This window comes from Sphingomonas hankookensis, from assembly GCF_022664465.1.
GTDB lineage: Bacteria > Pseudomonadota > Alphaproteobacteria > Sphingomonadales > Sphingomonadaceae > Sphingomonas > Sphingomonas hankookensis.
On the sequence record NZ_JAKREV010000002.1, the window covers coordinates 56,256 to 171,598 of the forward strand.

The window sequence follows — 115,343 nt, forward strand, 5'->3', positions numbered from 1 at the left end:
GCGTTCGTGGCGGGGCGGCGGGGGTAGCCCCCCTCGCCCCGGGCGTCGTTCCAGCGCAGGCCGGAATCTCCTGCGGCTCCTGTCCCGCGCCGAGCGCAAGAGACCCCAGCCTATACTGGGGTGACGTCTGCGGCGGCGTTGCGATCGTTGGCACCATCCACCGCGACCCGCCGCCGCGGCAGCGCCTCGGGCATCTCATCCCGAATATAGGCCAGCATCCCTTCGCGCAGCGAACAGCGCAGGTCGAACGCGCGGGCGGCGTCGGACGCGGTGGCGAGGATGCGGACCTCGATCGCATCGGGCTTGGTATCGGTCACCTGCAGGACATGGGCGCGCCCGTCCCAGAGCGGATCGGCCTTCACCAGTTCCTCGAACTTTTCGCGCAGGCGGGGGATGTTGGTCGTCGGGTCCAGCCAGAAGAACGCCGACCCCAGCAATCCGCTGGTCGTCCGGGTCCAGTTCTGGAAACTCGATTCGAGGAATTTCGACACCGGCACAACCAGCCGCCGTTCGTCCCACAAACGGACGACGACATAGGTAAGGCGGATTTCCTCGATCCGGCCCCATTCGTTCTCGATGATGACGACGTCGTCGATGCGGATCGGTTCGGTGAACGCCATCTGCACGCCGGCGATGATATTCTTCAGCGCAGGCTGTGCGGCGGCGCCCACCGCTAGGCCGGCAAGGCCCGCCGACGCCATCAGCGTCACGCCGATCGACCGGATGCTGGGGATCGACAGCAGCATCAGGCAGATCGTGATGAAGCCGATCGCGATGATCGCGATCCGGCCGAGGATCGCGCTCCGCGTCCGGCGGCGGCGCGCGCGCAAATTGTCGGCGACGGTGATGTCGGTCGCGACCTCGATCGCCTTCACCGATGCGCGGATCATCGCGATCGCGAACCATCCCATCAACAGCGGGACGACCAGCCCGGCCATCTGCGTCCACAGATCGTCCCACCGCTCTGGCAGCCGCAGCGGACGACGCACGCTCGCCAGCGCCATCGCGACGAGGATCCAGCGCATCGGCCGCCACGCATGGTCGACATAGACGTCGTCGACCGAGCCCGGCGTCCGCGCGGCAAACCGCCTGAGCACGCGGAACGCGACGGCGTGGAGCAGCAGTGCCGCCAGTACCGACAGCGCAACGGTCGCTAGGTCGATCGCCGTCGGTGGCAGCGTGTTGAGGAGTCGTTGCAGGTCCCGCATCGTCCCAGCCAACACGCCGCGCCGCAGCATGTTCCCGGACGGTCGCGAGACTTGGCTTTCGCACCCTTCGCGGCTAGTGTGCCACGCAACCGAAACATTCCCCGAAAGCGTAAAACTTTGACAGACGCGACGCTGATCGCCGACCCATCCGACATCGCCCCCATCTCGATCGTGGACGAGATGCGGTCGAGCTATCTCGACTATGCGATGAGCGTCATCGTCTCGCGCGCGTTGCCCGACGTGCGCGACGGGTTGAAGCCGGTGCATCGCCGCATCCTGTATTCGGCGCAGGAAAGCGGCTTCGTGCCGGGTAAGGCGTATCGGAAGTCGGCGCGTATCGTCGGTGACGTGATGGGTAAATATCACCCCCATGGCGACACCGCGATCTACGACGCGTTGGCGCGCATGGCGCAGCCATGGTCGATGCGGCTGCCGCTGATCGATGGTCAGGGCAATTTCGGGTCGATGGACCCCGATCCGCCCGCCGCGATGCGTTATACCGAAGCGCGCCTCGCCAAGTCGGCGATGGCGCTGCTCGACGATCTCGACAAGGATACCGTCGATTTCGTGCCCAACTACGACGGATCGGAGCGCGAGCCCGCCGTCCTGCCGGCGCGCTTCCCCAACCTGCTGGTCAATGGTGCAGGCGGGATCGCGGTCGGCATGGCGACCAACGTGCCGCCGCACAATCTGGGCGAAGTCGTCGACGCCTGTCTTGCCACGATCGACCGCCGGGTCGAGGGCGGCGAGCCGCTGACGCACGAGGAACTGTGCGAGATCGTGCCCGGGCCGGACTTCCCGACCGGCGCGATGATGCTGGGCCGGGCCGGGGCGCGTGCCGCCTATGCCGGCGGGCGCGGATCGATCATCCTGCGATCGCGCCACATCGTCGAGGCGCGCGGCGAGCGGCGCTCGATCGTGCTGACCGAAATTCCGTTCCAGGTCGGCAAGTCGGGGCTGGTCGAAAAGATCGCCGAGGCGGCCAAGGACAAGCGGATCGAGGGCGTCAGCGACATTCGCGACGAATCGAACCGCGAAGGCGTGCGGATCGTCATCGACCTAAAACGCGATGCGACGCCCGATGTCGTGCTGAACCAGCTGTGGCGGCACACCCCGGCACAGTCGAGCTTTGCCGCGAACATGCTGGCGATCCGCGGCGGGCGGCCCGAACTGCTCAACCTCAGTCAGATCATCGACGCATTCGTCGGCTTCCGCGAAGAGGTCATCACCCGCCGGTCGAAGTACGAACTGGCCAAGGCGCGCGAGCGGGCGCACCTGTTGCTGGGCCTCGTCATCGCCGTCACCAACCTCGACGAGGTGGTGCGGATGATCCGCGGGTCGGAAAGCCCCGCCGCCGCCCGCGCCAAGTTGCTGGAGCGCGAATGGCCGGTGGCGGAGATCGCGCCGTATCTGAAGCTAGTCGAAGCGGTCGAATCCGACACGACCGGTGACTATTATCGCCTGTCCGACCTGCAGGTCCGCGCGATCCTCGACCTGCGGCTGCATCGCCTGACCGCACTCGGCCGCGACGAGATCGGCGGGGAATTGCAGACGCTGGCCAATTCGATCGGCTATCTGCTCGACATCCTTGCCAACCGTGCGAAGCTCTATGCCGTCATGCGGCAGGAACTGGTCGACGTCCGCGCCGAATTCGCGACGCCCCGGCGTACCGAGATCGCCGGCGCCGCCGACGGCATCGATGACGAGGATTTGATCGAGCGCGAAGACATGGTCGTTACCGTCACGGTGCAGGGCTATATCAAGCGCACGCCCTTGGACGCGTTTCGCGCGCAGAAGCGTGGCGGCAAGGGCCGCGCCGGCATGGCGACCAAGGACGAGGATGCGATCACGAACCTGTTCGTGACCAGCACCCATACCCCGGTGCTGTTCTTCTCGACCGCCGGCAAGGTGTACCGCATGAAGGTGTGGCGCCTGCCCGAAGGCGGCCCGGCGACGCGCGGGCGGCCGATGGTGAACCTGCTGCCGCTGGCCGCCGGAGAGACGATCTCGACCGTGCTGCCGCTGCCCGAGGACGAGGAACGCTGGAGCGACCTGCACGTCATGTTCGCCACCGCCAACGGCACCGTGCGGCGCAATTCGATGGACGCGTTCGCGAACATCCCGACCGCGGGCAAGATCGCGATGCGGTTCGACGATGACAGCGACGATCGCCTGATCGGCGTGGCGCTGCTGACCGAGACCGACGACGTGCTGCTGGCCACCAAGGCGGGTAAGGCGATCCGCTTCGCCTCAACCGATGTGCGCGAGTTCCAGAGCCGGACGTCGACCGGCGTGCGCGGTATTTCGCTAGGCAAGGACGACGAGGTCATCTCACTGTCGATCCTCGGCGGGTTCGACGCTACCGCCGACGAGCGCGAAGCCTATCTCAAGGCCGCGCCGTGGAAGGAAGGCGAGCGCGAGATGACGCTCAGCTCCGAACGCATGGCGGAGTTCGAGGCGGCGGAGGAGTTCATCCTGACCGTCACCGCCAACGGCTTCGGCAAACGCACCTCGGCCTATGAATATCGCCGCACCGGACGCGGGGGTCAGGGAATCACCAACATCGTCACCTCCGACCGCAACGGTGCTGTCGTGGCGAGCTTCCCGGCGCATAATGGCGAACAGCTGATGCTGGTCACCGATCAGGCGAAGCTGATCCGCACCACCGTCGGCGATATCCGCGTCGCGGGCCGCAATACGCAGGGAATCACGATTTTCCGCGTCGGGTTCGGCGAGCAGGTCGTGTCGGCCGCAAAGATCGACGAGGACGAGACGCCGGAGAACGATGCAGAGGCGATCGTTGCCGAGGAACTGGCGGCGAACCCGGCGACCGAGGGCGATATCGTGCTCGACGACGGCACCGGTCCCGACACTATCAGCGAATCGGATATCGAGGAATGAGGCCCGCCACCGCGTTCAAGGTGCTGACCAATGCGCAGATGACGGCACTGGAGCATGACGGCAGCTTCGCCGGGGCGCCGGTCGATCTGGCCGATGGCTATGTCCATCTGTCGACCTTCGAACAGTTGACCGAGACGGTCGACAAGCACTTTGCCGGGCAGGACAACCTGCATGTGGCGGAAGTCGACCTCGAGGCGCTGGGCGATGCGGTGAAATGGGAGGAATCGCGCGGGGGGCAGTTGTTTCCGCACCTCTATGCGCCGCTGCCGCTGGATGCGGTGATCGCGTACGGGCCGTTGCATCGCGACGATACCGGCCGGGTGAAGCGGCCGGTTACGGGGTAAGTATCCTCCCCATAATATGGGGAGGATTTAGGCGTAGAGCTCCACTACCTCCGCGCCCTGCCCGACCGCTTCCAGCAACAACGTCCGGTGACAATGCTGCGGCTCGCGTTCGAAGCATAGCAGCGCCGACGGCATCTCCGCCGCCAGCCCGAGCATGATCGCTGCCTGCGCCTGCGCCTCGGGCAATTCGAGCTGTTCGTCGTACACCGCCCGCAGCGTCGCGACGTCGCCCTTCTTCGCGGCATCCCGCCCGCGTTTTGGCGTGCCGAGCGCCTTCAGATGCACATAATCGATGCCATGGCCCGCCAGTTCGGCGGCGAGCGGGGATTTGGAGAAACCCGGCCGTCGCGACAGCGGCAAGGCACGGACGTCGATGACGCGACGGACACCGGCCTGCGTCAGCGCGGCGATAAATTCCGCCATGGTTACCGCCTCATAGCCGATCGTGAAGATCTTCATCGCCCGCATCCCTTCATCGCGATCGTCCCGCATTCCGCCTATTAAAACGACGGTACGATCCGGACGTTCATTGCCCGTTTCCCTTCGTCCGCCTAGACGCCGTGCATGCAATACGACGTTCACATCATCGGCGGCGGGCTCGCCGGGTCCGAAGCGGCATGGCAGTTGGCGCAAGGCGGCGCGAAGGTGCGCCTGTCCGAAATGCGCGGCGGCGGCGATACTACGCCGGCGCATCAGGGTGACGACTTGGCCGAGCTGGTCTGTTCGAACAGCTTCCGCTCGGACGATGCCGAATCGAATGCGGTCGGGCTGCTCCACGCCGAGATGCGCGCGCTGGGATCGCTGATCATGGCGAAGGGCGATGCGCACAAGGTACCGGCGGGAACGGCGCTGGCGGTCGATCGTGACGGGTTTTCGGCGGGCGTCACCGCCGCGCTCGAAGCGCATCCCAACATCACGATCGTGCGCGAACGCGTCGATGCCCTGCCCGACAGCGGCATGACGATCGTCGCCACCGGGCCGCTGACCGCGCCGAAGCTGGCCGGCGACATCGGCGGCGCTACGGGGGCGGAGGCGCTCGCATTTTTCGACGCGATCGCTCCCATCGTCCATTTCGATTCGATCGACATGGACCAGGCATGGTTCCAGAGCCGCTGGAACAAGGGCGAGGGCAAGGATTACATCAACTGCGCGATGAACCGCGAACAGTATGAAGCCTTTCATGCCGGGCTGATCGCGGGTGAAAAGGCCGAGTTCCGGGAATGGGAGAATGTCCCCTATTTCGAAGGCTGCATGCCGATCGAGGTGATGGCCGACCGTGGGCTCGACACGCTGCGCTTCGGGCCGATGAAGCCGGTCGGGCTGGACGATCCGCGTACCGGGCGGTGGCCGCATGCGGTCGTACAGCTGCGGCAGGATAACGCTACGGGGACTCTGTGGAACATCGTCGGGTTCCAGACCAAGCTGAAGCATGGCGAACAGGTACGGTTGTTCCGGACCATTCCGGGGCTGGAGAATGCCGAGTTCGCCCGGCTGGGTGGGTTGCATCGCAACACCTTCATCCGATCGCCCGAACTGCTCGACCCGACGCTGCGGTTGAAGGCACGACCGCATCTGCGCTTCGCCGGGCAGATGACTGGATGTGAGGGCTATGTGGAAAGCGCAGCGGTAGGCCTGATGGCCGGGCGCTTCGCTGCGGCTGAACTAGCGGGGCGTGAATTGGCGCCGCCCCCCGTCGAGACGGCGCTGGGGGCGCTGCTCCACCATATCACCGGGGCAGCGGTGGCCGAAACCTACCAGCCGATGAACGTCAATTTCGGGCTGATGCCCCCCATCCCCGGCCGCACCAAAAAGGCCGACCGCAAGAAGATGTACACGGCGCGGGCCCGCGATGCGTTCGAACCTTGGGCAGCGGCACTCTAACGGCGGGTGAGGTTCAGCGTCAGGAGGCTGACCCCGGCGGCGAACATCAACAGCCCGGTCGCGCCGATCGCGCCATAGACCGGGCCCCATGCGGCGAACCCGGCGGCGAAGGTGAGTGCCACCAGCACCCACCCCGCCGGGCGACGCCAGCGCAGGGTCAGCCCACGCCAACGGTCGCGGTGACGGTCGCTGGCGAGCGCCAGCAGTGCGAAGGCGCCGAGCGCCGACAGGAGGGCGACGAGCGTCATTCCGCCGGTGCCCAATTCGCAGCCGGTTGCGGCGCGCGGGCGGCACGGCGGCGCTCCTTCGGCCGGAAGCGATGGACGCGCCACGCGGCGAACCCGAACCCGGTACCGAGCGCGAGGAAGGTCAGATCGGCACCCGCCAGCACCCAGTCGCCCCGCGCGATCGTGGCAAATAGCCCGGTCGGCAGCGCGACGAGGTTGTAGAGCGGCAACAGCACGAGCAGTACCGCCTGCAACGCCAGCAGCTCGACCCATGCCCGCCCCGGACGCCGTGCCAGCGCGTAGAGGAACACCACCGCCCAGCCGGCGAACATCGTGTTGATTTCCTGATCGGCACGCCGCTCCAGCCCGAACGGCAGCAGGCGGTTGGCCCACAGATAGACCGTCATCGCGAGCGGGAAGCCGGCGACGAAGCCGACGTTCAGCCGCTCGACCACCCGAAAACCGAAATGCGGGCGCGCCGGATCAGGCAGCCGCTCGCGCCGCTTGACGGTCCACAGGACTAGGCCGCTGGCGACCATCAGCGACCCGGCGATGCCGCACAGGAAATACAGCCAGCGCATCGGATAGTCACCGAAGCGCCCGGCATGCAGGCCGACCATCACCCCCTGCGTCTCCACCGCGCCGCCGACCGGCGGGGCCTGCCACAACAAGCGGCCGGTCACGCCGTCATAGGCGATGCTGGGCGTGCGCGCCGACAGCATCGAATTGCCTGAGCGGGTCAGCGTGATCCGCGCCGCCGCATCGCCCGGATTGAAGACGGTGATATAGCCGATCGACCCGCCGATCCGGCGTTCGGCATCGTGCAGGATAGGGACCAGATCGGCCAGCGGCGCGGGCCGTTCGGTGCGTTCGGCGACCGGCGCCTGCGGGAACACGACTTCGTAGAGCTTGGCTTCGTCGCTATAGTTGGCGACGATCGCCCATGGCATCAGCATCGCGATCAGCGTGACCAGCCCGGTATAGGTGATCATCAGGTGGAACGGCAGCGCCAGCACCGCGGTGGCGTTATGCCCGTCGAGCCACGACCGCTGTCCCTTTCCCCGCCGGAGCGTGAAAAAGTCGCGGAAAATCTTCTTGTGGGTGACGATCCCGGTGAAGATCGCGACCAGCATGAACATCGCGGCGATGCTGACGATCCACCGTGCCCAGAAAACCGGCACATAATGCAGATCGAAATGGAAACGGTAGAAGAACTCGCCACCGCGTGTCGCGCGTGCGGTCCCCTCCTGCCCGTCGCTACCGATGAAGGCGCGGGTGTCGCGCCGGCCGCGCCGGCCGCGGCCTTCCTCACCGGGCTTGACCGCCGGGACCCAGAACAGGTCGGCACCGGCGCTCTGGGTGGTCGGCACGGTGATGAACCAGCTTTGCGCGTCGGGCGCCTTGCGCGACAGGAAATCGACCGCGCCGCGCACGACGCGATCGGTGCTTTCGATCCGGGCAAGCTCGGGTCGCGACCAGCGGTTCAGCGCCTCGCGCCAATAGGCCGAGGTGCCCGCCACGAAGATCGCGAACAGCAGCCAGCCGAGCAGCAGCCCGGACCAGGTATGCAGCGTCGATTGCGACTGGCGAAATCCCTTGCTCATATCCGTCCCCAGATCGCGACCGATCCCCAGCTGATCGCACCCGCCACCGCACCCGCGACGACCAGCGTCCACAATGCCCGCCAGCCGCTGCGCGCGGCATAGGACCACATCGCGGCACCCGCGCACAAGACGAGCGCGATCAGTGCGGCGGCGACCGTCGCCTGCGCCCGGTCGCCCGGCAGGATGCGGGCGAGCGCCATCGACCACAGCGACGCGACGGCATAGCCGACCGGCAAGGCCGAGATCAGCCGCAGGGCATTGTCGCCCAGCCGCCGCCACAGGATGTGGCGTTCACGGCCGACGGCCATCACGGGAAGGTCGCCCGGATGCTGGCGAACACGGTGCGCGGCATGCCGTAATAATTGCCGCGGCCGGTCGATGAGATGCGCGCGTAATAGTTGCGGTCGAACACGTTGTTGACGTTGACCGCGACCGACAGCGCGTCGGTCAGCTTGTAGCCGGCGCGCAGGTCCGCGACGGCATAGGCCCCCTGCCGGACGACCGACGACCGCGTGCGCAACGAACCATTGGCGTTGAAGGCCGCCGGCGTGCCGCTCCACGTTTCGTCGAACCACGTCACGCCCGCACCGACGCTGGCCCCGGCCAGCGGGCCGTCGGCGGGTTCGTAGTTGGTGAACAGCTTGACCATGTGCTCGGGGATGACCGGCAACAGGCTCAACCCTTCCAGCACCGGATTGGCTTCCTCCAGATATTTGGTCCGGGTGAAGGTATAGCCGCCATTGACGCGCCAGCCGGGCAGGATTTCCCCGCTCGCCTCCGCCTCGACGCCTCGCGCGCGGACCTTGCCGATCTGATAGACGACCGTATCGAGATTGGGGTCGTTGAAGGTCCGGTTGTTCTGCGTGATCTGATACACCGCCGCCGACAGCAGCAGCCGCTTGTTCATCAACGACAGCTTCGTCCCAGCCTCATACTGATCGCCGATCAGCGGTTCGAGTTTGCGACCATCGGGACGGACCCGTCCGCCGACCGGTGCCTGCGGCGTGAAGCTGTCGGCGTAGCTGGCGTAAAGGTTCAGGTCGTCGGTCACGTCCCACACCACCCCGGCATAGGGAGTGAAGCGTTCGTCGAAGCTGTAGGTCGACGGCGCCCCGCGCACCAGTTGCGCCGAGGTCAGCGTGACCGTCGTATCCCACCACGTCATGCGACCGCCACCGACCAGCGTCAGCCCGGCGAGCGGGCTCAACCGCATCTGGCCGTACAGGCCATATTGCTCGACATCGGTCAGACTGCCGCCGACCGCCTTGCCGGTCGCCAGTGTGCGGGGATCGAGATCGGGTTCGGCCGGCGACACCGGATCGAACACGTCGATCGTGGCGTAGTTCGACCGGCGCGCATTGGCGGAGGTCGAGGTGCTTGCCTGATAATCGGCGCCGAGGATCAGCGTCTGTTCGCGTCCGAAGGCAGGAAAGCTGCCTACCCCGTTGAAATCGAACGAACGCGTCTGCATCGCGCTGTCGCCGCGATAGGCTATGTGACTGGTGCGGCCATTGGTCGGGGTGACCGGCTGGTTGCCGATATAGCTGTAGATGTCGATGCGATCGACGTCGGTCAGCATGCCCGTCGCGCGCAGCGTCCAGCGGTCGCTGACGCGGTGCGCCAGTTCGACGAAGCCCGACCAGCTTTCCGACCGGAAGCGGTTCCAGTCGGCACCGAGATAGGTCGACCGCGGCACGTCGAGCAGCCGCCCCTCGCTGCCGTCGGTGCCGCCGATATAGCCCGGCAGGCCCGACTGGATCGCCGGTTTGAACAGGTCGTAATTGCCGCCGACGGTCAGCGTCGTATCGTCGCCGATCCTGGTATCCGCCACGCCGAACACGGCGAAGCGATAGCGGTGCGCAACGTCGAAGAACTGGTCCTGATCCTGCACCATCGCGCCCAGCCGCATGCCCGAATGGTCGTCGAGCGGGGTCGATACGTCGAGTTCGGCGCGCAGGTTCTGATAGCTGCCATAGCCGGCGAGCGCGCTGACCGAGCGTTCGGCGAGCGGCCGTTTACGGACGAGGTTGATGCTGCCCGCGGGATTGCCAGCCCCGCTGAACAGCCCGGCGGGGCCGCGTAGCACCTCGACCCGGTCGTAAAGGAACAGGTCGGGCACTACCGCAGGAAAAGCGAAGGAGAAGGTGGGTACGCCGTCAACCAGGTAGTTGTTGATCGTAAATCCACGCGAGAGGAAGGACGGGTCTTCGCTGCTGATGCCGGTCACCGTGACGCCGTTGGTGACCGTCAACGCATCCTCCAGCGTGAACAGATTGCGTTGCTGCAACTGTTCCTGATCAATCACGGTGATGGTGTTCGGCACGTCTTTCAGCGGGGTCACGGTCTTGCCGACGGCCTGACCATAGCTCTTGCCGACGACGATGATGTCGTCCTCTCGCTGGGTATCGGTGTCTTCGTCGACCGACGTGACTGGTTCAGCCGCAGCGGGCAGGATCAGCACGCACGTCGCAAGCAATGCAGCCAATGTTGTATGTCGTACCGAAGGCCGCATTTCATTCCCTTTTGCGAGTCGCTTTCAATATGGGTGGTCCCTACGAGCCATCGTCGCCGATTGCAACGCTATTGCGAGCTACTCTCATTACTATATACAGAAGCCCGAACGACGGGATTCCGTCGGAATGGGAGATGACGATGCGAAGCCTTGCCCTGTTGATCGCGCTGGCCCTGCCGGCGATCGCCGATGCGCATGAAGTCTGGGTCGAACGCGACGGCAATGGTCCGGCGCGCATCTATTTGGGCGAACCGGCCGAGCCGCTGCCGCCGGGTGGCGATCCGGAATTCAAGCGGTTGCAGGCGCCGAAAATTGTCGACCAGCCCGCCGCGCAACAGGTACGCCGCGCCGGCTTCATCGAGGCGAAGGTGGCGCCGGGCGATGTCCGCGTCGTTGACAATTCGGTGTTCGAGCCGTGGGGCGATGCCGGTGCGAAGGAAGGCGTGGTCTATTACGCCCGTGCCGGTCGCGGCACCACGGGTGCGAAGATGGCGTATGAGCTGGCGCCGCTGAGCGCCAACGGCACCCGCTTCGCGCTGCTCCATGACGGCAAGCCGGTGCCCGCCGCCAAGGTGACGCTGATCACGCCGGCGCGCAAATCGGTCGAGCTGGTCGCCGCGGCCGATGGCAGTATTGCTGTGCCGGCCGAGGGCAAGGGTCGCTATCTGCTGACCGCCGCACAGGTCGAAACCGGCAAGTTGCGCGTCGCCGCCGGCCCGGTCGACAAGCTGCACCACATCGCCACCACGACGTTCGTGGTGAACTGATCCAGTTGGCGGCGGGCATGTCCCGCCGGTCGATTAGAGGAAACGCTTCGTCATTCCCGCGCAGGCGGGAATTCATGGCCGCCGACGCTGGGGCTGGATTCGCCTGCGCTGCGTGTATGGATCCCCGCCTGCGCGGGGATGACGAAGCGGTGGCGCTACTTCAGCGACAGGTTGAACGGCGCGGCGGGCAGGTCGGCGCCGTCGAACAGGTTGACGAACGGCGCGTCGGACCATGCGTAGCGGATCGCTGTCACCTCCGGGCGGTTCGCGCCAGGCAGGACGATGGTGTCGCCCTGCACCACGCCGTCGACGAAGCTGCACGTCGTGCCGGCACAGCGTTCGAAGCCGATTGCCCCTGCCCCGCCATAGCGTTGCAGACCACCGGTCACATTGCGGAAGCGGACGACGATGTCGGCGCCCTGCCGGACCGCATCGCTCGCTTCAGGGCCGGTGCGCGGACCGCTCTGGCCATAGGCGACCACGCGGGCCAGCCGGGCGAGGCGTTCGCCGACGATCTTCTTCTGCGCCGGGTGGATGTCGAACCGGTCGCCAACGTCGAGCGTGACGGCAAGGCCGGCATGGGCGTCGGCAGCGACCGCTTCGGCCTGCGCCTGTCGCAACGCTGCCCAGCCCGAATCGGTCGGCACCGTCTGCGCCTTGCCGAAGGCGGTCAGCTGCACAACGAAGAACGGCAGGTCGGGCGTGGCGAAGGTGCGGCGCCAATCGGCCATGAGTCCGGTCATAAGTGCACGGTACGCGCCGGCTTCGCCCGCGTTCGATTCCCCCTGATACCAGGCAGCAAGCTTCAGGCCGTAGCCCGAGAGCGGTGCGATCATGCCGTTGTAGAGCGTCGTCAGGCTGTTCGGCACCTCCCACGGGGCAGGTGCGATGCGGACGTCGTCCCTAACCGGCGCCCCGATCCGGTAGCGCCACGGCCCGGCCAGCGGCACTACGCCGCCATCGGCCAACCCGATCGCACGGTTCGATACGTTGGTGAACGCCATCCGCCCGTTCGCCTTCACCGCGCGGATCGCAACGACATTGCGGCCCGCGCGCAGCACACCGGCAGGCAGGTCGTAGTTGCGCCATGCCCAGTCGACGCTGCCCCCGCCGACGTAGTGACCGTTGATATAGGTTTCGTCGAACCTGCCGATCGGCCCCAGCTGGATACGGCGCCCCGCCGCGGCCTGTTCGGCCGTTAGGTCGACGGCGGTGCGCAGCCACACCGCCCCTTCGATCCCGGTCCGATCGGCGGCGGGCAATTGCCCGTCATCGGCGGGAACGGTGGCCCAACGTTGATCGTCGAACGCCGCCGCACGGAACGCGCGATCCGCCTTGGCAGTCGGGTCGACCGCATCCCATGCCCGTTCGCGGCGCGCGCCGTCGGCGGTAATCGCCGCGGCGGGATCACGGCCATAGGTCGCGACCGCTGCCAACCCTTCGCCAAAGCCGGGCAGCGTGCCGAGCGCGGGTGCGCTGATCCAGCTTTCGATCCGGGTGCCGCCCCATTCGGACGCGATGAAGCCCATCGGCACCTTTTCGGAGGTTCGCAGCGACCGCGCCATGAAATAGCAGACCGCCGAAGCGTCCCCGACCGTCTCGGGCGATACCTGTCGCCACGTCGCGCGTGCCGCCAGATCGGCGGCAGGCGTCGGACGGCTGGTATCGGGGATGGTGGTGAAACGCAGGTCGGCGTCGTTGGCCGACGGAATGACCTCAAGCCCGGTAGCGTGCTTGACCTGAAACTCCATGTTCGACTGCCCGCCGCACAGGAACACGTCGCCGACCATGATGTCCGACAGCGTCTGCGCCGGCGATGCCTTGCCGGCCACCTCCAGCGTGTAGGGACCCCCTGCCTGCATCGCGGGCAGGGTCGCGCGCCATTTCCCGTCGGGACCGGCGACCGCGGTGGCGCTGCGTTCGCCCAGCCGCACGGTCACCGTCTCGCCCGGCGCGGCATTCCCCCACAGCGTGATCGGGCGACCGCGTTGCAGGACGGCGTGGTCGGCGAAGATGTTGGCGAAGCCGGGCGCCGCGGTCTGCGCCGCTACCGGCGCGGCACTCGCCAGCAATGCCGCCGTGACGCCGAACATCCATTCCCCGACCGAACGCATGATCCCTCCCCCGATTCCCTCTGTGAGCGCTACCATGGCGTAGCAAGGATCGGGGCGCCAGTCCCCCGGAACGAACAAGCGCTCCCCCTCACATCGCGGTGCGGGTATCCTCCAGCGCCAGCGACACCAGCGCGGTCATCGCCTCCTCCGCCGCGCGCGGATCGCCCGCGACGACGGCGTCGAACACGCGGGCGTGATCGGGCACCGGGTCGCGCGGCAAAGCGCGCTGACGCTGCTTGAACTGCGTGGTCCAGTTGACCGCCGCGCCGATGCTGGCGCTGAGCGCGATGAACGTCTCGTTGCGGGTGGCGTAGATCAGCGCATCGTGGAAATCGCGGTCGGCGGCGCGGCCGGCTTCGGTGGCGAGGGTATGGCGACGCATGCCGGCCAATGCCTGTTTCAGCGCCTTGATATCGTCCTTGTCGCGGCGTTCGGCGGCAAGGCGGGCGACGGCCGGCTCGATCACCGCGCGCAGTTCGAACAGGCCGCGGATGAATTGCAGGTTCGGCTCGCCCTCGAACGCCCAGGCGAGGACCATCGGGTCGAGGAAGTTCCAGCGCCGCCGCGGCAGCACGCGGGTACCGATCTTCGGCCGGCTTTCGACCAGCCCCTTTGCGGTCAACACCTGCACCGCCTCGCGATAGGCGCTGCGCGATACGTCGAGCGCCTCGGCATTGGCGACCTCGCCGGTCAGCAATTCGCCCGGCGCGATCCGCCCGGATACGATCGCGGTGCCTAGATAATGCGCCACCGCACCGCGCAGGCGCCGCCCCGACCCCTTGCGCGTCCCGCCGCCGCCATCGCCCAGCGCCAACTCCACCGGGAGATCGGTTTCGGCGACATCGTCCTGCCCGTCGTTGGTGCTCACGCGGCTTCCTCTCTTGCCACCGGTGCGGGCGATTGCCGTGACGCCGGTAGCGGTCGAATAATGTAGTGGTAATAGGACATGATCGATCATGCCCGACGATGGCCTGCGATGCTAGGCAGCGGGGTTCGATGCGTCAAATACTGGTACACCCGCGCTATACCGACCGGAGGCATGCACGCGCAGCGGCCAGTCCGATCGAAAGCCGTTGACGCTACCGGCCGGGGTCAATAGCCTGACTAATAGCGGCCGCCAGATGTCGCACGGGGATGAGCGATGGGGGCTGGCACGATACGCGCGGCGATAGGCGGGCTGGCGCTGCTGGGCGCGGCGGGCGCGCCGGCACAGGTATGGCGCGCCGATCAGGGCGACGGCAGCTACCGCAATCCGGTGCTGTTCGCCGACTATCCCGATCCCGATATCATCCGTGTCGGCGGCGATTATTATTTCGTCACCACGACCTTTGCCAATGCGCCGGGCCTGACGGTGCTGCATTCGAAGGATCTGGTGAACTGGACGATCCTCAGCCACGTCGTGTCCAAGCTCGACGACCGGCTCGAATATCGATTGACCGAGGGCAAGGACGTATACCGGCGCGGCTTTTTCGCCGCCAGCCTGCGCCATCACGACGGCATGTTCTATGTGGTGGTGACGCCGGTCGGGCAGAATAGCCGCATCTATCGCAGCCGCGATCCGCGCGGACCGTGGACGATGAACGAACTGGACCGGGCGGCATTCGATCCGGGCTTCTTCATCGAAGCCGGTGGAACCGGGCATATCGCGACGTCGATCGGGTCGGACGGTACGATCCGGCTGCTGACGCTCGACCGCGAGTATCGCCGGGTGATCGCCGACCGCCAGATTCACTATATCCGCGGTGCCGAAGGGTCGAAGATCGTCCGGCGCGGCGACTATTACTACCTCTTCAACGCGATCCCGCGGCGGTTGGGACTGACGGTATCGCGCTCGCGCAGCCTGACGGGTCCATGGGAGACGCGGCCGCAGATCGACGATCGCAGCGGCGGGCATCAGGGCGCGCTGGTCGATACGGCGGACGGCACCTGGGTCGGCTTCGTCATGATCGACGCCGGGTCGATCGGACGGATGACGAACCTCAGCCCCGTCTTCTGGCGCAACGACTGGCCGGTATGGGGAACGCCCGATGCCCCCGACCGCGTGCCGGATCGCGCCGCCAAGCCGGTGGGGGGCTTTGCCTTTGCCGAGCCGGCGACGTCGGACGACTTCGCCCGGCCGACGATGGGGTTGCAGTGGCAATGGAACCATGCGCCCGATGACCGCCGCTGGTCGCTGCGCGAACGGCCGGGGTTTTTGCGGCTCCGCCCGACGCAGTCGGCGGACCTCTGGCGCGCGCGCAACACGCTGACGCAAAAGGCGCAGGGGCCGCGCAGCCGGGCGGAGGTGAAGCTGGACATTTCCCATGTCGCCAAGGGTGACCGGTGCGGCTTCGGGACGTTCGGGCAATATAGCGCGACGCTGGCGGTGACGCGCGACGATCGCGGCGCACCGGCGCTGTCGATGGACGTCATCGAGAGCACCGAAAGCGGGCCGAAGGTCGACCGGCGGGTACGGGGGGTGCCGGTCCGTGGCGACACGCTGTGGATGGCGCTCGATCTCGACTTCACCACCGATCGCGGACGATTGTCGTACAGCGGCGACGGGCGGCGCTGGCAGGCGGTCGGGGGCACCTTCCCCCTCGCCTTCGCATGGCGCACGGGGACGTTCCAGGGGCAGCAGATGGCGCTGTCCTGCTACAATCCGACGCCTGGCGCCGGGTATCTCGATATCGACAGCTTCACGCTGAATAGTGCGGCGGCAGCGGCGGAGGATCGCAAATGACCGATGGGATTTCGCGGCGCCACCTGATCGGGTCCGCCGGCGCCCTGCCCGCGCTTGCCGCCACCCGGGCCGGCGCAGCCCCCCGCGCCAGACCACGACTGGCCGAAACCCCGCCGATGGGATGGAATAGCTGGAACAGCTTCGCGACGACCATCACCGAGGCGCAGGCGCTGGAAACCGCGCGGATCATGCGCGAGAAGCTGCTGCCGGCGGGCTATTCGATCTTCACCATCGACATCCAGTGGTACGAACCCGGCGCGACCGGTTACGCCTATCGCGCCGATGCGGTGCCGGTGCTGGACGGTCATGGCCGGTTACAGCCCGATCCGAAGCGCTTCCCGTCCGCCGCCGACGGACGCGGCTTTCGCGCTATCGCCGACCGGGTCCATGCGATGGGGCTGAAGTTCGGCATCCACCTCATGCGGGGCATCCCCCGCGAGGCGGTGAGGCGTAACCTGCCCATCCTCGGCACGCGCTACCGGGCGCAGGATATTGCCGATCGCACCAGCATCTGTTCGTGGAACAGCGACATGTACGGCGTCGACATGCGGCACCCCGCGGCGCAGGCCTATTACGACAGCGTGTTCGCGCAATATGCCGACTGGGGCGTCGATCTGGTCAAGATGGACGATATGAGCCGCCCCTATGACGCGCACGCACCGGAGATCGAGGCGGCGAGCAAGGCGATCGCGCGTTCGGGCCGACCGATCCTGCTGAGCCTGTCGCCCGGCGAGACGCCGTTGTCGAGCGCCGACCATGTCCGCGCGCATGCGCAGATGTGGCGGATCAGCGACGATTTCTGGGACGAATGGCCGTTGCTCGACGCGCAGTTCGTGCGGTTGGAGAATTGGCAGCGCTTCGCCGGACCGGGCGGCTGGCCCGATGCCGATATGCTGCCGCTCGGCCGGCTGGCGCTGGGGCAGCGCGATACGAAGTTCACGCCGGCCGAACAGCGCACGCTGATGACGCTGTGGTCGATCGCGCGGTCGCCGCTGATCATGGGTGGCGACCTGCGGCACCTCGATGCCGCCACGCTGGCGCTGCTGACCAATCCGGAGGTGATCGCCGTCAACCAGGCGAGTTCGGCCAATCGTCCCCTGCACATACAGGACGGGATGCGCGCCTGGACCGCGCGCGGTTCGCAGGGCGCGACCTATCTGGCGCTGTTCAACCCCGGCGACAAACCGTCGCGGCCGGGCGTCGATTTGCGCTGGTTGACGCTGCGCGGATCGGTGCGGGTGCGCGACCTGTGGGCGCGGCGCGATATCGGCACGGTGACCGACCGGGTCGCGGCCGATGTCCCGCCCCATGGTGCGGCGCTGCTGCGCCTCGACGGCGGCAACGCCTGATGTACTTTCCGCGAACGAAAGATCGATCGATGCTGCGTATCCTGATGACCGGCCTTGCCCTGACCGCCAGCGCAGGAGCCGCCTCTGCCGAGCCTGCACGGTTCAGCCGCTTCACCTACGAAGGGCGCAGCGTCGAGCGCGCGACGTCCGGTCCCGACCAGTATCGCAACCCGATCCTGTTGGGCTATTATCCCGACCCGTCGGTCACCCGCGTCGGCGACGACTATTATCTCGTGCTGTCGTCCTTCGCCCATTATCCGGGGCTGCCGATCTTTCATTCGAAGGATCTGGTGAACTGGACGCAGATCGCCAACGCGATCGACCGGCCCGAACAACTCGACTTCACCGGACGGCGCGTGTCGGAGGCGGTGTTCGCGCCCGATATCTCCTACCATGCCGGCACCTTCTACATCGTCAACACCTGCGTCGAATGCCGCGGCAACTTCGTGATCACGGCCAAGGACCCCAAGGGGCCATGGTCGGACCCGATCTGGCTGCCGTTCGAAGGGATCGATCCGTCGATCTATTGGGAGGGCGACCGGGCCTATATCGTCAACAACCGCGCGCCGAACGAACCCGCCCGCTATGACGGACACCGCGCGATCTGGGTCCAGGAATATGACTGGCGCGCGGGCAAGATGGTCGGGGAATCGACGCAGCTGATCAACGGCGGCGTCGACATCCGCCAGAAGCCGGTGTGGATCGAAGGGCCGCATATCTTCCGCAAGGACGGCTGGTATTACCTAACCGCAGCGGAGGGCGGGACCAGCGTCAACCATTCGCAGGTCGCGTTCCGGTCGAAGCTGCTGCGCGGGCCGTTCGTGCCATGGTCGGGCAATCCGATCCTGACCCAGCGCGACCTGGCCGACGACCGCAGCGATCCGGTGTCGGCGGCGGGCCATGCCAAGCTGGTGCAGACGCAGAGCGGCGACTGGTGGGCGACCTTCCTCGCGGTGCGGCCGTATGGCGACGACTATTATAATATCGGGCGCGAGACGTTCCTGTTGCCGGTGACGTGGAAGGACGGTTGGCCAACCATCCTGCCGCACCGCACGCGGGTGCCGTTCGTGGCGACACGGCCGAAGCTGCCGCGCCAGAGCGCGCCCAGGCTACCGACCAGCGGCGACTTCGGCTATGTCGACGAATTCGACGGTTCGACGCTCGCGATGCAGTGGGTCGGGTTGCGGACACCGAAGACGCCGGTGTACCGGGTATCGGGTGGCGAATTGCTGATCGACGGCGCGGCACCGATCGGCGATCAGAGCGGCGTGCCCGGTTTCGTCGGACGGCGTCAGCAGCATCACATCGCGACGATCGGCACGACTGTCCGCTTCGCGCCGCAGCGCGATGGCGACCGTGCCGGATTGGTCGCCATGCAAAGCGACGGGAGCTATCTGTTCTTCGGCATCACGCGGCTGGCGGGAAAACCGGTCATCGCGCTCTACACCCGAGCAAAGGGCACCGAGCAGCTGGTCGCCAGCACGCCGCTCACCGGTACGGCGCCGGTCACGCTGACGCTGCGTGCCGACCGGGGGACGATGGTCGCGGATTATAGCGTCGGCGGGGTGCAACGCATCTTGGCCAAGGATGTCGATATCCGCTTCCTCAGCACGCGGATGGCGGGTGGCTTCACCGGCACGATCGTCGGACCCTATGCGTGGCAACAAGCCAAGCGATAGACGCAGGACAAGGGGGCGTCGCGAGGCGCCCCCGGCGGCAATCACGGCGATGTGCGGTAATGGCGCGCCCGGAACGATTCGAACGTCCGACCCTCAGATTCGTAGTCTGATGCTCTATCCAGCTGAGCTACGGGCGCGTACCGGTCTTTCGACCTTATTTCCACTGGCGCGCCCGGAACGATTCGAACGTCCGACCCTCAGATTCGTAGTCTGATGCTCTATCCAGCTGAGCTACGGGCGCGCTGTGGAGGCCGCGTGCTAGAGGGGGAAGCGGAAGCTGGCAAGCCCGTTGTGCGAATTTTTTTGGATGCGTATCGAGAAGCCATGACCCGCACGTCCCCCACCCCCGTCCTGTTCGCCGCCCTGTTGTCGGCCTGTGCCGCGCCGGCGGGGGACTATCCCTCGCTGCTGCCGCGCCCGATCGAGAAGATCAGCCTGGCCGAGCCGGTCGGGCCGGTGCCGGTTGCTACACCGGATGCGGGGCTGGATGCGAAGGTTGCCGGGCTGAGCCGCGACGTCGCCGGTGCCACGCGCGCGTTCGATACGGCCGTCGCACGGGCCCGTCCGACGGTACAGGCCGCCAAGGGTACCGGCGAGGGCAGCGAGCGTTGGCTCGGCGCGCAGGTGGCGCTGGCGGAACTGGACGTCGCGCGGACTGCCATCGACGCGCCGCTTGGCGATCTGGAACGGCTGGCGATCGACCGCGCGGCGGCGGGTGCGCCGCCCTACCCCGCGCTCGACACCGCGGTAGCGCAGGCGAACGCCGCGGCGGCGGCGCAGCGGACCGCCATCGCGACGCTCAACGCGACGTTGCGCTGATTATTTCAGCGCGCGCAGCACCGGCAGGATCGACGCATAATCGTCGGTCCACGGTTCGGTGTCGGTGATCGGCAACGGCTCCCACGCCGTGCTGTCGGCGAGCAGGGTGGCAAGGACCTCGGGATCGCGGGTCAGGGCGATCCAAAGCGATCCGGTCTCCGGCCCCAGCGACGACGCCGGCTGATAGGGCAGCTGCGCCGCCATCCATCCGCTCGCCGTCCGCGCGACCACCGGCGACAGGTCGAGATAGCGGTTCGACACATGCACCAGCAGCAGCCCGCGCCGGCCGAGCACCCGGCCATAGGTGTCGAACGCCTCGCGCGTCATCAGGTGCATTGGCACCGCGTCCGATGAAAAGGCATCGAGCGCCAGCAGGTCGAGGCTCCCGGCGGGCTCTTCCGATAGACTCAGGCGCGCGTCCCCCATCACGATCTGCGCATCGGGGGCGCAGCGTTTGAGGAAGGTGAAGGCGCCCGAATCCCGCGCGATCCGCACCACGACCGGATCGATCTCGTAGAAGCGCCAATGCTGGCCCGGCCGCGCGTAACAGGCGAGCGTACCGGTGCCGAGGCCGACGATGCCGATCCGTGCGCCCGGACCGTAGATGGTGGGTGCGGCGCGCAGTGCTTCCCCCACCCCCGACTGCGGTACGTAATAAGTCGTCGGCGTGCGCTCACGCTCGGGCGTACCGGTCAATTGGATTCCGTGCAGCGTCGTGCCGTGCTGCAGCTCGTTGACATCCTTGCCGCGCATGATCGTGTAGACGCCGAAATAGCTCCGCGTGCGGGCTCCGGGTTCGAGCGACAGCGTCAGTGCGCGGTAGCCGCCGAACAGGAACAGCGCGCCGGCCAGTGCGAAGACGAACGGCACGCGCGACCCGATGGCGATCAGGCCGACGACGATGATACCGAAGAACGCAACCGGTTCGGGATTGGCGCCGAGCAACTCGCCCGGATTGAACAGACCGAGGGCGACCAGCCCGGCCACCGCGAGCAGCGCGGCGATCCGCAGTTTCGCCCCGCCCCGCTGCCACAGCCGCTGCGTGGCGGGAAGCAGATAGGGCAGCGGCGCCAGAATACCGGCGGCGAGGATCAGGAGGGGATATTCATAGGTCCAGTCGAACAGCACCGGCGCGATCAGCCCGGCGAACACGCCGCCCAGCGCACCGCCGACCGACATGGCGAGGTAGAAGCCGGTCAGCCGCGCCGGTTCGGGGCGCAGCGCATACATCCGCGCGTGCAGCGTCACCGACAACGCGAACAGCAGCATCAGCGCCGCGAGCGCGCTCAGCAACGGATGATCGTGATGGCCGCCGATCATCATGCCGCCGAACACCAGGATCGTGATCGGCGCATAGGTGGTGACCGCATTGGCCAGCCCGCGCCGGTCGGCGAACGCGACGGTGAAGCTCAGCAGATAGAGCCCGAGCGGCAACACCCACAGCAGCGGCACCGCGACGATATCGGTCGTAAGGAAGGTCGAGGTGGCGAGCATCAACCCCGAGGGCACCAGCGCCAGCACGATCCAGTGCAGCACGCGCCACCGCCCCGGCGCCTCGCCCTTGTCCAGCGCCACCGCCTGTTCGCGCCGGTGCGGCAGCAACCACCCGCACCCGATCACCAGCACGAACACCAGCGCATAGCCGATGCTCCAGCCCCAGCTCTGCCCCTTCAGCGGCAGCAACGGTTCGACCAGCAGCGGATAGGCCAGCAGCCCGGCGAAGCTGCCGACGTTCGACGCGGCATAGAGCGCGTAGGGATCGCGCCCCGGACAGATGAACGCGAACCAGCGCTGCAACAGCGGCGCCTGTGCCGATATCGCGAAAAACAACGGACCGATCGAGGCGGCGAGCAGCCACGGCGTCCACAGCGCCGGCTCGACCCCCGCTGGCGTTGGGGTGCTGTTGACCCCGATCGGCAGCCACACCGCCGCGCACAGCAGCAGCAGGATATGCACCGCTGCCTGCGCCTTGGGCATCAGCTTGCCCAGCAGATGGGCATAGGCATAGCCGCCGAGCAGCAGCGCCTGATACACCAGCATCGCCGAATTCCACACCGCCGGCGCACCGCCCAGCTGCGGCAACGCCATGCGCGCGACCATCGGCTGGACGAGGAACAGCAGGAACGACCCTGCGAGGATCGTGGTGACGAAAATCCAGCGGATCGGCCAGCCCGCGGTACGATCGGGTGATGTCACGGGCGCGATTTCCAATAGGTGATGTGCCGTTTCAGCGGGCTGCCGTCGGGCACGATCGGATGATCAAAATCGGCGTCGCGGTCGCGCACCATGCCGATCCGCTCCATCAGCCCCCAGCTGCGGGTATTGGCCATGACGGTGATCGCACCGATCCGGTCGACCGGCAGATGGTCGAAACCCCATGCGAGCGACGCCGCCGCCGCCTCGCGCGCGAACCCCCGGCCCCAATGGTCGCGACCGAAGCGCCAGCCGATCTCCACCGCCCCTTCGAGCGGGGTGCCGAGCGCGCCGGGCTTCAACCCGCACACCCCGACGAACGCACCATCGGCGCGCGCCTCGACGCTCCAGAAACAATAGCCGAGATCGCGTTGATAGCCGTTCTGCCGTTCGATCGCCGTGTCGACATCGGCATCGGTCGGCAGCGGGTTGAGGAATTGCATGACCGCCGCGTCGGCGACATGTGACAGGATGGCCGCGCGATCGCGCACCTCATACGGGCGCAGGACCAGTCGCTCGGTATCGATCATGCGCCGAGCAGCCGTGCCGCATGCGCCGCGTGATAGGTCAGCACGCCCGAACAGCCTGCGCGCTTGAACGCCAGCAGTGTTTCCAGCACCATCGCGTCGCGATCGGCGACGCCCGCCGCCACGCCCGCCTCGATCAGCGCATATTCGCCGGAGACCTGATAGGCGAAGACCGGCACCTCGAACGCCGCCTTCACCCGCGTGATGATGTCGAGATAGGGCATGCCCGGCTTCACCATCACGCTGTCGGCGCCCTCGGCGATGTCGAGCGCGACCTCGCGCAGCGCTTCCTCGCTGTTGGCCGGGTCCATCTGATAGGTCTTCTTGTCGCCCTTCAGCAGCCCGCGCGATCCGACCGCGTCGCGGAACGGGCCGTAGAAGGCGCTCGCATATTTGGCGGCATAAGCCATGATCTGGACGTTGTGGTGCCCCCCGGTTTCCAGCGCGTCGCGGATCGCGGCGACCCGGCCGTCCATCATGTCGGACGGCGCGACGATATCGCTCCCCGCCTCCGCCTGGACGATCGCCTGTCGCACCAAGGCTTCGGACGTGACGTCGTTCAACACATAACCCGTCGCGTCGATGATCCCGTCATGGCCGTGCGCGGTATAGGGGTCGAGCGCGACGTCGGTCAGCACGCCGATATCGGGCACCGCGTCCTTGATCGCGCGGATCGCCCGGCACATCAGATTGTCGGGATTGAATGCCTCCGCCCCGTCGTCGCTGCGCAGACCGGGCGGCGTATTCGGGAACAGCGCCAGCACCGGGATGCCCAGATCGCGGGCTTCGCGCGCGCGCGCGACGATCCCGGCGAGGTTCCAGCGCGAGACGCCCGGCAGCGTCGCGACCGCTTCGTTGTCGCCCTCGGTCACGAACAGCGGCCAGATCAGATCGGCGGGGGTCAGGATCGTTTCGGCGTGGAGCCGGCGGCTCCAGCCGGTGGCACGGGTGCGACGCAGGCGGAGCGCAGGATAAGCAGCGGACATGGCGCGACTTGTGGGCCAAGCCCGGCAAGCGATCAACCCAAACTCGCGTGGGTCCATTTTCGTTACGGAACGTTACCGACCGCATGAACCGCATCCGCACCGCCGCCATGATCGTCAATGCCCGGTCGCGCAGTGGGCAGGCGCAGTTCGCGGAGGCGTGCCGCGCGCTCAAGGGTGCCGCTTTCGAGGTCGACGCCCATGCGGTAGAGGACCCGGAAGAGCTGGTCCCGACCCTCGAGCGCGCGCTGGCGGCCAAGCCCGACCTCGTGATCCTCGGCGGCGGCGACGGCACGATCAGCAGCCTGGTCGACCACCTGCTCGGCCATGACGTGATCCTCGGCGTGTTGCCTTTCGGCACTGCCAACAGCTTCTGCCGTACGCTCGGCATCCCGCTCGACATCGCCGAGGCGGTTGAGGTGCTGAAGACCGGCCGGCCACGGCGGATCGACCTCGGCATGATCGATGGCGATTATTTCGCGAACTGCGCTGCGATCGGCCTGTCGCCGCAGATCGCCAAGACGGTGCCGCACGGCGTCAAGAAACTGTTCGGGCGGGTCGGCTATCTTGCCTGGGCATCGCTGCAATTCGCGAAATTCCACCCCTTCGAACTGATCGTCGGACAGGGCACGACCGCCAAGCGGATGATGGCGACCGAGGTCCGCATCTCCAACGGCCGCTTCCATGGCGGCACCGAGCTGGTGGAGGAAGCGCGGCTCGACAGCGGCGAGATCATCGTTCAGGTCGTCTGCGGCAAGGGCAAGCGCAGCCTGGTGCGCAACTGGGCCGCAGGGTTCTTCCGCCTCGATTCACGCCGGGTCGATACGGTGACGTTCCACGGCCAGTCGCTACGGATCGAAACGAACCCGCCGCTGCCGATCTCGATCGATGGCGAGGTGCTGGCGAAGACGCCGGTGATGGCGAAGATCGCGGCGGGGATCATCGAGGTGATGGCGCCGGTGGAGGGGTGATTGCCTCTATCGTCGTCCCCGCGAAGGCGGGGACCCATATACGCTGACGTCAGTGATGGAGCCGAACCGCCGCGCGTATGGATTCCCGCCTTCGCGGGAATGACGGAGGGGGGCGATCCAATCAAACCCCGTCATTCCGGCGAAGGCCGGAATCCATTGTGTCGGGTGCTCGCGGCAGGCACGCCAACGTCACCCCATCCATGGATTCCGGCCTGCGCCGGAATGACGGGTGCGCCTTACCCCAACCGCCCCAGCGCCGCATGCAACCGCGCCGCCTCGGCCATCTTGTCGGCATGGTCCGCCCGCGCCTTCTCGACCGCTTCGGGCTTCGCCCGTTCGACGAAGCTCGCATTGCCCAACCGTCCGGCCAACGCATCGCGCTCCTTCTCGGTCGCCGCGATCGCCTTGGTCAGACGCGCGCGTTCGGCATCGAGGTCGATAACATCGCCCAGCGGCAGAACGAAGGTCGCTTCGTCCACCACGATCTGCAACGCCCCGCCCGCCGGCGCATCGCCCGCAACCGCATCGACCCGCGCCAGCCGGGCCAGCACCGCGCCCTGTCGTGCCAGCCGCTCGACCGTCTCGCCCGACGCATCGCGGACATGCAGCGGCAACCGCGCGCCCGGCGGCACGTTCAACTCGGTTCGCGCCGCGCGGATTTCGGTGACCAGACGGATCAGCCAGTCGACCTCCGCCCGCGCCGCCGGATCGATCGCCCGCGCATCCGCCATCGGCCAGCGCGCAACGATCAGGTCGTTCGATCGCTCACCAAGTGCATGCCACAGTTCCTCGGTGATGAACGGCATGAAAGGGTGTAGCATCACCAAAATCTGGTCGAGGACCCAGCCCGCGACCGCGCGCGTTTCCTCGCCACCCTTGGCCCCGCCCTGCAACACCGGCTTGATCAGTTCGAGATACCAGTCGCAGAACCGGCTCCACGTAAACTGGTAGATCGTATTGGCGGCACCGTCGAAGCGCAGGTCGGCCAGCGCGAGGTCGAGCGCCTGCACCGTCTCGATCGTCTCGGCGATGATCCAGCGATTGACGGCCAGCTCGGCCTTGGGCGGTTCCAGCGTCGCCGACGCGCCGATGCCGTTGGCCTGTGCGAAACGGGTCGCGTTCCACAGCTTGGTCGCGAAGTTGCGATACCCCTCGACTCGCTTCTCATCCATCTTGATGTCGCGGCCCTGGCTTTCCATCGCCGCCATGAAGAAGCGCAGCGCATCGGCACCATAGGCATCGATCAGCCCGAGCGGATCGACGGTATTGCCCTTCGACTTCGACATCTTCGCGCCATCGGCGGCGCGGACGAGGCCGTGGAGGTACAGCGTCTTGAACGGCACCTCCTTCATGAAGTGGATGCCCTGCATCAACATCCGCGCGTCCCAGAAGAACAGGATGTCGAAGCCCGAGATCAGCACGTCGTTGCTGTAACGTCCACCGAGCGTCGGGTCGGTGTTCTCCGGCCAGCCCAGCGTCGCGAACGGCCACAGCGCCGAGGAGAACCACGTATCGAGGACGTCCTCGTCCTGCTTCAGCGCAACGCCCGCGCCCGCTTCGGCCTGCGCCTCTTCATAGGTTTCGGCAACGAACACCCGGCCGTCGTCCGCGAACCACGCGGGGATGCGATGCCCCCACCACAGCTGGCGCGACACGCACCATGGCTGGATGTTCTCCATCCAGTTGAAATAGGTCTTTTCCCACGACTTCGGCACGATCTTGACCGCGCCCGACCGGACCGCCTCGATCGCGGGCTGCGCCAGCGTCTTGGCATCGACATACCATTGGTCGGTCAGCCACGGCTCGATCACCACGCCCGAACGGTCGCCGAACGGCGTCTGGATCGTGCGCGGTTCGGCGTCGTGCTCGGTGCCGTCCTTGTCGACATGCGGGATCAAGACGGCTTCGTCCTTCAGCAGCGCGACGACCGCCTTGCGGGCATCGGCGCTCGACAGGCCGAGAAAGGCGGCGGGGATCAGCCCGTCGGCGGTCTGCACGATGTGCGCCCTGGCATCGAGCATGTTGAGCATGTCGCGCGCCTCGATCCCGGCGCGGCGGCCGACCTCGAAGTCGTTGAAGTCGTGGCCGGGCGTGATCTTCACCGCACCCGATCCCAGTGCGGGGTCGGCATGTTCGTCGGCCACGATCGGGATCAGACGTCCCGTAATCGGCAAGCGCACCTGCTGACCGATAAGCGCGGTGTAGCGCGCGTCGTCGGGATGCACCGCGACCGCCATGTCGGCCAGCATCGTTTCGGGCCGCGTGGTCGCCACCTCGATCGAACCCGATCCGTCGGCGAGCGGGTAGCGCAAGCGCCAGAAGCTGCCGCGCACCTCCCGCGTCTCGACCTCGAGATCGCTGATCGCGGTGCCGAGACCGGGGTCCCAGTTCACCAGCCGCTTGTCGCGGTAGAGCAGCCCTTCGCGATGCAACTGCACGAACACCTTCAGGACGGCGGCGGAAAAGCCCTCGTCCATGGTAAAGCGTTCATTGGCCCAGTCCATCGAACAGCCCAGCCGGCGGAGCTGGCCGGTGATCTGCCCGCCGCTCTCGGCCTTCCATTCCCAGACCTTCGCGACGAAATCGTCGCGCGAGAAATCGGTGCGCTTCTGCTGCCGTTGCGCCATCTGGCGCTCGACGACCATCTGCGTCGCGATGCCGGCATGGTCGGTGCCGACGACCCACCGTGCGTCCTTGCCCTGCAGCCGCGCATGGCGGACGAGGATGTCCTGCAGCGTGTTGTCGAGCGCGTGGCCGATGTGGAGGTTGCCGGTGACGTTGGGCGGCGGATTGACAATCGTCCACGGCGTCGCATCGGCACGCTCGGGCCGGAACAGGCCTTCCTGTTCCCAATGGGCATACCAGCGCGCCTCGATGGCGGCGGGGTCGAAGGTCTTGGGCAGTTCGCTCATGCACCGCCGCATGGCGCGGATGCGGCGGCGTTGCAAGAGAGCGGGTTATTCGCGTCCGCTGATCCGGGCGATCTCGCGCGACACCATCGCCTCGACGATACCGGGCAGCTTGGCGTCGAGCCATTCGCGCAGCATCGGGCGAAGCATTTCGCGCACCAGTCCTTCGAGCGAATCGCTGCCGGGCGTTTCCGGCTTCACCAGCATCCGCGACAGCTGATCGAGCGCACCACGGCTGGCCTCGGCCGCGCGGTCCGACACGATCGACGCATCGACGGCGGCGCCCGGCATCGGGGCGGCCGGTGCGGGTTCTTCCTGCGGTTCGGGCGCACGGGCGCGCGGCGCTTCCGCACGCTGCGTTTCGACGCGCGGCGCCTCGACGCGGGGCGGCGGAGGAGGAGCGGCGACGGTCTGGTTCAACTCCAGCACCTCGTCTCGGTCGTCGAGGTCGCGGACCTGCGCCGTGCGAATCGACTTGCGTCCGCGCAACGCCTGGGCCGATCCCTCGCCCTCTTCGGCGATGATCCGCTTGATCGAGGACAATATGTCCTCCATCGACGTTTCGTTGCTGATATCCCCCATCGCAACCCTCATGCCTGTCGCCTCTGAACGCTTAGCTGTCGGGGTTGGCGCGCGGCGTGTCAACGCCTTGCGTCGTTCGCGGCGCGCCACCCTGTCGATTGGGCGCGTCGAGCCCCTGGGTCGGGGTATAGGGATTGGGGCTGCGTTGCAGCGACGGATCGAGTTCGCGGGTCACGACCGGGGTCTGTGCCGGGCTGTTCACCGTGCTGGGCGCGATCGGCACCGGTGCGGGATCGTCCTTCCAGTCCCACACCACGTTGCGCACGCGGTTGTAGTTGACCGTGGGATCGTACAGCGCCCCGCCATCGAGCCCCAGATCGCGCGCCTCCGCGCGACCCATCGCCGCCAGCAGCGCGAAGCCCGCGACATAGGCGTCGCGCCGTGCCGTCACCAGCTGCACCTGCGAATTGAGCAGTTCCTGTTCGGCGTTGAGGATGTCGAGGATCGTCCGCGTGCCGACACTGTTCTCGGCGCGGACGCCCTCCAGCGACAGGCGGTTGGCGGCGACCTGCACCTCCGACGACTGGATCACACGCAGCGCCGATTGCCACGCGGCGAATGCCGACCGGGCGTCGGACACGACGCCGCGTTCGACCTGCGTGACCTGTTCGATCGCCGCGCCTTCCAGCGCCTGCGCCCGGCGGATCTGCGCGCTGGGGCGCCCGCTCTGCCAGAGCGGCAGGCTCATCTGCACGCCGACCTGCGCCTGCCCGCCATCCTGTTGCAGCACGACGCCCTGCACCGACTGCGCCGATCCGAGGAAGCTGGTATAGCTACCGCCGCCAACTGCGTTAATCGTAGGCAACCGGCCGGCACGCGCGACGCGGACGTCGAAGCCGGCGGCATCGCTGGTGCGGCGCGCGGCGATCAGAGAAGGATTGTTGGCCACCGCTACGCCGACCGCGGCGTTCGGATCGACCGGCAGGTTCGGCAGCGCCGGCGGCGTGTCGAGCGTCGCGGCGGGCGCACCGGTCGTCGCCACGTAATTCTCGCGGCTGCGGATCAGTGAGGCCTCCGCATTGCGCAGCTGCGCCTGTGCCGAGGCCAGCCGTGCCTCCGACTGGGCGACGTCGGTCCGGGTCAGGTCGCCGACCTGGAACCGGTCCTTCGACGCCTGCAGATTGACCTCCAGCACGCGCAGGTTCTGCTGGTTCAGCCGCACGATCGCTTCGTCGCGGATCACGTCGTTATAGGCGGCGACGACCAGCGTGAAGACGTTCGCTTCGGTGCTGCGCAGATTGGCACGACCGGCATCGACCCGCGCATCGGCAGCGCGGACGTTGTTGCGTACCGCCCCGCCCGCGAACAACGACTGCGATACCTGCACCTGGACGCTGCCCTGACGCGGTGCCTGGGTGAAACCACGGCTTGCCGGATTGATGACGTTTTCGATCACCGAGCTTTGCGTCGTGACCTGCGGCAATCCCTGCGAACGCGCCAGCGGCACGCCTTCGTCGGTCGCACGCTGGTTGGCGCGTGCGCCAGTCAGCTGCGGATTGGTCGCATAGGCGCGTGCCAGCGCCTCACGCAGCGTTTCCGCACTTGCAGGCCCGGCCAGCAGCGCCAGCGCCGCGACCCCACCGATGAACTTCCCCCCCCGCATATGCCCTTACCTTGCGAACTGAAATGTCTTGGGACGTGCGAAGCCCGGCAGTACGATGCAGTCGAGATCGGCGAAATCGATCAGCCCGAACCCGCCTTCGGTACGGCGGCCCAGCGCCAGCCGGGTGACGCCGCGATCGACCAGCCCGGTGGTCAGCCGGCCGCCCGGTGCCAGCTGCTCCACGATCGCATCGGGGACCGATTCGACCGCACCGTCGATGACGATCACGTCATAGGGCGCACCGTCGGGCGAACCGGCATTGAGCGGCCCTTCGACGAACGTCACCTTGGTGTCCGCGATCGCATCGCGCGCGGCGGCGATCAGCGTGGGGTCTTCCTCCAGCGCAACAACCGATCCGGCCAGCCGGGCGAGGACGGCGGCGGCATAGCCCATCGCCGCACCGACCAGCAGAACGCGGTCGGTCGGCTGGATTTCGGCGGCGGTCAGCAGGCGCCCGGTAATCAACGGCGCATTGATCGCTCGCCCCCCGGCGAGCGGCAGCGGCGCGTCGCGGTAGGCGACGTTGGCCTGCGCGGGCGGCACGAAGCCCTCGCGCGGAACGTCGCCCATGGCGGTCACGACACGCGGGTCGCTGACTGCGCTGGTGCGCAGCTGGCTGACGACCATCGCGTGGCGCATCGCTTCGAAATCGGATCGGGTCTGCATCGAATCGGTCATGGTGCAATCCTGTCGCACAACTGTTTTACCCGCGCAACACACATCACGCGCAAGCCGCTGTCTATCGCGACGAACCGCCGCCGCCAAGGAGCCGGCCGGTATAATTTGTGCGGCGACAGTTGACACCGGGCCGCGCGCCCCGCAAATGCCCGCCTCCCACCGTATCGAGGCGCGATGGCGGAGTGGTGACGCAGAGGACTGCAAATCCTTGCACCCGGGTTCGATTCCCGGTCGCGCCTCCAACGGACGGTTGATTCGCCCACCCGATCAGCGGGCCAGGCGGGCTACCATCATCGTCAGAGTTGGCTCGCGGCTTCCCGCGATCTGGACGATATGCGTGCCGGCGGGCAGGTCGAAATCGACCATCTTGCGGATACCGCTACAGGCCGGCCCATGACCATGGCCGACCGATGCCACCGACCGGCCACCGTCGACCAGATCGATCCACGCCCCGCTGCCCAGCGCCACGCGATACCGACCGGGCTGGGTCGTGACGAAGCGGAAGATGCCGCCATGGCTGGCCGCGTCGCCCGGCTTTTCGGGCTTCACCGCGAAGCGCAGCGTCGCTTGCGGCACCAGCTTCGCGCGAACCGCCACACCGGGGGTGAGCACCGCTTCGGCACTGGCATCGACAGCGCGCGGCTGCGCCCATCCGCGCAATTCCGGCGGCGGGGGCGCGACGGTCGTGCAGGGCGCGGCGGCGGCTTGCAGCAGGAACAGGGCGGCGAGCGTCATGGACATGAGACGACCTTTTCGAAAGATAACCGTGCCATGGGTATCGTGCCGCAGGGTACCGCGCCAGCGCCCTTGTCCGTAGCGCGTGCAATCAGGATGAGGGGAAAGCCGGCCCGGCGCGTATCCCATGTCGACCATAGGGAAGCATCCGCATGACCCAGCATCTCGACCGATCGTTGCAACGGTTGTCGCACACATCCGATCATCCCGGCCTGCATGGGATCGAGGGCGGTGTGTTCGACCGCCTGCGCTGCGACCGGGCGGCTCGCGGCACCGGGCTGCGGCTGGCAGGGGTCGCCGCGTTCGGCGCGGCGACGATGGGGCTGATCGCCGCCGATCCGCTGCCCCGCCCCGCACCGCCGGCGTTCGCCGACGACCTCGCGCTCGCGCCCTCGACCTTGTTGGGCGAGCGATGAGCCGCCGTTGCTGGACGATCCTCGTCGCGCTCGTCGCCTTTATCGCGGCGGTGGCGGGCGTGCTGGCCGGGCGGGCGATCGGGGATCGGGGGTCGGGAGGACATGGCAACGAACTCCACGCATTGCTGCACGACCGGATGACGCTGACCGACGATCAACGCCGACAGCTGGACGCGCTGGAAGCCGGCTTCGCCGCGCGTCGCAGCGGATTGCAGGCCCGGATGCGCGCCGACAACGCCCGATTGTCCGCCGCGATCGCCGCCGAACATGGCGAGGGGCCGCGCGTCGCCGCCGCCGTCGACGCCAGCCACCGCACGATGGGCGCGTTGCAGAAGGAAACGCTGGCGCATGTCTTCGCGATGCGACGGCTGCTGCGGCCCGACCAGCTGCCCGCATTCGACCGGGCGGTCGCCCGCGCGCTAACCCAGCCGACCCAGTGACGGCGATCGATGCCAGTACGAGCGACGGCGATCTTGCGGCACAGGCGCGGACCGGCAGCGAGGCTGCCTTCGCGGTGCTGATGCAGCGGCACAAGGGGCGCGTCTATCGCCTGGCGCTGAACAGCATCGCCGAACCCGACGAGGCGCTTGATATCGTGCAGGAAACCTTCCTGTCGGCGTATCGCGCGCTGCCCCGTTACGATCCGGCGCGGCCGATGGCGAGCTGGCTGGCGGCGATCGCACTCAACAAGTGCCGCGACCGCGCGCGTCGCCGAGCGCTGCGGCATTTCTTCTTCGGCGCACGCCCGGTCGAAGAACTTGCCGACACGATGGCCATCGGCGATCCCGACCCTGCGCAATCCGCGTCGGATCGGCAGGAACTGGCACGGGTTCGTCTTGCCATCGCCCGCCTGCCCGCTTCGCTGCGCGAACCGCTGCTGCTGTGTACCGTCGAAGAGATGCGCCATGCCGATGCCGCCGCACTGCTTGGCCTCAGCACGAAGGCGATCGAAACCCGCATCCGCCGCGCGCGGGCGAAATTGAGCGAATTGCTCGCGGCATGAGGGGACGGCTGATCCGCCGCGTATCACGTTGCGAGACAGGCTTTCGACAGGGTTTTGCGACATGATGACGATCGACCGCCGCGGGCTGTTGCGCGGCGCGGCGCTGAGCAGCGGCGGACTGGTGCTCGGCGCGTGGACGCCGCTTGGCGCGAACACGCCCGATGCGATGCCGGTCGTCTCGGGCGACCTGATCGAACTGCGTATCGCCCGGCTGAACCGTACGGTAGACGGGCGGCCGACCCGCGCGATCGGGATCAACGGTATGTCGCCCGCGCCGCTGATCCGCCTGCGCGAAGGGCGGCGCGCGCGCATCCGCGTGACCAATGACCTCGACGTCGACACCTCGCTCCATTGGCACGGGCTGCTGGTCCCGTTTCAGTATGACGGCGTACCCGGCGTTTCCTTTCCCGGCATCGCGCCAGGGCAGAGCTTCCTCTATGACTTCCCGGTGCGGCAGAACGGTACCTATTGGTATCACAGCCATTCGGGTGGGCAGGAACAGACCGGGCTGTACGGGCCAATCGTGATCGATCCCGCCGCGCCCGACCCGGTCGCCTATGACCGCGAACATGTCATCGTCCTGTCGGATCACAGCCGCGCGAGCCCGGAGGCGATCTTCCGCCGGCTGAAGGTGCAGCCGGGCTATTACAATTTCCAGCGGCAGACGCTCGCCGGACTACTCGCCGGGCGCGACCAGCCGGCGGAGAACCGCAAACATTGGGGTGCGATGCGGATGGACCCGGCCGATATCGCGGATGCGACCGGCGCGACCTACACCTATCTGGTCAACGGCCATGGCCCCGCCGACAACTGGACGGGCACATTCCGGGCGGGCGAGCGGGTGCGGCTGCGGATCGTCAATGCGTCGGCGATGACGACATTCAACGTCCGGATACCGAACCTGCCGTTGACCATCGTCCAGGCCGACGGGCTGAACGTCGCGCCGGTTACCGTCGACGAATTCCAGATCGGGGTCGCGGAGACCTACGACGCGATCGTCATCCCGCAGGACCGGGCCTATACGCTGGTCGGCGAAAGCGTCGACCGGTCGGGCATGGCCCGCGCGACGCTCAGCCCGCGTGCCGGCATGGTCGCGCCGGTACCGCCGCTGCGCCCGCGACCGCTGGCGACGATGACCGACATGGGCATGGGCACGATGGACCACGCCCCGCCCCGCGCGCCCGATCCGACCGCCGAACAAAACGCGTCGCGCCGGCTCGCCACCGACGACGCGCCCGATCACGCCGCGATGGATCATGAAACCATGGAACATGACGGGATGGACCATGGCGCGATGAAGATGCGCGACTTCGCCGCCGCGCCCCAGATGGCGAAGACCCCCGGCGTCCAGACCATCTCCCCCATGCCCGCCGACCGCACCGGCTATCCGGGACAGGGGCTGGAGAATGTCGGCCACCGCGTCCTGACCTATCGTCAGCTGCGCGCGCTGGAACGCAATCCGGACGTTCGCGCGGCCGGACGGCAGATCGACGTTCACCTGACCGGCAACATGGAACGGTTCATGTGGGGGTTCGACGGGAAGCGGATGGTCGACACCCACGAACCCTTCGCCTTCGTGCTGGGGGAACGGGTACGGATCAACCTGATCAACGACACGATGATGGCGCATCCGATCCACCTGCACGGCCATTTCTTCGAACTGGTCACCGGACAGGGCGACCATGCCCCGCGCAAGCATACTGTGATCGTCCAGCCCGGCGGGATGGTCAGCGTCGACCTGACCGCCGATGCGCCGGGTGACTGGGCGTTCCATTGCCACATGCTCTACCACATGCTGGCGGGCATGATGCGGGTCGTGACCGTCCGCCCGGCGGGAGGCGCGGCATGACCGCGCGGCTCGCCCTGCTCCTCGCCATCGGCACGGCCACGCCGGCATGGGCGCAGGACCATGCCGGCCACGGCCAAATGGACCATAGCAAGACGGATCACGGCACCCCGCCCCCGCCGCCCGCCGATCCGGCCGTGTCTGGCACCGACCTGCCCCCCGGCGACGCGCCTGCCCCGCCGGTGCCGATGCCGCACGCCGCCGATGGCATCTGGGGCGCCGACGCCATGGCAAACTCGCGCAAGGTGATGATGGCGGACGAAGGCGGCGGACAGCGGTTCGCGCAAGTCCTGCTCGATCGCCTCGAATGGAGGGACGGCGGCTATCGTTGGGAAGGCGAAGGCTGGTTCGGCGGCGATCTCCACCGTCTGGTCGTCAAGAGCGAGGGCGAGGGCAAGGACCGGTTCGAATCCGCCGAGGTGCAGGCGCTCTATTCTCACGCGGTCGGTCCCTATTTCAACCTGCAAGCTGGTGTCCGCCACGACAGCCGTCCGACCCCGAAGCGGAGCTATGCAGTGGTCGGCGTCGAAGGCCTCGCCCCCTATTGGTTCGAGGTCGAGGCGCACGGCTTTCTGTCGACCCGCGGCGAACTAACCGGAAGGGTCGAGGGCTATTACGACCAGCGCATCACCCAGCGCCTGATCGCGCAGCCCCGCGCCGAGCTGAACCTGTCGGCACAGGACGTTCGCGACACCGGGCTCGGATCGGGTCTCACGAGTGCCGAACTGGGCCTGCGCCTGCGCTACGAGATCGCCCGCGAGTTCGCACCCTATGTCGGGGTCGCGTGGGAGCGGCGGTTCGGCGACACCCGCCGCTTCGCCCGCGCGCGTGGCGCGGATGCCGGCGGCGTCGAACTGGTCGCCGGCATCCGCGCATGGTTCTAAGCGACGCGGCTATTCGTCGGGCTTCGCCATCTTCGTATGCTGCGCCGCCAGCACGCTGTCGGGCGTGATGTGGCTCAGTGCCGCCTGCACCTTATTCTTGGCACCCGACACGACATGCGCCGATCCGGCCATCACCGCGTCCCAGCCGTTGCGGGCGGTCTTGGCGGGGTCTTCCTTTGAATCGTCCTTGCCGACCGGCGTGTCGAGCATCCCGGCGCGTTCGAAGAACAGGGTGTCGGTCGGCCCAGGCATCAGCACGGTGATGGTTACGCCGCTGTCCTTCAGCTCCTCGCGCAAAGCATAGGCGAAGCTGTCGAGATAGGCCTTGGTCGCGTTGTAGACTGCCTGATAGCTGCCCGGAATCAGCCCGGCGATCGATCCGGTGATGAGGATCCGCCCTTCCCCGCGCGCTGCCATATCGCGCGCGACCTTCTGCAACAGGTAGGTCGTGCCGGTGACGTTGGTGTCGATCACCCGCCGCCATGCCGCCACGTCCTGTTCGATGAACGCATGGCCGAGACCCCGCCCGGCATTGGCGATCAGCAGGTCGATCGCCCGCCCGCCGACCTCCGCCAGCAACCGGTCATTGCCCTCGAAGGTCGACAAGTCCGCCTCGACCGCCGTCGCGCCGACCGTACCGGCCGCGGCGTCGATCTGCGGTTCGTCGGCGGCGACGATCAGGTCGTACCCTTCCCCCGCTGCAATCTTGGCCAGTTCATAGCCGATACCGGTCGAAGCGCCGGTGATGACCGCCAGTTTGTTCGCCACGCTCACGCTCCCTTCGCCCAGTCGGGCTTCAGCACCACCTTGGTGCAGACATTCTGCTCGTCGTGGAATTTCTTGTAGCCCTTCTGCGCATCCTCCAGCGCCATCCGGTCGGAGATCATGAAGGTCGTATCGATCTTGTCCTCCATGATCGCGGTGAGCAGCGCCGGCAGGTAGCGCTGGACATGGGTCTGCCCGGTTTTCAGCGTCAGTCCCTTTTCCATCAGCGCGCCGAACGGGAACTTGTCGATCATCCCGCCATAGACGCCGGGCACCGACACCCGACCGCCTTTGCGACACGCGACGATCGCCTGCCGCAGCGCGTGCGGCCGATCGGTGCCGAGGAAGGTCGACGCCTTGATCTGGTCGACGATATTGTCGACGAACAGCCCGTGGCTCTCCAACCCGACGCTGTCGATCACCGCGTCCGGGCCGATCCCGCCCGTCATCGTCATCAGCGCGTCGTAAATGTCGGTTTCCTCGAAATTGAGGACTTCCGCCCCCAATCCCTTGGCAAGGCTCAACCGATGCGGAAAATGATCGATCGCGATGACCCGGTGCGCCCCCATCAGCAGCGCCGACTGGATCGCGAACAGCCCGACCGGACCGCAGCCCCATACCGCCACGATGTCGCCATCCTCGATATCGGCATTCTCCGCCGCCATCCATCCGGTGGGCAGGATGTCCGACAGGAACAGCACCTTGTCGTCGTCGACCCCGTCGGGGATCACGATCGGACCGACGTCGCTGAACGGCACGCGGACATATTCTGCCTGCCCCCCCGGATAGCCGCCGGTCATGTGGCTGTAGCCGAACAGGCCGGGCGCGACCTGCCCCCACAATTCCTGCGCGATATCCTGATTGTCGGCCGGGTTGCCGTTGTCGCACCCCGAATATTGCTGCTTCGAACAATGATAGCAGCTGCCACAGGCGATCACGAAGGGAACGACGACGCGCTGCCCCTTCTTGAGGGTCGACTTGGGACCGGTCTCAACCACCTCGCCCATAAATTCATGGCCGAGGATGTCACCCGCCTGCATCGTCGGGATATAGCCGTCGTACAGATGCAGGTCGGACCCGCAGATCGCGGTTGACGTGATCTTGATGATCGCGTCGCGCGGGTTGATGATCTCAGGATCAGGGACGGTGTCGACGCGGACGTCGTGCTTGCCGTGCCAGGTGAGTGCGCGCATCCGGCAATTCCTCTCGTTTTACGATTTCGGTTCGCGGTTGGGCGGCGTGGTCGTCGCGATCTCGCCGGTTTCCATCAGCTGCTTGAAGCGGCGCAGATCGCGCCGGGCCTGGATCGCCGGTTCCTTCTGCGTCACCTTGGCGACCAGCTTGCCAACGATGCCGGCGGGCGGCGAATAGGCGATCATCGCCGTCACCACCGTACCGCGTCCGGGCGCAGCCTCGGTGAACGACACCCAGCCGCTGTTCGGCACGTCACCATGTTCGGCGCGCCAGCCGATTCGCGTGTCCGGCACGTCCTCGGTAACGATCGCGTCCCATTCGTAGCTGCCATTGGGTCCGGCAACGGTCCAGTGCGAGCGGTCGTGATCTTTGACCTCGATCGCCTCCACGTTCAGCATGAAGGTCGCGAGGTTTCCGAAGTCGCGCCAATAGGCATAGAGTTCGGACGCCGGACGGTTGATCGTCACCGCGACGCCCGACACCGAAGATTCGCCGTTCGGCGCCGCGCCACCGCGCTCGTCCCGGTCTTTCGAGGTGAACGCGGGCGCATCGTCGCGCACGATGTCGCCGGGCAATTCGGGTTCGGCCATGGCCATGCTCTCCCGTCCGCCGGATCGTCGACCCGGCTGATTGATCCATGATAAGCTATTGATCGAACGATGCTTATTGTCCGATCCATCCCCAACCGCCCGCCAGTCAAGCTGTTCCACGCCGAACCGGACTTTTGCCGGTCAACGGCCCGGATTTGCAGACGGGTCGCATCGCGCTACACGCTCGGTCCATGTACTTCGCCCCGCTCACGCTCCACAATTCGCTGACCCGCAGCCTTCAGCGTTTCGAACCGATCGATCCTGCCAAGGGGGTCCGCGTCTACTCGTGCGGGCCGACCGTCTACAATTACGCCCATATCGGCAACCTGCGCGCCTATGTGTTCACCGACACGCTCAGCCGGGTGCTGCGGTGGAAGGGCTATCCGCTCACCCATGTCATCAACATCACCGATGTCGGCCACCTGACGTCCGACGCCGATGCCGGCGACGACAAGATGGAAGCTGCGGCAAAGGCGAACGCGCAGTCGATCTGGGACATCGCCGCGCACTACACGCAGGCGTTCAAGGGCAATCTGCGCGACCTGAACATCGACGATCCCACGCGATGGTCGGTCGCCACCGATCACATCGCCGAGATGATCGCCTTCGCCGAAAAGATCGCGCCCGGGCACTGCTACGAACTCGACAGCGGGCTCTATTTCGACAGCACGACCGTCCCCCAGTACGGCGCACTGGCCGGCGGACAGGACGATGCTGGTGAAGGCCGCATCGATCCGGTCGCCGGCAAGCGGCATCCGCAGGACTTCGCCATCTGGCGCAAGACGCCGCCGGGCGAGAGCCGCCAGATGGAATGGGATTCGCCGTGGGGCAAGGGCGCGCCCGGCTGGCATCTCGAATGCTCGGTGATGAGCATCAAATATCTCGGCAGCCCGTTCGACATCCACACCGGCGGCATCGACCACCGCGAAATCCACCATCCGAACGAGATCGCACAGAACCAGGCCTATTGCGGTTGCGCCGACAGCGGCGCCGCCTTCTGGATGCACAACAACTTCCTCGTCGAACGATCGGGCAAGATGTCGAAGTCGAAGGGGGTGTTTACCACGCTCCAGACGCTGATCGACGGTGGCGTCCATCCGCTCGCCTATCGGCTGATGTGCCTGTCGGCGCAGTATCGGTCCGAACTGGAGTTTTCGGCGGAGAATTTGATCGCGGCGCTGACGCGGTTGAAGCGGCTGGCGATGACCGTCGTCGGCCTGCGTGCCCGCGCGACCGGCGAAGGCGATGCGGGCAAGGCGGCGGCGTATCGCGAACGGCTCGACCTCGCCGTGTCCGACGACCTCAACACGCCGCGCGCGCTGCCCGTGCTCGACGAACTGCTGGCCGACAAGAAGTTGACCCCGGCCGATCGTCTGGCGGCGCTGGCCGATTTCGACGCGGTGCTGGGGCTGGGGCTGGCGACGATCGAGCGGGCCGACCTGCGCGTGCGTCCGGCTAACGCCTCGATCGATGCGGCAACGATCGAGATACGGCTGGCGGACCGCAAGGAAGCACGCGCCGCGAAGGATTTCGCCGCCAGCGATGCGATCCGCGAAGAACTGACCGCGGCGGGAGTAGAGGTTATGGACGGCGACCCGCTCGGCTGGGACTGGCGACCGACGCTGGGCTAGAGCGTGATGCCCCTCATCCGAACCGTTCATGCTGAGTAGGGACTGAGCTTTTCGAAGGCCCGTATCGAAGCATTTCCCAAGCAGTCCTTCAATACGCCGCTTCGCCAAGCTCGGCGGCTACTCAGGACGAACGGTTCTATCTGCCCTAATCACTATCACGAACGTCATCCCAGCGAAGGCTGGGATCTCCCGGTTACGGAGCGCCGCTCCTCGCCGCACGAGGCCCCGGCCTTCGCCGGGTCGACGAGATGCAGTGACCTAACCCCTTGCTACACCCCCCGCTTCCCCGCCATATCGACCGCACGAATCATCGGGGGACGATATGCGGGGACAGGTGCTGGGCGTCGATCGGAACGGCCGCGAGGGGCGGATCGCCGGCGACGACGGGCAACGTTACTGGTTCGAACCCGATGACTGGTCCGACCGGATCGGCCCCACCGTCGGCGCGCAGGTCGATTTCGAGGTATCGAACGGCCGGGCGCTGCGCATCTACCACGTGCCCGGTACCGTTGCCCCCCGCCCCGCCGCCGATCCGGTACGTCCGCGCCCGCGCAAGGACAAGGTCGCGGCAGCCTTGCTCGCCTTCTTCCTCGGAATCTTCGGCGTGCACCGTTTCTACCTCGGCCGGGTCGGGTCGGGCATGGCCATGCTGGTCCTGACCTGCACGCTGGTCGGCATCTTCGTGACCAGCATCTGGTCACTGGTCGATTTCATCCGCTATCTCGTCATGGACAACGACGAATTCCATCAGCGTTATGGCTGATCGAAGCGGTCGATCGGGGCGATGAACCTTTCCTTCATTGCGCGAACGGCGGGTTTCGCGCATGGGAATTGCCCGAACCGACTTCTATGGAACTTGTGATGGCTGCCACTTGGGCTCCCGACAGCTGGAAATCCGCCGAAGCGCGCCAGCTCCCGACCTATCCTGACGCGCAGGCGCTCGACGCCGCGACCACGCAGCTGGCCAACTATCCGCCGCTCGTCTTTGCCGGCGAAGCGCGCAACCTGACCGCCGAACTGGCGCAGGTGGCGGAGGGTAAGGCGTTCCTGCTGCAGGGCGGCGACTGCGCCGAAAGCTTCGCCGAATTCCATCCGAACTATATCCGCGACACCTTCCGCGTCATCCTGCAAATGGCGGTGGTGCTGACCTTCGCGTCGAAGCTGCCGACGGTAAAGCTCGGCCGCATGGCCGGCCAGTTCGCCAAGCCGCGCTCGGCCGACACCGAGGTGATCGACGGCGTCGAACTGCCCAGCTATCGCGGCGACAACATCAACGACATCGCCTTCACCGCCGAAGGCCGCGTGCCCGATCCGCAGCGCATGATCCGCGCCTATTCGCAGGCGGCGGCGACGCTCAACCTGCTGCGCGCGTTTGCCACCGGCGGCTATGCGAACCTGCATCAGGTCCATCGCTGGACCCACGACTTCATGGGCCGTTCGCCCTGGGCCAAGAAATATGCCGACGTCGCCGACCGTATCGGCGAGGCGCTCGACTTCATGGCCGCCTGCGGCATCGACGCCGACAGCGTGCCGCAGCTGAAGGCGACCAGCTTCTACACCAGCCACGAAGCGCTGCTGCTGCCGTACGAACAGGCGCTGACCCGGCAGGATTCGCTGACCGGCGACTGGTACGATACGTCGGCGCACTTCCTGTGGATCGGCGACCGCACCCGTTTCGATGGATCGGCGCATGTCGAATTCCTGCGCGGCATCGGCAACCCGATCGGTATCAAATGCGGCCCGAGCCTCGAGCCCGACGCGCTGCTGCGGATGCTCGACACGCTCAACCCGAACCGGGTGGCAGGGCGGATGACGCTCATCACCCGCTATGGCCATGACAAGATCGAGGCGGGCCTGCCCAAGCTGATCCGCGCCGTGCAGCGCGAAGGGCATCCGGTCATCTGGTCGTGCGACCCGATGCACGGCAACACGATCAAGGCGACGACCGGCTACAAGACGCGGCCGTTCGACCGTATCCTGGCCGAAGTACGCGGTTTCTTCGCGGTCCACCGGGCCGAGGGTAGCCATGCCGGCGGCATCCATGCCGAAATGACCGGGCAGAACGTCACCGAATGCACCGGCGGCGCGATCGCAGTCACCGAACAGGCGCTGGCCGATCGCTACCATACCCACTGCGACCCACGGCTCAACGCCGGGCAGAGCCTTGAACTGGCATTCCTGCTGGCCGAGATGCTGAACGACGAGATGGCGGAACGGCGCCTGGTCGCGGCGTAACAGGGTATGGGAGCGGGCCCCTCCCCTCTCCCAACCATGCGTCACCCCAGCGCAGGCTGGGGTCTCCCGCTGATAGCGCGCAGCAGGAATCGTGTGAGACCCCAGCCTGCGCTGGGGTGACGTCATCGGCGGGTGTGAAACCGCACCCGTTCGTTACCCCAACCCCGCCAATACCTTGTCGAGGGTGATCGGGTACTCCCGAACCCGAACCCCGCATGCATTATACACCGCGTTCGCCACCGCGGCGCCGACGCCGCAAATGCCGAGCTCGCCCACCCCCTTCGCCTTCATCGGCGACGACAACGGGTCTTCCTCGTCGAGGAACACGACCTCCTGATGCGGAATGTCGGCATGGGTCGGGACGTGATATTCGGCGAGGTCGTGGTTGATGAACCCGCCGAAGCGCGGATCGACCACCAGTTCCTCGGTCAGCGCCGCGCCGACCGCCATCGTCATCGCGCCGAGTATCTGACTGCGCGCCGCCTTGGGGTTCAGAATGCGCCCCGCCGCGAACACGCCCAGCATCCGCCGTACGCGGACCTCGCCGGTATCGGCGTCGACGCCCACCTCGACGAAATGCGCGCCGAACGTCGCCTGCACGAATTTTTTCGTCAGATCGCCGAACTCGATCCGATCCTCGACCTCGATCCCTGCGCCACCCGCAGCCTCGCCCAGCGCGACCGACTTGTTGCCCGACCACACCCGACCATCGGCAAACCGCGCGTTTGTGGGCTCGAACCCGACAGCTTCTGCAACTTTTTCGCATAAGGTCACACAGGCTGCGTAGACCCCGGCGGTGGAACTGTTCGCACCGAATTGCCCGCCCGATCCGGCCGATATGGGGAAATCCGATTCACCCAGTCGAACCGTGACCTGGTCCAACTCGACGCCGAGTATCTCGGCGGCGGTCTGCGCGAGGATCGTATAGCTGCCGGTACCGATATCGGTCATGTCGGTCGTGACGGTCACGCGCCCATCGCCCGCGATCCCGACCCGCGCCGCCGACTTCAACACCATGTTGCCGCGATACGCCGCCGCCATTCCCATGCCGACCAGCCAGCGGCCGTCGCGCCGCTGCCCCGGCGTCGTGCTGCGCGCGCTCCAGCCGAACCGCTCGGCACCCTCGCGCAGGCAGCCGATCAGGTCGCGATGCGAAAAGCGGCGTTCGGGCTTTTCCGGATCGACTTGCGTATCGTTCAGGATGCGCAGGTCGACCGGATCGATCGTCAGCGTTTCGGCGAGTTCGTCCATCGCCGCTTCGATCGCCATCATGCCGACCGCTTCGCCCGGTGCGCGCATCGCGCTGGATTCGGGCAGGTTTAGTTCGGCAAGCCATTCGACGACCTGCCGGTTGGGGGCAGCGTACAACTGCCGCGTCTGCGCACCGGCTCCCTCCGGACCGCCGCCGGGCAGATCACCCGACCAGCTGTCATGCGCGATCGCCTGCAACCGCCCTTCGCGATCCGCGCCCAGCCGCAACCGCTGGATCGTCGACGACCGGTGCGTGGTGTTGTTGAACATTTGCGGGCGCGTAAGGACGACCTTTACCGGCCGCCCAACCTGCCGCGCGGCGATCGCGGACAGCACCGCATCGGCACGGACCCATAGCTTGCCCCCGAACCCGCCGCCGATATGATGCGCTACGATCCGCACCTTGTCCTTGGGCATGTCGAGGATCTTGGCCATGTCGCGCGCGGCCCAGTCGACCATCTGATTCGCGGTCTGCAGGGTCAGGCGATCCCCATCCCACGACGCGATCGAGGCATAGGGCTCCATCATCGCATGCGCATGATCGGGGGTGGTGTAGGTCGCGTCGACCTGCACCGGCGCGTCGGCAAAGGCCGCGTCGAAATCGCCATGGCCGTTCGACCGGAACGGTTTGTCGGCACCCGCACGCGCAGCCTGCGCCAGCTCGAACGCGCCCTCGTCCCCGGCATAGTCGATCCGCACCAGCCGCGCCGCAGCACGCGCCGCCTCGAAGCTGTCCGCGACGACCAGCGCCGCCGCCTGCCCCAGCTGATCGACCTTCGGACCGGCCAGCATCGGCACCTTGTGATCGTCGCCGATGCCGATCGTGCCGGCATTCTCATGGGTGACGACCGCCAGCACGCCGGGCGCCGCCAGCGCATCGCTCGCATCGATCGCCATGATCCGTCCGGTCGCGATGGTGGTACCGACCACGAAGCCATGGACCATGCCCGGCACGGCGAACTCCGCCGCATAGGTTGCGCGACCGCTGACCTTCAACGGGCCCTCGATCCGGTCGGTGGGGTGCCCCAGGACGCGCATCGCATCGGTCGGGTTCGCGCCGGCGGCTTGGGTAAACTTCATGACGGTTACTTCCTATTTCCGGCCGAACAGCTTCTCGATGTCGCCATGTGCAAGCTTGATCCAGGTCGGGCGGCCATGATTGCACTGGCCCGAATGGGGGGTGACCTCCATTTCGCGCAGCAGGGCGTTCATCTCGACCACCGACAACACCCGGCCGGCGCGAACCGATCCATGACAGGCCATCGTCGCGGCGACATGATCGATCCGCTCTTTCAACGACAGCGCCGCATCATGCGCGCGGATTTCGTCGGCCAGATCGGTCACCAGACCGATGACGTCGCCCTGCCCCAGCACGGCCGGCGTAGCGCGTATCAGCATCGCACGCGGACCGAACCGCTCCAGCTCCAGCCCGAACTCGCCCAGTTCGTCGGCCTTGTCCTCCAGCGCGTCGCAGGCGACCTCGTCCAGCTCGACGACTTCGGGGATCAGCAGCGCCTGTCGCGCGACGCCGCCTCTGGCCATCGCCGCGCGCATTCGTTCCAGCACCAGCCGTTCGTGCGCGGCATGCTGGTCGACCAGAACCAGCCCGTCCTCCGCCTCGGCGACGATGTAGGTCCGTGCCACCTGTCCCCGCGCCGCACCTAGCGGGAATTGCGTCGAGGCAGGCGGTGGTTCGGCGGCGACTTCGGCGCGGGCCTGCGGCGGTGGGGCGAAGAAGGTCGGACGGCGATCGTGAAACGCGAAGCCCGATGACGCGGTCGCTTCGGCCAGCGGCGGGAGCGACATCTGCTGCTGCGCGACCGGCTCGGTCGTCCACGCCGCCATCGCATCTTCGGCCGGCCGCTGGACCGCGCGGAAGCCGGCCTCGTCCAGTGCCCGCCGCAGCCCGCCGACGATCAGCCCGCGCGCCGCCGCCGGATCGCGGAAGCGCACTTCGGTCTTGGCCGGGTGGACGTTCACGTCGATCAGGTCGGGATCGACGTCGAGGAACAGCGCCACCACCGCATGGCGATCGCGCGCCAGCATCTCGGCGTAAGCGCCGCGCACTGCGCCAGACAGCAGCCGGTCCTTTACCGGCCTACCATTTACGAACAGATATTGATGATCGGCGATCCCGCGATGAAAGGTCGGCAGGCCCGCAACGCCGCCCAGCCGCATCCCCTCGCGCGCCCAGTCGAGCCCAACCGAATTGGCGGCGAGCGCCCGGTCGGTCAGTGCCGCGACGCGTTCGGGGCGCGATTCGCCCGCCTGCACGCCCAGCACCCGCCGCCCGTCATGTTCGAGCGTGAAGGCGATATCGGAGCGCGCCATGGCGAGCCGCCGCACCTGATCGACACAGGCAGCAAATTCCGATCGGGCCGAGCGCAGAAATTTTCGCCGCGCCGGCACGCGCGCGAACAGCCCCTCGACCCGGATGCGCGTCCCCGGCGGCACCGCGGCGGGTCGAACCTCGACGACCTCGCCATTGTCGACGCTGCGCAGCCAGCCCTCCGCCCCCGCCGGGCGGCTTTCGATCGACAGCCGCGCGACGCTCGCGATCGAGGGCAACGCTTCACCGCGAAAACCCAACGTCGTGACCGCTTCGATCCGGTCGTCGGGCAGCTTCGAAGTGGCGTGGCGTTCCAGCGCCAGCGCCATGTCGGCCGGTCCCATGCCACAGCCGTCGTCGCTAACCTCGATCAAATCGATGCCCCCGCCGGCGAGACGGACGAGGATACGGGTGGCGCCGGCGTCGATCGCGTTCTCGACCAGTTCTTTCAGCGCGGAAGCGGGGCGTTCCACCACTTCGCCCGCAGCAATGCGGTTGACGAGATGCTCGGGGAGACGGCGTATTGACATGGGGGTCGCTCTAGCCCAAGCGGCGCCATCCCGCGACCCGCTTCCGCCTTCTGGCAACCGATCGGATAGCCGACCGGACGGGTCGAGGTACAAGCTGCGAACCGCCGCGTCGGGACACGCGGACAAGGACGGAAGTATCGATGGCCTTCTCGCGTTTCTTCAAGTTCATGTCGCATGATATGGCGATCGACCTCGGCACCGCCAATACGGTGGTGTATCTGCGGGGTCGTGGCGTCGTGTTGAACGAACCGTCGGTGGTGGCGGTCGAGACGCTGAACGGCGTGAAGCGGGTGAAGGCGGTCGGCGACGACGCCAAGCTGATGATGGGCAAGACCCCCGGTTCGATCGAGGCGATTCGCCCGATGCGCGACGGGGTCATCGCCGATCTCGACGTCGCCGAACAGATGATCAAGCACTTCATCCAGAAGGTGCATGGTCAGCGCCGCTTCATCCGGTGGCCGCAGATCGTGATCTGCGTTCCGTCGGGGTCGACCAGCGTCGAACGCCGGGCGATCCGCGACGCCGCATCGAACGCGGGCGCATCGCAGGTGTGGCTGATCGAGGAACCTATGGCTGCCGCGATCGGCGCCGACATGCCCGTCACCGAACCGATCGGGTCGATGGTCGTCGATATCGGCGGCGGCACGACCGAGGTCGCGGTGCTGTCGCTGCGTGGCCTCGCCTATTCCACCTCGGTCCGCGTCGGCGGCGACAAGATGGACGAAGCGATCGTCAGCTATGTCCGCCGCAACCATAACCTGCTGATCGGCGAAGCCACTGCCGAGCGGATCAAGCAGGAAGTCGGCACCGCCAAGCCGCCTGCCGACGGCATCGGCACGCTGATCTACGTCAAGGGCCGCGACCTCGTGAACGGGGTCCCGAAGGAAATTCAGATCAACCAGGGCCAGATCGCCGAGGCGCTGTCCGAACCGGTCGCGGCGATCGTCGAGGGCGTGCGTATCGCGCTCGAAAACACCGCGCCGGAACTTGCGGCCGATATCGTCGACCAGGGCATCGTGCTGACCGGCGGCGGCGCGCTGTTGCAGGGTATCGACGAGGTGCTGCGTGACGAGACCGGCCTGCCGGTGACGGTTGCCGAAGACCCGCTGACCTGCGTTGCGCTGGGCACCGGTCGCGCGCTCGAGGATCCGATCTACAAGGGCGTCCTGCTCGCCGTCTGACATAGGGGTCCGGGGGCATGGCGCCGCCACGCAACCACCGCCCGGGCTTTTCGCGACGGGCGCAATATACCGTGTTCGCCGGTTACGTACTGGCGGCGAGCGGTGCGCTCGTCGGTGCGATCCTGCTGCTCATCTCGATCATCGACCCGCGCGCCTTTGCGGCGTTGCGCGGTGCGACGCGCGAAGCGACCACGCCCGTATCGGCCGGGCTCGACTGGGCATGGGACGGGGTCGCGTCGGTGCCGCGCGGGATCGGCGACTATTTCGGCGCGGTCGACGAAAATCGCCGGCTGCGCGCGCGGGAAGAAGCGACGCGCCGCTATCTGATGCAGGCACGGCTGCTGAACCGCGAAAATGCGCGGCTGCGCACCTTGCTCACCCTGCGCGATCGTTCCGCCGCACCGGTGGTCGCCGCACGGCTGGTCAACAGTTCGGCCAGCAGCACCCGCCGCTTCGCCACGCTGAATGCCGGATCGTCACAGGGCGTTCGCCGCGGCCAACCGGTGCGCGGCCCCAACGGCCTGATCGGCCGCGTGGTCGAAACCAGTCCCAATACCGCCAGCGTGCTGCTGATCCTCGACCCCGAAAGCATCGTGCCGGTGCGCCGCACCCGTGACGGGCTGTCGGCGATCATCGCGGGTCAGGGCAATGGCATGGTCGAGGTTCGCACGGCCGGCGTCGTCAACGCACCGCTACTCGCCGGCGACGTGTTCGTCACCTCGGGCACGGGCGGCATCTATCCGCCCGGTGTGCCGGTCGCACGGGTCTCGCGCAGTCAGCGCGACGTCGCCCCGGCACGGGTGTTCGCCGACCCCGACGGGCTCGACTTTGCAATGGTCGAACGCGCCTTCCTGCCGGCACCGGTGCCGCGCCCGAGCCCCTCGCCGACGCCGACGCCCAAGCCCGCCACCGAATGAAACTGCTCGGGCCTGACGACGACCGGGCCGAACGCGTTCTGACGCGCAAGGTGGTCTTAAGCATCCTCGCCGGATCGCTGGTAACGCTGTTGCCGGTCGTCGCGACCGTGCCGTTCCTGCCGCCGTTCGGGCTGCTCATGTTCCTCGCATGGCGATTGCTACGGCCCGGGGCGCTGCCCGTCTGGGCGGCGGCACCGCTCGGCCTGTTCGACGACCTGGTCAGCGGTCAGCCGCTGGGCAGCGCGGTGCTGTTGTGGCAGCTTTGTTCGTTGATGCTCGATCTGGTCGATACCCGTCTCTTCGCACGCGACTTCTGGCAGGATTGGCTGTTGGCGGGTGGCGCGATCGCCGTTTGCCTCTTCGCCGGGCGGGCCTTTGCCACCAGCCTGTCCGCGCACGTCGATACCGTGCTTTTGTTCCAGACAATCGTGTCGGTGGCGTTGTTTCCGGCGGCAACGCGGCTATGTACTGCGCTTGCGGGCCGCGAGGATGAATGAGCAGGATCGTCACCGAAGCCGCACAGGCGTTCAGCTTCTCCCGACGGGCGATGGTACTTGGCGGCGCGCAGGTAGCGGTCGGCGTCGTGCTGGCCGGGCGGATGGCGTGGCTGTCGGTCGCCGAGAACGAACGCTATAACCTTCTCGCCGAAAGCAATCGCGTCAACCTGACCATGATCCCGCCGCGGCGGGGGTGGATCATCGACCGGCACGGCGCACCGATCGCCAACAACCGCACCGATTTCCGCGTCGACCTGATCCCCGACCGGCTGGAGGATCGCGACCGCGTGCTAGGCGAACTGCGTCAGTTGCTGGCGCTGACACCCGAGGACATGGCGCGCATCCAGACCGACCTGAAGCGCGCGGGCAATTTCACCCCGGTACAGGTCGCCGAAAATCTCGACTGGGAACGCTTCGCCGCGGTCAGCGTCCGCCTGCCCGAACTGCCGGGCGTCCAGCCGACCCGCGGCTTTTCGCGCAGCTACCCCGCCGGCGCCGCCGTGGCGCACCTGACCGGCTACGTCGGTGCCGCCACTGCCGAACAGTTCAAGGAAACCCGTGATCCGTTGATGGTCACTCCCGGTTTCAAGCTCGGCAAGGATGGCCTCGAAAAGACGCTGGAATCCCAGTTACGCGGAACCGCTGGCGCCAAGCGGGTCGAGGTGACGGCGCGGGGGCAGATCGTCCGTGAACTCGAAACCCGGCCGGACAAGCAAGGGCGCAACGTCCGCCTGACGATCGACCTCGGCCTGCAGGAATATGCCGCGCGCCGCTTCGGCCCCAATTCGGGATCGGCGGTGGTGATGGATGCCGTCACCGGCGACGTGCTGGCAATGGTGTCGATGCCGGCCTACGATCCCAACAGCTTTTCCGACGGAATCGGCCGGCTGGAATGGAAGATGCTTTCGGGCGACGACCACATCCCACTGATGAACAAGACGCTGCAAGGGCTGTACCCGCCGGGATCGACGGTCAAGCCAATGCATGCGCTGGCGATTCTGCGCGCCGGGATCGATCCGCACCGCCGCGTCAATTGCTCCGGCGTGCTGCAGGTCGGCACCGGACGCTTCCACTGCCACAAGCGCGGTGGCCATGGTCCGCTCGACATGGTCGGCGCGGTCGCGCAGAGCTGCGACATCTATTTCTACACCATGGCGCGCGAACTCGGATACGATACCTTCGCGACCACCGTCCGGCAGATGGGGCTGGGGCAGAAATTCGAGCTGCCCTTCCAGTCGCAACGTTACGGGACTGTGCCAGACAGCGCGTGGAAGCTACGCAAATACAAACAGAAATGGACCGTTGCCGATTCGGTCAACGCATCGATCGGGCAGGGTTATGTCCTGACTAATCCGTTGCAACTGGCGGTCATGGCGGCGCGGCTGGCGCAGGGGCGCGAAGTCGTACCGCGCCTTCTGCTCGACACGCCACACACGCCCGCCCCGTCGATGGGCATCGATCCCGAAATGCTGGCGACGGTGCACAAGGCGACTTGGGCGGTGGTCAATGGCGGCGGCACCGGCGGGCGTTCGCGGTTCCAGGGATTGCCCGGCATCGAACTCGCCGGAAAGACCGGCACCGCGCAGGTCCGACGTATCACGATGGCCGAGCGCCGCACCGGCGTGCTGGGCGATGGTGCCATCCCGTTCCGGATGCGCGACCACTCGCTGTTCATCGGCTATGCCCCGGCCGCCGCGCCGCGCTACGCCGTGTCGGTCGTCCTCGAACATTCCGGCCATATCTATACCGCCGCCCCGATCGCCAGCGACATCCTGTCGTGGCTGTTCGACCGCGACAAGGCGATGGCCCGGCTGGAGCCGCTCGAGCGCGAATGGGGTGGTGACGTCCAGACGCGCATGGCCGCGCAGTGGAACACCTTTCAGGCGGAACAGGCCGCCCCCGTCGCGTCCGTGCCCGCGACCCCGGCCGATGTCGAAAGCGCGACGAACAACGTCGTCGACTCCGCCGCGAACCAGAGCCAGCCCGACCCTGCAGTCGCCCAATCCAACGTCACCGACCGGACCGAATGAAGCGCATCAACCAGACCACGTCGCACGGGCTGGGTTTCGTCCCCGCCCCGCTCGCCAAGCTGCCATGGCGGGTGTTGTTCCTGCTGCTCGCGATCGGCGGGTTCGGGCTGGTCGTGCTGTTTTCCGCCGCCGGGGGAAGTGTCCAGCCGTGGGCGTCGCGACAGGGCATCGCCTTCGCCGTCTTCCTGCTGGCCGCCATCGGTATTTCACGCGTTCGCATGAGCTTCTGGCAGGGGGTTGCCCTCCCCGCCTATGCCGTCATCACCATCATGCTGGTGCTGGTCGAACTGGCTGGCGCCGTGCGTGGCGGGTCGCAACGCTGGCTCGATCTCGGCTTCATCCGCGTCCAGCCATCCGAATTCATGAAACCGGCGATCGTGCTGGCGCTCGCGCGTTTCTACGACCTGTTGCCGGCGGGTGAGATACGGCGCTTCGGCGCGGTCTGGCCGGCGGCGGCCATGCTGGGCGTGCCGGTGGTGCTGGTGATGCTCCAGCCCGACCTCGGGACCGCGCTGATGATCACGGCGGGCGGCCTGACGGTCATGTTCCTCGCCGGCCTGCCGATCCGCCTGTTCCTCGGCGGGGCGCTCGGCCTGGCCATCGCCGCGCCGCTCGCGTTCAACTTCCTGCTGCACGAATATCAGCGCAACCGCGTGTTGATCTTCATGAACCCCGAAAGCGATCCGCTCGGCACCGGCTATCACATCAGCCAGTCGAAGATCGCCATCGGCTCGGGCGGCATCTTCGGCAAGGGGTTCCTGAACGGTACGCAGAGCCATCTCGACTATCTGCCCGAAGGCCATACCGACTTCGTGTTCGCGACCATGGCGGAGGAATGGGGACTGATCGGCGGCGTGCTGCTGATCACCGCGTTCATCCTGTTGGTGCGCTGGGGCGTCGGGGTCGGCGTACGGGCGGAGAACCGCTTCTCGAAGCTGGTGGCCGGCGGGCTGGCCACCACGATCTTCTTCTATGTCGCGATCAACCTTGCCATGGTCATGGGTTTGGCGCCGGTCGTCGGCATCCCGTTGCCGTTGGTCAGCTATGGCGGATCGGCGCAGATGACGGTGCTGGGGTGCATCGGTATCCTGATGGCGATCGACCGCGAGAACCGCGATCGCGTGCGGTTCTGACGGTATTTTGCGGATGTCCGAAAAATAGGGTTTGCTTGGGGGCAAAGGTTCGCTAAAGGCCCCGCTCCAACGGCGGATCGGCCAGCCCGGCCCGCCCCATCGCCCAGGCGACGGACGCATAGCTCAGTTGGTAGAGCAGCTGACTCTTAATCAGCGGGTCCTTGGTTCGAGCCCAAGTGCGTCCACCACCTGTCCAGCGCATGGACGCATAGCTCAGTTGGTAGAGCAGCTGACTCTTAATCAGCGGGTCCTTGGTTCGAGCCCAAGTGCGTCCACCATGCTTTTCGTGACATCACCGAGCTGACGTAGCCGCTTCCCGTGTGAGGCGTTCGTCAGGCGTTTGCTCCCGCCGATGAAACATGCCGCTCGGAAGCCTCGATCGGGTCCTCCTGCGCCCTTTCCTTCTCGCCGGGAAGTCGCGGTTGGCGGGCCTCTTAAGGGCTATGACGAGCCGGGGTACGGGTGGGGACGCCGACGACGCGCGCGAAGCGCCTCGCAACGAGGCCCGCAGTCGCCCAAACACGGTTAAATCGCTAGGCCATCTGCGACCGCCACAAACGCCACCCTCGTTCGAATACATTGCGGTTCAGTCCGACCGGATCGACCCTCGCCCCTTTCAAAAAAGGCGGCGCCCCGTCGGGGCCGCCGCCTTCCTACATTACCATCAGACGGGCCGATGCGCGCGAACGCATCGGCCTTGTTCCGGTCAGAAGCGCACCTTCACCGATCCGCGATACGACTGGTTGCGGATGTCGCGTTCGATCGTCGTGTCAGCTGCGACCGAGAATTCGACCTTCTCGCTGCCGAACGCGAAGCCGCCACCGACCTCGCCCCAGTCGCGATCGCGGCTGGGCAGTGCGAAGGCGACGCTCGGCCCCACGCCATTCGCGAAGTTGGCGGTGAAGAAGGCCGCCCGATCCTCGAACTCACGGACATAATAGGCCGAGGCGAACGGGCGGAAGCCGCCGAACGCTCCGTCGAGCACCGCACCGGCGCGACCCTGCAGGCTGGTGAAGTTGTCGGCGTCGTAGCGCAGCGCCGGACCGCCACCGGTTTCGACGGTCGGCGTGAAGCCGATCTGGCTGGCGCGGACCGCGACGCGCGGACCGATATGCAGCTGATCGGTGCCGAACAGATAGCCCGCGCCAACCTCTGCCGACAGCGCCAGCGCATTGTCGCGGGCGCGCAGCGTGAACGGGGTGGTGCCCAGCGTCACGTTGCGGGTCGTACGCGCCTGATAGACGCCCGCGCCGAACTGCGCGTCGATCGTGGCGCCCATCGCCGCCTGCGCCTTGCCGTACAGCGTGCCCTGGATCAGCTCGCCCTTGGCAGTCTGACCAAAGCGCTGCTGGCCGTCGACGTCGCTGTACGACAGGCCGAAGCCCAGCACCGCGCTGTCCGACAGCGCCTTTTCGATGCCGCCGGCGATGTAGAAGCCGTCGAACTCGTCGCGACCACCCATCGGCATCGCGCCCGGCATCGACGGCGCGCTGCCACGGATATAGCCGCCCGCAAGGAACGCGCTGGCATCGTCGGGCAACACGCCTTCGCGGATCGAGGTGACTGCGCCATCGGCCTGTGGTGCGACACCCATCGACGGCGCCATGACGGCGCCCATCACGACGTCGTTCGGACTGCCCAAGATCGCCAGCGTGCCACCGAGCGGCTGCGCCGGATCGATCGCAGCGAGGCGTTCGCGGTAGAAGCGGGCGACATTGTCCATCGCCACCGTACCGATCGCACGCTTCGTCGTTTCGCTGCGCGGTGCCAGCCCTTCCAGCGATCCCTGAATCCCGGCCTGCGTCTGCAGGTCGAGGATGCCATAGGCTTCCGACACGGCGGAATAGTTGCCGCGGTTTTGGTCGAGCAGCTGGGCATAGGCACGCTGAACCGGCGTATTGGCCACGACATTGGCATAGCTGCCAGCCTCGATCCGGGCCGTCACGCTGTTCGCCGAATAGCTCAACACCGGGCGCAGGATGGCGCTGAGCGCCCCCGGCGCCGCGAAGCGGCCGCGGATTTCGCCGGCGGCGGTTAGGATTGTGTAGCTGTCGTTGAAGCGGATGGTGCTGCCCGCCACCGGGTTGAACAGAACGGAGCCACCAATGCTGGCCAAACCATCGGTGGTTCCGTTACGGACGACCGCGATCCGATCGGACACGCCGCCGGTGCCGATATCGATCGCCAGTTGCGTACCCGATGCGAGGATCAGGTTGCCGCCGATGGTCAGCGTGCCGACGGTGCCGATCGTGCCCGGCGCGATCGTGCCGCTGACGCTGGTCAGGAAGCGCGAATCGACCCGGCCCGACCCGCTCAGCAGCCCGCCCAGCAGGAAGTAGTCGCCGCCTGCGCGTACGCGCCCGTCGACGATCGTCTGGCCGGTCAGCTGGTTGATTTCGATCAGGCTGGTCAGCGACCCCGCGCTGGTGACGTTCAGCCGCGCCGCGCTGTTGGCGATCGACAGGCGGTCGATGGTCGCGGTGGTGTCGAGCGTGGTCGTGCCCGCCGCGCCCAGCGTCACGTCGAAATAGCGCCCGACGATGCCTGATGCCTTCACCGGATCGGTGTTGTTGGGCACGAAGTTGCTCGCGCCCGGCAGCCCGTTGGCGAGCGTCGCCGCCGCGCGTGCGACCGCGGCGGGACCGGTGTCGACCGGATCGCGCGCCACAGCGACGCCATTCTCGAAATAGATGCCGGTCGCAAGGTCCTTGCAGATCGAGCTGCTCGCGGTTTCGAAGCACAGCTGCCCGAAATCGCCGCCCGATCCGGCCTCACCCTGGCCCGCGGTGGTCGGCACGCCGTTCACCAGCTTGCCGTTCTGGATGACCTGATAGCTGGGGTCGAGTTCGGTCTGCCAATGTGTCGCGTCGCTCCACTTCGCATCGCCCGCCTTCGCGCTGACATAGCGATAGGGGTTCGAGGCGACGATATAATCCCAATAGAGATAGAGCGGCTGATAGAAGGACGTCGTGCCATAGGACGACGACGGCTGCGCATTGTAATAGCGGGTCCCGCCCGACAGGACGCCGAGGACCACCGGCTTGCTGTAGGTCTTGTCGAGAATCAGCGGACCGCCCGAATCGCCGCCGGCGGTGATGCCTTCGTTGGGGAGCGCATTGTCCTTGAACAGGTTGAAGTCGAACCGGCTGGCCGACGACGTGCCCCGGCGGGGATCGTCGAGGTCAGTCATGTACAGGTTCTGGTTCAGCGTCCGGTCGGTGTCGCCATAGAGGAACATGTCGACATCGCTGAGCGAGGTCAGCGCGCCGAGATAATTCTCGGCGACGCGACGACGATAATCGATACCGCCGGTATCGCCGTTCAGCCCGGTACCGTTGCGACCATAGCCGGTAATGACGACGTGATAGCCGGTGCCGCTGGCGTTGTTGATCGACGACGGGGCCGGCAGTGCCGAGAACAGCAGGGCCCAGGCGGGGATGCCGACCGCCGGGGTGTCCAGCGTCGCGATGGCGACGTCGGCCTGCAGGAAGCCGCGGTTCTCAGGCTTCAGTGAATCGGTCAGGTACGACACCTGATTGACGTTGAACATGGCATTGGCTGGGGTCGACCGGAAGGCGGTGACGCCGGTCGTCGCATTGCCGAACAGCCAGTCGCGAACGCCCTGCAGATTGTCGGCCTTGAAACCGAACGCCGTCTGCGTGTTGCCGGTTTCGGTGCCATAGGCGCTGGCCGGGCTGGTGTTCATGCAGTGCGCGGCCGTGATGACCATGCGCGGGTTGACCAGCGTGCCGGTGCACAGGCTCAGGCTACCGCCGCCACGGTTGATGAACATCTGGCCAACGCCGGTGATGTCGTTCGGGTCGCGAGCGGTCGTCGCGGTGCCGGGCGGGTTGATGACGACCTGCGGCTCATGGACCGACGAACCGCCGGGCATCACGCCGCCGGAGGCGATGCCGACCGGCGCGACGCTGAGGGGGGCGGCGCTGATCGGAGCGACCGAGACGGGCCCTGCGTGCGGTGCGTCGATCGATTCCACCGGGCGATCCTGCGCCTGCGCAGCGAACGGCATCACCGATGTCAGCAACGCACAACGCACCAGTCGGCGGAATCCCCGCGAGCGGCCATTCAACATGTAATCCCCCTGTCCCAAAATCCGGCCGTGAACGCCGCGATTACCGTATCCTATGTCGAAGCCGACCCGTGTCAATCGACCCGCGAGGTATCGATCCTCAATAAGACCCGAAAGGCGGGGCTGTGGTAATCCCGCATCACCGCCCCGCCCCAAGTGACCAAAAGTTCATCCGGCGCTCACCGCCCTGCCCGGCCGTTTTGCCTAAGCGCCGAATGCAGGGTCGCGTCGTGCGGCCGTTTCAGCCGAAGGTCGCCACCCCGTGAGCAAGCCCATCTTCTTCGATCCCACCGGCCGTCGCGGCGTCTGGGCACGCCGGGGGGTCGCGTTGCTGATCGTCGCCGTCGTGCTGGCGGCGATCGCCTTCGCGACGACGCTGGTGCTGACCCCGCGCACGCTCGGGATGCCGCTGCCGTTCGCCCGGCGCCATGGCGAGACGTTCGCGCCGCGCGGCGACGGGCTGGCGAAGCACGGCCGCTGGTTACCGCGCACCACCGCGCCGTCGCCCGGATCGCCGCTGACGATCGGTTTCTACGTCCCCGATACCGCCGGTGGCCTGTCGGCATTGCAGCGGCACATGGGCGCGCTCGACTGGGTCGTGCCGGCCTATGTCACGGTCGTCGGCCAGCAGATGCACACCGTCGACGACCCACGCCTCAACCAGTTGCTGGCGGGGACGCGACATGCGCCGAAGTTGTTGCCGATGGTGCAGAACTTGACCGATCAGGACTGGGACGGTGCAGGCGCCGCACGAATGCTGGCCGATCCGCAAGCGCGCGCTGCGGTCGTGGCGCAGCTGGCAGGCTATGTGCAGGCGCACCATGCCGGCGGGCTCGTGATGGATTACGAAAGCCTGCCGACCGCCGCCGCCGCGCGCTATCCGGCGTTTCTGGCGCAGCTGCACGCGGCGCTGCCCAAGGGCGCGGTGCTGGCGGTGACCGCGCCGGCGGGCGATCCCGACTGGCGGCTGTCCGACGTCGCCCGCGCGACTGATCGGGTGATCCTGATGGCCTATGACGAGCATTGGGAAAGCGGTTCGCCCGGCCCGATCGCGTCGCAGCCGTGGTTCGTCCGCCAGGTCGAGCAGGCGATGCAGCAGGTCGGCCGTGACAAGCTGGTCGTGGCGCTGGGCAGCTATGCCTATGACTGGCACGACGGGGGCGCCGACGCGCTGTCGGTCGAGGAGGCGTGGCTGGCCGCGCATGACTCGGCGGCGCAAATCGGGTTCGACCGGGCCAGCGGCAATGCCGGCTTCACCTATGACGACGAACGCGGCAGCCGGCATCACGTGTGGATGCTCGATGCGGCGACCAGCTGGAACCAGTTGGCCGCGCTCCGCCGCCTCGGCCTCGACGACGTCGCGCTGTGGCGGCTGGGCAGCGAGGATGCCGGCATCTGGAACGACCTGGCCGCGTTCCGCACCGCCGACCGCGTGCCGCGGATCAACCGGCTGCAAAGCGCGGTCAACGTCGATGTCGAGGGGTCGGGCGAAGTGCTGCGCATCACCAGCCGGCCGACCGACGGCAAGCGGGCGCTGCAATTCGATACCAATGGCATGATCGCCGACGAACGCTATGACGCGCTTCCCACCCCCTATGTCGTGCAGCGCGCTGGCGCCGCCGATCCCAAGGCGATCGCGCTGACGTTCGACGACGGTCCCGATGCGACATGGACGCCGCCGATCCTCGACGTACTGGAAAAGGCCAAGGTTCCCGGCACCTTCTTCGTCGTGGGTGAGAATGCGCTGGAACATCCCGGGCTGTTGCAGCGGATGGTGCGCGACGGGGACGAGATCGGCAACCACAGCTATACCCACCCCAACCTCGCCACCACCGGCGAGCGGACGACCAAGCTGGAGCTGAACGCGACGCAGCGGTTGATCGAGGCGTATACCGGGCGGTCGACCACGCTGTTCCGCGCCCCCTATTTCGGGGATGCCGAACCGACGACGATGGACGAAATCGCACCCGCGCTGCTGGCGCAGGATCTGGGCTACACCGTCGTCGGGCTGCACGTCGATCCCAACGACTGGCAACGGCCCGGCACCGACGCGATCGTGAACCAGATCGTCCAGCAGATCGAGGATGTTAGCGCCGATAGTTCACGCAATATCGTCTTGCTGCACGACGGTGGCGGCAACCGCCAGCAGACGGTCGAGGCGCTGCCGCGCGTGATCGCGATCCTGCGCGCCAAGGGCTATCACTTCGTCACCGCATCGCAGCTGGTCGGCGTGCCGCGCGCGGTCGCCATGCCGGCGGTGACCGGCCGCGATCTGGTCGCGGTGCGCACCGATGTCGCGATCTTCATCGTCCTCGCGATCATTTCGGTCGGGCTTGCGTGGCTGTTCTACCTCGCGATCGGCCTCGGCATGGCGCGCGCGGTGCTGCTGGCGGCGCTGGCATGGTTCCAGTCGCGCCGCGAACGGCCGACGCCGCCGGACGACCACCCCAGCGTTTCGGTCATCATCCCGGCGTATAACGAGGAACGGGTGATCGCCGATTCGGTCGCGCGGGTGCTGGCGAGCGACTATCCGGGGTTGCAGGTGATCGTGGCCGACGACGGATCGAAGGATGCGACCAGCGCGGTCGTGCACGAACGCTTCGCCGACGACCCGCGCGTCACGCTGCTGACGCTGGCCAATGGCGGCAAGGCGGCGGCGCTCAACCGCGCACTGTTGCAGGCGGACGGCGAGGTCATCATCGCGCTCGACGCCGATACCCAGTTCGAACCGACGACGATCGCGCGGCTGGCGCGGTGGTTCGCCGATCCGGCGCTGGGCGCGGTGGCGGGCGATGCACGGGTCGGCAACCGGGTGAACCTCGTCACGCGGTGGCAGGCGGTCGAATATATCACCGCGCAGAACCTCGAACGCCGCGCACTCGCCGGGTTCGACGCGATGACGGTGGTGCCGGGCGCAGTCGGGGCGTGGCGGCGCGCGGCATTGGACGCCGTCGGCGGCTATCCCGAAGATACGCTGGCCGAGGATCAGGATTTGACCATCGCCATCCAGCGCGCCGGATGGCGCGTCACCTACGACCCGAACGCGGTCGCATGGACCGAAGCGCCGGAGAGTTTCAAGGCACTCGCCAAGCAGCGCTATCGCTGGGCGTTCGGGACGCTGCAATGCCTGTGGAAGCATCGCCGCGTGCTGCGCACCGGCAAGCCTGCCGGTCTGGCGCGGATCGGACTGCCGCAGGCGTGGCTGTTCCAGATCTTCTTCGCGGCGATCTCTCCGCTGATCGACCTCGCGCTGTTGCTGTCGATCGTCGGGACGGCGGTGCGGGTGACGCAGCATGGCTGGGCGCAGACCAGCGGCGATGTCGGGCAGATGGGGCTATACTGGCTGTGCTTCACCGCCATCGACGTGGCGTGCGGCTGGGTCGCGTACCGGCTCGATGGGAACAAGGCGCCCTATCCGGCGCATCTGCTGGTGGCGCAGCGGCTGGTCTACCGTCAGATCATGTATTGGGTGGTGCTGCGTGCGATCGCGTCGGCGATCGGCGGGTTCGTCGTCGGCTGGGGGAAGCTGGAGCGGACCGGGCGGGTGGCGACGACCTGACCGGCGGCGAGGCGGTCGAGCGGCCGCCCCTACCCTTCCGCAGCCAGGCGATCCAGCCACGCCTGCGCCTGACGCGGTTCGCCGACCGCCTGCGGCCCGACCGGCCCGCGCGAGCGCAGGAACTCCTGCCGCAGGTCGAACGGCGGCAGGCCGAGCTGATCGCGGGCGGCATCGATCGCGTCGGCGATCTCCTCCAGATGATCGATCACCGGCGCGATCGCGGCGCGGGTCTTGCGGTCCGCCTGATGATCGAACAGCCCCCATTTGCCGGCAGCGGTACGCCGCAGCGCCTCGATCAGCGCGGTCCGATATTCGCTTTCCTGCTCCAGTCGAAGGTCGTCGAGCCGGGCGAGACGATCTGCCTTTGCCATGTGCCCCTGTACGGCAGCGCGGGGCCAGCGCCAAGGCGGCGCTACCGCGCGATCGTCATCCGCGCGATCAGGCCGGGTGCGTTGTCGTCCAGCTCCAGCGTCCCACCATGGAGATGCGCGACCGCCGCGACCAGCGACAGGCCCAGCCCCGCGCCGCTCTGCGTCCGCGCGGCGTCGAGCCGGCCGAAGCGTTGCAGCGCGTCGGCCCGGCGATCGGCCGGGATGCCGGGGCCGTCGTCGCTGACGCCGATCGCGACCTGACTACCGTCTTTAAGCGACACACGGACCGTTCCCTTCCCGTATTTCAACGCGTTATCGATCAGATTTGCCACCGCCTGTCCGATCATCTCCCGGTGCGCCGGGACGGTTACCGGGGTCGGTGCATCGACGACGATCGTCAGTCCGCGATCCTCGGCCAGCGGTTCGAACAGTTCGGCGACGTCGGCGAGCAACGCCGACAGCTCGACCTCGACGAACGCCTCGCGCCCGATGCCCGCCTCGGCACGGGTGATGCGCAGCGCCATGTCGAGCATCGCCAACAGGCGATCGCCCTCGTCCATCGCCCGCAGCACGGCGACGCGCCCTTCCTCGCTGTCCGCCGCGGCCAACGCCCGCTCCAGCGTCGCTCGCAACCGGGTGAGCGGCGAGCGCAGGTCGTGCGCAAGACCATCTGTCGCCAGCTTCAATTCGCCGACTAGCATCGCGATCCGGTCGAGCATCGCGTTGACCGATTGCCCGAGCTTCTCGAACGCATCGCTACCACCGTCGAGCGCGACGCGCCGGTCGAGGTCGCCCGCAGTCACCGCCGCCACCGTCTGCGCGGTGCGTCCCAGCCGTTCGGCGATCATCCGCGCGGCGACCCAGCCCGCCAGCCCAGCCAGCAGCAGCGCGACGACCATCGCCGCGACCATCGCCCCCTCCATCGCGCCGACGAACGCCAGCTCGCCCTCGATGACATGGCCGGTCAGAAGCCGCGTGCCGTCGGGCAAGGTCGTGCCGATCACGCGCATCGCTTCGGGCACATCGCGACGCACGCGAAAGATTTCGATCGTCGTCGGCGGGCCGGCAACGACATTGGGCGGCCACGCCGCGACGTTGCCCGCCAGCACGGTCCCATCGCGGCGCATCACCAGCGCCACCGATTGCGGGCGGTCGCCATGTTCGGTCCTGAGGTCGGCGGCGCGCGCCATCGCATCGATGCCGCCCGCCGCCCATGCCTCCAGCAGCGCCGCACGCAGTCGGGCGGCCTGATCGGTGGCGTTGTCGGTCAGCCGCGTCTCGGTGATCGTCCGTACCGCCAGCAACGTCGCCGCGGCACCGGTCAACTGCAGCGCAAAGACCAGCGCGGCGAACCGCAACGTCGCCGAACGGTGCCAGCGCTTCAGGATTCGCTCCCCAGCTTGTAGCCCGAACCGCGCACCGTATGCAGCAGCTTGCGATCCTCGCCATCGTCGATCTTGCGGCGCAGGCGGCTGATATGCACGTCGGTCACGTTGCTGCCGGGATCGAAATGATAATCCCATACGCCTTCGAGCAGCATGGTGCGCGTCACCACCTGTCCGGCGTGACGCAGGAGATACTCGAGCAGGCGAAATTCGCGCGGTTGCAGGTCGATGGTGCGCGTACCCCGCCGCACCCGCCGCGCCAGCAGGTCCATTTCCAGATCGTCGCACGCCAGCTTCGTTTCGGCCGCCGGTCCGCCCGCCGCCTGCCGCCGGGTCAGCAAGCGGACGCGGGCGAGCAGTTCGGCGAATACGAACGGCTTGGTCAGGTAATCGTCGGCACCCTGCGTCAATCCTGCGACCCGATCGTCGGGCGATCCCATGGCGGACAGGATCAGGACCGGGGTGGTGACACCGGCGGCGCGCATCGCGGCGACCGTGGCCATGCCGTCCATCTGCGGCATCATCCGGTCCATGACGATACAGTCGTACCCGCCATCGATGGCGTGGAACAGGCCGTCGCGGCCATTGGCGGCACGATCGACGACGAACCCTGCCTCGCCCAGCCCCTTGCCGACATAGCCGGCGGTGTCGTCATCGTCCTCGACGATCAGGATCTTCACGTTGGCCCACCTCCGTTCGTCGCAATAACAGCGTCCGGGCGGTCGCGTCACCCCTTGCCGCGACGTGCAGGATCGCGACATCGTCGGCCTCCGCCTCCGTCAGCACGTCGGGAGACAGCGCACGATGCCCGTCGACCCGGTCGATGACGTCGCCGACCTGCAACCCGGCGGTCGCGGCGGGGCCCCCCGTCTGGAGGCTGGTCACAACCAGTCCCGCCGGTGCCGCATTCGCCGCCAGCGTTGCGCCGCCGGTCGTGACGTTCCTGTCGCCGATATCCAGCGTGCTCCATCCGGCCACGGCAATCGCGCAGGCGATCAAGGCGGTTAATGCGAAGCCCCGCACCGGCGATCGATCTGCACTGTCCGTCCGGCCCATCGCCACCTCCAGCCTGCCATGCTGCCCGACACCGCCCTTCTGGGCGATGGGCGGAAGATGACGTGTGCGTCATGTTGGACCTAAGGTGTGGTTGACACGGACGCGGCGGCGTGGAGGAGATGCCGCCATGAAGTCCCCACGATCGCGCCCGTCGCGGCGCATCACCATCGTCGACGTCGCCCGTCATGCCGCCGTGTCGACCAAGACCGTATCGCGCGTGCTGAACGGCGAACCGCATGTGACCGATGCGGTGCGCGACCGCGTACGCGAAGCGGTCCGCACGCTCGATTACCACCCCAATATCATGGCGCAGGGGCTGGCGCGGCAACGATCCTATCTGATCGGGCTGGTGTATGAAAATCCGTCGCCCAGCTATGGCGTCGACCTGCAGATGGGCGTGCTCGACCGGTTGCGGGGCGAACGCTACCGATTGGTGGTGCTGCCGGTGCGATCGGTGACCGAGCACGCCGATGAGGTCGTCGGGCTGCTGCGCTCCGCAGCGATCGACGGGGTGGTGCTGGCGCCGCCGGCGTCCGACAGCCGCCGCATCCTCGACGAACTGGTCGGCATCGGCATGCCCTTCGCCCGCATTTCGCCGACGCGGTTCGACGATATCGTGCCGGGGGTCGTGGTCGACGACGTCTCCGCCGCCGCAGAGGTCGCCGCCGCCGTGCTGGCGCAGGGGCACCGTCGCATCGGCATCATCAAGGGCGATCCGACCCACGCCGCCAGCGCGGCCCGGATGCAGGGCTATGCCGACGCCTTTGCCGCCGCCGGGGCGACGATCGACCCCGCGCTGGTGGTCGACGGACTCTTCACCTTCGATTCGGGGTTTGCCGCCGCGCGGCGACTGCTGTCGGGCCCCGATCTGCCCACCGCGATCCTCGCGCAGAACGACGACATGGCGGTCGGCGCGCTGATGGCGGCGCGTGAGGCGGGCATCGACGTGCCGGGCGAGCTTTCGATCGTCGGGTTCGACGATTCGGAAATCGCACGCATTACCTGGCCGCGCATCACCACCATGCGCCAGCCGGTGTTCGACATGGCGGTCAGCGCGACGTCGCTGCTGCTCGACCAGCTGTCCGGTACGCCGGTTCCGGCGACGATCGCCCACGAACATCGTCTGATCATTCGCGAATCCATCGCGCCGGTACCGGAAGCTAGGGGGTAGCGCCCGGGCACGACAGACAATACAGCACGCTTCAACGCTATGTCGGTTGGCCACGACCGGATATTGCACGACAGGTCCGGGTCGCTTCGTTCACCGCGGAGCGGGGCCGCCAGGGTTTAAGGGAACCGGTAGATGACCGACGAGACACAGATGGTTGCAGCCCTCGATGCGCGGGCACGTCGGCGCGAGGAACGCCGCGATTTCTTCCGGGCCTTCGGCGCGGTTGCCGCGGTCGGCAGCGGACTGGCGTTGACGTCGTGCGGCGGCAATGATTCGTCGTCGCCCACCCCGACGCCCACCGGCACCGCCACGGCGACGCCGACCCCCACGCCGACCCCGACGAACTCCAGCGGGTTCACCGATATCGACGTGCTGAACTTCGCACTGAACCTGGAATATCTCGAAGCGCAATTCTATGCCTTCGCCGCCAACGGCGCCGGCCTCGCCAGCACCTTGCTGACCGGCCCCAGCGGCACGACGCCGGGTGCCGTTACCGGCGGGCGCAAGGCTAACCTGACCGATCCGGTCGTCGCCAACTATGCCCGCGAAATTGCGCAGGACGAGGTGGCGCACGTCGAATTCCTGCGCAACGCGCTCGGCTCGACCGCGATCGCCATGCCGGCACTCGACATCAGCGCGACGGCGACCAGCGCGTTTTCGAACGCGGCGCGTGCCGCCGGGCTGATCGGACAGGGCGCGACGTTCGATCCATACGCGAACGACGACAATTTCCTGCTCGCCGCCTTCCTGTTCGAGGATGTCGGCGTCACCGCCTATCGCGGCGCGCTGGGCGGAATCGCCAACGCGCTGATCCGTCAGGCGGCAGCCGGCATCCTGGCGACCGAAGCCTATCACGCGGCGATGATCCGCGAGGCGCTCTACACGCGCGGCGTGTCGACCCCGACGCTGATCGATGCGACCGAAGCGATCTCAAACGCCCGCGACACGCTGGACGGCCCCACCGACATCGATCAGGGCGTCCGCGCAATCGGCGACCGGTCGAACATCATGCCGTTCGATGCCACCACCGGCCTCCCCTACGGCCGGACCACCGGACAGGTGCTCAACATCGCCTTTCTGAACCGCAATGCCGTTACCTCGGGCGGGTTCTTCCCGTCGGGCGTCAACGGCAACATCAAGACCAGCGCGGCGAACTGAGCCTTTCGGGAGCGATACAGATGACCAACGATTCGATCCTGACCGTGCTCGACGGCGACGACCACCGTCGCAGCGACCGTCGCGATTTCCTGCGCACCGCCGGCAGCGTGTCCGCCGCCGTGGCCGGTGCCTCGCTGCTCGCCGCGTGTGGTGGCAACAACGGCAACGCCGCGCCGACTCCCACGCCGACGCCGACCGCCTCCGGTTCGGCCACGCCGACCCCGACGCCTTCGCCGGTTACCGACGCGGACATCCTGAACTTCGCGCTGAACCTCGCCTATCTGGAGGCGCAGTATTTCAGCTTCGTCACCACCGGTGCCGGGCTGTCGGCCGACCTGCTGGCCGGAACCGGGACCGCCGGTGCCGCGACCGGCGGGCGCGCCCGCGTCTTCGCCGACGCGATCGTCGGACAATATGCGCGCGAGCTCGCCGCCGATACCCGCGCCCATGTCGCGCTCCTGCGCGGGGTGATCGGTTCGGGCGTCATCGCACAGCCCGCCATCGACCTCGGCGTGACCGCGACCAGCGCCTTTTCGAATCTGGCGCGCGCCGCACAGCTCATCACCGCCGCCTCGGCGACCTACGACGTCTATGAGAGCGACGAGCGGGTGATGCTGGGCGCGTTCGTGTTTGCCGACGTCGCCGTCACCGCCTATCGCGGGATCGCCGCGTCGCTGACCGGCGCCACGTTCCTCGACGCACTGTCGGGCATGCAGGCGGCCAAGGCCTATCATGCCGGGCTGATCCGATCGGTCCTGTATCGCAAGGGCATTGCGACCCCGGCGATCCTCGATGCGACCGAAGCGCTGTCGAACGCACGCGACGCGCTGGACGGCGTGGCCGATATCGATCAGGGCGTGAAGCCGGTGAACAACGCGTCGAACATCGTGCCGACCGACGGCAGCGGGCTGACCTTCACCCGCGCGCCCGCGCAGGTGCTGAACGTACATTACCTGACCCGCGCATCGGTCACCGCCGGCGGGTTCTTCCCGGCCGGGGTGAACGGACCGCTGAAGACCAGCACCGCCGCGTAACATGGCCCCTCCGCCGAGCGCCGCCGATGTTCCCGAACGGCGGCCCAGCCTGCCGGGATCATTCCGTACCGTGCCGGTCCCGGCCGGTGCGGGACAGTTCTGGCGCAAGCTGGGGGCGTTCGCCGGACCCGGCTATCTGGTCGCGGTCGGCTATATGGACCCGGGCAACTGGGCGACCGACATCGCCGGCGGGTCGGCGTTCGGCTATACGCTGTTGTCGGTCATCCTGCTGTCGAACATCATGGCGATGGTGCTGCAATCGCTGTCGGCCAAGCTGGGCATCGTCACCGGACTCGACCTCGCACAGGCGTGCCGCGAATATTATCCCAAGCCCGTCCGCTGGGTGCTGTGGGTGTTGTGTGAACTGGCGATCATCGCCTGCGACCTGGCCGAGGTGATCGGCACGGCGATCGCGCTGCAACTGCTGTTCGGCATCCCGCTGGTTTGGGGCGTATGCATCACCGCGGTCGATGTGATGCTGATCCTGCTGCTCCAGCAATATGGCTTCCGCAAGCTCGAAGCGTTCATCGTCGCGCTGCTGATCGTGATCGCCGGCTGTTTCTCGGTCGAGCTGTTCCTCGCGCAACCCTCGCTCGCCGCGATCGCCGACGGGCTGATTCCGCGGACGGAGATCGTCACGAACCCGGCAATGCTCTATATCGCGATCGGCATCTTGGGCGCGACGGTGATGCCGCACAATCTCTACCTCCATTCCTCGATCGTGCAGACGCGCAGCTTCGAGCGTACGACGGAGGGCCGGCGCGAGGCGGTCAAGCTGGCGACGATCGACAGTTCGATCGCGCTGATGCTGGCGCTGTTCATCAACGGATCGATCCTGATCCTCGCCGCCGCGACGTTCCACACCGCCGGGCGCACCGACGTCGCGGAGATCCAGGAGGCGTATCAGCTGCTGACGCCGATGCTGGGCGCCGGTGCCGCCAGCATCCTGTTCGCGGTCGCGCTGCTGGCGTCGGGGCAGAACTCCACAATCACCGGCACCCTCGCCGGGCAGATCGTGATGGAGGGGTTTCTCAACATCCGCCTGCCCGCGTGGCTACGGCGGATCATCACGCGATTGCTGGCGATCATCCCTGCGGTCGTCGTCGCCAGCATCTATGGCGAGAGCGGCACGGCACAGCTGTTGATCGGCAGTCAGGTCGTGCTGAGCCTTCAGCTGCCCTTCGCCGTCTATCCGCTGGTCCGCTTTACCGGCGACCGTGCGAAGATGGGCAGCTTCGCCAACCGCCCGGTGCTGGCGCTGGCCGCATGGACGATCTGTGCGGCGGTGATCGTGCTGAATTCGGTGCTGCTGTATCAGGTCGCGACCGGCTGATGCACGGTCGATCAATCGGACCGAATTGATCGCATTTTCCGGCTTCACAGCCGCCAACCTACCACATATTGCGCCCTCATTCTTGGGGAGTAGCTACCCGCAGTAGTGCGGGGCCATCGTCAACATGATTGCACCGTCCGGTGCATGGCGATGGCAGCAGGACCGATCCTGCCCGGCGAGACCAACGATGGCATACCGCGCGTCGTGGCCACGGGTATGTCCATCGTTCGGTTCCTGGCCCCGAGTATCGTTTCCATGCCCGGTATCCTGACCCTCGGCGCGCTCGGCGCCAGCCTGTCCGTCGACGCCTTTGCCGCCGCGCTCGGCAAGGGCGCGACGGAGCGCCGCCACCGCCTGTCCGACGCGATCAAGGTCGGCATGGTCTTCGGCTTTTTCGAAGCGGTGACGCCCGCGCTCGGCTGGCTGCTGGGCTTCGTGCTCAACGACTGGATCGCCAGCTACGACCATTGGGTCGCGTTCGGCCTGTTGCTGGCGGTCGGCGGCTATATGCTGCGCGAGGCGGTGCTCGGCGATAGCGATGCCGCAGCCGAAACGGACGGTGCGAAGCCCGGCTACCTTCGCCTCGCCGCCACGGCGATCGCGACCAGCATCGATGCGGCGGCGGTCGGCGTGACGCTGGCGCTGATGGACGTCAACATCTGGGTCGCGTGCCTCGTCATCGGCGGCACCACCACGCTGATGGCAACGATCGGCGTGATGCTGGGCAAGCATATCGGCCCGTATCTCGGGCGCTATGCCGGCATCCTGGGCGGGCTGGTGTTGATCGCGATCGGCGGGTCGATCCTGGCGCAGCATCTGTCGGCCTGAGCCGCCGCCAATCCTCGCTGGACAGCCATTACGGTTGCGCTATGAAACTCATATGGCGCTTCCTTCCCTGTTCGACACGCTGGCACTTCCGGTCATCGGATCGCCGCTGTTCATCATCTCCGGCCCCGATCTGGTCATCGCTCAGTGCAAGGCCGGGATCGTCGGATCGTTCCCGGCGCTGAACGCGCGGCCGCAGGCGCAGCTCGACGAATGGCTGCATCGCATTACCGAGGAACTGGCGGCGCACGACCGCGCGCATCCCGATCGCCCGGCCGCCCCCTTCGCCGTCAACCAGATCGTGCACCGCTCGAACGACCGGCTGGAAGCCGACCTTGCCACCTGTGCCAAGTGGAAGGTGCCAATCATCATCACCTCGCTCGGCGCGCGCGAGGACCTGAACACCGCGGTCCATGGCTGGGGCGGCATCGCGCTGCACGACGTCATCGACGACCGCTTCGCGCACAAGGCGGTGGAAAAGGGCGCCGACGGCCTGATCCTCGTGTGCACCGGTGCCGGCGGCCATGCCGGACGGCTCAACCCCTTCGCCTTCGTACAGGAAGTGCGCCAGTGGTTCGACGGCCCGCTCGCGCTGTCCGGCGCGATCGCCAATGGCGGCGCAGTGCTGGCGGCACAGGCCGCGGGCGCCGACCTCGCCTATGTCGGATCGCCGTTCATCGCGACGGCAGAGGCGAACGCGGTCGCGGGGTACAAGCAGGCGGTGGTCGACGGGCGTGCCGACGACATCGTCTACAGCAACCTGTTCACCGGGGTGCACGGCAATTACCTGCGCGCGTCGATCGTCGCCGCTGGGCTCGATCCCGATCACCTGCCCGACAGCGATGCCTCGGCGATGAACTTCGGTTCGGGGGCAAAGGCGTGGAAGGACATCTGGGGCGCGGGGCAAGGGATCGGCGCGGTCGACGCCGTGCTGCCCGCGGCGGACCTTATCGCGCGGATGGCGCGCGAGTATCAGGCCGCCCGCACCCGGCTGTTAAGTTAGCTCAAAAACCGACGCTCGGCACGCGATAGCCGTCCTTTCAGATCGGAACCGCTGCCCTCTCCGTTATCCCGGACTTGATCCGGGGTGACGGTATCGTGAACGTCCTGACTGAGTGTCGATCGGCTCGAACCGGCCCAACTAAAGCTGCATCGCGAGGCGTTCGAACATCGCCCGCGCGGGACTCGCGGCGGGCGGGTCGCTGCGCGATCGCTCGATCCGCTCGGCGCGGCGGTACAGGTCGATACTGCCACGGATCAGTGCACTTGTTCCCGCCGGCATCGTCGCCAGCACATCGTCCTCGGTCACCGGCGCAGTCGCCAGCGCGCGCAGCGGATCGTCGGCCAGCTCGGCCGCGATTTCCCCGGCATCGACCGCCTTCTGCGTCAGCAGCCACGCGATGACATGCATCAGCCGCGTCGTGATCTTGAGCGATTCGCACGACAGCACCACCCGCGTCATCGGGTCGAGCGCGGCGCGGTCGCCTTGGCTGTCATCGTTGAAATAGGCGCGCGCCTCGTCAGCCAGCAGCATCGCTTCGACATACAGCGAATCGATCAGCCGGCGGCGGGCGTCCGAGGCGGTGGCGCGTACATCCATGGGGCGGGTGTTGCCATGGCGTCGATGATCACGAAAGGGGGCGATCAGCGGCCGAACCGGCCGATTCGTCCCTGAACGCGACGATTAGGCGATGATATCGGGGATCAGCTGGTCCTCGACCACCGCGATCTCGTCGCGCAGCCGCAGCTTGCGGCGCTTCAACCGGGCGAGTTGCAGCTGGTCGGCCTGGCCGGCCGATGCCAGCGCCGTGATGGCGTCGTCGAGGTCGCGATGCTCGATCCTGAGCAGCCCCAGCCGGTGTTCGAGATCCGATTCGTCCATGGACCGGCACTTTCGCTTGGGCGCCGGGCGCTGGCAACGGTCCGTCGGCGATTTTCGCACGTCGCGTCGAAAAACCCGTCAGCCATGGCGACAATCCGGGACTGCTGTGTTTTACTCATTCCCCCAACAGCCAAGCAGGAGGATGCAACGATGCAGTCTGCCCACCTCAACGCCCTCGAAGCGAAACATGCCACGCTCGACCGCCAGATCGCGGCCGAAACGCAGCGCCCCTCGCCCGACCAGTCGCTGCTGTCGTCGCTCAAGAAGCGCAAGCTGATGGTGAAACAGGAAATGACCGCCCTGTAACGCCACCGCGCGGGGTCGAGCGGCCCCGCGCGCAACGTTCGCCCCGGACGCTTAGTCCTCGCGCGACACCTTTTCCTGCCGTTCGTGGCGGCTTTGCGCCTCGACTGTCATCGTCGCGATCGGCCGCGCTTCGAGGCGGCCCAGCGCGATCGGCTCACCGGTCACTTCGCAATAGCCATATTCGCCATCGTCGATCCGGCGCAACGCCGCCTCGATCTTGGCGATCAGCTTGCGCTGGCGATCACGGGTGCGCAGCTCGATCGAAAAGTCGGTCTCGCTCGACGCGCGATCGGTCAGGTCGGCCTCGCGCAGCGATTCGTTCTGCAGGTGCGACAGGGTATCCTGCGCCTCGCGGTGAATGGCATCCTTCCACGCCAACAGCTTGGCACGGAAATAGGCCTGCTGCCGCGGGTTCATGAACGGCTCGTCCGCATGCGGACGATATCCGGTGCCATCGTCGTTCGCCGGCGGCGGTGGCATGTCGAGAGGTTGTGTCATGTCGCTCAAAACCGTGGCCATCCCCAATCTCCACCTCGGAACGTCCCGGCGCCGCTTTGGCAGGGGGTCGCCCTCTCTTTTGTCCGCGCGCCTATATCGGGCAGGCAGCTGCTTCACAAGCGCCGCAGAACAAAGGACGAAATGCCTATTGCAGGAGTCGGTTTAACAGCGTTTGCGCAGTATCCGATTTCGTCCCTTTACGGTACGTTAACCGTGCCAACCCGCTGGCGTGATGCATATTTCACCAATATGACCCGAATATTGGTGCGCCATGGTTTGAACTTTACGGTTTCTTTCGCCTTGGTGCAGCATAACGAACCCGAACGCGGTATCCGGCCGGGTGGACAGGGTTCTTTTGGGAAGAGTGGTGCTGCATGTCGGTGAAGATGGCATTGGCGAAATTGTGCGCATGTGCCTGCGGCGGTGCGGTGATCGGCGGGGGTGCCGTGCACGTCGCCGAATCGTCGCAGAACCGTGAGATCACGAAGCGCGCGATCACCAAGCGGGTCATCACCAAACGCGTGGCCGCCCGCCCAGCGCCGCGCCGTGTCGTGAAACGCATCGTCACCCGAACCAAGACCGTCTGCGCACCGACCGTCGTAACCGTCGCCAGCCAGGCGGCACCGGTGCCCCTGCCCCCCGCCTTTGCCGGTGCGGACATGCCGGTCATGTCGGGCGGCGGCTTCGGCCCCGGCCCGGTACTGGTCGGTGGTACCGGTGGCGGCGGCATCGGCGGTGGCTTCTTCGCCGGCGGCTTCTTCGGTGGCGGCAGCGGTTCGGGCGGGTCGAGCGGCATCGTCGTCTCGTCGACCTCCAGCACCAGCGGTTCGACCTCGACCTCGGCCGGCGGATCGTCGACCAGCACCGGCGGCGTGTCGAGCACCAGCAGCACCTCGTCGGCCTCGGGCGGCAGCAGCGGCAACGTTTCCAGTTCGTCGAGCGGCAACGTGTCGACCTCGTCCAGCGGCAACGTCTCCACTTCGACCTCGTCGAGCGGCAATGTCTCGACGTCGACATCGACGTCGTCGAGCGGGAACGTGTCGACCAGCACCTCGTCGGCGTCGTCGGCCTCGACCAGCGCGTCGACCTCTTCGGCGTCGTCCACCTCGGCCTCGTCGTCGAACGGTTATCCGCCGCCCGACCCGCCCGGTCCGCCGACGCCGGTCCCGGCACCGCCGATGCTGCTGCTGTTCGGCGGCGCGGCCGCGGCACTGGTGCTGCGCAAGCGCTTCTCGCGCAAGGCGACGGCGGAAGCGTAACGTCGCCTTGCGATCGATCGTGAGTGATCGATCGAAGACGCCTGTACCACCGTCAAAATCCATCCCTATCGGGCCGCGCGGACAACCGCGCGGCCCGTTGGCGGTCAGGCAGCCGAGATCAGTTTCTCTATCTGATCGACCGGATGGCCGGTCAGATCCTTGTCCAGCTCGCCCGCCAGCTTGTCGCTGACCGCCTTGTGATAATGTTTGCGCATCTCCCCCAGCGTCTTGGGCGGGGCGACGACGATCAGCGATTCGAACTCGTTGGCCAGCGCGCGCTTGCGCAGCAGGTCGGCCGCTTCCGCCGCGAACCGGTCCTCGGCCTGCTGATGGAAATCGACTTCGCCCATCGTGCCGCCGGTGGTCGACGAAGCCTGCCCCGCCGCATCGGTCTTCTGGTGCCGGTCCGCCGGGTTCGCCTGCAGCTTCTGGTCCTCGACGACGAGATTGGGCGTGTTCACATCGCCCTCGTTGCGAAAGAACAGCATCTTGCGACCATCGGCCACCAGCACGCAGGCGTCATGGGGTATCCGCATCTTACTCTCCTTGTGGCTGTGTGGGCGATCCAACGCACCGGCGGGCGGGGCGGTTGCGGCTTGCATGGCTTGAACGGGCTCGCCATAGCCCGGCGATGCACGATATCCGCCTGATCCGCGACGATCCCGCCGCCTTCGACGCCGCTCTCGCCCGCCGCGGCGTGGAACCCCGCGCCGCCGCGATCGCCGACCTCGACGAACGCCGCCGCGCGCTCCAGACCGAGATCCAGACCGCACAGGCCCGCCGCAACGAGGCATCGAAGGCGATCGGCGCGGCCAAGGCGAAGCGCGACGAGGATACCGCCATGACGCTGATGGCCGAAGTCGCCACGCTGAAGGACCGGATGCTCGCGGCCGAACTGGAAGAGGCGTCGCTCGCCAACGCGCTGACCGGCGCGCTGTCCGTCGTCCCTAACCTGCCGCTGGCCGACGTGCCGCAGGGCGCGGACGAGGACGACAACGTCGTCGAAAAGACGGTCGGCGATCCGACCGCGTTCGGCTTCGAGCCGCGCGAGCATGACGCGATCGGGCCGGCGATCGGACTCGACTTCGAAACCGGGGTCAAGCTGTCGGGCGCGCGCTTCACGCTGGTGCGGGGCGCGGCGGCCAAGCTGCACCGCGCGCTCGGCCAGTTCATGCTCGACACGCTGACCGGCATCCATGGCTATGAAGAGGTCGTGCCGCCGGTGCTGGTGCGCAGCGAGGCGCTGTACGGCACGGGACAGCTGCCCAAATTCGCCGAAGACCTGTTCCGGACCACCGATGAGCATTGGCTAATCCCGACCGCCGAAGTCTCGCTGACCAACATCGTCGCAGGCGAAATCCTTGCCGAGCGCGAACTGCCGCTGCGCTTCACCGCGCTGACCATGTGCTTCCGGTCGGAAGCAGGGGCTGCGGGACGCGACACGCGCGGCTTCATCCGCCAACACCAGTTCGAAAAGGCGGAGATGGTGTCGATCACCACCCCCGACCAATCGGATGCCGAGCATGAACGCATGACGCAGGCGGCCGAGGATATCCTCAACCGCCTCGTCCTGCCGTTCCGCCGGATGAAGCTGTGCACCGGCGACATGGGCTTTTCGGCAGCGCGGACCTACGACCTCGAAGTCTGGTTGCCGGGACAACAGCGTTATCGCGAGATTTCGAGCTGCTCGACCTGCACCGATTTCCAGGCGCGCCGGATGAACGCCCGCTACCGGCCGGAGGGGGAGAAGGCGACCCGTTTCGTCCATACCCTGAACGGCTCGGGACTGGCCGTCGGCCGCACGCTGGTCGCGGTGCTGGAGAATTACCAGCAGGCCGACGGATCGGTCGTCGTGCCCGACGTGCTGCGCCGCTATGTCGGGCAGGACGTGCTGACGCCCGCCGGCTGACGGCTTTCCGGATACGACCAGGATGGTTAAGGTCGTGTTCGGGGATGGGATGCAAGGGGGCAGCGATGGGTTTCGCAACACGGAGCGTGGCGGCGCTGATCGTCATGGGCGCGGCCAGCGGCTGCATCCCGTCGTCCCCCGGTTACGACCCCGCCCCGTCCGCGCCGCAAGCCCCGCCGGTCCTCGCCCCCGACACGCCGCCTGCGACCAAGCCGCAGGGTGACGGGGTCACCGCCCTCCCCTCCGCTCCGCCGGCGTGGGAAGCGCGCCGCGCGGTCGCCAATGCGCGGACCGTGACCGAAAGCGTCTATACCGTCCGCCCCGGCGACACGCTGCGCGGCATCGCCAATGCGACCGGTGCCGGATCGGAGGCGATCGCGCGCGCCAACCTCCTGCCTGCGCCGTTCACCATCCGCACCGGGCAACGGCTGACCATCCCCGGTGGCCGTTATCACGGCGTGCGGGAGGGCGAGACGGGCATCGCCATCGCGCGTGCGTACGGCGTCGACTGGTCGCGGATCGTGTCGGCCAATGGCTTGAGCGAACCTTATATCCTGCGCACCGGACAGCGTATCCTGATCCCCGGCGACGCACTGCCGCGATCGGCGGCGGAGCGGGCGGCGGCGTTCCGGCTCGACATCGACGACATCCTCACCGGCGGCGAACCGGCGATCAAGCCGAACGAACGCCCCGCGGTCGCCGTCACCTCGCCGCGCCGCGTCCTGCCGCCCAGTGCCGCGATCGCCGCGCCGACCATGTCGCCCGGTGCGTTCAACTGGCCGGTCGAGGGGCGGGTGTTCAAGCGCTTCGGCGCGGGCGCCAGTGGCGAGCGCAACGACGGGATCAAGATCGCCGTGCCGGAGGGGACGCCGATCGGGGCCGCGGCGGACGGCACCATCGCCTATGTCGGCACCGGCGTGCCGGGCCTCGGCGGCGTGGTCATCGTCCGCCACGGCGGCGGCATCACCTCCGTCTATGGCCATGCCAGCCAGTTGCTGGTCCAGCGTGGGCAGGCGGTGAAGAAGGGGCAGAAGATCGCGCTGTCGGGCGAATCGGGCTTTGCCGACCGGCCGATGGTCCATTTCGAAATGCGGTCAGGCCGCAGCCCCATCGACCCGCTGACCCGATTGCCGCGCCGATGAGGCCGCCGGACCGGCGCGCGATCCTGCGGCAATCGTCGCCGCTGCCGGTCTGGGCGTCGATTCTGTGGCGCGTCGCCGCGGTACTGACGCTGGTCGGCATCGCGGTCGCGGTCCACTGGTTCGACCGCGACGGCCTGCGCGACAATTACGACGGCAAGGTCAGCTTCGCCGACGTCATCTATTTCACCATGATCTCGATCACGACGACCGGGTATGGCGACATCGCGCCGGTCACCGAACGCGCGCGACTTTTCGACGCCCTGATCGTTACGCCGATCCGCGTGTTCGTCGTGCTGCTGTTCATCGGGACGACCTATCAATTCGTGCTCAGGCGAAGCTGGGAGCGTTGGCGCATGGCGCTGTTGCAGGACAAACTGACCGGGCACATCGTCGTGGCGGGCTTCGGCAAGACCGGGTCCGAAGCGGTCGACGAGCTGATCGCACGGGGCGAGGAACCGCGCCGCATCGTCGTGATCGACCCGTCGCAACCGCATGTCGAGGCGGCGCAGAAGCTGGGCTGCATCGTGTTGCAGGCCGATGCCACCCGCGACGCGACGCTCACCGACGTCTGTGTCGCCCGGGCCCGCGCACTGATCGTCGCAACCGGCCGCGACGATACGTCGATCCTGGTGACGCTGACCGCCCGCCATCTCGCCCCCGACCTGACGATCAGCGTGATCGTGAAGGCGGAGGATAACGAATTTCCCGCCCGTGCCGCAGGTGCCACGACGGTCATCAACCCGGTCAGCTTTGCCGGGCTGTTGCTTGCCGGGTCGTGCCGCGGCCCGCATATCGCCGACTATATGCTCGACCTCGCCTCGATCGACGGCGCGGTCGCGCTGTCCGAACGGCCGGTCGCGGCCCACGAAGTCGGACAGCCGCTGTCGGCGATCACCACCGGCCTTGGCCTGCGTATCTATCGACAGGGCGGAAAGATCCGGTTCGACAGCCCCGAAGCCCGCAACCTGCAACCCGGCGACACGATCGTCGAAGTGGTGACCCGATAATGCCCGATGCCGCCCGCCTGTGGCCGATCCTGATGCTGATCGCCTCCAACATCTTCATGACCTTCGCGTGGTACGGCCATCTGAAGCACAAGGGAGCGCCCCTGTTCTTCGTGATCCTGATCAGCTGGGGCATCGCCTTCTTCGAATATTGCCTCGCCGTCCCCGCCAACCGGATCGGGTCGCAGGTCTATTCGGCGGCGCAGTTGAAGGGCATGCAGGAGGTCATCACCCTCACCGTGTTCGCGATCTTCTCGGTCGCGTATCTCGGGCAGAAGATCACGGTGAACCACATGATCGGCTTCACCCTGATCGCCGGCGGTGCGTTCTTCCTGTTCCGGCAATAGGTTCCGCCGCCCCTATCATTTTTCGTGCAAATCGCTATGTGACCGGGCGATCATGGCAACTCGTCTTCCTTCGCCCCCCCGTGTCGGGATGGTTTCGCTCGGCTGTCCCAAGAACCTGGTCGACAGCGAACGCATCCTGACGAAGCTGCGCAGCGACGGCTATCAGATGTCGCCCGACTATGCCGGGGCGGACGTCGTGCTGGTCAACACCTGCGGCTTCCTCGATTCCGCCAAGGAAGAGTCGCTCGAAGCGATCGGCGAGGCAATCGCCGAGAACGGCCGCGTCATCGTGACCGGCTGCATGGGGCAGGAAGCGGACACGATCCGCGCCCGCTTCCCGCAGGTGCTGGCCGTCACCGGCGCGCACCAGTATGAACAGGTCGTCGAAGCGGTGCATGAAGCGGCCCCGCCGATCCCCTCGCCGTTCGTCGATCTCGTGCCCGAAAGCGGGCTGAAGCTGACGCCGCGCCATTACAGCTATTTGAAGATTTCGGAGGGTTGCAACCACCGCTGCTCCTTCTGCATCATCCCGTCGATCCGCGGCGACCTGATCAGCCGCCGCCCCGACGCGATCCTGCGCGAGGCGGAAAAGCTGGTCGCAGCGGGGACGAAGGAGCTGCTGGTCATCAGCCAGGACACCTCGGCCTATGGCATCGACATCCGCCGCGAACCCCGCGCATGGAAGGGTCGCGAGGTCGTGCCGCACATGACCGACCTCGCGCGCGAACTGGGACAGATCGCGCCGTGGGTGCGGCTGCATTATGTCTATCCCTATCCCCACGTCGACAGCGTCATCCCGCTGATGGCGGACGGGCTGGTGCTGCCCTATCTCGACATCCCGTTCCAGCATGCCTCGCCCAACGTCCTCAAGGCGATGAAGCGCCCGGCCAACGACGCCAAGGTGCTCGAACGGCTGCGCGGCTGGCGCGAGATCTGTCCCGACATCGCGATCCGCTCGTCGTTCGTCGTCGGCTTCCCGGGGGAGACCGAGGCGGACTTCCAGTATCTGCTCGACTGGCTCGACGAGGCACAGCTCGACCGCGTCGGCGCGTTCCGGTTCGAGCCTGTCGAAGGCGCCGCCGCCAACGCGCTGCCCGATCCGGTGCCGGAGGCGGTCAAGGAAGAGCGCTACGCCCGGATCATGGAAAAGACCGCTGCGATCTCGGCCGCGAAGCTCGCCGCCAAGATCGGTCGCACGATCGACGTCATCATCGACGAGGTCGGCGACGAAGGCGGCGCCACCGGCCGCAGCATGGCCGACGCGCCCGGTATCGACGGCGAGGTCTTCCTGCGCGACGCCGGCCATCTGGCGCAGGGCGATATCGTCAAGGTCGAAGTCGAGGACGCCGACGAGCACGACCTGTACGGGGTACCGCTCTAAAATCCTCCCCGCTTCGCGGGGAGGGGGACCGCCCGCGCAGCGGATGGTGGAGGGGCAACGCCACGAGCGAACCGCCTGCGGCCTTCCCCTCCACCAGCCTGCGGCTGGTCCCCCTCCCCATGAAATGGGGAGGATTGGGTTGCGCTTGGCCAAGGCGCGCTCGTACATCTCGTACATGACCCCAACGATCACCGCCGACCGCGGACAGGCCGCCCGCACCATTCACCTGATCAACCCGGCCGGCTTCGACGCGTGGCTTGCGCAGCAACCCCCGCGCCTCCGCGCCGCCGCGACCGCGCAGCATCTGACGCCCAAGCCCGGCAAGACCGCCACCCTTCCGGCCGAGCAACCCGACGACTGGTCGGTCGTCACCGTCGTCGCCGAAACCGCGAACCTCACCCCATGGTGCCTCGCCCACCTCCCGGCACAACTGCCGCCCGGCAGCTACCGCCTCGCGACCGGCACCCCCGGCGCCGCCAAACTTGGCTGGGCGACCGCCCAGTACCGCTTCACCCGCTATCGCAAGGCGGAAGACGACGCTCCCCGTATCCTCCTCTCGCGCGATCCGGCGCAGATCGACGAAGCCTTGCGTCAGGCCGCCGCGACCGCCCGCGTCCGTGACCTCGTCAACACCGCCGCCGCCGATCTCGGCCCCGCCGAACTCGCCGCCGAAGTCCGCACGCTGGGCGACGCGCATGGCGCCACAGTTACCGTCACATCGGGCAGCGAGCTCGAAACCGGCTATCCGATGATCCATGCGGTCGGAAAGGCCGCCGCCAAGGGCCGCGAACCGCGCCTGATCGAACTGGTCTGGGGCAACCCGGCGCACCCGAAGGTGACGCTCGTCGGCAAGGGCGTGTGCTTCGACAGCGGCGGGCTCGATATCAAGCCATCGGCCGGCATGCGGCTGATGAAGAAGGACATGGGCGGGGCGGCGCATGCGCTGGCGCTCGCCGGACTGGTGATGGAAACCCACCTGCCGGTCCGGCTGCACCTGCTCATCCCCGCAGTCGAGAACAGCGTGTCGGGCGACAGCTTCCGTCCCGGCGACGTGTTGAACAGCCGCAAGGGCCTGACGGTCGAGAACACCAATACCGATGCGGAGGGGCGCTTGATCCTCGGCGATACGCTCACTCGCGCCTGCGAGGAAACACCCGAGCTGCTGATCGATTTCGCGACGCTGACCGGCGCGGCGCGGGTGGCACTCGGCCCTGACCTGCCGGCGACCTTCGCGAATGACGAAACGCTCGCCGCCGATCTGCTCGCCGCCGGGATGGCGGAGGGCGACCCGCTGTGGCGCATGCCGCTGTGGGACGGGTATGACGAGATGCTCAAGTCCGACATCGCCGACATGGTCAACGCGCCGGAGGGCGGCATGGCCGGCGCGGTGACCGCCGCGCTGTTCCTCCGCCGCTTCGTGACGCCGGGCACGGTCTGGGCGCATCTCGACACCTTCGCATGGCGCGCGGCGGCCAAGCCCGGCCGGGCGAAGGGCGGCGAGGCATACGGCCTGCGCACGACGTGGCGGTTGCTGAAAGACCGGTACGCTCGCCCCTAAATCCTCCCCACTCCGTAGGGGGGACTGCCGCGAAGCGGTGGTGGAGGGGCAAGGCCGCCAGTACACCGCTCGCGGAAACGCCCCTCCACCAGCCTTCGGCCGGTCCCCCTCCCCGCACAGCGGGGAGGACTTTACGCCGCCTCGGCCGCTTCCGTCGTCCACCCCAGATGCGGCAACGCGATCGACCGTTTCCCCGCCAGATCGGTGCGGCACACCAGCAACTCGCGCCCCTCGATATAGGCGAGCATCCGCTTCACCCGTCCGAGCGAGCTGGTGCCATAGGTCCGCGCGATCGCATGGTCGCTAGGGCACGGCTTACCCTCACGCGCGGCCCGCGCGATCAGCATGAACGCGCCGAGCATATCGTCGGGCAGCACGTCGGCGATCGCCAGCGCCTGCGCCCATTCCGCGTCCGGTGCGTCGTAGATGCCCGCCCGCGCGCACGCCAGCCGCCGGGTGAATGCCGCCAAATCCAGCGGCGGCCGCGGCAGCCCGACCATCCGGCAGCGCACGTCGAAATCCTGATACAGCACCGCCGCCGGCCGTTGCTGCTCGCCCTCATCCTCGACCAGTGCCCGCAGCACCTCCGCCACGATCGTATCGGTTTCGTCGATCGATCGTTCGGGCAGATCCGGGGCAACGTTCGGCCGCGGCGGCGTCGCGATCGCGGCTTCCACCGCCTCGGGCGGCGCGACGTGGCGGATCGGCGGCCCCAGCGGCAACATCGCCTCGACCGGTGCCAGCAACAGGTCCTTGATATCGGCGACCGGCGCGGTCGGCAGCGGGGTCAGCTTCGGACTGCCGCTGCGGGCCGACGTCTGCACCGGCCCGATTTTGATCGACAGGGGCCGCCGTGAGACCGCCGGTCCCAGCGCGAGGAAATGCCCGCGCTGCAAATCGCGGATCGCCTCCGCCTGCCGCCGCTCCATGCCCAGCAGATCGGCCGCGCGCGCCATGTCGATGTCGAGGAAGGTCCGCCCCATCAGGAAGTTCGACGCCTCGGCCGCGACGTTCTTGGCGAGCTTCGCCAGCCGCTGCGTCGCGATCACCCCGGCCAGCCCGCGCTTGCGCCCGCGGCACATCAGGTTCGTCATTGCCGACAATGACGCGCGCCGCACTTCCTCGACCACCTCGCCACCGCCCGCCGGTGCGAACAACTGCGCCTCGTCGACCACCACCAGCGCCGGATACCAATGTTCGCGCGGCGCATCGAACAGCGCGTTGAGGAACGCGGCGGCGCATTTCATCTGCCCCTCCGCTTCCAGCCCTTCGAGGCTCAGCACCACCGACGCGCGATGTTCCCGCGCGCGCGTGGCGAACTTGGCGACCTCGCGCTCGCTATGGTCGGCGGCCTCGATCACGACATGGCCGTAGGCGCCGGCCAGCGTCACGAAATCCCCCTCGGGATCGATCACGACCTGCTGGACATGGCCGGCGCTGCGTTCGAGCAACCGGCGCAGCAGGTGCGATTTTCCCGATCCCGAATTGCCCTGCACCAGCAATCGGGTCGCCAACAATTCTTCTAAATCCAGGGGAACGGTCTTGCCCGCCGGGTCCGTCCCCATATCGACGTTCACGGTCATCGCGGGTCTTTAAGCTGCGGGGCCATGCCGGAGCAAGCGGTTGCAAGACGGTCCGTCGCACGCCATGCAAAAGCGCGAGGGAGGACGCCATGCGGTTCCATATCGGCTATGCGCTACTGACGGTCGCGCTGCTTGCGATCGAGCTGCTCATCGCGCTGTTCGTACGCGACGCGATCGTCCGGCCCTATGTCGGCGATGCGCTGGCGGTAATGCTGGTCTATGCCGGGTTGCGCGCGGTCACGACGTTGCGGGTCGTCCCGGCGGCACTGGTGGCGTTCGGGGTCGCCGTCGTCATCGAGTTCAGCCAATATTTTCACCTGCTCGACCATATCGGCCTCGGCGGCAACCGCTGGGCGCGGATCATCCTCGGCAGCGGCTTCGATCCGCAAGACTTCGTCGCCTATGCCGGCGGCGCGATCCTCGTCCTGCTGGTCGAGCGTTACCGCCGTGCGTCGCGCGCCGCGGCCGGGACCCGCACCGTCAGCCCATCGAGCGAATCGTCCAGCACGATCTGACACGCCAACCGACTGGTCGCGACCGCCCCTTCGGCGAAATCGAGCATGTCCTCCTCGTCCTCGCTCGGCGGGGACAGGCGCGGTGCATCGGCCGGATCGACGATGACATGGCAGGTCGAACATGCCATCTGTCCGCCGCACGTCCCCTCCAGCGGAAGGTCGTAGGCCTGCGCCAGATCGAGCAGCCGGTCGCCCGCCGCCCCGCGCGCTTCCTCGACGCTGCCATCGGCGCGGACGAAGCGGACGATCACCACTGCCCCCGCGCCGCGCGGTCGATCACCTGCATGGCCGTCACCAGTTCCTCCTGTGTCGTATAGCGCCCGAACCCGATCCGGATCGACGAGCGCGCCGCGCGTTCGTCCAGCCCGATCGCGCGCAGCACATGGCTGCTGCGCCCCGACCCGCTCGAACAGGCGGAGCCCGCCGAAAAGGCGATGTCGCGGCACTCGCTCATCAACCGCGCAACGTCTAGCCCCGGCAGGCGTACGTTGAGGTTGCCGCGCCAGCGCGGGTCCGACGGTCCGTTCAGCACCCAATCGTCGCCCAGCACGTTCCATGCCGCGCGCCACAAGGCGTCGACCTTTGCCCGATCGTCCCGCGCCAGCAACGCCGCAGCCGTGCCGAACCCCGCGCATAACGCCGGACTAAGCGTCCCCGAGCGCAGCCCGCCCTCCTGCCCGCCGCCATGCAGGATCGCGTCCGGCTCGACCCGGTCGCGTACCCACAGCGCGCCGATGCCCTTGGGGCCATAGACCTTGTGCGCCGACACCCCGATCATGTCGCAGGCCTCCAGCGGCAAAGCGACCCGCCCGAATCCCTGCACCGCGTCGCAGAACATCACCGCACCCGCCGCCCGCGCAAGTGCGCTCAGCCACGCGATCGGCTGCATCACGCCGATCTCGTTATTGACCAGCATCGCGGCGACGATCGCCGTCCGTTCGTCGATCGCTGCCTCCGCCGCCACACGATCGACCAGCCCGTCCGCCCCGACCGGCAGCACCACGACCTCCGCTCCGCGCCGCGCCAGCGCCTGCACCGTGTCGAGCACACAGGCATGTTCGGTCGCGATCGTCACCACCTTCGGCCGCGACGCCCGCACCCGTTCGAACGTCCCGGCGATCGCCCAGTTCGCCGCCTCGGTCGCGCCGCTGGTGAAGAACAGCCGGCCGCCCTTCGCTCCCAGCGCGGCTAACACCTGCCCCCGCGCCACCTCGACCGCCGCCTTCGCCCGCCGGCCCTCGCGATGCGGCGAATGCGGGTTGGCATGCTGGTCGCGCAGCCACGGCACCATCGCCGCGAATGCTTCCGGCGCCAGCGGCGTCGTCGCCTGATAGTCGAGATACGTCACGCCATCGCGCTCCACGCCGCGGCAAAGGCGTCGACCTCTTCCGCCGTCGTGCTCCATCCGAAGCTGACCCGGATCACCTCGCTTGCCGCCTTGGCGTCCATGCCCATCGCGGTCAGGACGTGGCTGGACTTGAGCGTTCCCGACGAACAGGCACTTCCCGCCGACACTGCGAAGCCCGCGGAATCGAGCCGCATCAACTGCGCCGCCGCCGACCGTCCCGGCATGCGATAGGCGGCAATGGTCGCGATGCGGGGCGACGCGTCGGCGACCACTTCGCCCCCGCCTGCCCGAACCGCCGCGTCGAGCCGGTCCCGCAGCGCTCCGGTTCGTTCGAACCAGTCGCGCGGCGCCTCCAACGCGGCGGCGAAGCCCAGCGCGCCCGGCAGGTTCTCGGTCCCCCCGCGATATCCCTGTTCCTGCCCACCCGCCGGCACCAGCAGCGAGAGGTCGCGCACCAGCAGCGCGCCAATCCCCGGCGGACCGCCCAGCTTGTGCGCCGACACCACGATCAGGTCGGCAGGCGGAAGCGGCAGCTTGCCCGCGCTCTGCGAACAATCCGCCAGCAAGGTGATGGGCCGTCCGATCCAGTCCTCACGCCGCCGCGCATCGATCGTCTCCAGCGGCTGCACCACGCCGGTTTCGCTGTTCGCCGACTGGATCGCGAACCGTTCGGTCGCTTCCCTCGGATCAAACGCTGCCAGCAGCGATGTGCCGTCATCGGTGTCGACCAGCCCGTCGGCTCCGACCGAAATCCGGTTATCGCCCTCCGCCGCGCGGAACACTGCGTCATGTTCGACCGTGGTCGCAATCGTCTCGTACCGTCCGGCGCCTCGCAACGCGATCGCCAACGCCTCGCTCGCCCCGCTGGTCAGGATCACCTCGCCATCCCACCCCAGCGCCGTGGCGATCCGGCCGCGCGCATCCTCCAGCGCCCGCCGCGCCGCCCGCCCCTCGGCATGCGGGCTCGACGGATTGGCCCAGCGCGCCATCCCTTCCATCACCGCCGCCACGGCTTCGGGGCGCATCGGCGTGGTCGCGGCATGGTCGAGATAGGTGCGAGCGGTCAAAACATAGCCTTCGGATTGCGCGGAAGCCCGCGCTGCCTATATAGCCGCGAACTCTTTCCGCGCCATCGTCGCGCCCCGTATTCGACAGGACGTCCCATGCCCGAAGTCATCTTCCCCGGTCCCGAAGGTCGGTTGGAGGGGCGTTTCGCCCCCGCGCCGCGCCCCCGCGCACCGGTCGCGATGATCCTGCATCCGCATCCCTCGTCGGGCGGCACGATGAACAACCGCATCGTGCAGGAACTCTACAAGACGTTCCAGCGCCGCGGCTTTGCCACGCTGCGCTTCAACTTCCGTGGCGTGGGCAAGAGCCAGGGCACGTTCGACAACGGCGTCGGCGAACTGTCGGACGCCGCCTCGGCGCTCGACTGGGTGCAGAGCTTCCACCCCGAAGCACAGACGACGTGGATCGCGGGCGTCAGCTTCGGCGCGTGGATCGGCATGCAGCTGCTGATGCGCCGCCCGGAAATCCGCGGCTTCATCTCGATCGCGCCGCCGGCCAACATGTACGACTTCACCTTCCTCGCGCCCTGCCCGTCGTCGGGCATCATCATCCAGGGGGATGCGGACGAGGTCGTGACGCCGGCCGCGACGCAGAAGCTGGTCGACAAGCTGCGCACCCAGCGCCACATCACGATCCATCACGACACGATTCCCGGCGCCAACCACTTCTTCCAGAACGAAATGCCCGAATTGATGGGCAGCGTGGACAAGTATCTGGACATGCGCCTCGATCCGAACTCGCCGATTAAGTAAGGCTCGGCGCAGCGGATTAGCCCCGCTAATCCGCGCCCGGCGGCGAGCCTGGCCGGCGGCGCCATCGGCGCCGACCGACGACGTGGCTTCGCCGCGTCGCTTTCCCCCAATTTATCCTGCTTGCCATATTGAATGACAGGCATAGGATGGCGTCCATCTCATCCGATCGGACGAACTCATGATGCTGACGACCCTGCTCTTCACCGCCGCCCTTCAGGCAGCCGCTCCGCAAGCCGCCCCGGCCCCCGAAAAGCCCAAGCCCGAAAAGAAGATCTGCCGCCGCGACTCCGCGACCGGATCGATCATGACGATGCGCACCTGCCGCACCCAGACCGAATGGTCGCAGGTCGATGCCGCCGCCGCCGACGTCACCGCCGAGGCGCTGCGCCAGCGGGCGAATGCGGGCACCTCAATGACGTCCTCGCGCAACGGCGACTGATCACACCGTCCAGATCGCGACATTGCCGATCATGACGACGGCGCACACCAGCATCAGGCTGCCGTTGCGCCGTTCGCCGCGCGCGATCATGCGGATGCCGAACACGATCAGCAGGATCGCGACGACCATCAGGATCGCGAGCAGCGTCCCTGCCGGTCCCTGCGTCACGACGCCAGCGCCTTGGCATAAGCGGCGGGATCGACGTTGCCGCCCGACACCAGCAACAGCGTCCCTGGCACGACCGTCACACGCTTCGCCAGCACCGCCGCCAGCGCCACCGCACCGCCGGGCTCCACCACCGCGCGCAGGTGCCGCATCGCCCAGCGCTGCGCCTCGGCGATTTCCGCCTCGCTGACTGCCACGCCGGTCGCCCCGCGCCGCGACAGCACGTCGAAGGTCCGCTCGGCCACTCGCATCGTCTGCAGCGCATCGCACGCGGTCGGCGGCGCGCCCTCGCCCACCGGCTCGATCCACCCTGCCTCCAGGCTGCGGCGCATATCGTCCCAGCCCTCGGGCTCGACCGTCACCACCTCCGCCTCGGGCAGCGCCAGCGCGATCCCCGCCGCCAACCCGCCGCCACCGCATGGCACGATCGCCTTGACCGGCGCGGGGAGGCCAGCCGCCGCCATCTGCGCCGCCGCCTCGATCCCCGCCGACCCCTGGCCCTCGATCACCCACGCATCGTCGAAGCTCGGCACCAGCGTCGCGCCGCGCGCATGCGCCAGATGCGCCGCGATCTTCTCCCGGCTCTCGGTCGCGCGATCGTAGCGGACGACCTCTGCCCCCAGCGCCATCGTCGCCGACAGCTTGGCGGCGGGTGCGTCGGACGGCATCACGATCGTCGCGGCGATTCCCAGCCGCTTCGCCGCCCACGCGACTCCCTGCGCATGGTTGCCCGACGAAAAGGCGACGACCCCGCGCGCCCGCGATTCGTCGCATAACGCGGTCAAACGGTGCCACGCGCCGCGCAGCTTGAACGCGCCGATGGGCTGCAGCGACTCCATCTTGAAAGCGACCTCTAACCCGTTGATTTCATGGATCATCAGCGGCGATGCCGGCAGGATATCGGCCATCTTTGCGGCGGCATCGCGCACGCCGGCTCGGGTCGGTTGTCGCATAATGGTCATAAATTGTGCTTTCCGCCGCAGAACCACTTTACATCAAGGGTTCGGGGTCATAGATCGCGCCTCCGCTGCCCCATGGGACTTCCAACCGCAAGGCAGCTTTTGTCACCGTATGCCGAAAGGCAATTGGAGGTCCCTTGAATTGGCCAAGCACTATAGCGCGCTGGGGCTAGCTGCCCCCTTTATCGCCCGTAGCTCCTCCTTCGAGCGCGGGATCGACATTGCAGAGCGCCGACCGGTCGAACCGGTCACGCTCGTTCGCCCGCACGCCGCAGCGCGCGCCGCCCGATTCTTCGTCGAGAAGTTTCCGGGACGCTCGATGTATGCGGTAAAGGCGAATCCGTCGCCCGACCTGCTCCGCGTCCTGTGGGATAACGGCATCGAACATTACGACACCGCGTCGATTGGCGAAGTGCGCCTGGTGAAAGCGACGCTGCCGGAAGCGATCTGCCACTTCATGCACCCGATCAAGGCGCCGGAAGCGATTGCCGAAGCCTATTTCGAGCATGGCGTGCGGACCTTCTCGCTCGACAGCATGGACGAACTGCACAAGATCGAACGCGCGACCAAGGGCGCGACCGACATGACGCTGTGCGTGCGGATGCGCGTGTCGTCCGAATATGCGAAGCTCTCGCTCGGCTCGAAGTTTGGCGTAGGCCAGGCGGAGGCCAAGGAACTGCTGATGGCGACCCGCCAGGTCGCCGATGCGCTGGGCATCTGCTTCCATGTCGGCAGCCAGACCATGTCGCCCGACGCCTATGCCAACGCGATGGAGCGCGTCCGCGCCGCCATCGTCGAAGCGGGCGTCACGGTCGACGTGATCGATGTCGGCGGCGGCTTCCCGTCGCGCTATCCGGGTATGACCCCGCCGCCGCTGGAGCGTTTCTTCGAAACGATCCACCGCGCGTTCGAAAGCCTGCCGATCAGCTATTCGGCCGAGCTGTGGGCCGAACCCGGCCGCTCGCTGTGCGCCGAATATGCCTCGGTCGTCGTCCGCGTCGAACATCGCCGCGGGGCCGAGCTGTTCATCAACGACGGTGCCTATGGCTCGCTGTTCGATGCGGCGCATATCGGCTGGAAATATCCGGTGCAGCTGCTGCGGCAGCCGGAATCGGACGCGCGCGATATGGACTTCAGCTTCTGGGGTCCGACCTGCGACGATATCGACCAGATGAAGGGCCCGTTCCCGCTTCCGGCCGATACCCGCAGCGGCGATTATTTCGAGATCGGGATGCTCGGCGCCTATGGCTCGGCCATGCGTACCGCGTTCAACGGCTTCGGCAACGGCGAGACCGTCGTGACCGACGACGAGCCGATGGAGTCGATGTACATCGAACTCGAACCGCTGCCGGCGTTCGTTTCGAACAACGTCGTCAAGCTGTAACCACTTCATTCTAACCAGCCACCTCCCCCCTTCCCGTATCTGACGGGAGGGGCCGGGGGTGGGCTTTGCATGGTTTTGCCGCTATGCGACCGCCATCGGCTCCTCCCGGCTTTTCGGGCAGGAGGCCAAACCGGGTTTCCGCGTCCCCATAACGACGACGGCTTATCGATGATGATGGGACCATCATGACCGACACGACGATCAACGATACCCGCCCAAATGACCTGCGGAAGGCCGAACTGCTTTCGACCACCGTCGAGCATGTCGACATCACCAAGTTCGACGCCCGCCCGATCATCGACGCCATGGGCAAGATGAGCTTCACCAGCCGCGACCTCGCGCGCGCCACCCGCATCTACAACCAGATGCTGGAGGACAAGGACTGCTCGATCTTCCTCGTGATCGCCGGGTCGACCTCGGCCGGCGGCTGCATGGACCTCTATGCCGAACTGCTGCGCTCGAACATGATCGACGGCGTCGTCGCGACCGGCGCTTCGATCGTCGACATGGATTTCTTCGAAGGGCTGGGCCACAAGCATTATCAGGCGCTGGAAATCCCCGACGACAATACGCTGCGCTCGCTCTACATCGACCGCATCTACGACACCTACATCGACGAAGAGCAGCTGCAGGATTGCGACCACACCATCGGTGAGATCGCCAATTCGCTCGAGCCGAAGGCCTATTCGTCGCGCGCCTTCATCCGCGAGATGGGCAAGTACCTGTCGGAGCACGGCAAGAAGGAAAACAGCCTCGTCAAGCTCGCCTACGAGCATGACGTGCCGATCTTCTGCCCGGCGTTCGTCGACAGCTCGGCCGGCTTCGGTCTGGTCAAGCACCAGGTCGACCGCGCGAAGGAAGGCAAGCCGTACATGGTGCTCGACGCCATCGCCGACTTCCGCGAACTGACCGACATCAAGATCAAGGCGGGCACCACCGGCCTGCTGATGATCGGCGGCGGCGTGCCGAAGAACTTCATCCAGGACACCGTCGTCTGCGCCGAAATCCTCGGTCACGACGATGTCGAGATGCACAAGTACGCGGTGCAGATTACCGTCGCCGACGTCCGCGACGGCGCCTGCTCGTCCTCGACGCTGAAGGAAGCGGCCAGCTGGGGGAAGGTCGACACCGCGCTCGAACAGATGGTCTTTGCCGAAGCCGGTTCGGTCATGCCGCTGCTGGCGTCGGACGCCTATCACCGCGGCGCGTGGAAGAACCGCACCAAGCGCGCCTTCGGCAAGATGTTCGACTGATCCTTCGGACAGCGACGAAACGGAAGCGGCGGGGGAGCGATCCTCCGCCGTTTCTGCATGGGGCGCCAACGCCATCGCCACATTCGCCAAACCATCTCCGGCATACACGTCACCCCAGCGCAGGCTGGGGTCTCGCTGTGGCGGATGCCGCGGGTTCCACGGGGAGACCCCAGCCTGCGCTGGGGTGACGGTCGTGGCGAGTGAAGGGGGCAGGCCGCAAATTCCTACCTTCCTCCCGACGCTTGCCGCCGTTACGCTCCGCGCCATAACGAACGGGGAGCGGACCATATGATCGACCGGCGGACTATATTGGGCGCGGCCATGGCATTACCGATGGCCAAGGCCACCGCAGCACAGGCCCCCGCGCCGTCCGGCCCCGAAACCCTTACCCCGTGGCCGCCGCGCGAACATTTCCGCCTCTGGCCCGGCAAAGCGCCCGGTGCGCAGGCGAAGCTGCCGACCTATGCCCCGTCGATGAACGGCCGGCCCGGCATGCGCGAACTCTGGCTGCGTGGCGTGTCCGATCCGGTCGTCGGCGTCTTCCGCCCGGCCAGGCCCAACGGCACCGCCGTCCTCTCGATCCCCGGCGGCGGCTATGGCTTCGTCTCGATCGAGAATGAGGGGATCGACGTCGCCAAGGCGCTGAACCCCGCCGGCATCACCGTCTTCGCGCTCGCCTATCGCCTGCCCGGCGAAGGCTGGACCGACCAGCAGGACGTGCCGCTACAGGATGCCCAACGCGCGATGCGGCTCATTCGCGCCAACGCCGCGCGCTACGGCATCGATCCGGCAAAGCTCGGCGCCTGTGGCTTTTCGGCGGGCGGGCACCTCGCTGGCTCGCTGACCGTCGCCCATGACGACCGTGTCTATCCGCCGATCGACGCCGCCGACCGGCAATCGGCACGCCCCGCGTTCACCGGCCTCGTCTACCCGGTCACCAATATCGGCGCGATAAACCGCGGCGGCGCCGGCCAGCCCGATGGCCCGATGACCGTCTATCGGCGCTACGATATCCCCGCCCGCGTGACGGCGCAGACCCCGCCGGTCTTCCTCGCCCATTCGGTCGACGATCCCGTTTGCCCGGTCGACCAGTCGCTCGACATGCTCGCCGCCTGCCGCCGCGCCAAGGTGCCGGTCGAGGCGCATCTGTTCGAACAGGGTGGCCATGGCTATGGTGCGCTCCACGCCCCGATCGACAGCCCGCAACGCGCATGGACCGACCTGTTCATCCGCTGGATCGGCCAGCGCAAGTAGCGCTGTCCTACACGCCTCCTACCCAATACGTCACCCCAGCGAAGGCTGGGGTCTCCCGGTAATAGCGCAGCACATCAACCGGGAGAGACCCCAGCCTTCGCTGGGGTGACGACCAACGGAAAGAGGAGGACACCAAGCGCACGAACAGCCCACGAGTGTGAACTTAGTGAACTTTGGCCTCAGCCGAACAGCCGCCGGGCGCTGCGCTCCAGCATCACCAGCTGCCACAGCGTCCGACCATGCTCCGCCCGACCGGCGCGGTGCTCGGCCGCCAGCCGCTCGACGGCATGCGGGTCGAACCACGTCGCCAGCACCGGCGACCGCGCCAGCGCCGCCGCCTCGTCGGCCAAGGCCCCACGGAACCACGCGCTGACCGGCGTCACGAACCCCATTTTCGGCCGATACAGGATTTCGCGCGGCAGCCACGGCTCCAGCGCCTTTTTCATCAGCCACTTGCCCTCGCCGCCCCGCAGCCGCAGCTTGGCCGGCAGCGTCGCGCAGAACTCGATCAGCCGGTGGTCGAGCAACGGCTCGCGCGCCTCCAGCGCCACCGCCATGCTGGTCCGGTCGACCTTGGTCAGGATATCGCCCGGCAACCAGTGCCGGAAATCGGCATATTGTGCGCGGTCCAGCCCGTCGCGTGCCGGCGCAGCGCGCATGGTGGCGACATAGCGTTCCTCGCCGCGATACCCGCCCAGCTGCCGCGCCATTGCCGCTCCGTACAGCCCCTGACGCACCGCCGGCGTCGTCACCCCGACCGCTCGTGCATAAGCCTCGTCGCCATCCTGCGCCAACGCCAGCAGCGTCGTCTTGGCGCGGAACGGCCGCGGCGCCCAATCGGCCTTGGGATAGACGTCGCCCAATGCCCCGAACACCGGCTCGCGCAGCCCCGGCGGCAACAGCGAGCGCACCCGCTCCTCCGCGGCATGGAATTTGTACCGCCGATATCCGGCCAGCGCCTCGTCCGCGCCGTCGCCTGACAGCGCCACCGTCACCCGCTCGCGGGCCAGCGCGCACACCTGATAGGTCGCCAGCGCCGATGCGTCGGCAAAAGGTTCATCGAACGCCGCGACCAGCGTGTCGATCAGCGCGAAGTCGTCCGACGCGACCGTCCGCACCGCATGGTCGGTGGCGAAACGCTTCGCCACCAGCCCGGCCGGCCCGCGCTCGTCATGGCCCGCTTCCTCGAACCCGATGGTGCAGGTCTGCACCGGCGCGCGGCTCGCCTCCGCCATCAGCGCGACGACCGCCGACGAATCGACCCCGCCCGACAGGAACGCGCCCAGCGGCACGTCGGCGACCATCCGCGACCGCACCCCCTCGCGCATCCGCTCGACCAGTTCGGCCTGCAGATCGCGGGTGCTGCCCCGTGCCCGGTTCGAGAAATCGATATCCCACCACTGCACCGGCTGCGGCACGCTCCGCCCGCGCTCGATCAGCAGGAAATGCCCCGCCGGCAGCTTCTTCACGCCCGCCACGATACAGGCGTCGTCGGGTACATAGCCCAACGCCATATAATCCTCGATCGCCGCGACATCGGGCGTCCGCCGCACCATCGGATGTGCCAGCAGGCCCTTCAGCTCCGACGCGAACGCCACCGCACCATCCGCCAGCTCGACATAGTGGAGCGGCTTCACCCCCATCCGGTCGCGCGCGACGAACAACGCCTGACGACCGGCGTCATAGATGGCGAAGGCGAACATCCCGTTCAGCCGCGCCAGCATATCCGGCCCCCACGCGGCCCAGGCATGGAGCAAGACCTCGGTATCGCCCTGCGTCCGGAACACCGCACCCTTGCCCCGCAGTTCGGCGCGCAGTTCGGCGAAGTTGTAGATTTCGCCGTTGAAGGTGATGACGACCTGTTCGCCCGGCAACGCCATCGGCTGCGGGCTGCCGCCGACGTCGATGATCGACAGCCGGCGATGGCCGAGCCCGACGCCCAGCGCGGTCCATACCCCCGACCCGTCGGGGCCGCGATGCGCCTGTACATCGGTCATGGCGACGATCCGCGCCGAATCGATCGGCTTGGGGTTGGTCGGGTGGAACAGCCCGGCGATACCGCACATGTTACTGCATCCCCGCCGCGCGGTCGGCGATCCGGTCGATCGGCCCCGCCGCCGCCACGAAATCGGCGATCGCCTGCCGTGGATCATGCCCGTCCCGGCGCGCCGACAGCAACACCGCGACGCCGCGCTGCGGCCCGCCCAGCAGCTTCGCTTTTAACGTCTCCAGCTTCACCCGGTCGGCGCTGCCAGTGGTGGTCGATCCGATGCGGTACCAGGTCGCGACCTCGCGCTCGACCGGGCCGGGCGCGGCCATGCGCAGCGTGGCGCTGCCCGCGATCGGCGCGGTGTCGGCGATCCGCACCCAGCGGTCGTTTTCGCGGATCGCACCCTGTCCGAACCCTACCAACTCATGCCCCTCGCCCTGCGATCCATAGACCGCGACGACCATGTCGACGCTGCGTCCCCGGCCATCCCCATAGCGCCCGATCAGGAAATGGTCAGCGCCCGGATAGTTCGGCACCCAAGGCTCGCCGTCGACCGCGATCCGCTGCCACCCCGGCACGCTGGGTAGCTCGATCCGCGCCGGCAGCGCCTGCACCCGCCGGTCGATGACCCAGCCCCATCCGGCAAACCCGACCGCAACTGCCAGCACCGCTGCCGCAGCCATCGACCGGTCTGCCCCGCGCATCGGCGTCGCCTGCACCGCCGCGACATCGAACCACGGCGCATCCGGATCGCGGTCGAACCAGCGCCACCCGATCGCCAGCACCGCCGCCATCGTCAGCGCAAAGAAGACCCAGCCATAGACGATATGGTCGAACCCGGTCGCCGCCTCGACCGAGGTCAGATGCGCGGCATAGATCGTGCCCGCCGCCCGCACTCCGTTCGCCAGCACCGGCACCACCAGCGCCAGTGCCATGAACGCCGCCCGCCGACCCCATGCGACGTAACAGACATTGGCGACCAGCGCGCCGTACGCGACCATGGCGATGACGAACTTCGACCCCGAACACGCCTCCGCCACTTCGAAATAGCCGTTGGGGATGGTGATCAGCACCCCGTCGACCGCCGCCGGTACGCCCAGCGCGTGCAGGATCGGCATGGTCAGCGACACCGTCGCCGCCTGCAACCATGGTTCGAGGAAGTCGCCGAACGGGACGAGGAACGCCATATAGGCCAGCGGAAATGCCAGCCCGCGCGCCACCCGCGCGCCCAGCAGCGTGACGACCGCCCCCTGCAGCAGCAGCACCAGCCCGGCATGGCGGAACAGCGCCACCGCCGCCGCCTCCCCGACCAGCCACACCGCACCACCGGTCGCGACGATCGCCAGCCCCGGCCACCACGCCTGCGGGGTCAACTGCGCCAGCTCACGCCGCCGCTGCCACACCAGCCAGCCGATGATCGGCGGGACGAACAGGCAATGGCCATAGGTGGTCGAATTCCACCAGATATCGGCCATGTCGCCGACATCGCGGTGGAAGATCGCGAGCAACGCCGCCCAAGCTCCGCCGAGCGCCAGCAACGACCGCCGCCACGCCGGATCGGCCGTCACCGGCCGCTCGATCGCGATGCTGGTCATGCCAGACCCATCAGCCCGGCCAGCGGCGCCAGCCGCGCGTCCCAGCCATAGCGCGCGATCGTCCGCGCCCGTGCCGCCGCACCCAGCGCCGCCGCTCCTGCCGGATCACCCAGCACCGCGGCAATCTCACGCGCGAACCCCGCCGCATCGCCGGCAACCCGGATCGTGCCGTCGTGATCGATCCCCTCGGCCGCCGCCGTCGACGCCACCACCGGCCGCGCCATCGCCATCGCCTCCAGCACCTTGTTCTGGATACCGCGCGCCAGCAGCAGCGGGGCGACCACCACCGCCGCCGCGGCGATCCAGCCACGCACGTCGGCGACCTCGCCGGTCACGATCACCCGCTCGCCCGCCAGCGCCCGCACCGCCGCCGCCGGCGCTCGCCCGACGATCGCAAACCGCGCGTCCGGCAGCAGCGGCAGCACCTCGCCCACGAACCAGCGCACCGCATCGATATTCGGCCGATAGTCCATCTGCCCGGTAAAGACGATCAGCGGCCCTGCCTCGGCCACCGGCCTGACCATCGCCGGGTCGAAGAAATGGGTATCGATCCCGTTTTCGATCGCGAACACCGCGTCGTCCTCGGCGTCGCCCCTAAACAGCGCCGCCTCCGCCTCGCTCACCAGCAACGTCGCGACCGCGCGGTCGGCGATCTCGCGCTCGAACCGGCCAAGCAACTGCGCCTCGCGCCGCATCATCCAGCGCATCGGCCCACGTGCATCATCGGCATAGGCCGCGAACTTCGCCGAATCCATGTCGACGAAGTCCATCACGAACCGCGCATCGACCGGCAGATACTGCGCCATCTGCCCCGAATAGACATAGACCGCGTCATAGCGCCGCTCGCCCAGCAGCCGCGCCACCGCCGCGCGCATCGCCGGGCTGTCGAACGCCGCCTCCGACACCGTCCGCCCGCTCGCCAGCGCTTCCATCGCTGCGCGCGCATTCCCCTTGCGTCGCGGCAACACCGCCGCACTCGCGCACCATTGGCGCAGCGCGTCGCCATGGCCCAGGTCGCGCGGATCGTCGGCAAAGCTCGCCAGATGCACCCGCCCCAGCGTCGACAGATGCCGCATCACATGGTGGCTGCGCACCTTGTCGCCACGATCGGGGGGATAGGGAACGCGGTGGGCGAGGAGCAGGATCTCGCTCACCCCAGCCCCTTCGCGATGAACGGCCCGACCCGATTGGCGACCGCGACCGGCAGCTTCTGCCACGCCGCGATCTTCAGCCGGTATTTGGGGTTGAGCGGACTCGCATCGCGTGGGCGCTCGCCATCGGCGGTCCAGGTCGGATAGCCCAGCGGCGTGGCCATAAAGCCCCAATTCTTCTTGTACGCCGCCGGCCCGGTCCCGACCTTCGACCGCCCGAAATCGAACGCGCTGCAACCCCGCTGCCGGGCGTGGCGCATCAGTTCGAAATACATCCGCTCATTGGCACGCAATCCCCGCGCCGCCGCGGTACCCCCGCCCCAATAGGGATAGACGGTCCCCCGCCAATAGACCGACAGCACGCTCGCCACCGCCACCCCGCCATGCCGCACGGTCAGCACATCGGCGTCCTCACCGAACCGCGCGATCACCTCCGCGAACAGCCGCCGCGGAAACACCGGCGTGCCGAGGTTGCGCACCGACGTACCATAGACATGGAAATGCTCGGCCAGCGCCGCCTTGTCGCGCCCGACCACGATCTCGAACGGTTCGGCCAGCGCCTTGCGGACGTCGGCGCGCTGCTTGCGCGGGATCGCCAGCAACTCGGCATCATCGTCACTCGCCAGCGCCCGGACGAACCCGACATAACGCGTATCGTCCCACGTCCAGCCGTCGCCCTCGATCGGCCTGCCGCCGCGCATCTCGATCGTCGGGCAGCCAAGCGCGCGCGCCGTCTCAACCGCCGATGCCGCCAGCACCCGCGCGGCGTCCGGATCGGACGTCAGGATACCGCCGCCAACCCCGAACCCGGTCGATACCAACGCCGCCCCGAACAGCGGCGAGCGCACCTGCGTCAACGGCACCAGCCCGGTCAGCTCACCGCCTGCCTCGGCCAGCAGCATGCGAAACCCCTGCCCGCACCCCGCCGCCGTCGCCTCGCCCCAGACCGGCAAATGAAACGGTGTCCCATCGGGCTGCGCCGCCACGAACGCGGCGATCCGCGCCCGCTCGCCTGCATCCTCCAACCGGGCCTGCCGAACGGTCGGCGTCACAACGCGCCCGCGCGTTCCGCGACGATCGCATCGGCCCGGCCCCAGTCATGGTTCGCCATCAGCCGCTCGAGCTTGCCCGCCATCGCCCCCAGCCGCGAATAATGCCGCACCTTCGACTTCAGCGGCGCTTGTCTAACCCGCGGCTGGCCGGGATCGATCTCCCACGGATGGAAATAGAACATCGCGGGATGCGCGTCCTTGCCGTTGCTGCGCACCACCGCATCCTCGACCACGCGGTTGGGCAGCAGGCGGAAGAACCCGCCTCCGGCCGACACTTCGCGCCCCAGCACCTTGGCCAGCGTGATCGGCCATTCGATCAGGTCTGCCCCCGCCACCGGCCGGTGCAGCGCGCGCGGCGCATCGGTCCAGCCATAATGGTCGTGCGCCAACGGCGCGACCGACGAGGAATAGGCATAGCCGGCCTCCGCCAGTACGGCATGCGCCCACGGCGTACGCTTGTCGATCGAGAAGCTCGGCGCACGATATCCCGTCACCGCCTGCCCCCCGGCATCCTCCAGCGCAGCCTTCGCCTTTGCCAGATCGGCGCGGAACTCGTGCGCCGTGAAGGTGAAGACCCGCTTGTGGTCCCATCCATGGCTCGCCAGCTCATGCCCGCCCGCAACGATCCGCCGCATCAACGCCGGAAACCGGTGCGCCACCCAGCCGAGCGTAAAGAACGTCGCCGTCACCCCGCTGGCGGCGAACAGGTCGAGCACCGCATCGGTATTCGCCTCGACCCGACATTCGAGCGAGTCCCAGTCGCCCCGGTCGATCACCTTCTCGAACGCGCCGACCTGGAACCAGTCCTCGACATCGACCGACATCGCGTTACGCATGGCTGGATCAGCCGGCGGCGCGCATCGACGCCAGGTCGGGGCGGCGCTGATCGCCCTCCACCCAGTCGACCAGCAGCGTCAGCACCCGGCGCAGCGCCGCGTCCTGTTCCTCCAACCGTTCCTCCAGCGCCGCGATCCGCGCAGTAAGCGCCGCGGTATCCTCGCGGACCGGAGCAGCGCCACTCGGCACCTCGCCCGGTATCGACCATCCATCAGGCTCGACCACCGACAAGTGGATCGGACGCGGCGGCATCGGCGGCGGCGGGGGCGTCATCGGCAGCGGATCGGCATCGACCACCGGAGTCGCCTCGGCGACCGGTGCCGCTTCGACGCGCGGCGCGATCTGTGTCGTGCCCAGCCCATCGCCGTCCAGATCGTCGATGACCTGTTCGATATCCCGCGCGCCGAAGCTGTCGATTCCCTCGATCGCGCCGAACAGCAGCACGCGGCTCGCCAGCTGGTTCAACCGGCGCGGAATACCGCCCGACCAGCGGTGCAACGCCTCGACCGCATCCATGCCGAAGCTCGGGCTGCCGGTCCATCCGACCACGCCCAGCCGGTGTTCCAGATACGGCCCGACTTCCTCCACCCCCATCGGGTCGAGGTGGTGCATCGCGATCACCCGCTGGCGCAGCTGTTCCAGCCGGTCCGACCCGTGCAGCCGCTGGCGGAACTCCGGCTGGCCCAGCAGGAAAATCTGCAACAGCGCATAGCCGCCCGCCTGGAAATTCGACAGCATCCGCAATTCTTCGATCGACCCGACCGGCAGCGACTGCGCCTCGTCGATCACCAGCAGCGTCCGCCGCCCCGACCGCGCGACATTGTGCAGACCGCGTTCGATCTCGCTCAGCAGCTGCGCCTTGGTCAGCCCGTGATGATCGACGTCGAGCCCCGCGGCGACCAGCCGCAACAGGTCGTCCGCCTCCACCTGGGTCGTCACCATGCGGATGACGTTCAGCCGGTCGGCATCGATCGTCTGCATCAAATGGCCGAGCAGCGTCGTCTTGCCGGTGCCGGGATCGCCGGTGATGACGATGAAGCCTTCGCCCTGGCTCAACCCATAGCCGAGATACGCCATCGCCTTGCGATGCGTGGCGGTGTCGAACCAGAACGCCGGATCGGGCGTCAACTGGAACGGGCGACCGGTCAGGCCATAATGATTGTCGTACATCATCGTCTCCAATGGAGGGCTTGTACCCGCCAATCGGTTGAATGTTCGTTTATAATGATCGGGGTTTTAGTGCGAACCGCCCGCGCAGGGTAGGGGCTGCAAGCGACGGCTTACCCTCCCTTCGTCACCCCGACGTGACGATATCGGTATCATATGCCGATGCCGCCGCGGTTGAACCCGCTCACTGGAAACGTCGCCCCAGCGAAGGCTGGGGCCTCAAGCAGCTCCTGTCCCACGCTATTACCGGGAGATCCCAGCCTTCGCCGGGATGACGTTCACGCCGACAGGATCAACCTGCCCCTCAGAACCGGAACCCGACCGCCAGCAACGCCTGCGCAATCAGGTCCGATTCGCTGCGTTCGACGTCGAATCCATACACCCCGGCGGTGAGACTGCCATAGGCGCGGCCGAAGCTGCGATAATAGCCGCCCTGCGCGCCACCGCCCCATGCGTCCAGTCCGCCCTCGATCCCACTGGCGAAATAATTGGCATAGACGTCGGCGGAAATCGACGACCGGCCATCGAGCGCCCATTGGCCGAAGCCCTGGACGTAATAGCTTTCGTCGCGCGTGCGATAGATGACGGCACCGGGCACCGGCGGAATATAGAATTGCCGGCTGGCATAGCCCGCGCCCAGCCCCAGCCGCGTCGGGCCACGCGTGATCGAATAGACCGCATCGATCCCCCGCGCACGGAACGTCGCTGCGCTCACCGACTGGAATACCGGCGTCAGGCACCCGCCGGCATTCGGCGCGCCCTCGGGCGTCACGCCACCGCCGAACACGCATCCGCCGTAGCGCGCGCCGAACGGGTCTTCGCCGCCGATATAGTTGATCGGCAGCTGCGACAGCGATCCCGTCAGCTGCCGCCCGAAGGTGGTGACGCTGTCATAAACGCCGACCTGGACCGCCGAGGTCGGCCCAGCCTGCCATTGCAGCGAGCCGGTATAGCTCATCGAACCGTACCGCCGGCCCAGCCGCGCCTCCAGCGCGGTGCGCGGGGAGGGGCGCCACAATACGCCCGCGTCCCAGATGATGCCGTCGGTGTCATAGGCGATGCGCGGCGCCGACGCCGGATCGGTCACGAACCGCCCCGCCCCGTCCAGCACCGGATTGTTCTGTGCATCGCGCAGCGGATCACGCTGCGTCACCTCGATCTTTTCGTACCCGACGCCGCCGACTGCGGCGAGAGTGCGGGTGATCGGCACCACCGTATCGACCCGGCCGTACGTGCCTTCGAACTTCTGGTCGAGCTGCCCCGCATCCTCGCGCAGCCACGCGCCCGACACGGTGAACCCGATCGGCAGCAGCGTGCCGGCGCGCGTGCCGGCGCTGCCCATCACCAGATGGCTGGTCGCCTCGTCATAATAATCCAGCCGCCGCTGACCCGGGGCCAGATCGACGACGCCCGGCGTCTCCGCCTTCACATAGCCGAACTGATAGGTGCCGTTGACCGCGAACGGCCCGACGCGGGTGTTGACGCTCGGCCCGGCATAGACGCCGTACACCTGCGCGGTATTGACGTTGCTGGCGTTGACCAGCGGGCCGAAGCCGCCGCCGCGCGTATCGCCCTGCGCCCGCGTCGCGATCGCGCCGCCTTCGAGGTTCAGCCAGCGCGTGATCTGCACATTGGCGCGCGCCAGACCCGAATGGATGCTGCCGCTACCGAAATTGTCGCCCCAGTCGAACAGCCGCTGATACTGGTAGTTCGCCTGCACCTGCACCCGCTGCGTCGTGACCGTCGCATCGACGCCGGCGGTCAGCTGGGTATAGGTGACGACGTCGCCATCCTTCAGGTCGGCGAGCAGCACCTGCCCCGCCTCGACATAGGGCGATATCTCGACCCGCTGTGCCAGCGCCGGCGTCGCCGTGGCGACGACCGCAACCGGAAGGGCCAGCCAGTGCTTCATTCCGCGTCCTGCCCGTAATAACCGAAACGCGCACCCTCCGCGCGATAGGTCGTGGCGTTCAGCAGCAGCTGGATTTCCTCGCAGCCATCCAGCAGCGCCACCGCCTCGCGCAGGTCGGATTCGCTGCTGCGGTCGGCGCGGACCACCAGCACCGTCTGCCCGACCAGGCTCGCCAGCACCGCGGCGGGCGATGCCGCCAGCGCCGGAGGCGAATCGAACAGGATGATCCGGTCAGGATCGGCGGTCAGCAACCGCTTCAACACGTCGTGCGCGTGGTCGCTGCGCAGCAATTCGGTATCGGCATGGGTCCGCTTGCCGGCCGGGAGCAGCGACAGCTGCGGCACGTCGGTCGGGATGACCAGCGCTTCGACGTCGATCGCCGGATCGCCCAGCGCGTCGAGCAGCCCCTGTCCGGCAGGCAGGCCCAGCCGGTCGAGAATGTCGGGCTTGGCGAAATCGGCATCGACCAGCAGGATTTGCAGGTCGCGCTCTGCCGCCAGCGACAGCGCTAGGTTGATCGCACAGAAGGTCTTGCCATCGCCCGGCTGCGCCGAACACACCAGAATCATCCGCGCCGCATCGGCGTCGCGCTTTTCGACGTCCGCCGCGGCGGTCAGCAACTGGCGCTTCACCAGTCGGAATTCCTCGGCCAGCGCGGTAATCGGGCCGCCCGGCACCAGCATCCCCGCCTCAGCCAACATCTCGCGATCGATCCGCGCCGGATCGACCGGCCGGATGCGCGCAGGCGGCATCTTGCGCGCCGGTGCGGTGGCGACCGGTGCGGCGACGGGGGGCGCAACCGGCGGTGCCGGCGGCAGGTCGGGCATGGCAACAGGCGGCATGCCGGGCTTCGGGCCCAGCTGCCAACGATCCGCCGCGCGCTCCAGCAACGATGCGCGCATGGTCCGGTGCGATTGGTCGTTCACTTCGCGTTCCCCACTCACGCCACCAGCCCGCGTTGGGCAAATTCCAGCCCCAGCAACAGCACGAACGCCGCCACCAGCGCCCCCGCCCCGCCCGCGAACAGCTTCAACCGCTGCTTGCGTTGCGACCGGACATTATCGGTCACCACTTCGCCGATCGCGCCCAATACCGGCATCCCGCTGATCTTTTCCAGCTTCTGTGCGGTGGCGAAGCTCGTCTTCAACCGGCTGAGCGCAAACGCCACGCCGACGCCCGCGCCGATGCCGACGATCAGCACGCCCAGCAGCAGCAGCGGCCGGTTCGGTGCGGTCGGCGCGCGCGGCTGGGTCGGCGGGTCGATCACGCTGAACTTCACCGCATCGGTATCGGTCTGCACGCTGCTGCGCAGCCGCACCTGTTCGCGATCCTGGAACAGCTCGTCATAGTTCGACTTGAGCGAAGCGATATCGCGGTCGAGCTGCGACTGCTGCGCGGCCGCCTGCGGATCGGCCGAAATCTTGGCCTGCAACCCGTTCAGCTGCCCTTCGATCTGGCCCTTGCGTTGCTGCAGTTCGGCGACCCGCGCCTGCCGGTCGGCCTGCGTCGCGCGCAGCTGCAGGTAAAACGGGTTGGGCGACGCCGCGGTCCCGCCGCTCACCCCACCGCCCTCACCGCGCGCTGCCGCCCGCGCGGACGCCAGCTGCCGGTTGAGCGCGACCATATCGGGATGCGCGTCGGTCCAGCCGCGGCTGCGCCCCTCGGCGATCTGCCCCTCGATCGCGTTCAGCCGCGCGCGCGCCGGCCCGACCATCGCCGTTCCCGCCGATCCGGGCAGCGTCGCCGCAGTCCCCGCCATCTGCGCATTGGCCGCGCTCAGGCTAGACTGCGCCGCCGCGAGGTCGCCATCGATCTGCGCCAGTTCGCTGCGCGCATTCGACATGCGGTCGTCGAGCGACCCGGTGCCGGGCAGCATCGCCATATACTGCGCCTGAAACGCCTGCCGCCGTGCCTCGGCATCGGCCAGCTGCTTCTGCCGCTGCGCCAGCTGCTGGTCGAGGAAGCGCAGCGACTGCACCGTCGCGTCGCGGTCGCTGGCCAGATTGTCCTCGACGAAGATGTCGATCATCTTCTGCACGACTTCGCGTGCAACCTTCGGATTGCCCGACGTCGCCGAAATCTCGAACAGATTGTCCTGCTGCGCGGTCAGCTTGATCGCGTTCTGCAGCGACGCCACCCGGTCCGCCACGTCGCGGTCGTTGGCGACGGTGTCGTTCAGCGATGTGCCCCTCACCACCTTTTCGAGGTTCACCGCCGACGTCAGCGTCTGCCGGATGCGGTCGATATTCTTCGCCTGATCGTTCTGCGCGACGGCGGCATCGGCGCCGGGCAGCACCTGCCGCATCTGCACCAGCACCCGCGCGGTCGATTGATAGCTGTTGGGAATCTGGCTGACCGCCAGCCACCCGCCCAGGCACACGACCCACGCGATCGCCAGCGCGATCCAGCGCCGCTGCCAGATCGCGTGCAGCATCAGCTTCAGTTCGTCGTACAGCCCGTCCATCTCAGAACATGCTCTCTGGGATGATGATCACGTCGCCCGGCTGCAGCTTCACATTCGCCGACGAATCGCCGTTCTTGAGCAGGCTGGAGATGCGCAGCCCGAATTCCGACTGCTTGCCCGTCGCCCGATCGTAGCGGACCAGCCGTGCGCGGTTGCCCGCCGCATACTGGTTCAGCCCGCCGACGGTAATCATCGCGTCGAGCAGCGTCATGTTGGCGCGGTACGGGATCGACGCCGGCTTCTCGGTCGCGCCGACGACGCGCACCTGCTGGCTGAACGTGCCCGAGAAATTCTCGACGATCACCGAGACCAGCGGGTCCTTCACATATTCGCCCAGCGCCAGCTTCAAATCGTCGGCCAGCATCGCCGGCGTCTTCCCGGTGGCGGGCATGTCGTTGATCAGCGGCGTGGTGATCCGCCCGTCGGGGCGCACCTGCACCTTGGTCGACAGTTCGGGGTTGCGCCATACGAAGATGCTCAGCTGGTCGAGCGGCCCGATGACATAGGCCTCGCCCGGTGCTTCCTTCGCCTGCACGAACGGTGCGGGCGGCAATTCGGGACGCGTCACGCCACCGGCGCATCCGCCCAGCACCGCACAAAGCGCCACACCCGTGCCAAAACCATGCCTGCGACGCATTCCAATACCTCGTAACCAACGCGCGCAGCCGCGTGGGACTGCGCAGGACTTCACCTGCTATGCCGCCTAAGGGGTAAAGATAGGGTTGAGTATAGCCCGGTTTCGCGACCAGCACACCTCTACCGCGTACCGTTCGCGCTCACCGCTTTCCCGGAATGAACCACTCGCGTGCCGGCGGATGCCCCAGGAACGCCGACGGGCTCGCCGTAGCGCCGTAAGCGCCCGCCTGAAACAGCGCGATCGTATCGCCGACCGCGACCGCGGGCAGCGCCACCCGGTCGGCCAGCCGGTCGAGCGGGGTGCACAGGCACCCGACGACCGATGCGGTGATGACGGGCTCGCCGTCCATCCGCTCGGCCACCGCCACCGGATAGTTGCGCCGCACCACCGTCCCGAAATTGCCGCTGGCCGCCAGCTGATGGTGCAGCCCGCCATCGACCACCACGAACGTCTCCCCACCGCTCTGCTTCACGTCGACCACGCGCGTGCAATACACGCCCGCCTCCCCGACCAGCCAGCGCCCCAGCTCGACCGCGAACCCGGTATCGGCCAGCGCCGCCGCCCGCCCCGCCAACGCCTCACCCAGCGCCGCGCCGACCGCTTCGACATCGACCGGCGTATCGCCCGCGAAATAGGGAATGCCGAACCCGCCGCCCAGATTGACGAACGCCGGCACCGCGCCCGCCTCGTCCGCCAGCCGCCCGGCAAGCGCCAGCGTCGCCGCCTGCGCCTCGATGATCGCGCCGGTATCCAGCGTCTGCGAACCGGCAAAGATATGGAAGCCGTGCCAATCGGCCCCGACCGCCACCAGCCGCCGCACCAGTGCCGGCACCCGCACCGCGTCGATCCCGAACGGCGACGCCCGCCCGCCCATCCGCATCCCCGACCCGCGCAGTTCGAAATCGGGATTCACCCGCACCGCGATCCGCGGGGTCAGCCCCAACCGATCGCCGATCGCCAGCGCCCGGTCGGCCTCGCCCTCGGACTCGACATGCAGCGTCGCCCCCGCCGCGATCGCCTGTTCCAGTTCGTCGTCGCGCTTGCCCGGGCCCGCAAAGCTGATCGCCGCCGCCGGCTTGACGGTCAGCGCCTTGGCCAGTTCGCCGCCCGACGCCACGTCCAGTCCGTCGACGATCGGTGCGATGGCCGCGAGCACGTCGCCATGCGGGTTCGCCTTGATCGCATAATGCACCCCGACGCCGTCCGGCAGCGCCGCGCGCAACCGCGCCACCCGCGCCGCGATCGCCGCGCCGTCGTACAGGAACGCCGGCGTATCCCCGGCCTGGGCCAGCAGGTCCGCGAAATCCTCGCCGCCAATCGTCAGGCGCGATTGCCCGGCAAAGGCGGGCGGGAGGGGACCGATCGGCTTCATGCGCGGACCCCCTGCACCGCCAGCGCGCGAATGGCCACCCGGTCGAGCTTGCCATTGGCGTTGCGCGGCAGGTCCTCGACCCAGACATAGTGCGACGGCTGCTGGAAACTCGGCAGTTCGCGGCGCAACCGTGCGCGCACCAGCACCTCGGCATCCTCCGCCACCGCCCGCGCGACGACGGTGATCGCCTGCCCCTGCCGTTCGTCGGGCAGGCCGACCGCCACCGCCTCCGCCACTTCGCCGCCCCCCAGCACCGCTTCCTCGACCTCGGTCGGGCTGATCCGGTTGCCCGCGACCTTCATCATCTCGTCATCGCGCCCGACGAAGCGGAGCAGCCCGTCCGCGCCCAGCGCGACGGTATCGCCCGACCACACCGCCATCCCGCCGCTCGCCATCCAGTCCGGGGCGGCACGGAACCGCGCCGCCGTCCGCTCGGCATCGCGCCAATAGCCCTGCGCCACCAGCGGCCCGGCATGGACCAGTTCGCCCGCCTCGCCGACGTCTGCCCGACTGCCATCGGCGCGCGCCACCGCGACCTCGGCAAAGGGGATCGCCGATCCGATCGCATCCGGATACGCATCGACCAGCGCGGGATCGAGGAACGTCGAGCGAAACGCCTCGGTCAGCCCGTACATCGCGTACAGGTCCGCCGCGCCGAACCGCGCGCGCAAGCCCCGCACCATCCGCGGCGTCAGCGCCCCGCCCGAATTGGTCAACCGTTTGAGCCGCGCCGCGACCGTCGCCGGCCACTCCGCCTCCAGCAGCTGCGTCCATAGCGGCGGTACGCCCGCCAGCGTGGTCGCATCGAACCGCTCGACCGCCTTCACCACGTCGCGGGCGGTCAGATAGTCGAGCGGCACCACCGCCGCCCCTGCCAACCACGTCGAGAACAACTGGTTCTGCCCGTAATCGAAGCTCAGCGGCAGCACCGCCAACACCCGGTCGGCCGGCGTCAGGTTCAGATACTGCGCGACCGACACCGCGCCCAGCCACAGATTGGCATGGGACAGCATTACCCCCTTGGGCCGCCCGGTCGACCCGGAGGTATAGAGGATCGCCGCCAGCGCATCCGTATCGCCATCCATGGCGGCGACCGGCGCACCGTCCGGCGTATCGGTGACCACGCGACACCCCGCCGGAACGTCCCCCGCCTCCAATGCGGCGACACGCGATTCCTGCGTCACCAGCACGCTCGCGCCGCTATCGCCCAGAATATGCGCGACCTGCGCCCGCTTGAGCGCCGGATTGACCGGCACATGCACCGCCCCGACCCGCGCCGCCGCCAGCGGCATCAGGCACGCCGCCCGCGTCTTCGGCAACCACGTCGCCACCCGGTCGCCGCCCGTGACACCCATCGCCCGCAGGCCACCCGCCATCGCCGCAACGGTCGCTTCGAGTTCGCCAAAGGTCAACGTGCCGGCACGATCAACCAACGCCGGAGCGTCCGCCGCACCGCATGCCGGCAACCGGTCGATCCGTTGAGGGACGGGGTTCAAGGACACCATCGCCGCTTCCTAGCGCCGATCGGACGGCAGATACAGGGCAGAGGGCGGGAGTTGTCCGGTGCCGTGGCCATAAACAATAACGTACCCCCGCGAAGGCGGGGGTCCAGAGCCAAGCAAACCACCGGCCAGCGATCCAACCCTGGATCCCCGCCTCCGCGGGGATACCGGGTGGGGATGTGCCCGCCCATCCCCAACACCCCGTACCCCGGCGAAGGCCGGGGCCCAGTTGGGGGCCGTTTGCGATGGAGAAACGACCGACGTCCCAACTGACCCCGGCCTCCGCCGGGGTACGCTGCAAGTCAAACCGGGATCGCCCGCCAACCACCCCCGCCTCTCCCAAAAACCACCCCGCTTGGCAGCACCGCCCACACCCCCTAAACGTCCCCCACCAACAGGGGAGTGATCAGTGGTTCAGACCGGTTCGGCGTCGATCGAGGAAACCGTGCGCGCAGTGTTGCGCGACGTGCTGGGCCTGTCCGACGAGCGGGTGGCGGCGTTCGACGATGCGACCCCGCTGTTCGGCGCACTCCCCGAACTTGATTCGATGGCGGTGGCCGGCGTCCTGACCGAGATCGAGGACCGCCTCGGCATCCTGATCGAGGACGACGATATCGACGGCGACACCCTCGAAACCTTCGGCTCGCTGGTCGCCTTCGCCAACGCCAAGGCACCCGCTTGATCGACCGCTACGACTGGCCCGGCGGGCATGAGGCGCTGTGGCGCTTCGGCCCCGATACCGGTCCGGTCGTACTGCTGCTGCTACCCCCGTTCGAGGAGGCGAACCGTACGCGGACCTTCGCCGTCGGACTGCTCCGCGCGCTCGCCGATCGCGACGTCGCCGGCATGCTCCCCGACCTGCCCGGACAGGGCGAAAGCCCGCTGGCGACCGACACAGTCACGCTGGCCGACTGGCGCGTGGCGGTCACCGCGCTGGTCGATGCCACCGATCGTCCCGTCGTGACCGCCACGATCCGCGCCGGAGCATTGTTCGACACCGACGCCGCCGTCGCCGGTCGCTGGCACCTCGCCCCGCAGTCCGGCGACCGGCTGGTCCGCGAACTGACCCGGATCGCGGGCGGGATCGACCGTGACGCACCCGTCGTCGAGATCGCCGGCAACCGCATCGCCGCGACGATGATCGTTGATCTTGCCACTGCCACGCCCAGCGCCGACCACCCGTCCCGCATCGTTCGGCTCGGCACCGATCCCGACCATGCCGATCTGCGAATCGACGCCGCCCCGCTGTGGCGTCGGGCCGAACCGGGCGATGACCCCGCCCTCGCAGCGCTGCTCGCCGACGACCTTGCCGCCTGGAGCCGCGCATGCGTCGGCTGGTGACCATCCCTTGCGCCGGGGAAACGCTCGCCGCGACGCTCGACGAGGCGCCGGGCAGCACCGGCCTGCTGATCGTGTCCGGCGGCAACGAACTGCGCATCGGCGCGCATCGCGGCATGGCCCTGCTGGCCGCGGCGATCGCCGAAGCTGGCTATCCCGTATTGCGCTTCGACCGTCGCGGCATCGGCGATTCGACCGGCACCAATGGCGGCTTCCGGTCGAGCGGCCCCGACATCGCCGCCGCCGCCGCGGCATTGCGCGACCTGACCGGCGTCACGCGGATGTTGGCGTTCGGCAATTGCGACGCCGCGACCGCGCTGGCGCTGTTTCACGGGCAGGCCGCGATCGACCGGCTGGTGCTCGCAAACCCCTGGATCGTCGAGCCTTCCGGCGACCTGCCGCCCCCAGCCGCGATCCGCGCGACCTATGCCGCGCGCCTGTCTTCACCGGCCGAGTGGCGGCGTCTGCTGACCGGCGGCGTCAACTTCGGCCGTCTGCTGCAAGGTCTGGCAACTTTGACCCGGCCCCGCCGCGGCCAGAACGACCTCGCCCGGACCTTCGCCACCGCCCTCGCCGCTGGAGCGCCCGCCGACATCCTGCTGGCGACCGGCGATCACACCGCCATCGCCTTCCTCGATGCGTGGCACCTTCGCAACCTTCCGACCCTCCACCACCGCGACAGCGACAGCCACAGCTTCGCCCGCCCCGGCGACGCCGACTGGCTCCGCGACCGCCTGCTGGACGCCCTCAGTCGAGATTGGGCCGCAGCCACCGCTCCGCCTGCTCGAGGCTGACGCCGCGCCGCGTCGCATAGTCCTCCAGCTGATCCCGCCCGATCCGCGCCACCCCGAAATAGGCGCTGTCGGGATGCCCGAAATAGAAACCGGAAACGGCCGCCGTCGGCAGCATCGCGAAGCTGTCGGTCAGCGTGATTCCAGTAGCTTGCGTAGCGCCCAACATGTCGAACAGGATCGGCTTCTGGCTGTGGTCGGGGCACGCCGGATAGCCCGGCGCCGGACGGATGCCGCGATATTGCTCCCGGATCATCGCCTCGTTGGTCAGCTGCTCGTCGGGGGCATAGCCCCATAATTCGGTCCGGACATGGTGGTGCAGCCGCTCGGCGAACGCCTCGGCCAGCCGGTCGGCCAGTGCCTTCAGCAGGATGTCCTGATAATCGTCATTCTCCGCCTTGAACCGCGCGATATGCGGGTCGATGCCGTGGATGCCGACCGCGAACCCGCCCATCCAGTCGCCCGCCGGATCGACGAAGTCGGCGAGGCACATGTTCGCCCGCCCTTCGCGCTTCTTCACCTGCTGGCGCAGGAACGGCATGCGGATCGCATGGGTGGCGTGGGTCGTCTGCATCGGCGTCGCGAAATCGTGCGGCACCCCCGACAGCGGCGACACCCGCCCCGCCTCGATCGCCGGCTCCAGCTGTTCGGCGGGCACGTCGACGATCACGTCGTCGCCATCGCGCCGGCAATGCCACAGCGCCGCGACGCCCCGCGCCGTCAGCCATTTCTCGGCGATGACCCGGTCGAGCATCGCCTGCGCATCCTCGAACAGCGAGGACGCGCTCTCGCCCACGACCTCGTCGGTCAGGATCGCCGGGAAATTCCCCGCCAGCTCCCACGCGCGGAAGAACGGCGTCCAGTCGATATAGTCGCGCAGGTCGGCAAGGTCCCAGTCGTCGAACACATGCCGCCCCGGCTTGGCAGGGGCGGCCGGCTTCTGCGTGAAATCGGCAACGAAGCCATTGGCGCGCGCCTCGGCGATCGGAGCCAGGTCGCTCTGTCCCTTGCCAGCGCGCGCGATCCGCACCGCCTCGTAATCGGCAGCGATCTGCTCGACATAGGCGTCGCGTCCGGTGTCGCTGACTAACGTCGTCGCCACGCCCACCGCCCGGCTCGCGTCCAACACATGGACGATCGGGCCGTCATATGCCGGCGAAATGCGCAGCGCGGTATGAACCTTCGACGTGGTTGCCCCGCCGATCAGCAGTGGCATGGTCATGCCCGCGCGCTTCATCTCCTCGGCCACGGTCACCATCTCGTCGAGCGACGGGGTGATGAGTCCGGACAGCCCGATCATGTCGGCGTCGTTCTCGTTCGCCGCCTCGAGAATCTTCGTCCACGGCACCATCACGCCCAGATCGACGACGTCGAAGCCGTTGCACTGAAGCACGACGCCGACGATGTTCTTGCCGATATCGTGGACGTCGCCCTTGACGGTCGCCATGATGATCTTGCCCTTGCCCTTGGCGCCGGGCTCCTTCGCAGCCTCGATGAAGGGCAGCAGGTGCGCCACCGCCTTCTTCATCACCCGCGCCGACTTGACCACCTGCGGCAGGAACATCTTGCCCGATCCGAACAAGTCGCCGACGACGTTCATCCCGTCCATCAGCGGCCCTTCGATCACCTCGATCGGCCGGGCGAATTGCTGGCGGCATTCTTCGGTATCGTCGACGACATGCGCGTCGATGCCCTTGACCAGCGCATATTCGAGCCGCTTGACGACCGGGAGCGAGCGCCATTCCGCCGCCGCCTTTTCGGCGACCGCATCGGTGCCCTTGTATTTCTCCGCCAGCGCGATCAGCCGGTCGGTGGCACCGGGATCGCGGTTGAGGATCACATCCTCGCACGCAGTGCGCAGCTCGGCATCGATCGTATCATACACGTCGAGCTGCCCGGCATTGACGATCCCCATGTCCATCCCCGCCGGAATGGCGTGGTACAGGAAGATCGAGTGCATCGCCCGGCGCACCGGTTCGTTACCGCGAAAACTGAACGACAGGTTCGATAGCCCGCCCGAGATATGGCAGTGCGGACAGCGCGCCTTGATCTCTTTGCACGCCTCGATGAAGTCGACGCCGTAGTTATTATGCTCCTCGATCCCCGTCGCCACCGCGAAGATGTTGGGGTCGAAGATGATGTCCTCGGGCGGAAAGCTGATCGTCATCAGCAGGTCGTAGGCGCGCGAGCAGATCTCGACCTTGCGCGCCTGCGTATCGGCCTGCCCGACTTCGTCGAACGCCATCACGACCACTGCGGCGCCATAATTCATGCAGATGCGGGCGTGGTGGAGGAACGCTTCCTCACCCTCCTTCATGCTGATCGAGTTCACGATCGGCTTGCCGCTGACGCACTTCAGCCCCGCCTCGATCACGTCCCATTTGGAACTGTCGACCATCACCGGGATGCGGGCGATGTCCGGTTCGGCCTGAATGAGCTTCAGGAACGTCGTCATTGCGTGATGCGCGTCGAGCAGCCCCTCGTCCATGTTGACGTCGAGCACCTGTGCCCCGCTCTCGACCTGTTGCAACGCGACCTCGACCGCGGCGGCATAGTCGCCCGCCATCACCAGCTTCTTGAAGCGGGCGGAGCCGGTCACGTTGGTGCGTTCGCCGATGTTGACGAAGTTGGTCGAGGCGTTGGTCATGTCAGCTTTCTCTCCCTCTCCCCTTCAGGGGAGAGGGTCGGGGAGAGGGGAAGATCGGAGAGGGTGGTGAACTGCCCCTCTCCCAAGCCTCTCCCCCTGAAGGAGAGAGGGCTTTTGCGGTCAAGCCGCCATTGTGAACGGTTCCAGCCCGGCGAGCCGCGTCTGCACCGGCACGCCCGGCACCTTGCGGGGGGCGACGCCCTGCACCCGATCGGCCATCGCCTTGATATGCGCCGGCGTCGATCCGCAGCAGCCGCCCAGCACGTTGACCTGCCCATGATCGGCCCAGTCGCCGACCAGCGCAGCGGTGGTCGCCGGCGCCTCGTCATACGCGCCCAGTTCGTTGGGCAGGCCGGCATTCGGATAGACCATGATCAGCGTGTCGCAGATTTCCGACAGCGTCTTCACATGCGGCCGCAGCTGTTCGGCACCGAACGAACAGTTCAGCCCGATCGTCACCGGCTTCGCATGACGGATCGCGTGCCAGAACGCCTCGACGGTATGGCCCGAAAGGTTGCGCCCCGACAGGTCGGTCAGCGTCATCGACAGCATGATCGGCAGGTCGCGGCCCAATGCCTGCCCCGCCTCGATCGCCGCCAGTACGCCTGCCTTGGCATTGAGCGTGTCGAACACTGTCTCGATCAGCACGAAATCGATGCCGCCCGTGACGAGCGCATCGATCTGTTCGCGGTACACGCCCTTCAGGTAATCGAAGTCGATCTCGCGATAACCCGGATCGTTGACGTCCGGCGACAGCGACAGCGTCTTGTTGGTCGGCCCGATCGCTCCCGCCACGAACCGCGGCCGCCCGTCGTGTGTCGCATAGTCGTCCGCCAGGCGCCGGGCGATCTTCGCGCTTTCGATGTTGATATCGGCGACCAGCGCCTCGGCCCCATAATCCGCCTGGCTGATCAGGTTCGCGCTGAACGTATTGGTCGACACGATATCCGACCCGGCGTCCAGATAGGCGCGGGTGATCGTCTCCGGCACCTCCGGCTTGGTGATCGCGAGGATATCGTTATTGCCCTTCTGGTCATGGCCGAGCGTCAGGGTGCCGGCATAGTCGGCCTCCGACAATTTCCAGTTCTGGATTTCGGTACCGAACGCGCCATCGGTGATCAGCACGCGCTTGGCGGCTTCGGCGTTCAGGCGTTCGCGGGCGGTCGTCATGTCGTTCTTCCCCAAAACCGTTCGTGTCAGGCCGCCGCGGCGACCGGCTTCGCCTTGGGCCGAAGCCCCATCAGATGGCAGATCGCGTAGGACAGCTCTGCCCGGTTCAGCGTGTAGAAGTGGAAATCGCGCACCCCGCCGGCATAGAGCTTGCGGCACATTTCCGCCGCGATCGTCGCCGCGACCAGCGCACGGGCGCCGGGATGATCGTCCAGCCCCTCGAACAACCGGTCCATCCATGCCGGGATGGCCGCACCGCACATGCCGGCGAACTTGCGCACCTGTGCCACGTTCGATACCGGCAGGATGCCCGGCACCAGATCGGCGGTGATGCCCGCAGCAGCGGCGGCGTCGCGGAAGCGGAAGAATGCTTCGGGCGTAAAGAAGAACTGGGTGATCGCGCGCGTCGCACCGGCGTCCATCTTACGCTTCAGATTGTCGAGATCGGCCGCCTGATGCGCCGAATCCGGATGACATTCGGGATAGGCCGCGACCGAAATCTCGAACGGGTGCAGCTTCTGCAAGCCCGCCACCAGCGCCGCGGCATTCTCGTAGCCATCGGGATGCGCGACGAACTTCTGCCCCATCGTCGGCGGATCGCCGCGCAGCGCGACGATGTGCCGCACGCCCGCCGCCCAATATTCCTGCGCGACCTGATCGATCTCCGCCCGGCTTGCCTCGACGCAGGTCAGGTGCGCGGCGGCAGGCATCGACGTCTCGCGCGCGATCCTCGCGACGGTGGCATGGGTCCGCTCACGCGTCGATCCGCCCGCGCCATAGGTGACGCTGACGAATTTCGGCCCCAGCGGCTCCAGCGCGCGGACCGTGTCCCACAGTGCGGCTTCCATCTTCTCGGTCTTGGGCGGGAAGAATTCGAAGCTGACCGCACAATCGCCCGCCAGATCGGCGAACAACGGTGCATCCAGCGCGCGGCGCGCCTCTTCGAGGTCGGAAATGGTAGGAGTCATGCCGCCTTCACCTCTTGTACGTCATAGGCGCGCCGCGCCATCCACAGCTTCACGGTCAATTCGCCGCCGCCCAGCGTCTCGATCGATACCGGCGCCAGCCCGGCCTCCCCGAACCAGCCCAGCATCTGCTCGTCGGAAAAGCCCAGCCGCGCATGCGCGTCGCGCACCCGCAGATCCTCGCGCTCGTGCGGTGCGAAATCGCAGATCAGCAACCGCCCGCCGGGCCGCAGCACGCGCGCAGCCTCGGCGATCGCCGCGCCCGGATGCTGCACGAAATGCAGCACATGGTGCAGCACCGCCGCACCGGCCACCGCGGTATCGACCGGCAGCGACAGAATGTCCGCCTGCCGCAACTCGGCATGGTCCAGCCCGCGTTCGGTCAGCTTGGCGCGCGCCAGTCGCAGCATTTCCGACGACCGGTCGATGCCGATGGCCTGCGTCGCCTGTGGCGCGAACAGTTCCAGCATCCGCCCGGTGCCGGTGCCGATATCGACCAGCAAGTCGATCCGCGTCGATCCCAGCGCCGCCAGCATCGCCGCCTCGACCTGTTCCTCGGCGACATGCAGCGATCGGATTGCGTCCCATTCGCCGGCATGCGCCTCGAACCACGCCGCCGCCGCCGTCGCGCGATCGGCGCGGACCTCGGCCAGTCGCAGCCCGTCGGCGCGCAGCTGCGCATCGTCGGGCATCGCCCATGCATCCAGCGCCCCCAGCAACGGGGCGACAAGCGCCGACTGCCCCAGCGCGACGAAGACCCAGCTGCCTTCCTTGCGCCGGACCGCCAGCCCGGCGTCGCACAAAATCTTGATATGCCGACTGACCCGCGGCTGGCTCTGTTCCAGGACCTGCGCCAGTTCGCCGACCGACAGCTCCATCGATCGCAACAGGCACAGCACCCGCAACCGGGTGGCGTCGCTCGCCGCGCGCAATATATCGAGAGCCGGAACCATGCAGCATGATATAAAGAAATCTTTATATGACGTCAATCGATCATGTCGCACCTGCGGCGATCGCCGCCCCGATGCGGCAGGCCGTGCAACCGCCGCCCCGCCCGTGCGTTGGGCGGCGGATCATAACGGAAGGGAAACCGCCATGAAGAAGCTCATCCTGCTGCCGCTCGCCGTCGCTGCATTTTCGATCGGTGCCTGCAGCCAGAAGGCGCAGAACGAAACCGGTGAGGCCGCCGACGCCGTCGCCGCAGACGTGAACGCGACGATGGGCGAAGCGGTCAGCGACGTGCAGACCGCCGGCGAGCGCGCAATCGGCGCGGCCGAGAACGCTACGGATCGTGCCGGTGACCACATCGAAAACGCCACCGATCGTGCCGGCGCCGCCATCGACCGCGGCGCTGCGAAGGCCGACGCTGCCGCCGACAATGCGCAGCGCGAAGCTGGGCAGGAACTGGAAAAGGCCGGTCGCGACATGCAGCGCTAAGCAGCGTTTGCGCTAAGACAGAAAGGCCGCGTCCCGACGCAACGGGACGCGGCCTTTTTCGTTGGGAGACGATCGATGCGCCAGCTTGCCACCCTCGCCGTCCTGTTTCTCGCCGCCTGTAACGGCACCGACGAGCGCTCGGCGCCCGGCGGCGTGACGCAGGGCGAAGCCGCCGCGCTGAACGATGCCGCGGCGATGCTGGACGACAATGCCCTCGACGCGAACGCGATCGCGCCCGAACCGAAGGAACGCCCATGACCGATCCCGTCCGCCGCCGCCTCGGCGCCACCGACCTCGAAACGCCACCGCTGATCCTCGGCGGCAACGTCTTTGGCTGGACGATCGACCGGGCGGAGAGCTTCCGCATCCTCGACGCGTTCGTCGATCTGGGCGGGACGATGATCGACACCGCCGACGTCTATTCGGCATGGGTCGACGGCCATCGCGGCGGGGAATCGGAAACCATCCTCGGCGAATGGTTGCGCCAGTCGGGCAAGCGCGACCGCGTGCTGATCGCGACCAAGGTCGGCATGCTGCCGGGCGATGGCGGCGAAAAGCTCGCGCCCGCCCGGATCGCGGCGGCGGCGGAGGGGTCGCTCGCGCGGCTCGGCACCGATCATATCGACCTGTATTATGCTCATCAGGACGACGAGGACACGCCGCAGGCCGACTATCTGGCAGCGTTCGGACGGCTGATCGACGCGGGCAAGGTCCGGGTGCTGGGCGCATCGAACTTCCGCGCGATGCGGCTGAAGTCGGCGCTGGATCTGGCGACGGCGGAAGGCCTGCCGCGTTTCCACGCGCTGCAACCCGAATACAACCTCGTCAGCCGCCATAAATATGAGGGCGAGCTGCAGAACCTGTGCGTCGAGCACAATATCGGCGTGGCGCCCTATTTTGGGCTCGCCGCAGGGTTCCTGACCGGCAAATATCGCTCGACCGAGGACCTCGGCAAAAGCGTCCGCGGCGGCGGCATGACGGAGTTGCTGGAGGGCAAGGGCAAGCCGATGCTCGCGGCGATGGATGCGGTCGCCGCAGAGACCGGCGCGACGCTGCCGCAGATCGCGCTGGCATGGCTCGCCACGCAGGAGGGCGTCGTCGCGCCGATCGCCAGTGCCACCAGCGTAGCGCAGCTGGAGGAACTGGTGGGGTCGTGGCAGCTGCGCCTGACCGACGAGCAACTCGCCCGCCTGACCGACGCCGGGGTATAATTCCGGCCGCCGGGCGCGTCGGCGCCCGGCCGGTCGTTATTCCGCCGCCTGCGCCATATCCTCGAACTCGGCCGCCTGCAGGAAGCGTTCGGCATCCAGCGCCGCCATGCAGCCGGTGCCGGCGGCGGTGACCGCCTGGCGATAGATCTTGTCCATCACGTCGCCGCACGCGAACACGCCAGGGACGCTGGTACGCGTCGATCCGGTCTCGACCGCGATATAACCGTCGTCGTCGAGCGCGATATGCCCGCGGAACAGCTCGGTCGCCGGATGATGGCCGATCGCGACGAACCCGCCATCGACGTCGAGCGTCGACAGCTCGCCGGTCACCGTATCCTTCAGCTCGATACCGACCAGTCCGTGCGGTTCGCCGCCGC

At 67.5% G+C, this 115,343-nt stretch carries 103 protein-coding genes, 5 tRNA genes and 1 riboswitch (2 of these 109 cut by a window edge); of the genes, 52 read left to right on the top strand and 56 right to left on the bottom strand.

All coding sequences use genetic code 11. From position 1 onward, the window contains the following. A protein-coding gene (locus tag MF610_RS05665) for a DUF885 domain-containing protein (RefSeq protein ID WP_242193725.1) crosses the window boundary here: on the top strand, positions 1-27 show its 3' end. 1,806 nt of this gene lie to the left of the window's left edge; only the last 27 of its 1,833 coding nucleotides appear in the window; the start codon falls outside the window, past its left edge; the stop codon is at positions 25-27. 83 nt (positions 28-110) lie between these two features. Here the strand turns inward: MF610_RS05665 and MF610_RS05670 are convergent, their stop codons facing one another. Continuing rightward, positions 111-1,238 carry a mechanosensitive ion channel family protein gene (locus MF610_RS05670; RefSeq protein WP_242193727.1) on the bottom strand — a complete coding sequence of 376 codons (1,128 nt, stop codon included), beginning with the start codon at positions 1,236-1,238 and terminating at the stop codon, positions 111-113. Positions 1,239-1,325: 87 nt separating this feature from the next. On the opposite strand from MF610_RS05670, the gene gyrA reads away from it, so the two are divergent. Continuing rightward, complete coding sequence (gyrA, locus tag MF610_RS05675; RefSeq protein WP_277923928.1) at positions 1,326-4,109, top strand: DNA gyrase subunit A; 2,784 nt, start codon at positions 1,326-1,328, stop codon at positions 4,107-4,109. Next, a complete protein-coding gene (locus MF610_RS05680; RefSeq protein ID WP_242193728.1) occupies positions 4,106-4,453 on the top strand; it encodes a DUF952 domain-containing protein in 348 nt (115 codons plus the stop codon). The genes gyrA and MF610_RS05680 overlap by 4 nt, the downstream gene beginning before the upstream one ends. A 27-nt stretch (positions 4,454-4,480) precedes the next feature. Here the strand turns inward: MF610_RS05680 and MF610_RS05685 are convergent, their stop codons facing one another. Beyond that, positions 4,481-4,912, bottom strand: coding sequence for a DUF488 domain-containing protein (locus MF610_RS05685; protein ID WP_242193731.1), 432 nt, complete (start codon positions 4,910-4,912; stop codon positions 4,481-4,483). A gap of 105 nt (positions 4,913-5,017) precedes the next feature. On the opposite strand from MF610_RS05685, the gene trmFO reads away from it, so the two are divergent. Then, positions 5,018-6,334, top strand: coding sequence for a methylenetetrahydrofolate--tRNA-(uracil(54)-C(5))-methyltransferase (FADH(2)-oxidizing) TrmFO (trmFO, locus tag MF610_RS05690; protein WP_242193733.1), 1,317 nt, complete (start codon positions 5,018-5,020; stop codon positions 6,332-6,334). Here trmFO and MF610_RS05695 read toward each other — a convergent pair. The 4 genes from MF610_RS05695 to MF610_RS05710 are packed head-to-tail and all read right to left on the bottom strand — an operon-like array spanning position 6,331 to position 10,650. Continuing rightward, entirely contained in the window at positions 6,331-6,582 is a 252-nt protein-coding gene (locus MF610_RS05695; protein ID WP_242193735.1) for a DUF3325 family protein, read from the bottom strand. The two genes, trmFO and MF610_RS05695, sit on opposite strands and share 4 nt — an antisense overlap. Continuing rightward, the gene (locus MF610_RS05700) at positions 6,579-8,165 is read right to left on the bottom strand and encodes a PepSY-associated TM helix domain-containing protein (protein WP_242193737.1); all 1,587 of its coding nucleotides are present in this window, start codon (positions 8,163-8,165) and stop codon (positions 6,579-6,581) included. The genes MF610_RS05695 and MF610_RS05700 overlap by 4 nt, the downstream gene beginning before the upstream one ends. Further along, positions 8,162-8,473 carry a hypothetical protein gene (locus MF610_RS05705; protein ID WP_242193739.1) on the bottom strand — a complete coding sequence of 104 codons (312 nt, stop codon included), beginning with the start codon at positions 8,471-8,473 and terminating at the stop codon, positions 8,162-8,164. Before MF610_RS05705 ends, MF610_RS05700 begins: the two co-directional genes overlap by 4 nt. Further along, positions 8,473-10,650, bottom strand: coding sequence for a TonB-dependent siderophore receptor (locus MF610_RS05710; RefSeq protein ID WP_242193741.1), 2,178 nt, complete (start codon positions 10,648-10,650; stop codon positions 8,473-8,475). Before MF610_RS05710 ends, MF610_RS05705 begins: the two co-directional genes overlap by 1 nt. 167 nt (positions 10,651-10,817) lie before the next feature. Here MF610_RS05710 and MF610_RS05715 point away from each other — a divergent pair, with 167 nt between their 5' ends. Continuing rightward, the gene (locus MF610_RS05715) at positions 10,818-11,444 is read left to right on the top strand and encodes a DUF4198 domain-containing protein (protein ID WP_242193743.1); all 627 of its coding nucleotides are present in this window, start codon (positions 10,818-10,820) and stop codon (positions 11,442-11,444) included. A 155-nt stretch (positions 11,445-11,599) separates the two neighbouring features. Here the strand turns inward: MF610_RS05715 and MF610_RS05720 are convergent, their stop codons facing one another. Together MF610_RS05720 and MF610_RS05725 are read right to left on the bottom strand one after the other, a co-directional pair. Continuing rightward, positions 11,600-13,558, bottom strand: a complete 1,959-nt coding sequence (locus MF610_RS05720) for a sialate O-acetylesterase (protein WP_242193744.1) — start codon at positions 13,556-13,558, stop codon at positions 11,600-11,602. Between the two features lie 88 nt (positions 13,559-13,646). Then, on the bottom strand, positions 13,647-14,378 hold the full coding sequence (locus tag MF610_RS05725) for a FadR/GntR family transcriptional regulator (RefSeq protein ID WP_242195267.1): 732 nt from the start codon (positions 14,376-14,378) through the stop codon (positions 13,647-13,649). 321 nt (positions 14,379-14,699) lie between these two features. Here MF610_RS05725 and MF610_RS05730 point away from each other — a divergent pair, with 321 nt between their 5' ends. Genes MF610_RS05730 through MF610_RS05740 form a run of 3 tightly spaced genes read left to right on the top strand, consistent with a single transcriptional unit; the run spans position 14,700 to position 19,308 of the window. Continuing rightward, complete coding sequence (locus MF610_RS05730; protein ID WP_242193747.1) at positions 14,700-16,280, top strand: glycoside hydrolase family 43 protein; 1,581 nt, start codon at positions 14,700-14,702, stop codon at positions 16,278-16,280. After that, a complete protein-coding gene (locus MF610_RS05735) occupies positions 16,277-17,629 on the top strand; it encodes a glycoside hydrolase family 27 protein (protein WP_242193750.1) in 1,353 nt (450 codons plus the stop codon). The genes MF610_RS05730 and MF610_RS05735 overlap by 4 nt, the downstream gene beginning before the upstream one ends. A 29-nt stretch (positions 17,630-17,658) precedes the next feature. Then, positions 17,659-19,308, top strand: coding sequence for a glycoside hydrolase family 43 protein (locus MF610_RS05740; RefSeq protein WP_242193752.1), 1,650 nt, complete (start codon positions 17,659-17,661; stop codon positions 19,306-19,308). Between the two features lie 60 nt (positions 19,309-19,368). On the opposite strand, the gene MF610_RS05745 is transcribed toward MF610_RS05740, so the two are convergent. Both MF610_RS05745 and MF610_RS05750 read right to left on the bottom strand, forming a co-directional pair. Continuing rightward, positions 19,369-19,445 (bottom strand) — tRNA-Arg (locus MF610_RS05745). A 27-nt stretch (positions 19,446-19,472) separates the two neighbouring features. Next, positions 19,473-19,549, bottom strand: a tRNA-Arg gene (locus MF610_RS05750). Positions 19,550-19,632: 83 nt separating this feature from the next. Between MF610_RS05750 and MF610_RS05755 the strand changes: the two genes are divergently transcribed. Continuing rightward, positions 19,633-20,127 (top strand): hypothetical protein, encoded by a 495-nt coding sequence (locus MF610_RS05755; RefSeq protein WP_242193756.1) that lies wholly within the window; start codon positions 19,633-19,635, stop codon positions 20,125-20,127. On the opposite strand, the gene MF610_RS05760 is transcribed toward MF610_RS05755, so the two are convergent. The 3 genes from MF610_RS05760 to hemB are packed head-to-tail and all read right to left on the bottom strand — an operon-like array spanning position 20,128 to position 23,833. Beyond that, positions 20,128-22,323, bottom strand: coding sequence for a fused MFS/spermidine synthase (locus tag MF610_RS05760; protein WP_242193759.1), 2,196 nt, complete (start codon positions 22,321-22,323; stop codon positions 20,128-20,130). It abuts the gene before it with no gap. After that, positions 22,320-22,850 carry a GNAT family N-acetyltransferase gene (locus tag MF610_RS05765; protein ID WP_242193762.1) on the bottom strand — a complete coding sequence of 177 codons (531 nt, stop codon included), beginning with the start codon at positions 22,848-22,850 and terminating at the stop codon, positions 22,320-22,322. Before MF610_RS05765 ends, MF610_RS05760 begins: the two co-directional genes overlap by 4 nt. Further along, positions 22,847-23,833: a porphobilinogen synthase gene (hemB, locus tag MF610_RS05770; RefSeq protein ID WP_242193764.1), complete on the bottom strand. Its 987-nt coding sequence runs from the start codon at positions 23,831-23,833 to the stop codon at positions 22,847-22,849. The genes MF610_RS05765 and hemB overlap by 4 nt, the downstream gene beginning before the upstream one ends. An 83-nt stretch (positions 23,834-23,916) precedes the next feature. Here hemB and MF610_RS05775 point away from each other — a divergent pair, with 83 nt between their 5' ends. Then, positions 23,917-24,801, top strand: coding sequence for a diacylglycerol/lipid kinase family protein (locus MF610_RS05775; protein ID WP_242193767.1), 885 nt, complete (start codon positions 23,917-23,919; stop codon positions 24,799-24,801). 236 nt (positions 24,802-25,037) lie between these two features. Here the strand turns inward: MF610_RS05775 and MF610_RS05780 are convergent, their stop codons facing one another. From MF610_RS05780 to MF610_RS05795, 4 genes are read right to left on the bottom strand one after another with little or no spacing between them, the layout of a single operon-like run. Continuing rightward, complete coding sequence (locus tag MF610_RS05780) at positions 25,038-27,713, bottom strand: valine--tRNA ligase (RefSeq protein ID WP_242193768.1); 2,676 nt, start codon at positions 27,711-27,713, stop codon at positions 25,038-25,040. Positions 27,714-27,758: 45 nt separating this feature from the next. Next, positions 27,759-28,304: a DUF2497 domain-containing protein gene (locus MF610_RS05785; protein WP_242193770.1), complete on the bottom strand. Its 546-nt coding sequence runs from the start codon at positions 28,302-28,304 to the stop codon at positions 27,759-27,761. A 19-nt stretch (positions 28,305-28,323) separates the two neighbouring features. Next, on the bottom strand, positions 28,324-29,895 hold the full coding sequence (locus MF610_RS05790; RefSeq protein ID WP_242193772.1) for a TolC family outer membrane protein: 1,572 nt from the start codon (positions 29,893-29,895) through the stop codon (positions 28,324-28,326). A gap of 6 nt (positions 29,896-29,901) precedes the next feature. Next, positions 29,902-30,573, bottom strand: coding sequence for a protein-L-isoaspartate O-methyltransferase family protein (locus MF610_RS05795; RefSeq protein WP_242193773.1), 672 nt, complete (start codon positions 30,571-30,573; stop codon positions 29,902-29,904). 168 nt (positions 30,574-30,741) lie between these two features. On the opposite strand from MF610_RS05795, the gene MF610_RS05800 reads away from it, so the two are divergent. Then, a tRNA-Cys gene (locus tag MF610_RS05800) sits at positions 30,742-30,815 on the top strand. 25 nt (positions 30,816-30,840) lie between these two features. Here MF610_RS05800 and MF610_RS05805 read toward each other — a convergent pair. After that, on the bottom strand, positions 30,841-31,314 hold the full coding sequence (locus tag MF610_RS05805; RefSeq protein ID WP_242193775.1) for a homogentisate 1,2-dioxygenase: 474 nt from the start codon (positions 31,312-31,314) through the stop codon (positions 30,841-30,843). Positions 31,315-31,460: 146 nt separating this feature from the next. Here MF610_RS05805 and MF610_RS05810 point away from each other — a divergent pair, with 146 nt between their 5' ends. The 5 genes from MF610_RS05810 to MF610_RS05830 all read left to right on the top strand — a co-directional run bounded on the left by MF610_RS05810 (position 31,461) and on the right by MF610_RS05830 (position 35,457). Next, positions 31,461-31,724 (top strand): hypothetical protein, encoded by a 264-nt coding sequence (locus tag MF610_RS05810; protein ID WP_242193777.1) that lies wholly within the window; start codon positions 31,461-31,463, stop codon positions 31,722-31,724. After that, positions 31,721-32,164, top strand: a complete 444-nt coding sequence (locus MF610_RS05815; RefSeq protein WP_242193779.1) for a Spy/CpxP family protein refolding chaperone — start codon at positions 31,721-31,723, stop codon at positions 32,162-32,164. Before MF610_RS05810 ends, MF610_RS05815 begins: the two co-directional genes overlap by 4 nt. Then, positions 32,161-32,727, top strand: a complete 567-nt coding sequence (locus tag MF610_RS05820) for an RNA polymerase sigma factor (RefSeq protein WP_242193781.1) — start codon at positions 32,161-32,163, stop codon at positions 32,725-32,727. The genes MF610_RS05815 and MF610_RS05820 overlap by 4 nt, the downstream gene beginning before the upstream one ends. 64 nt (positions 32,728-32,791) lie before the next feature. After that, positions 32,792-34,576, top strand: coding sequence for a copper resistance system multicopper oxidase (locus MF610_RS05825; RefSeq protein WP_242195270.1), 1,785 nt, complete (start codon positions 32,792-32,794; stop codon positions 34,574-34,576). Then, positions 34,573-35,457 carry a copper resistance protein B gene (locus tag MF610_RS05830; protein WP_242193783.1) on the top strand — a complete coding sequence of 295 codons (885 nt, stop codon included), beginning with the start codon at positions 34,573-34,575 and terminating at the stop codon, positions 35,455-35,457. The genes MF610_RS05825 and MF610_RS05830 overlap by 4 nt, the downstream gene beginning before the upstream one ends. 9 nt (positions 35,458-35,466) lie before the next feature. Here the strand turns inward: MF610_RS05830 and MF610_RS05835 are convergent, their stop codons facing one another. The 3 genes from MF610_RS05835 to MF610_RS05845 are packed head-to-tail and all read right to left on the bottom strand — an operon-like array spanning position 35,467 to position 38,006. Then, positions 35,467-36,225: an SDR family NAD(P)-dependent oxidoreductase gene (locus tag MF610_RS05835; RefSeq protein WP_242193785.1), complete on the bottom strand. Its 759-nt coding sequence runs from the start codon at positions 36,223-36,225 to the stop codon at positions 35,467-35,469. A gap of 2 nt (positions 36,226-36,227) precedes the next feature. Then, a complete protein-coding gene (locus MF610_RS05840; protein ID WP_242193788.1) occupies positions 36,228-37,415 on the bottom strand; it encodes a zinc-dependent alcohol dehydrogenase in 1,188 nt (395 codons plus the stop codon). Positions 37,416-37,433: 18 nt separating this feature from the next. Then, positions 37,434-38,006 (bottom strand): SRPBCC family protein, encoded by a 573-nt coding sequence (locus tag MF610_RS05845; RefSeq protein WP_242193790.1) that lies wholly within the window; start codon positions 38,004-38,006, stop codon positions 37,434-37,436. 191 nt (positions 38,007-38,197) lie between these two features. On the opposite strand from MF610_RS05845, the gene cysS reads away from it, so the two are divergent. From cysS to MF610_RS05860, 3 genes are all read left to right on the top strand, one after another. After that, the gene (gene cysS, locus MF610_RS05850) at positions 38,198-39,637 is read left to right on the top strand and encodes a cysteine--tRNA ligase (protein ID WP_242193792.1); all 1,440 of its coding nucleotides are present in this window, start codon (positions 38,198-38,200) and stop codon (positions 39,635-39,637) included. Positions 39,638-39,959: 322 nt separating this feature from the next. Further along, positions 39,960-40,400 (top strand): TM2 domain-containing protein, encoded by a 441-nt coding sequence (locus tag MF610_RS05855; RefSeq protein WP_242193794.1) that lies wholly within the window; start codon positions 39,960-39,962, stop codon positions 40,398-40,400. Positions 40,401-40,498: 98 nt separating this feature from the next. Then, entirely contained in the window at positions 40,499-41,872 is a 1,374-nt protein-coding gene (locus MF610_RS05860; protein WP_242193796.1) for a class II 3-deoxy-7-phosphoheptulonate synthase, read from the top strand. A gap of 153 nt (positions 41,873-42,025) precedes the next feature. On the opposite strand, the gene MF610_RS05865 is transcribed toward MF610_RS05860, so the two are convergent. Both MF610_RS05865 and mutL read right to left on the bottom strand, forming a co-directional pair. Continuing rightward, on the bottom strand, positions 42,026-44,203 hold the full coding sequence (locus tag MF610_RS05865) for a xanthine dehydrogenase family protein molybdopterin-binding subunit (protein WP_242193798.1): 2,178 nt from the start codon (positions 44,201-44,203) through the stop codon (positions 42,026-42,028). 12 nt (positions 44,204-44,215) lie between these two features. Beyond that, a complete protein-coding gene (mutL, locus tag MF610_RS05870) occupies positions 44,216-45,982 on the bottom strand; it encodes a DNA mismatch repair endonuclease MutL (protein WP_242193800.1) in 1,767 nt (588 codons plus the stop codon). Positions 45,983-46,122: 140 nt separating this feature from the next. Here mutL and MF610_RS05875 point away from each other — a divergent pair, with 140 nt between their 5' ends. The 7 genes from MF610_RS05875 to MF610_RS05905 all read left to right on the top strand — a co-directional run bounded on the left by MF610_RS05875 (position 46,123) and on the right by MF610_RS05905 (position 52,018). Then, positions 46,123-47,163 (top strand): rod shape-determining protein, encoded by a 1,041-nt coding sequence (locus MF610_RS05875; RefSeq protein ID WP_055756338.1) that lies wholly within the window; start codon positions 46,123-46,125, stop codon positions 47,161-47,163. A gap of 17 nt (positions 47,164-47,180) precedes the next feature. Further along, the gene (mreC, locus tag MF610_RS05880) at positions 47,181-48,080 is read left to right on the top strand and encodes a rod shape-determining protein MreC (RefSeq protein WP_242193802.1); all 900 of its coding nucleotides are present in this window, start codon (positions 47,181-47,183) and stop codon (positions 48,078-48,080) included. Further along, the gene (mreD, locus tag MF610_RS05885; protein ID WP_242193804.1) at positions 48,077-48,577 is read left to right on the top strand and encodes a rod shape-determining protein MreD; all 501 of its coding nucleotides are present in this window, start codon (positions 48,077-48,079) and stop codon (positions 48,575-48,577) included. The genes mreC and mreD overlap by 4 nt, the downstream gene beginning before the upstream one ends. Further along, positions 48,574-50,607 (top strand): penicillin-binding protein 2, encoded by a 2,034-nt coding sequence (mrdA, locus tag MF610_RS05890; protein ID WP_242193806.1) that lies wholly within the window; start codon positions 48,574-48,576, stop codon positions 50,605-50,607. The genes mreD and mrdA overlap by 4 nt, the downstream gene beginning before the upstream one ends. Next, positions 50,604-51,740, top strand: a complete 1,137-nt coding sequence (rodA, locus tag MF610_RS05895) for a rod shape-determining protein RodA (protein WP_242193809.1) — start codon at positions 50,604-50,606, stop codon at positions 51,738-51,740. The genes mrdA and rodA overlap by 4 nt, the downstream gene beginning before the upstream one ends. Positions 51,741-51,852: 112 nt before the next feature. Further along, positions 51,853-51,928: transfer RNA gene (locus MF610_RS05900), tRNA-Lys, on the top strand. Between the two features lie 14 nt (positions 51,929-51,942). Further along, a tRNA-Lys gene (locus MF610_RS05905) sits at positions 51,943-52,018 on the top strand. Positions 52,019-52,446: 428 nt separating this feature from the next. On the opposite strand, the gene MF610_RS05910 is transcribed toward MF610_RS05905, so the two are convergent. Further along, the gene (locus MF610_RS05910) at positions 52,447-55,833 is read right to left on the bottom strand and encodes an autotransporter domain-containing protein (protein WP_242193811.1); all 3,387 of its coding nucleotides are present in this window, start codon (positions 55,831-55,833) and stop codon (positions 52,447-52,449) included. A 259-nt stretch (positions 55,834-56,092) separates the two neighbouring features. On the opposite strand from MF610_RS05910, the gene MF610_RS05915 reads away from it, so the two are divergent. Beyond that, positions 56,093-59,389, top strand: coding sequence for a trifunctional glycoside hydrolase family 18/polysaccharide deacetylase/glycosyltransferase family 2 protein (locus tag MF610_RS05915; RefSeq protein ID WP_242193813.1), 3,297 nt, complete (start codon positions 56,093-56,095; stop codon positions 59,387-59,389). Positions 59,390-59,418: 29 nt separating this feature from the next. Here the strand turns inward: MF610_RS05915 and MF610_RS05920 are convergent, their stop codons facing one another. From MF610_RS05920 to MF610_RS05935, 4 genes are read right to left on the bottom strand one after another with little or no spacing between them, the layout of a single operon-like run. After that, positions 59,419-59,760 (bottom strand): hypothetical protein, encoded by a 342-nt coding sequence (locus MF610_RS05920; RefSeq protein WP_242193815.1) that lies wholly within the window; start codon positions 59,758-59,760, stop codon positions 59,419-59,421. A gap of 41 nt (positions 59,761-59,801) precedes the next feature. Then, positions 59,802-61,118 carry a sensor histidine kinase gene (locus MF610_RS05925; protein ID WP_242193817.1) on the bottom strand — a complete coding sequence of 439 codons (1,317 nt, stop codon included), beginning with the start codon at positions 61,116-61,118 and terminating at the stop codon, positions 59,802-59,804. Between the two features lie 23 nt (positions 61,119-61,141). Then, positions 61,142-61,825, bottom strand: coding sequence for a winged helix-turn-helix domain-containing protein (locus MF610_RS05930; protein WP_242193819.1), 684 nt, complete (start codon positions 61,823-61,825; stop codon positions 61,142-61,144). After that, positions 61,797-62,123 carry a PDZ domain-containing protein gene (locus MF610_RS05935; protein ID WP_242193822.1) on the bottom strand — a complete coding sequence of 109 codons (327 nt, stop codon included), beginning with the start codon at positions 62,121-62,123 and terminating at the stop codon, positions 61,797-61,799. The genes MF610_RS05930 and MF610_RS05935 overlap by 29 nt, the downstream gene beginning before the upstream one ends. A 205-nt stretch (positions 62,124-62,328) precedes the next feature. Here MF610_RS05935 and MF610_RS05940 point away from each other — a divergent pair, with 205 nt between their 5' ends. The 6 genes from MF610_RS05940 (at position 62,329) to MF610_RS05965 (ending at position 68,725) form a co-directional block, all read left to right on the top strand. Continuing rightward, on the top strand, positions 62,329-63,372 hold the full coding sequence (locus MF610_RS05940; RefSeq protein ID WP_242193824.1) for a LacI family DNA-binding transcriptional regulator: 1,044 nt from the start codon (positions 62,329-62,331) through the stop codon (positions 63,370-63,372). A 132-nt stretch (positions 63,373-63,504) separates the two neighbouring features. After that, complete coding sequence (locus MF610_RS05945) at positions 63,505-64,530, top strand: ferritin-like domain-containing protein (protein WP_242193827.1); 1,026 nt, start codon at positions 63,505-63,507, stop codon at positions 64,528-64,530. 20 nt (positions 64,531-64,550) lie between these two features. Continuing rightward, the gene (locus tag MF610_RS05950; protein ID WP_242193829.1) at positions 64,551-65,564 is read left to right on the top strand and encodes a ferritin-like domain-containing protein; all 1,014 of its coding nucleotides are present in this window, start codon (positions 64,551-64,553) and stop codon (positions 65,562-65,564) included. Position 65,565: 1 nt separating this feature from the next. Beyond that, positions 65,566-66,897, top strand: a complete 1,332-nt coding sequence (locus MF610_RS05955) for an Nramp family divalent metal transporter (RefSeq protein WP_242193832.1) — start codon at positions 65,566-65,568, stop codon at positions 66,895-66,897. A 72-nt stretch (positions 66,898-66,969) separates the two neighbouring features. After that, positions 66,970-67,071: riboswitch (yybP-ykoY riboswitch) on the top strand. 81 nt (positions 67,072-67,152) lie between these two features. Next, positions 67,153-67,725, top strand: a complete 573-nt coding sequence (locus MF610_RS05960) for a manganese efflux pump MntP (protein ID WP_242193834.1) — start codon at positions 67,153-67,155, stop codon at positions 67,723-67,725. A gap of 52 nt (positions 67,726-67,777) precedes the next feature. Next, positions 67,778-68,725: an NAD(P)H-dependent flavin oxidoreductase gene (locus MF610_RS05965; RefSeq protein WP_242193835.1), complete on the top strand. Its 948-nt coding sequence runs from the start codon at positions 67,778-67,780 to the stop codon at positions 68,723-68,725. 138 nt (positions 68,726-68,863) lie between these two features. On the opposite strand, the gene MF610_RS05970 is transcribed toward MF610_RS05965, so the two are convergent. Together MF610_RS05970 and MF610_RS05975 are read right to left on the bottom strand one after the other, a co-directional pair. Further along, a complete protein-coding gene (locus MF610_RS05970; RefSeq protein WP_242193837.1) occupies positions 68,864-69,322 on the bottom strand; it encodes a DUF1465 family protein in 459 nt (152 codons plus the stop codon). Positions 69,323-69,406: 84 nt separating this feature from the next. Beyond that, positions 69,407-69,604, bottom strand: coding sequence for a YdcH family protein (locus MF610_RS05975; RefSeq protein WP_242193838.1), 198 nt, complete (start codon positions 69,602-69,604; stop codon positions 69,407-69,409). Between the two features lie 150 nt (positions 69,605-69,754). Between MF610_RS05975 and MF610_RS05980 the strand changes: the two genes are divergently transcribed. After that, a complete protein-coding gene (locus tag MF610_RS05980; RefSeq protein ID WP_242193840.1) occupies positions 69,755-69,910 on the top strand; it encodes a YdcH family protein in 156 nt (51 codons plus the stop codon). A gap of 51 nt (positions 69,911-69,961) precedes the next feature. Here MF610_RS05980 and dksA read toward each other — a convergent pair whose 3' ends face one another. From dksA to MF610_RS05995, 3 genes are all read right to left on the bottom strand, one after another. Continuing rightward, positions 69,962-70,429 carry an RNA polymerase-binding protein DksA gene (gene dksA / locus MF610_RS05985; protein ID WP_380870799.1) on the bottom strand — a complete coding sequence of 156 codons (468 nt, stop codon included), beginning with the start codon at positions 70,427-70,429 and terminating at the stop codon, positions 69,962-69,964. A gap of 262 nt (positions 70,430-70,691) precedes the next feature. Further along, complete coding sequence (locus MF610_RS05990; RefSeq protein ID WP_242193843.1) at positions 70,692-71,513, bottom strand: hypothetical protein; 822 nt, start codon at positions 71,511-71,513, stop codon at positions 70,692-70,694. A gap of 258 nt (positions 71,514-71,771) precedes the next feature. After that, positions 71,772-72,203, bottom strand: coding sequence for a host attachment family protein (locus MF610_RS05995; protein ID WP_242193846.1), 432 nt, complete (start codon positions 72,201-72,203; stop codon positions 71,772-71,774). Between the two features lie 95 nt (positions 72,204-72,298). On the opposite strand from MF610_RS05995, the gene serS reads away from it, so the two are divergent. The 6 genes from serS (at position 72,299) to MF610_RS06025 (ending at position 79,008) form a co-directional block, all read left to right on the top strand. Next, a complete protein-coding gene (serS, locus tag MF610_RS06000) occupies positions 72,299-73,576 on the top strand; it encodes a serine--tRNA ligase (protein ID WP_242193848.1) in 1,278 nt (425 codons plus the stop codon). Between the two features lie 65 nt (positions 73,577-73,641). Then, positions 73,642-74,718, top strand: coding sequence for a M23 family metallopeptidase (locus MF610_RS06005; RefSeq protein ID WP_242193850.1), 1,077 nt, complete (start codon positions 73,642-73,644; stop codon positions 74,716-74,718). Beyond that, positions 74,715-75,725 (top strand): potassium channel family protein, encoded by a 1,011-nt coding sequence (locus tag MF610_RS06010; RefSeq protein ID WP_242193852.1) that lies wholly within the window; start codon positions 74,715-74,717, stop codon positions 75,723-75,725. The genes MF610_RS06005 and MF610_RS06010 overlap by 4 nt, the downstream gene beginning before the upstream one ends. Further along, a complete protein-coding gene (locus MF610_RS06015; RefSeq protein WP_242193854.1) occupies positions 75,725-76,069 on the top strand; it encodes a DMT family protein in 345 nt (114 codons plus the stop codon). The genes MF610_RS06010 and MF610_RS06015 overlap by 1 nt, the downstream gene beginning before the upstream one ends. A gap of 52 nt (positions 76,070-76,121) precedes the next feature. Continuing rightward, positions 76,122-77,450, top strand: coding sequence for a 30S ribosomal protein S12 methylthiotransferase RimO (gene rimO, locus MF610_RS06020; RefSeq protein WP_242193856.1), 1,329 nt, complete (start codon positions 76,122-76,124; stop codon positions 77,448-77,450). A 175-nt stretch (positions 77,451-77,625) separates the two neighbouring features. Continuing rightward, positions 77,626-79,008, top strand: coding sequence for a leucyl aminopeptidase family protein (locus tag MF610_RS06025; RefSeq protein WP_242193858.1), 1,383 nt, complete (start codon positions 77,626-77,628; stop codon positions 79,006-79,008). Positions 79,009-79,139: 131 nt separating this feature from the next. Here MF610_RS06025 and MF610_RS06030 read toward each other — a convergent pair whose 3' ends face one another. Then, positions 79,140-80,591, bottom strand: coding sequence for an ATP-binding protein (locus MF610_RS06030; protein WP_242193860.1), 1,452 nt, complete (start codon positions 80,589-80,591; stop codon positions 79,140-79,142). 89 nt (positions 80,592-80,680) lie between these two features. Here MF610_RS06030 and MF610_RS06035 point away from each other — a divergent pair, with 89 nt between their 5' ends. Beyond that, positions 80,681-81,106 carry a ribosomal maturation YjgA family protein gene (locus MF610_RS06035; RefSeq protein WP_242193862.1) on the top strand — a complete coding sequence of 142 codons (426 nt, stop codon included), beginning with the start codon at positions 80,681-80,683 and terminating at the stop codon, positions 81,104-81,106. Here MF610_RS06035 and MF610_RS06040 read toward each other — a convergent pair. From MF610_RS06040 to MF610_RS06050, 3 genes are read right to left on the bottom strand one after another with little or no spacing between them, the layout of a single operon-like run. Further along, positions 81,031-81,360 carry a 2Fe-2S iron-sulfur cluster-binding protein gene (locus MF610_RS06040; RefSeq protein WP_242193864.1) on the bottom strand — a complete coding sequence of 110 codons (330 nt, stop codon included), beginning with the start codon at positions 81,358-81,360 and terminating at the stop codon, positions 81,031-81,033. The two genes, MF610_RS06035 and MF610_RS06040, sit on opposite strands and share 76 nt — an antisense overlap. Next, positions 81,354-82,454: a cysteine desulfurase family protein gene (locus MF610_RS06045; protein ID WP_242193866.1), complete on the bottom strand. Its 1,101-nt coding sequence runs from the start codon at positions 82,452-82,454 to the stop codon at positions 81,354-81,356. Before MF610_RS06045 ends, MF610_RS06040 begins: the two co-directional genes overlap by 7 nt. After that, the gene (locus MF610_RS06050) at positions 82,451-83,479 is read right to left on the bottom strand and encodes a cysteine desulfurase family protein (protein ID WP_242195276.1); all 1,029 of its coding nucleotides are present in this window, start codon (positions 83,477-83,479) and stop codon (positions 82,451-82,453) included. The genes MF610_RS06045 and MF610_RS06050 overlap by 4 nt, the downstream gene beginning before the upstream one ends. A 138-nt stretch (positions 83,480-83,617) precedes the next feature. Here MF610_RS06050 and MF610_RS06055 point away from each other — a divergent pair, with 138 nt between their 5' ends. Then, complete coding sequence (locus MF610_RS06055) at positions 83,618-84,274, top strand: alpha/beta hydrolase (RefSeq protein WP_055784189.1); 657 nt, start codon at positions 83,618-83,620, stop codon at positions 84,272-84,274. Positions 84,275-84,452: 178 nt separating this feature from the next. After that, positions 84,453-84,713 carry a hypothetical protein gene (locus tag MF610_RS06060; protein WP_242193868.1) on the top strand — a complete coding sequence of 87 codons (261 nt, stop codon included), beginning with the start codon at positions 84,453-84,455 and terminating at the stop codon, positions 84,711-84,713. Here MF610_RS06060 and MF610_RS06065 read toward each other — a convergent pair whose 3' ends face one another. Next, complete coding sequence (locus tag MF610_RS06065; protein WP_242193870.1) at positions 84,714-84,881, bottom strand: hypothetical protein; 168 nt, start codon at positions 84,879-84,881, stop codon at positions 84,714-84,716. Further along, on the bottom strand, positions 84,878-85,840 hold the full coding sequence (locus tag MF610_RS06070; protein ID WP_242193871.1) for a threonine ammonia-lyase: 963 nt from the start codon (positions 85,838-85,840) through the stop codon (positions 84,878-84,880). Before MF610_RS06070 ends, MF610_RS06065 begins: the two co-directional genes overlap by 4 nt. A 139-nt stretch (positions 85,841-85,979) precedes the next feature. On the opposite strand from MF610_RS06070, the gene MF610_RS06075 reads away from it, so the two are divergent. The 3 genes from MF610_RS06075 to MF610_RS06085 all read left to right on the top strand — a co-directional run bounded on the left by MF610_RS06075 (position 85,980) and on the right by MF610_RS06085 (position 89,728). Then, positions 85,980-87,221, top strand: coding sequence for a type III PLP-dependent enzyme (locus tag MF610_RS06075; protein ID WP_242193873.1), 1,242 nt, complete (start codon positions 85,980-85,982; stop codon positions 87,219-87,221). A 185-nt stretch (positions 87,222-87,406) separates the two neighbouring features. Continuing rightward, entirely contained in the window at positions 87,407-88,474 is a 1,068-nt protein-coding gene (locus tag MF610_RS06080; protein ID WP_242193875.1) for a 1,9-bis(guanidino)-5-aza-nonane synthase, read from the top strand. A 321-nt stretch (positions 88,475-88,795) separates the two neighbouring features. Next, the gene (locus MF610_RS06085; protein ID WP_242193880.1) at positions 88,796-89,728 is read left to right on the top strand and encodes an alpha/beta hydrolase; all 933 of its coding nucleotides are present in this window, start codon (positions 88,796-88,798) and stop codon (positions 89,726-89,728) included. Positions 89,729-89,907: 179 nt separating this feature from the next. On the opposite strand, the gene MF610_RS06090 is transcribed toward MF610_RS06085, so the two are convergent. The 12 genes from MF610_RS06090 to MF610_RS06145 form a co-directional block, all read right to left on the bottom strand. Beyond that, positions 89,908-91,794, bottom strand: coding sequence for an XrtA/PEP-CTERM system amidotransferase (locus MF610_RS06090; protein WP_242193882.1), 1,887 nt, complete (start codon positions 91,792-91,794; stop codon positions 89,908-89,910). A gap of 1 nt (position 91,795) precedes the next feature. Continuing rightward, complete coding sequence (xrtA, locus tag MF610_RS06095; RefSeq protein WP_242193884.1) at positions 91,796-93,313, bottom strand: exosortase A; 1,518 nt, start codon at positions 93,311-93,313, stop codon at positions 91,796-91,798. Next, positions 93,310-94,467 carry a TIGR03087 family PEP-CTERM/XrtA system glycosyltransferase gene (locus MF610_RS06100; protein ID WP_242193886.1) on the bottom strand — a complete coding sequence of 386 codons (1,158 nt, stop codon included), beginning with the start codon at positions 94,465-94,467 and terminating at the stop codon, positions 93,310-93,312. Before MF610_RS06100 ends, xrtA begins: the two co-directional genes overlap by 4 nt. Then, a complete protein-coding gene (locus MF610_RS06105; protein WP_242193888.1) occupies positions 94,464-95,516 on the bottom strand; it encodes a FemAB family XrtA/PEP-CTERM system-associated protein in 1,053 nt (350 codons plus the stop codon). The genes MF610_RS06100 and MF610_RS06105 overlap by 4 nt, the downstream gene beginning before the upstream one ends. Continuing rightward, positions 95,513-96,352: an XrtA system polysaccharide deacetylase gene (locus MF610_RS06110; protein ID WP_242193890.1), complete on the bottom strand. Its 840-nt coding sequence runs from the start codon at positions 96,350-96,352 to the stop codon at positions 95,513-95,515. The genes MF610_RS06105 and MF610_RS06110 overlap by 4 nt, the downstream gene beginning before the upstream one ends. 7 nt (positions 96,353-96,359) lie before the next feature. After that, positions 96,360-97,523: an ExeA family protein gene (locus MF610_RS06115; RefSeq protein WP_242193892.1), complete on the bottom strand. Its 1,164-nt coding sequence runs from the start codon at positions 97,521-97,523 to the stop codon at positions 96,360-96,362. Between the two features lie 301 nt (positions 97,524-97,824). Beyond that, entirely contained in the window at positions 97,825-99,432 is a 1,608-nt protein-coding gene (locus MF610_RS06120) for a porin family protein (protein ID WP_242193895.1), read from the bottom strand. Next, positions 99,429-100,358, bottom strand: a complete 930-nt coding sequence (locus tag MF610_RS06125; protein WP_242193897.1) for an AAA family ATPase — start codon at positions 100,356-100,358, stop codon at positions 99,429-99,431. Before MF610_RS06125 ends, MF610_RS06120 begins: the two co-directional genes overlap by 4 nt. Positions 100,359-100,372: 14 nt before the next feature. After that, entirely contained in the window at positions 100,373-101,896 is a 1,524-nt protein-coding gene (locus MF610_RS06130) for an XrtA system polysaccharide chain length determinant (protein WP_242193900.1), read from the bottom strand. A 1-nt stretch (position 101,897) separates the two neighbouring features. After that, positions 101,898-102,533 carry an XrtA/PEP-CTERM system exopolysaccharide export protein gene (locus MF610_RS06135; protein ID WP_242193903.1) on the bottom strand — a complete coding sequence of 212 codons (636 nt, stop codon included), beginning with the start codon at positions 102,531-102,533 and terminating at the stop codon, positions 101,898-101,900. Positions 102,534-102,672: 139 nt separating this feature from the next. Further along, complete coding sequence (locus MF610_RS06140; RefSeq protein ID WP_242193906.1) at positions 102,673-103,905, bottom strand: pyridoxal-dependent decarboxylase, exosortase A system-associated; 1,233 nt, start codon at positions 103,903-103,905, stop codon at positions 102,673-102,675. After that, a complete protein-coding gene (locus tag MF610_RS06145; protein WP_242193909.1) occupies positions 103,902-105,410 on the bottom strand; it encodes an AMP-binding protein in 1,509 nt (502 codons plus the stop codon). Before MF610_RS06145 ends, MF610_RS06140 begins: the two co-directional genes overlap by 4 nt. A gap of 406 nt (positions 105,411-105,816) precedes the next feature. Here MF610_RS06145 and MF610_RS06150 point away from each other — a divergent pair, with 406 nt between their 5' ends. Genes MF610_RS06150 through MF610_RS06160 form a run of 3 tightly spaced genes read left to right on the top strand, consistent with a single transcriptional unit; the run spans position 105,817 to position 107,539 of the window. After that, positions 105,817-106,089 carry an acyl carrier protein gene (locus tag MF610_RS06150; RefSeq protein ID WP_242193912.1) on the top strand — a complete coding sequence of 91 codons (273 nt, stop codon included), beginning with the start codon at positions 105,817-105,819 and terminating at the stop codon, positions 106,087-106,089. After that, positions 106,086-106,748, top strand: a complete 663-nt coding sequence (locus tag MF610_RS06155) for an alpha/beta hydrolase family protein (protein WP_242193915.1) — start codon at positions 106,086-106,088, stop codon at positions 106,746-106,748. The genes MF610_RS06150 and MF610_RS06155 overlap by 4 nt, the downstream gene beginning before the upstream one ends. Beyond that, complete coding sequence (locus MF610_RS06160; protein WP_242193918.1) at positions 106,733-107,539, top strand: hydrolase 1, exosortase A system-associated; 807 nt, start codon at positions 106,733-106,735, stop codon at positions 107,537-107,539. The genes MF610_RS06155 and MF610_RS06160 overlap by 16 nt, the downstream gene beginning before the upstream one ends. On the opposite strand, the gene metH is transcribed toward MF610_RS06160, so the two are convergent. From metH to MF610_RS06180, 4 genes are all read right to left on the bottom strand, one after another. Continuing rightward, on the bottom strand, positions 107,493-110,183 hold the full coding sequence (gene metH, locus MF610_RS06165; protein WP_242193921.1) for a methionine synthase: 2,691 nt from the start codon (positions 110,181-110,183) through the stop codon (positions 107,493-107,495). The two genes, MF610_RS06160 and metH, sit on opposite strands and share 47 nt — an antisense overlap. Positions 110,184-110,303: 120 nt before the next feature. Next, positions 110,304-111,353: a homocysteine S-methyltransferase family protein gene (locus tag MF610_RS06170; protein ID WP_242193923.1), complete on the bottom strand. Its 1,050-nt coding sequence runs from the start codon at positions 111,351-111,353 to the stop codon at positions 110,304-110,306. A 26-nt stretch (positions 111,354-111,379) separates the two neighbouring features. Beyond that, complete coding sequence (gene metF / locus MF610_RS06175) at positions 111,380-112,321, bottom strand: methylenetetrahydrofolate reductase [NAD(P)H] (RefSeq protein WP_242193925.1); 942 nt, start codon at positions 112,319-112,321, stop codon at positions 111,380-111,382. Next, complete coding sequence (locus MF610_RS06180) at positions 112,318-113,271, bottom strand: ArsR/SmtB family transcription factor (RefSeq protein WP_242193927.1); 954 nt, start codon at positions 113,269-113,271, stop codon at positions 112,318-112,320. The genes metF and MF610_RS06180 overlap by 4 nt, the downstream gene beginning before the upstream one ends. 142 nt (positions 113,272-113,413) lie before the next feature. On the opposite strand from MF610_RS06180, the gene MF610_RS06185 reads away from it, so the two are divergent. From MF610_RS06185 to MF610_RS06195, 3 genes are all read left to right on the top strand, one after another. Continuing rightward, positions 113,414-113,755: a hypothetical protein gene (locus MF610_RS06185; protein WP_242193928.1), complete on the top strand. Its 342-nt coding sequence runs from the start codon at positions 113,414-113,416 to the stop codon at positions 113,753-113,755. A 75-nt stretch (positions 113,756-113,830) separates the two neighbouring features. Further along, on the top strand, positions 113,831-114,013 hold the full coding sequence (locus tag MF610_RS06190; RefSeq protein ID WP_242193931.1) for a hypothetical protein: 183 nt from the start codon (positions 113,831-113,833) through the stop codon (positions 114,011-114,013). Next, the gene (locus MF610_RS06195) at positions 114,010-114,966 is read left to right on the top strand and encodes an aldo/keto reductase (protein ID WP_242193933.1); all 957 of its coding nucleotides are present in this window, start codon (positions 114,010-114,012) and stop codon (positions 114,964-114,966) included. The genes MF610_RS06190 and MF610_RS06195 overlap by 4 nt, the downstream gene beginning before the upstream one ends. A gap of 36 nt (positions 114,967-115,002) precedes the next feature. On the opposite strand, the gene trxB is transcribed toward MF610_RS06195, so the two are convergent. Continuing rightward, on the bottom strand, positions 115,003-115,343 hold the 3' end of the coding sequence (gene trxB / locus MF610_RS06200; RefSeq protein ID WP_242193935.1) for a thioredoxin-disulfide reductase. The gene runs 631 nt beyond the window's last position; 341 of the gene's 972 nt are visible here — the last part of the coding sequence; its start codon lies off the right edge, out of view — the gene reads right to left on this strand; it ends in the stop codon at positions 115,003-115,005.

Bases quoted from the DNA above. Each gene is read 5' to 3' on its own strand.
- MF610_RS05765 (WP_242193762.1), bottom strand. From the start codon at position 22,850: ATGATCGATACCGAGCGACTGGTCCTGCGCCCGTATGAGGTGCGCGAT.
- MF610_RS05790 (WP_242193772.1), bottom strand. From the start codon at position 29,895: ATGCGGGGGGGGAAGTTCATCGGTGGGGTCGCGGCGCTGGCGCTGCTG.
- cysS (WP_242193792.1), top strand. From the start codon at position 38,198: ATGTACTTCGCCCCGCTCACGCTCCACAATTCGCTGACCCGCAGCCTT.
- MF610_RS05825 (WP_242195270.1), top strand. From the start codon at position 32,792: ATGACGATCGACCGCCGCGGGCTGTTGCGCGGCGCGGCGCTGAGCAGC.
- MF610_RS05685 (WP_242193731.1), bottom strand. From the start codon at position 4,912: ATGAAGATCTTCACGATCGGCTATGAGGCGGTAACCATGGCGGAATTT.
- MF610_RS05735 (WP_242193750.1), top strand. From the start codon at position 16,277: ATGACCGATGGGATTTCGCGGCGCCACCTGATCGGGTCCGCCGGCGCC.
- MF610_RS06160 (WP_242193918.1), top strand. From the start codon at position 106,733: ATGCGTCGGCTGGTGACCATCCCTTGCGCCGGGGAAACGCTCGCCGCG.
- mreD (WP_242193804.1), top strand. From the start codon at position 48,077: ATGAAACTGCTCGGGCCTGACGACGACCGGGCCGAACGCGTTCTGACG.
- MF610_RS05785 (WP_242193770.1), bottom strand. From the start codon at position 28,304: ATGAGGGTTGCGATGGGGGATATCAGCAACGAAACGTCGATGGAGGAC.
- MF610_RS05865 (WP_242193798.1), bottom strand. From the start codon at position 44,203: ATGAAGTTTACCCAAGCCGCCGGCGCGAACCCGACCGATGCGATGCGC.
- mreC (WP_242193802.1), top strand. From the start codon at position 47,181: ATGGCGCCGCCACGCAACCACCGCCCGGGCTTTTCGCGACGGGCGCAA.
- MF610_RS05680 (WP_242193728.1), top strand. From the start codon at position 4,106: ATGAGGCCCGCCACCGCGTTCAAGGTGCTGACCAATGCGCAGATGACG.
- MF610_RS06110 (WP_242193890.1), bottom strand. From the start codon at position 96,352: ATGCGTAACGCGATGTCGGTCGATGTCGAGGACTGGTTCCAGGTCGGC.
- MF610_RS05720 (WP_242193744.1), bottom strand. From the start codon at position 13,558: ATGCGTTCGGTCGGGGAATGGATGTTCGGCGTCACGGCGGCATTGCTG.
- MF610_RS06195 (WP_242193933.1), top strand. From the start codon at position 114,010: ATGACCGATCCCGTCCGCCGCCGCCTCGGCGCCACCGACCTCGAAACG.
- MF610_RS06085 (WP_242193880.1), top strand. From the start codon at position 88,796: ATGGCATTACCGATGGCCAAGGCCACCGCAGCACAGGCCCCCGCGCCG.
- MF610_RS05700 (WP_242193737.1), bottom strand. From the start codon at position 8,165: ATGAGCAAGGGATTTCGCCAGTCGCAATCGACGCTGCATACCTGGTCC.
- MF610_RS05740 (WP_242193752.1), top strand. From the start codon at position 17,659: ATGCTGCGTATCCTGATGACCGGCCTTGCCCTGACCGCCAGCGCAGGA.
- MF610_RS06190 (WP_242193931.1), top strand. From the start codon at position 113,831: ATGCGCCAGCTTGCCACCCTCGCCGTCCTGTTTCTCGCCGCCTGTAAC.
- MF610_RS06005 (WP_242193850.1), top strand. From the start codon at position 73,642: ATGGGTTTCGCAACACGGAGCGTGGCGGCGCTGATCGTCATGGGCGCG.
- MF610_RS06130 (WP_242193900.1), bottom strand. From the start codon at position 101,896: ATGGACGGGCTGTACGACGAACTGAAGCTGATGCTGCACGCGATCTGG.
- MF610_RS05815 (WP_242193779.1), top strand. From the start codon at position 31,721: ATGAGCCGCCGTTGCTGGACGATCCTCGTCGCGCTCGTCGCCTTTATC.
- MF610_RS06090 (WP_242193882.1), bottom strand. From the start codon at position 91,794: ATGTGCGGTATCGCCGGGCTGTTCCACCCGACCAACCCCAAGCCGATC.
- MF610_RS05970 (WP_242193837.1), bottom strand. From the start codon at position 69,322: ATGGATGTACGCGCCACCGCCTCGGACGCCCGCCGCCGGCTGATCGAT.
- mrdA (WP_242193806.1), top strand. From the start codon at position 48,574: ATGAGCAGGATCGTCACCGAAGCCGCACAGGCGTTCAGCTTCTCCCGA.
- MF610_RS06060 (WP_242193868.1), top strand. From the start codon at position 84,453: ATGATGCTGACGACCCTGCTCTTCACCGCCGCCCTTCAGGCAGCCGCT.
- trmFO (WP_242193733.1), top strand. From the start codon at position 5,018: ATGCAATACGACGTTCACATCATCGGCGGCGGGCTCGCCGGGTCCGAA.
- MF610_RS06140 (WP_242193906.1), bottom strand. From the start codon at position 103,905: ATGAAGCCGATCGGTCCCCTCCCGCCCGCCTTTGCCGGGCAATCGCGC.
- MF610_RS05955 (WP_242193832.1), top strand. From the start codon at position 65,566: ATGGCCCCTCCGCCGAGCGCCGCCGATGTTCCCGAACGGCGGCCCAGC.
- MF610_RS06070 (WP_242193871.1), bottom strand. From the start codon at position 85,840: ATGACCATTATGCGACAACCGACCCGAGCCGGCGTGCGCGATGCCGCC.
- MF610_RS05695 (WP_242193735.1), bottom strand. From the start codon at position 6,582: ATGACGCTCGTCGCCCTCCTGTCGGCGCTCGGCGCCTTCGCACTGCTG.
- MF610_RS05965 (WP_242193835.1), top strand. From the start codon at position 67,778: ATGGCGCTTCCTTCCCTGTTCGACACGCTGGCACTTCCGGTCATCGGA.
- MF610_RS05805 (WP_242193775.1), bottom strand. From the start codon at position 31,314: ATGTCCATGACGCTCGCCGCCCTGTTCCTGCTGCAAGCCGCCGCCGCG.
- MF610_RS05975 (WP_242193838.1), bottom strand. From the start codon at position 69,604: ATGGACGAATCGGATCTCGAACACCGGCTGGGGCTGCTCAGGATCGAG.
- MF610_RS05840 (WP_242193788.1), bottom strand. From the start codon at position 37,415: ATGCGCGCACTCACCTGGCACGGCAAGCACGACGTCCGCGTCGACACC.
- rodA (WP_242193809.1), top strand. From the start codon at position 50,604: ATGAAGCGCATCAACCAGACCACGTCGCACGGGCTGGGTTTCGTCCCC.
- MF610_RS05945 (WP_242193827.1), top strand. From the start codon at position 63,505: ATGACCGACGAGACACAGATGGTTGCAGCCCTCGATGCGCGGGCACGT.
- MF610_RS05960 (WP_242193834.1), top strand. From the start codon at position 67,153: ATGCCCGGTATCCTGACCCTCGGCGCGCTCGGCGCCAGCCTGTCCGTC.
- MF610_RS05715 (WP_242193743.1), top strand. From the start codon at position 10,818: ATGCGAAGCCTTGCCCTGTTGATCGCGCTGGCCCTGCCGGCGATCGCC.
- MF610_RS06115 (WP_242193892.1), bottom strand. From the start codon at position 97,523: ATGTACGACAATCATTATGGCCTGACCGGTCGCCCGTTCCAGTTGACG.
- MF610_RS06050 (WP_242195276.1), bottom strand. From the start codon at position 83,479: ATGCGCCCCGAAGCCGTGGCGGCGGTGATGGAAGGGATGGCGCGCTGG.
- MF610_RS05775 (WP_242193767.1), top strand. From the start codon at position 23,917: ATGAACCGCATCCGCACCGCCGCCATGATCGTCAATGCCCGGTCGCGC.
- metF (WP_242193925.1), bottom strand. From the start codon at position 112,321: ATGACTCCTACCATTTCCGACCTCGAAGAGGCGCGCCGCGCGCTGGAT.
- MF610_RS06010 (WP_242193852.1), top strand. From the start codon at position 74,715: ATGAGGCCGCCGGACCGGCGCGCGATCCTGCGGCAATCGTCGCCGCTG.
- MF610_RS05730 (WP_242193747.1), top strand. From the start codon at position 14,700: ATGGGGGCTGGCACGATACGCGCGGCGATAGGCGGGCTGGCGCTGCTG.
- MF610_RS05920 (WP_242193815.1), bottom strand. From the start codon at position 59,760: ATGGCAAAGGCAGATCGTCTCGCCCGGCTCGACGACCTTCGACTGGAG.
- dksA (WP_380870799.1), bottom strand. From the start codon at position 70,429: ATGGCCACGGTTTTGAGCGACATGACACAACCTCTCGACATGCCACCG.
- MF610_RS06180 (WP_242193927.1), bottom strand. From the start codon at position 113,271: ATGGTTCCGGCTCTCGATATATTGCGCGCGGCGAGCGACGCCACCCGG.
- hemB (WP_242193764.1), bottom strand. From the start codon at position 23,833: ATGTCCGCTGCTTATCCTGCGCTCCGCCTGCGTCGCACCCGTGCCACC.
- MF610_RS06185 (WP_242193928.1), top strand. From the start codon at position 113,414: ATGAAGAAGCTCATCCTGCTGCCGCTCGCCGTCGCTGCATTTTCGATC.
- xrtA (WP_242193884.1), bottom strand. From the start codon at position 93,313: ATGACCAGCATCGCGATCGAGCGGCCGGTGACGGCCGATCCGGCGTGG.
- MF610_RS06035 (WP_242193862.1), top strand. From the start codon at position 80,681: ATGCGGTTCCATATCGGCTATGCGCTACTGACGGTCGCGCTGCTTGCG.
- MF610_RS05910 (WP_242193811.1), bottom strand. From the start codon at position 55,833: ATGTTGAATGGCCGCTCGCGGGGATTCCGCCGACTGGTGCGTTGTGCG.
- MF610_RS05755 (WP_242193756.1), top strand. From the start codon at position 19,633: ATGACCCGCACGTCCCCCACCCCCGTCCTGTTCGCCGCCCTGTTGTCG.
- MF610_RS05950 (WP_242193829.1), top strand. From the start codon at position 64,551: ATGACCAACGATTCGATCCTGACCGTGCTCGACGGCGACGACCACCGT.
- MF610_RS06055 (WP_055784189.1), top strand. From the start codon at position 83,618: ATGCCCGAAGTCATCTTCCCCGGTCCCGAAGGTCGGTTGGAGGGGCGT.
- MF610_RS05855 (WP_242193794.1), top strand. From the start codon at position 39,960: ATGCGGGGACAGGTGCTGGGCGTCGATCGGAACGGCCGCGAGGGGCGG.
- MF610_RS06120 (WP_242193895.1), bottom strand. From the start codon at position 99,432: ATGAAGCACTGGCTGGCCCTTCCGGTTGCGGTCGTCGCCACGGCGACG.
- MF610_RS05860 (WP_242193796.1), top strand. From the start codon at position 40,499: ATGGCTGCCACTTGGGCTCCCGACAGCTGGAAATCCGCCGAAGCGCGC.
- MF610_RS05705 (WP_242193739.1), bottom strand. From the start codon at position 8,473: ATGGCCGTCGGCCGTGAACGCCACATCCTGTGGCGGCGGCTGGGCGAC.
- rimO (WP_242193856.1), top strand. From the start codon at position 76,122: ATGGCAACTCGTCTTCCTTCGCCCCCCCGTGTCGGGATGGTTTCGCTC.
- MF610_RS05940 (WP_242193824.1), top strand. From the start codon at position 62,329: ATGAAGTCCCCACGATCGCGCCCGTCGCGGCGCATCACCATCGTCGAC.
- MF610_RS05980 (WP_242193840.1), top strand. From the start codon at position 69,755: ATGCAGTCTGCCCACCTCAACGCCCTCGAAGCGAAACATGCCACGCTC.
- MF610_RS05810 (WP_242193777.1), top strand. From the start codon at position 31,461: ATGACCCAGCATCTCGACCGATCGTTGCAACGGTTGTCGCACACATCC.
- MF610_RS05795 (WP_242193773.1), bottom strand. From the start codon at position 30,573: ATGACCGATTCGATGCAGACCCGATCCGATTTCGAAGCGATGCGCCAC.
- MF610_RS05830 (WP_242193783.1), top strand. From the start codon at position 34,573: ATGACCGCGCGGCTCGCCCTGCTCCTCGCCATCGGCACGGCCACGCCG.
- MF610_RS06030 (WP_242193860.1), bottom strand. From the start codon at position 80,591: ATGACCGTGAACGTCGATATGGGGACGGACCCGGCGGGCAAGACCGTT.
- MF610_RS05780 (WP_242193768.1), bottom strand. From the start codon at position 27,713: ATGAGCGAACTGCCCAAGACCTTCGACCCCGCCGCCATCGAGGCGCGC.
- MF610_RS05995 (WP_242193846.1), bottom strand. From the start codon at position 72,203: ATGCGGATACCCCATGACGCCTGCGTGCTGGTGGCCGATGGTCGCAAG.
- mutL (WP_242193800.1), bottom strand. From the start codon at position 45,982: ATGTCAATACGCCGTCTCCCCGAGCATCTCGTCAACCGCATTGCTGCG.
- MF610_RS06145 (WP_242193909.1), bottom strand. From the start codon at position 105,410: ATGGTGTCCTTGAACCCCGTCCCTCAACGGATCGACCGGTTGCCGGCA.
- MF610_RS05875 (WP_055756338.1), top strand. From the start codon at position 46,123: ATGGCCTTCTCGCGTTTCTTCAAGTTCATGTCGCATGATATGGCGATC.
- serS (WP_242193848.1), top strand. From the start codon at position 72,299: ATGCACGATATCCGCCTGATCCGCGACGATCCCGCCGCCTTCGACGCC.
- MF610_RS06025 (WP_242193858.1), top strand. From the start codon at position 77,626: ATGACCCCAACGATCACCGCCGACCGCGGACAGGCCGCCCGCACCATT.
- MF610_RS06135 (WP_242193903.1), bottom strand. From the start codon at position 102,533: ATGCGTCGCAGGCATGGTTTTGGCACGGGTGTGGCGCTTTGTGCGGTG.
- MF610_RS05670 (WP_242193727.1), bottom strand. From the start codon at position 1,238: ATGCTGCGGCGCGGCGTGTTGGCTGGGACGATGCGGGACCTGCAACGA.
- MF610_RS06170 (WP_242193923.1), bottom strand. From the start codon at position 111,353: ATGACGACCGCCCGCGAACGCCTGAACGCCGAAGCCGCCAAGCGCGTG.
- MF610_RS05845 (WP_242193790.1), bottom strand. From the start codon at position 38,006: ATGGCCGAACCCGAATTGCCCGGCGACATCGTGCGCGACGATGCGCCC.
- MF610_RS06015 (WP_242193854.1), top strand. From the start codon at position 75,725: ATGCCCGATGCCGCCCGCCTGTGGCCGATCCTGATGCTGATCGCCTCC.
- MF610_RS06080 (WP_242193875.1), top strand. From the start codon at position 87,407: ATGACCGACACGACGATCAACGATACCCGCCCAAATGACCTGCGGAAG.
- metH (WP_242193921.1), bottom strand. From the start codon at position 110,183: ATGACCAACGCCTCGACCAACTTCGTCAACATCGGCGAACGCACCAAC.